At 44.6% G+C, this 115,343-nt stretch carries 88 protein-coding genes (1 of these 88 running past the window's edge); 52 read left to right on the forward strand and 36 right to left on the reverse strand.

All coding sequences use genetic code 11. The features are described 5' to 3' along the window. Positions 1-879 precede the first annotated feature (879 nt). From AB4133_RS03360 to AB4133_RS03420, 13 genes are all read left to right on the forward strand, one after another. A complete protein-coding gene (locus AB4133_RS03360) occupies positions 880-1,857 on the forward strand; it encodes a LacI family DNA-binding transcriptional regulator (RefSeq protein WP_017060356.1) in 978 nt (325 codons plus the stop codon). Positions 1,858-2,151: 294 nt separating this feature from the next. Next, positions 2,152-3,390 carry an extracellular solute-binding protein gene (locus AB4133_RS03365; RefSeq protein WP_136982396.1) on the forward strand — a complete coding sequence of 413 codons (1,239 nt, stop codon included), beginning with the start codon at positions 2,152-2,154 and terminating at the stop codon, positions 3,388-3,390. Positions 3,391-3,401: 11 nt separating this feature from the next. Next, complete coding sequence (locus tag AB4133_RS03370) at positions 3,402-4,496, forward strand: carbohydrate ABC transporter permease (protein WP_017060358.1); 1,095 nt, start codon at positions 3,402-3,404, stop codon at positions 4,494-4,496. Continuing rightward, positions 4,489-5,904, forward strand: coding sequence for a carbohydrate ABC transporter permease (locus AB4133_RS03375; RefSeq protein WP_372223976.1), 1,416 nt, complete (start codon positions 4,489-4,491; stop codon positions 5,902-5,904). Before AB4133_RS03370 ends, AB4133_RS03375 begins: the two co-directional genes overlap by 8 nt. An 18-nt stretch (positions 5,905-5,922) precedes the next feature. After that, a complete protein-coding gene (locus tag AB4133_RS03380) occupies positions 5,923-8,265 on the forward strand; it encodes a glycoside hydrolase family 65 protein (protein WP_372223977.1) in 2,343 nt (780 codons plus the stop codon). Then, positions 8,258-8,890, forward strand: coding sequence for a beta-phosphoglucomutase (pgmB, locus tag AB4133_RS03385; protein ID WP_017060361.1), 633 nt, complete (start codon positions 8,258-8,260; stop codon positions 8,888-8,890). Before AB4133_RS03380 ends, pgmB begins: the two co-directional genes overlap by 8 nt. A 104-nt stretch (positions 8,891-8,994) precedes the next feature. Continuing rightward, positions 8,995-10,131, forward strand: a complete 1,137-nt coding sequence (locus AB4133_RS03390) for an ABC transporter ATP-binding protein (RefSeq protein ID WP_017060362.1) — start codon at positions 8,995-8,997, stop codon at positions 10,129-10,131. A gap of 166 nt (positions 10,132-10,297) precedes the next feature. Beyond that, entirely contained in the window at positions 10,298-11,305 is a 1,008-nt protein-coding gene (locus tag AB4133_RS03395; RefSeq protein WP_136982394.1) for an OmpG porin family protein, read from the forward strand. A 173-nt stretch (positions 11,306-11,478) separates the two neighbouring features. Next, on the forward strand, positions 11,479-12,954 hold the full coding sequence (locus AB4133_RS03400) for a glycoside hydrolase family 32 protein (protein WP_017060365.1): 1,476 nt from the start codon (positions 11,479-11,481) through the stop codon (positions 12,952-12,954). Then, positions 12,954-14,885 carry an alpha-amylase family protein gene (locus AB4133_RS03405; protein WP_017060366.1) on the forward strand — a complete coding sequence of 644 codons (1,932 nt, stop codon included), beginning with the start codon at positions 12,954-12,956 and terminating at the stop codon, positions 14,883-14,885. The genes AB4133_RS03400 and AB4133_RS03405 overlap by 1 nt, the downstream gene beginning before the upstream one ends. 296 nt (positions 14,886-15,181) lie before the next feature. Then, positions 15,182-15,376: a hypothetical protein gene (locus AB4133_RS03410; protein ID WP_048617545.1), complete on the forward strand. Its 195-nt coding sequence runs from the start codon at positions 15,182-15,184 to the stop codon at positions 15,374-15,376. 377 nt (positions 15,377-15,753) lie between these two features. Continuing rightward, a complete protein-coding gene (locus AB4133_RS03415) occupies positions 15,754-16,482 on the forward strand; it encodes a GntR family transcriptional regulator (RefSeq protein WP_017060368.1) in 729 nt (242 codons plus the stop codon). A 118-nt stretch (positions 16,483-16,600) separates the two neighbouring features. Further along, on the forward strand, positions 16,601-17,908 hold the full coding sequence (locus AB4133_RS03420) for an IS4 family transposase (protein WP_372223978.1): 1,308 nt from the start codon (positions 16,601-16,603) through the stop codon (positions 17,906-17,908). A 484-nt stretch (positions 17,909-18,392) separates the two neighbouring features. On the opposite strand, the gene rplY is transcribed toward AB4133_RS03420, so the two are convergent. Next, a complete protein-coding gene (rplY, locus tag AB4133_RS03425; RefSeq protein WP_017060373.1) occupies positions 18,393-18,671 on the reverse strand; it encodes a 50S ribosomal protein L25 in 279 nt (92 codons plus the stop codon). Positions 18,672-19,038: 367 nt separating this feature from the next. Here rplY and AB4133_RS03430 point away from each other — a divergent pair, with 367 nt between their 5' ends. Then, positions 19,039-19,767, forward strand: a complete 729-nt coding sequence (locus AB4133_RS03430; RefSeq protein WP_017070601.1) for a glycosyltransferase — start codon at positions 19,039-19,041, stop codon at positions 19,765-19,767. Between the two features lie 14 nt (positions 19,768-19,781). Next, positions 19,782-21,089: an LssY C-terminal domain-containing protein gene (locus tag AB4133_RS03435; RefSeq protein WP_017070602.1), complete on the forward strand. Its 1,308-nt coding sequence runs from the start codon at positions 19,782-19,784 to the stop codon at positions 21,087-21,089. Between the two features lie 77 nt (positions 21,090-21,166). Here the strand turns inward: AB4133_RS03435 and AB4133_RS03440 are convergent, their stop codons facing one another. The 4 genes from AB4133_RS03440 to AB4133_RS03455 all read right to left on the reverse strand — a co-directional run bounded on the left by AB4133_RS03440 (position 21,167) and on the right by AB4133_RS03455 (position 25,643). Next, complete coding sequence (locus AB4133_RS03440; RefSeq protein ID WP_017065394.1) at positions 21,167-22,513, reverse strand: ATP-binding protein; 1,347 nt, start codon at positions 22,511-22,513, stop codon at positions 21,167-21,169. Between the two features lie 104 nt (positions 22,514-22,617). Further along, a complete protein-coding gene (locus AB4133_RS03445) occupies positions 22,618-23,277 on the reverse strand; it encodes a response regulator transcription factor (RefSeq protein ID WP_017060377.1) in 660 nt (219 codons plus the stop codon). 44 nt (positions 23,278-23,321) lie between these two features. Continuing rightward, entirely contained in the window at positions 23,322-23,720 is a 399-nt protein-coding gene (locus tag AB4133_RS03450) for a PepSY domain-containing protein (RefSeq protein ID WP_017066076.1), read from the reverse strand. Positions 23,721-23,900: 180 nt separating this feature from the next. Beyond that, on the reverse strand, positions 23,901-25,643 hold the full coding sequence (locus AB4133_RS03455; RefSeq protein WP_372223979.1) for a DEAD/DEAH box helicase: 1,743 nt from the start codon (positions 25,641-25,643) through the stop codon (positions 23,901-23,903). A 97-nt stretch (positions 25,644-25,740) separates the two neighbouring features. Between AB4133_RS03455 and rsuA the strand changes: the two genes are divergently transcribed. From rsuA to AB4133_RS03470, 3 genes are all read left to right on the forward strand, one after another. Further along, the gene (gene rsuA / locus AB4133_RS03460; RefSeq protein WP_017060380.1) at positions 25,741-26,436 is read left to right on the forward strand and encodes a 16S rRNA pseudouridine(516) synthase RsuA; all 696 of its coding nucleotides are present in this window, start codon (positions 25,741-25,743) and stop codon (positions 26,434-26,436) included. A 200-nt stretch (positions 26,437-26,636) separates the two neighbouring features. Then, positions 26,637-27,854 (forward strand): Bcr/CflA family multidrug efflux MFS transporter, encoded by a 1,218-nt coding sequence (locus AB4133_RS03465; protein ID WP_017060381.1) that lies wholly within the window; start codon positions 26,637-26,639, stop codon positions 27,852-27,854. Further along, complete coding sequence (locus tag AB4133_RS03470) at positions 27,854-28,513, forward strand: DUF2913 family protein (RefSeq protein ID WP_017068033.1); 660 nt, start codon at positions 27,854-27,856, stop codon at positions 28,511-28,513. The genes AB4133_RS03465 and AB4133_RS03470 overlap by 1 nt, the downstream gene beginning before the upstream one ends. Positions 28,514-28,638: 125 nt before the next feature. Here AB4133_RS03470 and AB4133_RS03475 read toward each other — a convergent pair whose 3' ends face one another. Next, positions 28,639-30,069, reverse strand: coding sequence for a DUF2867 domain-containing protein (locus tag AB4133_RS03475; RefSeq protein WP_372223980.1), 1,431 nt, complete (start codon positions 30,067-30,069; stop codon positions 28,639-28,641). A gap of 98 nt (positions 30,070-30,167) precedes the next feature. Between AB4133_RS03475 and AB4133_RS03480 the strand changes: the two genes are divergently transcribed. The 5 genes from AB4133_RS03480 to nhaA all read left to right on the forward strand — a co-directional run bounded on the left by AB4133_RS03480 (position 30,168) and on the right by nhaA (position 37,349). After that, a complete protein-coding gene (locus tag AB4133_RS03480) occupies positions 30,168-31,541 on the forward strand; it encodes an MATE family efflux transporter (RefSeq protein ID WP_017060384.1) in 1,374 nt (457 codons plus the stop codon). Between the two features lie 122 nt (positions 31,542-31,663). After that, positions 31,664-32,335 carry an ABC transporter ATP-binding protein gene (locus AB4133_RS03485; protein WP_017060385.1) on the forward strand — a complete coding sequence of 224 codons (672 nt, stop codon included), beginning with the start codon at positions 31,664-31,666 and terminating at the stop codon, positions 32,333-32,335. Next, positions 32,316-34,769, forward strand: a complete 2,454-nt coding sequence (locus AB4133_RS03490) for an ABC transporter permease (protein WP_372148302.1) — start codon at positions 32,316-32,318, stop codon at positions 34,767-34,769. Before AB4133_RS03485 ends, AB4133_RS03490 begins: the two co-directional genes overlap by 20 nt. Next, complete coding sequence (locus AB4133_RS03495) at positions 34,759-35,907, forward strand: lipocalin-like domain-containing protein (protein ID WP_017068753.1); 1,149 nt, start codon at positions 34,759-34,761, stop codon at positions 35,905-35,907. Before AB4133_RS03490 ends, AB4133_RS03495 begins: the two co-directional genes overlap by 11 nt. A 275-nt stretch (positions 35,908-36,182) precedes the next feature. Next, positions 36,183-37,349 carry a Na+/H+ antiporter NhaA gene (gene nhaA, locus AB4133_RS03500; RefSeq protein WP_010441484.1) on the forward strand — a complete coding sequence of 389 codons (1,167 nt, stop codon included), beginning with the start codon at positions 36,183-36,185 and terminating at the stop codon, positions 37,347-37,349. 223 nt (positions 37,350-37,572) lie between these two features. Here nhaA and AB4133_RS03505 read toward each other — a convergent pair whose 3' ends face one another. Continuing rightward, positions 37,573-38,184 (reverse strand): OmpA family protein, encoded by a 612-nt coding sequence (locus AB4133_RS03505; protein WP_017070607.1) that lies wholly within the window; start codon positions 38,182-38,184, stop codon positions 37,573-37,575. After that, positions 38,184-39,491, reverse strand: coding sequence for a TolC family outer membrane protein (locus AB4133_RS03510; RefSeq protein WP_372223981.1), 1,308 nt, complete (start codon positions 39,489-39,491; stop codon positions 38,184-38,186). Before AB4133_RS03510 ends, AB4133_RS03505 begins: the two co-directional genes overlap by 1 nt. Before the next feature lie 761 nt (positions 39,492-40,252). On the opposite strand from AB4133_RS03510, the gene AB4133_RS03515 reads away from it, so the two are divergent. The 3 genes from AB4133_RS03515 (at position 40,253) to fabV (ending at position 44,633) form a co-directional block, all read left to right on the forward strand. Further along, positions 40,253-40,882: a TetR/AcrR family transcriptional regulator gene (locus tag AB4133_RS03515; RefSeq protein ID WP_017065403.1), complete on the forward strand. Its 630-nt coding sequence runs from the start codon at positions 40,253-40,255 to the stop codon at positions 40,880-40,882. A 55-nt stretch (positions 40,883-40,937) separates the two neighbouring features. Further along, positions 40,938-43,220, forward strand: a complete 2,283-nt coding sequence (locus tag AB4133_RS03520) for an acyl-CoA dehydrogenase (RefSeq protein WP_017071963.1) — start codon at positions 40,938-40,940, stop codon at positions 43,218-43,220. Positions 43,221-43,430: 210 nt separating this feature from the next. Next, complete coding sequence (fabV, locus tag AB4133_RS03525) at positions 43,431-44,633, forward strand: enoyl-ACP reductase FabV (RefSeq protein WP_372130089.1); 1,203 nt, start codon at positions 43,431-43,433, stop codon at positions 44,631-44,633. Positions 44,634-44,939: 306 nt separating this feature from the next. Here fabV and AB4133_RS03530 read toward each other — a convergent pair whose 3' ends face one another. Together AB4133_RS03530 and AB4133_RS03535 are read right to left on the reverse strand one after the other, a co-directional pair. Beyond that, complete coding sequence (locus AB4133_RS03530; RefSeq protein WP_017060395.1) at positions 44,940-46,622, reverse strand: aspartate:alanine antiporter; 1,683 nt, start codon at positions 46,620-46,622, stop codon at positions 44,940-44,942. A 249-nt stretch (positions 46,623-46,871) separates the two neighbouring features. Continuing rightward, on the reverse strand, positions 46,872-47,135 hold the full coding sequence (locus tag AB4133_RS03535; RefSeq protein WP_009847069.1) for a GrxA family glutaredoxin: 264 nt from the start codon (positions 47,133-47,135) through the stop codon (positions 46,872-46,874). A gap of 406 nt (positions 47,136-47,541) precedes the next feature. Here AB4133_RS03535 and AB4133_RS03540 point away from each other — a divergent pair, with 406 nt between their 5' ends. Beyond that, positions 47,542-48,834 (forward strand): iron-containing alcohol dehydrogenase, encoded by a 1,293-nt coding sequence (locus AB4133_RS03540; protein WP_372223982.1) that lies wholly within the window; start codon positions 47,542-47,544, stop codon positions 48,832-48,834. Between the two features lie 124 nt (positions 48,835-48,958). Here the strand turns inward: AB4133_RS03540 and AB4133_RS03545 are convergent, their stop codons facing one another. From AB4133_RS03545 to AB4133_RS03565, 5 genes are all read right to left on the reverse strand, one after another. Continuing rightward, on the reverse strand, positions 48,959-49,813 hold the full coding sequence (locus tag AB4133_RS03545) for a MurR/RpiR family transcriptional regulator (RefSeq protein WP_004734686.1): 855 nt from the start codon (positions 49,811-49,813) through the stop codon (positions 48,959-48,961). Positions 49,814-50,171: 358 nt separating this feature from the next. After that, positions 50,172-51,815: a pyridoxal-dependent aspartate 1-decarboxylase PanP gene (gene panP, locus AB4133_RS03550; RefSeq protein WP_017060397.1), complete on the reverse strand. Its 1,644-nt coding sequence runs from the start codon at positions 51,813-51,815 to the stop codon at positions 50,172-50,174. Positions 51,816-51,933: 118 nt separating this feature from the next. Continuing rightward, entirely contained in the window at positions 51,934-52,461 is a 528-nt protein-coding gene (locus AB4133_RS03555) for a hypothetical protein (RefSeq protein ID WP_017065407.1), read from the reverse strand. 173 nt (positions 52,462-52,634) lie between these two features. Then, positions 52,635-53,540, reverse strand: coding sequence for a lysine exporter LysO family protein (locus AB4133_RS03560; RefSeq protein ID WP_017071961.1), 906 nt, complete (start codon positions 53,538-53,540; stop codon positions 52,635-52,637). A gap of 54 nt (positions 53,541-53,594) precedes the next feature. Next, positions 53,595-54,515 (reverse strand): HDOD domain-containing protein, encoded by a 921-nt coding sequence (locus AB4133_RS03565; protein WP_017066065.1) that lies wholly within the window; start codon positions 54,513-54,515, stop codon positions 53,595-53,597. 357 nt (positions 54,516-54,872) lie between these two features. Here AB4133_RS03565 and AB4133_RS03570 point away from each other — a divergent pair, with 357 nt between their 5' ends. Next, positions 54,873-55,454 carry a TfoX/Sxy family DNA transformation protein gene (locus AB4133_RS03570; protein WP_372223983.1) on the forward strand — a complete coding sequence of 194 codons (582 nt, stop codon included), beginning with the start codon at positions 54,873-54,875 and terminating at the stop codon, positions 55,452-55,454. A 149-nt stretch (positions 55,455-55,603) separates the two neighbouring features. Here the strand turns inward: AB4133_RS03570 and AB4133_RS03575 are convergent, their stop codons facing one another. The 3 genes from AB4133_RS03575 to AB4133_RS03585 form a co-directional block, all read right to left on the reverse strand. Continuing rightward, a complete protein-coding gene (locus AB4133_RS03575) occupies positions 55,604-56,146 on the reverse strand; it encodes a hypothetical protein (RefSeq protein ID WP_017065409.1) in 543 nt (180 codons plus the stop codon). Between the two features lie 286 nt (positions 56,147-56,432). Next, positions 56,433-56,930 carry a response regulator gene (locus AB4133_RS03580; RefSeq protein ID WP_017065410.1) on the reverse strand — a complete coding sequence of 166 codons (498 nt, stop codon included), beginning with the start codon at positions 56,928-56,930 and terminating at the stop codon, positions 56,433-56,435. Continuing rightward, positions 56,923-58,866, reverse strand: a complete 1,944-nt coding sequence (locus AB4133_RS03585; protein ID WP_017060404.1) for an ATP-binding protein — start codon at positions 58,864-58,866, stop codon at positions 56,923-56,925. The genes AB4133_RS03580 and AB4133_RS03585 overlap by 8 nt, the downstream gene beginning before the upstream one ends. Positions 58,867-59,049: 183 nt before the next feature. Here AB4133_RS03585 and AB4133_RS03590 point away from each other — a divergent pair, with 183 nt between their 5' ends. The 4 genes from AB4133_RS03590 (at position 59,050) to AB4133_RS03605 (ending at position 64,980) form a co-directional block, all read left to right on the forward strand. Next, positions 59,050-60,312 (forward strand): DUF945 family protein, encoded by a 1,263-nt coding sequence (locus AB4133_RS03590; RefSeq protein WP_017060405.1) that lies wholly within the window; start codon positions 59,050-59,052, stop codon positions 60,310-60,312. 163 nt (positions 60,313-60,475) lie between these two features. Then, on the forward strand, positions 60,476-61,570 hold the full coding sequence (gene serC, locus AB4133_RS03595) for a 3-phosphoserine/phosphohydroxythreonine transaminase (RefSeq protein WP_017065411.1): 1,095 nt from the start codon (positions 60,476-60,478) through the stop codon (positions 61,568-61,570). A 351-nt stretch (positions 61,571-61,921) separates the two neighbouring features. Further along, positions 61,922-63,070: an extracellular solute-binding protein gene (locus tag AB4133_RS03600; RefSeq protein WP_029235305.1), complete on the forward strand. Its 1,149-nt coding sequence runs from the start codon at positions 61,922-61,924 to the stop codon at positions 63,068-63,070. A 20-nt stretch (positions 63,071-63,090) separates the two neighbouring features. After that, positions 63,091-64,980 (forward strand): GGDEF domain-containing protein, encoded by a 1,890-nt coding sequence (locus tag AB4133_RS03605; RefSeq protein WP_372223998.1) that lies wholly within the window; start codon positions 63,091-63,093, stop codon positions 64,978-64,980. Between the two features lie 210 nt (positions 64,981-65,190). Here AB4133_RS03605 and AB4133_RS03610 read toward each other — a convergent pair whose 3' ends face one another. Both AB4133_RS03610 and AB4133_RS03615 read right to left on the reverse strand, forming a co-directional pair. After that, complete coding sequence (locus AB4133_RS03610; protein WP_017060409.1) at positions 65,191-65,907, reverse strand: 3'-5' exonuclease; 717 nt, start codon at positions 65,905-65,907, stop codon at positions 65,191-65,193. 5 nt (positions 65,908-65,912) lie between these two features. After that, positions 65,913-67,802 carry a DUF294 nucleotidyltransferase-like domain-containing protein gene (locus tag AB4133_RS03615; RefSeq protein WP_372052350.1) on the reverse strand — a complete coding sequence of 630 codons (1,890 nt, stop codon included), beginning with the start codon at positions 67,800-67,802 and terminating at the stop codon, positions 65,913-65,915. A 150-nt stretch (positions 67,803-67,952) separates the two neighbouring features. On the opposite strand from AB4133_RS03615, the gene AB4133_RS03620 reads away from it, so the two are divergent. After that, on the forward strand, positions 67,953-68,594 hold the full coding sequence (locus AB4133_RS03620; protein ID WP_372223984.1) for an outer membrane beta-barrel protein: 642 nt from the start codon (positions 67,953-67,955) through the stop codon (positions 68,592-68,594). Between the two features lie 124 nt (positions 68,595-68,718). Here AB4133_RS03620 and AB4133_RS03625 read toward each other — a convergent pair whose 3' ends face one another. The 3 genes from AB4133_RS03625 to AB4133_RS03635 form a co-directional block, all read right to left on the reverse strand. Further along, positions 68,719-69,909 carry an amino acid aminotransferase gene (locus tag AB4133_RS03625; RefSeq protein ID WP_017065416.1) on the reverse strand — a complete coding sequence of 397 codons (1,191 nt, stop codon included), beginning with the start codon at positions 69,907-69,909 and terminating at the stop codon, positions 68,719-68,721. A 202-nt stretch (positions 69,910-70,111) separates the two neighbouring features. Beyond that, the gene (locus AB4133_RS03630; protein ID WP_069597131.1) at positions 70,112-71,653 is read right to left on the reverse strand and encodes an HD-GYP domain-containing protein; all 1,542 of its coding nucleotides are present in this window, start codon (positions 71,651-71,653) and stop codon (positions 70,112-70,114) included. A 250-nt stretch (positions 71,654-71,903) separates the two neighbouring features. Then, positions 71,904-72,203, reverse strand: a complete 300-nt coding sequence (locus AB4133_RS03635) for a hypothetical protein (RefSeq protein WP_065677452.1) — start codon at positions 72,201-72,203, stop codon at positions 71,904-71,906. Between the two features lie 218 nt (positions 72,204-72,421). Between AB4133_RS03635 and AB4133_RS03640 the strand changes: the two genes are divergently transcribed. Together AB4133_RS03640 and AB4133_RS03645 are read left to right on the forward strand one after the other, a co-directional pair. Next, positions 72,422-73,825 carry a PLP-dependent aminotransferase family protein gene (locus AB4133_RS03640; RefSeq protein ID WP_017065418.1) on the forward strand — a complete coding sequence of 468 codons (1,404 nt, stop codon included), beginning with the start codon at positions 72,422-72,424 and terminating at the stop codon, positions 73,823-73,825. A gap of 127 nt (positions 73,826-73,952) precedes the next feature. Beyond that, entirely contained in the window at positions 73,953-74,159 is a 207-nt protein-coding gene (locus AB4133_RS03645; protein ID WP_004734707.1) for a hypothetical protein, read from the forward strand. 133 nt (positions 74,160-74,292) lie between these two features. Here AB4133_RS03645 and asnS read toward each other — a convergent pair whose 3' ends face one another. Beyond that, positions 74,293-75,693, reverse strand: a complete 1,401-nt coding sequence (gene asnS / locus AB4133_RS03650; RefSeq protein WP_017060416.1) for an asparagine--tRNA ligase — start codon at positions 75,691-75,693, stop codon at positions 74,293-74,295. A gap of 558 nt (positions 75,694-76,251) precedes the next feature. Here asnS and AB4133_RS03655 point away from each other — a divergent pair. After that, positions 76,252-77,742: a SulP family inorganic anion transporter gene (locus AB4133_RS03655; RefSeq protein ID WP_372223985.1), complete on the forward strand. Its 1,491-nt coding sequence runs from the start codon at positions 76,252-76,254 to the stop codon at positions 77,740-77,742. 102 nt (positions 77,743-77,844) lie between these two features. Here AB4133_RS03655 and AB4133_RS03660 read toward each other — a convergent pair whose 3' ends face one another. Beyond that, the gene (locus AB4133_RS03660) at positions 77,845-79,467 is read right to left on the reverse strand and encodes a methyl-accepting chemotaxis protein (RefSeq protein WP_372223986.1); all 1,623 of its coding nucleotides are present in this window, start codon (positions 79,465-79,467) and stop codon (positions 77,845-77,847) included. A 501-nt stretch (positions 79,468-79,968) separates the two neighbouring features. Here AB4133_RS03660 and AB4133_RS03665 point away from each other — a divergent pair. Beyond that, complete coding sequence (locus AB4133_RS03665; protein ID WP_048611631.1) at positions 79,969-80,166, forward strand: hypothetical protein; 198 nt, start codon at positions 79,969-79,971, stop codon at positions 80,164-80,166. Positions 80,167-80,247: 81 nt separating this feature from the next. Continuing rightward, positions 80,248-81,390 (forward strand): amino acid permease, encoded by a 1,143-nt coding sequence (locus AB4133_RS03670; RefSeq protein WP_017065421.1) that lies wholly within the window; start codon positions 80,248-80,250, stop codon positions 81,388-81,390. A 119-nt stretch (positions 81,391-81,509) separates the two neighbouring features. On the opposite strand, the gene AB4133_RS03675 is transcribed toward AB4133_RS03670, so the two are convergent. From AB4133_RS03675 to AB4133_RS03685, 3 genes are all read right to left on the reverse strand, one after another. Further along, positions 81,510-82,871, reverse strand: coding sequence for an L-serine ammonia-lyase (locus AB4133_RS03675; RefSeq protein WP_017060420.1), 1,362 nt, complete (start codon positions 82,869-82,871; stop codon positions 81,510-81,512). A 120-nt stretch (positions 82,872-82,991) separates the two neighbouring features. Continuing rightward, positions 82,992-84,245, reverse strand: a complete 1,254-nt coding sequence (locus AB4133_RS03680) for an aromatic amino acid transport family protein (protein ID WP_017065422.1) — start codon at positions 84,243-84,245, stop codon at positions 82,992-82,994. Positions 84,246-84,563: 318 nt separating this feature from the next. Continuing rightward, positions 84,564-85,154, reverse strand: coding sequence for a CoA pyrophosphatase (locus AB4133_RS03685; protein ID WP_372223987.1), 591 nt, complete (start codon positions 85,152-85,154; stop codon positions 84,564-84,566). A 303-nt stretch (positions 85,155-85,457) separates the two neighbouring features. Between AB4133_RS03685 and AB4133_RS03690 the strand changes: the two genes are divergently transcribed. Both AB4133_RS03690 and AB4133_RS03695 read left to right on the forward strand, forming a co-directional pair. Beyond that, positions 85,458-86,000 carry a heme NO-binding domain-containing protein gene (locus AB4133_RS03690; protein ID WP_017060423.1) on the forward strand — a complete coding sequence of 181 codons (543 nt, stop codon included), beginning with the start codon at positions 85,458-85,460 and terminating at the stop codon, positions 85,998-86,000. A gap of 1 nt (position 86,001) precedes the next feature. Further along, on the forward strand, positions 86,002-87,720 hold the full coding sequence (locus AB4133_RS03695) for an ATP-binding protein (protein ID WP_102428579.1): 1,719 nt from the start codon (positions 86,002-86,004) through the stop codon (positions 87,718-87,720). Positions 87,721-87,882: 162 nt separating this feature from the next. Here AB4133_RS03695 and pabB read toward each other — a convergent pair whose 3' ends face one another. Further along, on the reverse strand, positions 87,883-89,262 hold the full coding sequence (gene pabB, locus AB4133_RS03700; RefSeq protein ID WP_017065426.1) for an aminodeoxychorismate synthase component I: 1,380 nt from the start codon (positions 89,260-89,262) through the stop codon (positions 87,883-87,885). 254 nt (positions 89,263-89,516) lie between these two features. Between pabB and AB4133_RS03705 the strand changes: the two genes are divergently transcribed. The 4 genes from AB4133_RS03705 (at position 89,517) to AB4133_RS03720 (ending at position 94,049) form a co-directional block, all read left to right on the forward strand. Next, positions 89,517-91,034, forward strand: coding sequence for a fumarate hydratase (locus AB4133_RS03705; RefSeq protein ID WP_372223988.1), 1,518 nt, complete (start codon positions 89,517-89,519; stop codon positions 91,032-91,034). A gap of 164 nt (positions 91,035-91,198) precedes the next feature. After that, positions 91,199-91,384, forward strand: a complete 186-nt coding sequence (locus AB4133_RS03710; protein ID WP_004734731.1) for a hypothetical protein — start codon at positions 91,199-91,201, stop codon at positions 91,382-91,384. A gap of 224 nt (positions 91,385-91,608) precedes the next feature. Then, complete coding sequence (locus AB4133_RS03715) at positions 91,609-92,982, forward strand: YcjX family protein (protein WP_017067718.1); 1,374 nt, start codon at positions 91,609-91,611, stop codon at positions 92,980-92,982. A 14-nt stretch (positions 92,983-92,996) separates the two neighbouring features. After that, positions 92,997-94,049, forward strand: coding sequence for a YcjF family protein (locus tag AB4133_RS03720; RefSeq protein WP_372223989.1), 1,053 nt, complete (start codon positions 92,997-92,999; stop codon positions 94,047-94,049). A 56-nt stretch (positions 94,050-94,105) separates the two neighbouring features. Here the strand turns inward: AB4133_RS03720 and traF are convergent, their stop codons facing one another. Beyond that, the gene (gene traF, locus AB4133_RS03725) at positions 94,106-95,254 is read right to left on the reverse strand and encodes a conjugal transfer protein TraF (RefSeq protein ID WP_029236450.1); all 1,149 of its coding nucleotides are present in this window, start codon (positions 95,252-95,254) and stop codon (positions 94,106-94,108) included. Positions 95,255-95,519: 265 nt separating this feature from the next. On the opposite strand from traF, the gene tyrR reads away from it, so the two are divergent. The 4 genes from tyrR to AB4133_RS03745 all read left to right on the forward strand — a co-directional run bounded on the left by tyrR (position 95,520) and on the right by AB4133_RS03745 (position 98,780). Continuing rightward, on the forward strand, positions 95,520-97,064 hold the full coding sequence (gene tyrR / locus AB4133_RS03730; protein ID WP_136974821.1) for a transcriptional regulator TyrR: 1,545 nt from the start codon (positions 95,520-95,522) through the stop codon (positions 97,062-97,064). A gap of 18 nt (positions 97,065-97,082) precedes the next feature. Further along, the gene (gene rimJ / locus AB4133_RS03735) at positions 97,083-97,670 is read left to right on the forward strand and encodes a ribosomal protein S5-alanine N-acetyltransferase (protein WP_017070888.1); all 588 of its coding nucleotides are present in this window, start codon (positions 97,083-97,085) and stop codon (positions 97,668-97,670) included. Between the two features lie 152 nt (positions 97,671-97,822). After that, positions 97,823-98,296: a DUF2947 domain-containing protein gene (locus AB4133_RS03740; protein ID WP_017060433.1), complete on the forward strand. Its 474-nt coding sequence runs from the start codon at positions 97,823-97,825 to the stop codon at positions 98,294-98,296. A gap of 268 nt (positions 98,297-98,564) precedes the next feature. Continuing rightward, a complete protein-coding gene (locus AB4133_RS03745; RefSeq protein ID WP_012604204.1) occupies positions 98,565-98,780 on the forward strand; it encodes a hypothetical protein in 216 nt (71 codons plus the stop codon). A 171-nt stretch (positions 98,781-98,951) separates the two neighbouring features. Here AB4133_RS03745 and AB4133_RS03750 read toward each other — a convergent pair whose 3' ends face one another. From AB4133_RS03750 to AB4133_RS03760, 3 genes are all read right to left on the reverse strand, one after another. After that, positions 98,952-101,792, reverse strand: coding sequence for an Hsp70 family protein (locus AB4133_RS03750; RefSeq protein WP_372223990.1), 2,841 nt, complete (start codon positions 101,790-101,792; stop codon positions 98,952-98,954). A gap of 153 nt (positions 101,793-101,945) precedes the next feature. Next, on the reverse strand, positions 101,946-103,904 hold the full coding sequence (locus tag AB4133_RS03755) for an Hsp70 family protein (RefSeq protein WP_017065433.1): 1,959 nt from the start codon (positions 103,902-103,904) through the stop codon (positions 101,946-101,948). Then, entirely contained in the window at positions 103,904-104,536 is a 633-nt protein-coding gene (locus AB4133_RS03760) for a DUF2760 domain-containing protein (RefSeq protein ID WP_017060436.1), read from the reverse strand. Before AB4133_RS03760 ends, AB4133_RS03755 begins: the two co-directional genes overlap by 1 nt. A 348-nt stretch (positions 104,537-104,884) precedes the next feature. Here AB4133_RS03760 and AB4133_RS03765 point away from each other — a divergent pair, with 348 nt between their 5' ends. Both AB4133_RS03765 and AB4133_RS03770 read left to right on the forward strand, forming a co-directional pair. Continuing rightward, positions 104,885-106,423 carry a diguanylate cyclase domain-containing protein gene (locus tag AB4133_RS03765; protein WP_372223991.1) on the forward strand — a complete coding sequence of 513 codons (1,539 nt, stop codon included), beginning with the start codon at positions 104,885-104,887 and terminating at the stop codon, positions 106,421-106,423. An 87-nt stretch (positions 106,424-106,510) separates the two neighbouring features. After that, on the forward strand, positions 106,511-107,041 hold the full coding sequence (locus AB4133_RS03770; protein WP_017068784.1) for a 3'-5' exonuclease: 531 nt from the start codon (positions 106,511-106,513) through the stop codon (positions 107,039-107,041). A gap of 122 nt (positions 107,042-107,163) precedes the next feature. Here AB4133_RS03770 and AB4133_RS03775 read toward each other — a convergent pair whose 3' ends face one another. The 3 genes from AB4133_RS03775 to AB4133_RS03785 form a co-directional block, all read right to left on the reverse strand. Next, entirely contained in the window at positions 107,164-107,613 is a 450-nt protein-coding gene (locus AB4133_RS03775) for a TerB family tellurite resistance protein (protein ID WP_372223992.1), read from the reverse strand. Positions 107,614-107,772: 159 nt separating this feature from the next. Beyond that, complete coding sequence (locus tag AB4133_RS03780) at positions 107,773-109,800, reverse strand: alkaline phosphatase family protein (protein WP_372223993.1); 2,028 nt, start codon at positions 109,798-109,800, stop codon at positions 107,773-107,775. Between the two features lie 101 nt (positions 109,801-109,901). After that, entirely contained in the window at positions 109,902-110,354 is a 453-nt protein-coding gene (locus AB4133_RS03785; protein WP_102428589.1) for a hypothetical protein, read from the reverse strand. Positions 110,355-110,435: 81 nt separating this feature from the next. Here AB4133_RS03785 and AB4133_RS03790 point away from each other — a divergent pair, with 81 nt between their 5' ends. Together AB4133_RS03790 and hrpA are read left to right on the forward strand one after the other, a co-directional pair. Further along, complete coding sequence (locus AB4133_RS03790; RefSeq protein ID WP_017060442.1) at positions 110,436-111,764, forward strand: MipA/OmpV family protein; 1,329 nt, start codon at positions 110,436-110,438, stop codon at positions 111,762-111,764. Between the two features lie 198 nt (positions 111,765-111,962). Beyond that, a protein-coding gene (gene hrpA, locus AB4133_RS03795) for an ATP-dependent RNA helicase HrpA (protein WP_065584190.1) crosses the window boundary here: on the forward strand, positions 111,963-115,343 show its 5' portion. 663 nt of this gene lie beyond the right edge of the window; only the first 3,381 of its 4,044 coding nucleotides appear in the window; the start codon lies at positions 111,963-111,965; its stop codon lies beyond the right edge, outside the window.

Genomic DNA, 115,343 nt, shown 5'->3' on the forward strand with positions numbered 1-115,343 from the left:
GGAAAGCCGCGATGAACCAAAAAAAAGCAAATTTCATTAACTTAACTCATTGATTTGATTATCGTGATTTGAGTTATTATCACTGTATTTTGCAAAAAGAGTAAAGCGCAAAAATGGAAAATCGAGATAATAATTCCCCACGGTGTTGTTTAGATTTCTCTGGTTGTGACTACCTTTTATTGGCCATATTATAATGTGGTGGTGTCGATCTTCTGCCGAGTACCTGAATCCAAATATAACAAATTGCGTAGTAATAGGCGGTTTTAGTTGAGGGAGCCAACTCGCTCTTTTTTCTCCACAACTCAGCCATCAGCTTACGTCCAATTTGGCCAATAGATTTGATGGCAGGGTTGTGCGTCTGAACATGACGACAGAAGCTGCTCATTTTCTCTGCCTGATTTTTTACGGTTCTTTTTGCCCCCCCTGTCCTTAAGTATAGATGTATAGTTCGATTTAACTCATATTCCATTCTTGTCATGATCTACCCCAGGTATGCATTTGTCATGTCTGTTCGATGATGACCAAACTCTCGATAAGATTGAGATTGGAACTCTAGGTAGCTTTAGTTTATTGAGAGCATTGAGTGTTGTTGCTCTTGAGTGACGTTGACGGTTTTCCATCAATACAACCAAATTAAATCAGTTTGTTTTTTTGAGCTAAGGGGCTTTAGATATTTAAGTTATTCATAAACTAATATTTAGATTTAAAGTTCAAACTATTGTCATTTACGAAGCTAGGTAATTGATATAACTATACTTTATCATTGTTATTCCGTGATGGTGCTCAAGAGATAGTCTCTGTTTACGTTTTTTTACTTGAAAGCTATGCTAATAAGGACATAATGAACGTAAAGTTTACGTAGGTGGTGAAGGTGTTAATGTGAGCGAATCTAAAACAGAGACTGACTTAAAGAAAACAACTATACATGAAGCCGCAAAAATCGCGGGTGTATCAATAGCTTCGGTTAGTCGAGCTTTGAATAATAAACCTGGTATCAGCGAGAAAACACGTAAACGAATTTTAGATATCTGTAAGGATTTGGGTTACGTGCCGAGTACATCTGCGCGAGAGTTAATGGGAAATCATAAAAATACCATTGCTATATCTCTTGGGCCGATAGACTTCTACGCTTCTCGTTATTTGGGAATGCTTTGGCCTTCACTATCAGCTGCAATTCGTAACTCTGGTCGTAACTTGTTACCTGTGAGCTTTGGGGAAGTTGACTTACAGCAAGTTGGTGGTGCGATTTTACTTGGTATGACTACCAATGACCCACGTGTTGAAACCTGTAAAGAACTGGGTTTGCCATTCGTATGTATTGGTATGAGCGAAGGGTCCTTCTGGGTTGCTCCTGATGATTTCAACGGTGGTCGGGAAGCGACGCAACACCTAGTTGATAAAGGGTTAAGCGACATTTGTTTCGTAACACCAACAACTTATGGTGATGGTTATCAGTTTCGTCATCAAGGTTATATGTCGGTCATGGCGAGTAATGCGCTACCTATACGTGAATTGCGCACTGGGCATGATCCACTGGGAGAGATTGCCGCATATCGTTACTTTGTTTCTATGGATAAGCAACAACTCGAGCGCCACCAAGGGTTTGTTTGTGAGAGTGATGAGACGGCTTTGGGGGTCATTGCTGCGTTAAAGGATCGAGGCTACAAGATACCGGAAGACTTTTCTGTCGTTGGTTATGATGGTTTACCGGGAATTTCAAAAATGCTGACTACAATTGTTCAAGATACGGACAAAATAGCAGCCAAGGCAGCTTCTATGCTTGAGCTTGCTATGTTAGGAGAGCAGCCAGTAGGAGCTGTAGTTCCTATAACTCTGAAGCTCGGGCAATCGACGTAAACCAACAATATTAATTTTATTAACATGGGTATATCGAAAGGTATACCCATTTTTTATTCAATAAAGAAAACTTTACGTTATTGCGATGTGTTAAGTTATGAGATTAAGAAAATAGAGGCTTTTTTATAGTTTTTTCTGTTGGAGAAGCCCAATATCTGGCCAAAATAAGAGCAAGATCACTAAAGTGGATTACTGTAACTTAACAAGAACGAAAATGTGACCGGAATAACGTAAGCGTTTACGTTAAGTGTGCATAATACCCTCAGATTTTGAAATTAATGAACTGAGGGCAACATGAAAAAAACAATATTGGCAGCATCCCTACTTGCTGCAAGCCTGTCTGCAACCGCAACTGAAAAAACAGAAATTACTATTGCTGGCTGGGGTGGTAATGATGTCGTTGTATTGAATAACTTGGTCAAAGAAGTATTAGCTGACGATTTTGCAAAATCGGGGCTAAGCGTTAAATACCAAGCGGTAGAAGGTGACTTCTCTCAGTTTATAACCAACTCTTTATCGGCTGGTACTGCACCAGACGCATTCTACGTTGACGTGGTTTTTGCTAATACCCTCGTTAATTCTGGCAAGGTAGCAGCAAACAGTGATTCACTCGCTAATGTGAGCTCTGCAGTCATTCCAAGCCTAAATAGCGCGTTTACGTCAAATGGTAAACAGTATGGAATTGCTAAGGATTTCAATACGATCGCGCTGCAATATAACAAAGATATTTTCGATGATGCAGGCGTTGATTACCCAACAAATAGCGATTCTTGGGAAGATTTACGTAAAAAACTGATCGCGGTGAAAGATGAGCTAGGTGATGAAGTATCAGGTATCTGTGTTATGCCTGATTACGCGCGTTTTGCTCCATTCGCACTTGCGACAGGCTGGAAACCTTTCAATGAAGAAGGCAAAACCGTACTGGATGAGAACTTCGAGCGTGCATTCAATTTTTACACGGGCCTTGTATCAGAAGATGAAGTTGGCATTTTGGCAACAGACTTAGGTCAGGGCTGGGGTGGTGGTTGTTTTGGTACAGAAGAAACGGCTGTAGCGCTTGAAGGTAACTGGATCAGTGGTTACTTACGCGACAAAGCGCCAAACCTTCCTTACGGCACAACACTAATGCCAACCGATCCGAAAACCGGTAAGCGCGGCAATCTTCTATTTACTGTTGCATGGGGCGTAAATGCAGACGGCAAAAACGTAGAAGCAACTCAAAAAGCCGTTCAGATCCTTACTAGTCAAAAAGCGCAAGAGTGGGTATTGGACTCTGGCCTTGCACTACCTAGCCGCAAATCTCTAAGTGACGCTAAATTCTTTGAAGTTGAAGATTCAGAAAGTGAGTTGGCGAAACAAGTATTTAAAGGTGCTCTAGAAGGTAACGTTGAACCATTTGCGTTTGGTGATTACGGCACGGCTTGGATGACTCCGATCAATGAAGCCTTGAACTCTGTACTGCTTGGTCAAATGACGCAAAAAGAAGCGCTCAAAATGGCACAAGCAAAATACGATGTATTGACGGCTAAGTAGTAGGGCGAACGATGAACTCTTTACGTTTACGCCAACAAGTTTACGGATGGCTCTTGGCAGGGCCATTTGTACTGACTTTAGTGGTGTTCTTTCTGTATGCATTGGTTCGTACAGTTTACTTTAGTTTTACTGAGTACGATCTGTTCAGTGACGCTGTTTGGGTTGGCTTAGCTAACTTCAAGGCGTTGCTTTCCGACGACTTGTTCTTACTGTCATTGGCAAATACGATTTGGTTCTCTCTCATCGTAACCTGTGTTCAAACGGTATTAGCACTAGGCTTAGCGATTCTAGTTAACTCAAAGATTCGTGCGAAAAGCTTCTTTAGAACGGCTTTTTACTTACCAAGCATTCTTTCTAGTGCTGCGGTAACGTTAATCTTCATTTGGTTCTACCAAAAAAACGGTTACCTAAACGGCTTTGTTACGGACGTAGTGAATCACTATCCGCACATCAGTTGTTTCGTGCTGATAGCGGTGGCATCTCAATTTGTTTTGGTTACCAAAGACCGTATTAAAGGACTGCCTGTTGGCTGGTTCGACCCGGCATGGGCAATTCTCTCTGTGATTGTGGCGGGCATCGCAACCTTTATTGCAAGTGCAATGGGGTGGATTGAAGTCACGAAAGATGTGGTTGAGGTTAACTGGCTGAACACGCGTGACCATGTTGGTCCAATGCCATTAACACTCTGGGCTATCGTGATTCAGAATATCTATACCACGATTCCAACCTTCATGTTGCTCTTTTTGGCGGGCTTGCAAGGCATATCTGGTGAGCTATATGAAGCCGCGCACATTGATGGGGCTAACAAGTGGCAACAACACTGGAATATTACGATTCCTCAATTGGCTCCTGTGACATTCGTTGTCGTGACCTTCTCGATCATCGGTACGCTACAGATGTTTGACCAAGTTGCTCTGCTGGGTTCAGCTGCACCTCTCGAGTCACGTATTACTATGGCGTACTACGTTTACCACAACGCATTTCCACCGGGTGGCACGCCACAAATCGGTATGGCGAGCGCAGCGGCATTGATATTGGCATTCATTACATTGGCAGTAGTTTATCTGCAGAAAATCTTTGGAATAAAGGAGAAGGCAGATGGCTAGTCACACTATGACTTCAAAAGATGATGCGGTTCCTGTGGCATCTATGGAACAGGTAGCGAAATTTCAAGAACGACGCCGCTGGGCGAAAGTGGCGTGGGTATACAGTGCACTGATTCTGGTCGCAACAGTAATGTTAGGTACTTTCGTTGTCGCCTTTTTAGCGAGTTTAAAAGACGACCCACTTGAGCAACCATTCAAATTTAACTTTGCACAGGTTCAACCTAGTAACTGGGGGGCAGCATACCAACTGGGTCAAGAAGGTAACAACGCACCTATGTTTGGTGGTTTTGCTCCGGGAGCGACGGTCAACTTTACAGTCACTTACGCTGTTGAACAGGGCAAAGAGTTTCAGGTACCGACCATTGAAGTTCCACGTCGCCGTCCAGGTACTGGCATGGCAGCAGCAACGGTGGCAGATTTTGCTTCTGATTATGCAGTGGTTAGCGAACCTCGTCTGGTTGCTTCAAGTGATGATGTCACCTATGTCGAAAGGCGTGGTCGTAACGAGATCACAAAGCAAGGCCAAAGCCAAACTTGGGAATTTAACATTCTTTACCAAGGAAACGGTCCTGAAATTGCGACGCTTCCACTAACCGTAGAATCACCTCGTGGACAAGTGTTGATTGATAGCACCCTGGCACCAAGCAAGATGGAGCGTCGTGGTCGAGTCGCTGCATGGGATAACGCAACACCGGGTGTGATCGGCTATGTATTCAAGTCTTACGTTCGTGTTTACACAGAGTCTGTGAGTTTGGATACAGGTAAGAGCTTGTTCATGAGCTGGACCATCAACTCGTTCTTTATCGCGATTGGTAAGGTGATTTTGACTCTGTTCCTCGCGTGCACCGCAGGCTATGCATTAGCACGATTGAAGTTCACTGGTGCACGTGCTGTATTCGCTTTCATGTTGTTCAGTATGATGATTCCAGCACAGGTGACGTTTATTTCTAACTACTTAATTTACAAAGATATTGGGTTGTTAAACACACCTTGGGCGGTCATCACTGCGGTGGTGGCATCCGGTCAAGTACTCATCATGAAGCAGTTCTTTGAAAACATTCCCAAAGAACTGGAAGAAGCGGCAATCGTCGACGGTGCTAGCCCGTTAGTGATTCTTTGGAAAGTATTTATGCCATTGGCTAAACCAGCCATTTTGTCTGTAACCATCCTTGGCTTTCAAGGGGCCTGGAATGACTTCTTCTGGCCACTGGTGGTGATAAACAGCCCTGCGGATGCATTCACGCTTCCTGTTGGTCTATTAAGTTTACGTAACGCCTATGGCGTAGCAGGTGACTGGAACCTGATTCTTGCAGGCGCGTTCCTGTCGACAATTCCAGTACTTATTGTATTTATGGTTTTTCAACGTTACTTCGTTGGTAACGATATTTCTTCCGCTGTTAAAGGTTAATCCTCGGGGATATTTAAGATGTTTATGAACTACACCGCTGGTCAAGGCGAACTAAAAAATTGGATCGTTGAAGAGACGGCATTTGATTCAGCACTTCAAGGTAAATGTGAAGTGGTAATGAGCCAAGGTAACGGCTACATGGGTGCCCGTAGTGCCACGGAAGAAAAGTACGTAGGCCAAGTGCGTAACCTATTCATCGCAGGTACTTATAACAAGTTCGATGAAGAGGAAGTAACCGAGCTTCCAAATGCTGCAGACATGAGTTCAATTGAGATGTTCATTGATGGCCGTCGTTTCCATCTGGAGTCTGGCGAAGTAAGCAACTACTCACGTCGTCTAAACGTTAAGAATGGTGAGCTGACTCGTGAGTTCACTTGGACAAATACAGAAGGCAAAACGTTTGAGATGCGCTTCCGTCGCTTTATCTCGCAAGCAAACCTTCATCTAATGGCGTTCGACGTTCAAGTTAAGGCTGTAAACAGCGATGCGAAAATCGAAATCCGCTCTGGTGTCGATGCTCAGCTATCTAACTCTGGCGCTCAGCACTTCCACGAAGGTGAAAAGCGTATCTACGACAAGCGCTTCATTGAGCTGCTACAACATACGACAGAAAGCAAAGTTGATTTCGTATTCCTAACGTCTCATCGCTACTTCGTAAATGGTACAGAAGTTGAGATCGACCCAGGTTTACAGATGGACCGCCGTAAGGTATGGCTGAACATCCATCAAGAGCTAAAAGCAGGCGAGACATTTGGCACTGAGAAAGTGGGTGTTGTACACACTTCTCGTGACAAGCAGTTCGATGTTGAAGGCTACGAGCTTCAAGCTCTACGTGACCACGCACTAACTAACCTAAAAATGAATGCTGACCGCAGCTTTGACGAGCTATTAGCAGGCAGCGGAGTTGAGTGGGACAAGCGTTGGGACAACATGAACATCACTATCGGTGGCAACGATTTTGACCAACTAGCGACGCGCTTTGCTCAGTACCAACTAAACATCTTCACGCCAATGCACGACTCTCGCTTCGGTATCGGTGCGAAAGGTTTATCTGGTGAAGGTTACAAAGGTCACTCGTTCTGGGATACAGAAGTATTCATGCTTCCGTTCTTCATCTACACGATGCCAGAAGTTGCACGTAGCCTACTTGAGTACCGCTTCAAAACACTGGGCGGCGCACGTAAGAAAGCAGCAGACAACGGCTACATCGGTGCTCAGTTCCCATGGGAGTCTGCACTTACAGGTGAAGAAGTAACGCCAGTATGGGGCGCAGTAGACATCATCACGGGTAAGTCGACCAAGATTTGGTCTGGCTTTATCGAGCAGCACATCACGTGTGACATCACTTATGCGCTATGGCAGTACTACCAGATCACGGGTGACCAGAAGTTCATGGACGACATGGGTTACGAAATCATGTTCGACACAGCAACATTCTGGACAAGTCGCCTAGAGTGGCTAGAAGACCGCAACATGTGGGGTATCTGTAACGTAATCGGTCCTGATGAGTACAAAGAGCACATCGACAATAACGCGTTCACTAACTACATGGCCGTTGAAAACATCAAGCTAGCGATTCGTTACTACGAAGACCTAGAAGCATCTAACACAGATCTACTGGCGAAGCTGTCTGACAAGTTGAACCTAGTTGAAGCGCGTAAGATGTGGCTAGAGCGTGTTGAAGATATCTACCTACCGCAACCGCGTGAAGAAGATAAGATCATCCCACAAGACGATACTTACCTACAAAAAGAGATCATTGACCTAACTAAGTACAAAGAGCAGCCATTCGTTGGTGGTCTGTTCCAAGACTACAGCCTAGATCAAGTGAACGAGATGCAGGTTTCTAAGCAGGCTGATTTAATGGTTTTATTCCTACAACAGGAAGATAAGTTTGACCTAGAGACTAAGCTAGCGAATTGGAACTACTACGAGCCGAAAACGCTACACGATTCTTCTCTCAGTCTATCAACTCACTCTGTACTGGCGTCAGATGTTGGTAACCCAGAGTTGTCTTACGACCTGTTCCAACAAGCGGCTTCTATCGACATTGGTCAGAACATGAAGAGCTCGGATCACGGTATCCACGCAGCGTCTATTGGTGGTATGTGGCAGTGTGTTGTATACGGTTTCGGTGGTGTACGCATGCTTGGTGGCGAACTGCGCATTAACCCGAACCTACCTAAACAGTGGGATAGCGTTAACTTCCCAATCTACTGGAAAGGTGAGCGTCTGGAAGTAACAGTAGACGGTGCTCAAGTAAGCATTGTTCGTCCAGAGTTTAACGGCCAGCCACTTAACATCGAAGTTGCGGGTGAGCCACGTGTAATTGAATCAACAGAGGCTACTTTCAATGTGTAAGGCATTTATCTTTGACCTGGATGGCGTAATTACTGATACCGCTGAACTGCACTACCAAGCATGGCAGCATATGGCGAACGAAGAAGGTTACTATTTCGATCGTGAAATCAATGAGCAACTGCGTGGTGTGTCTCGTGAGGCCTCTCTAAAAATCATCCTAGATGGGAAAGAGATCAGCGAAGAGAAGTTTGCAGACCTAATGAAACGTAAGAACGACTACTACGTTGATCTGCTAAACACAATTTCTGCAAAAGACGTACTACCGGGCATCGAGCAGTTCCTACTGGAGCTAAATGCACGTGGCATCAAGGTAGCACTGGCGTCAGCAAGTAAAAATGCGCGTCCTATTCTACACCGCCTTGGCCTTACGCCACTGTTTGATGCAATCGGTGATGGATGGTCAGTACAACGCTCTAAGCCAGCACCAGACGTGTTTATTCACGCGGCAGGCCAAGTAGGTGTAAACGCTGACGAGTGTATTGTGGTTGAAGATGCAGAAGCGGGCGTAGATGCAGCCAAAGAAGCAGGTATGCGCGTAGTGGGGATTGGCCCTAATGAGCGCGTTGGTCATGCAACATGGCGCTTCGAGGATACAGCTGAGATGAAACTTGCTGCAATCCTATAAAGCTAAACGCTGATAAAGCAAGCTTTACACATAATAACAAAGGGGCAGCTTGCCTGCCCCTAATACGCCGAACAAGGCGAAAGAATTATAACGTAGGTAGAACAATGGCACGCTTAGAACTGAAGAACATCAATAAAATTTATCCAGATGGTGCGCACATCATCAAAGACGCCAACCTAGTAATCGAAGACGGTGAATTTACGGTTTTCGTTGGGCCATCAGGTTGTGGTAAATCAACCATGCTACGTATGGTAGCTGGCTTAGAAGATATTTCTTCAGGCGAAATGTGCCTAGATGGTGAGGTTGTTAATAACCTGTCTCCTACGGACCGTGGGATTGGTATGGTTTTCCAATCCTATGCACTCTACCCACATATGACGGTAGAAGAGAACATCGCATTTGGTCTGAAATTGGCGAAAAAGCTCAGTGCAGACGAAATCAAAAAAGCCGTTAAAAATGTTGGTGAAATGCTTGAGCTGACAAATTTGATGAAGCAGAAGCCAAGCCAACTTTCTGGTGGTCAGCGTCAGCGTGTTGCTATTGGTCGTGCGATTGTCCGCAACCCTAAGCTTTTTCTTCTTGATGAGCCGCTGTCGAACCTAGACGCATCATTGCGTGTTCGTATGCGACTTCAATTAGCGGAGTATCATCAAAAGCTGAAATCAACCGTGATTTACGTGACACATGATCAGGTTGAAGCGATGACCCTTGCTGACAAGATCGTTGTACTACGTGATGGTGCGATTGAGCAAGTAGGTTCACCGTTAGATCTTTACTATTTCCCGAACACATTGTTCGTCGCAGGCTTTATTGGTTCTCCAAAAATGAACCTGCTACCTGCCACACTAATTTCTGCTTGTGAAGACAAAGCACACGTTGAAGTGGGTGATTACAAGTTTGAAGCGGAAGTGAATGCTCAAGGAGCAACTCAAGGCGCACTAATGACACTTGGCATCCGCCCTGAAGATATCCACCTAGATGAGCAAGGCGTTGGCGTTATTGTTGAAGGTTTTGAGCGCCTTGGCACTGAATCACTGCTTTACACAACACTGGTGCGTGGCGGTCAAGAAGTCTTAGTGCGCGTTCCAGGTACAGTTCATGTTGAAGTGGGCCAGCGTTTGAACATCCGCATCCCTGCTGAAAAATGCCATCTATTTGATAACAAAGGTAAGGCATACGAGCGTGGCCATACGCTCAATGACCTAATCACGCTGCCGCCTCAAGTGCAGCAAGCAAGTTAATAACGATAAGAATAATAAAAAAGCCCGCGGGTGAGCGGGCTTTCAATTACTGCGTTAGCAACGGTTACAGCCGTTGCTAACGTGGACATTAATGCCTGTTGTAGCAGGTACCAATAATTGCTCCTCACCGGAGCGGCAGTAACATAGTGATAATAAGGTAATAATCATGAAAAAAACAGTAGTGGCTTCCTCTGTATTCTTAGCTTTAGCTTTTTCCAGTGCTCTATTCGCTGAAGAGACGCAACAGGATGATAAAAAGGAAGAAAGATTAGCAGCCACAGTTGAGCAGTTAAAGTCTGAATACTCTAATGCAGAACTACTTACTGCGTTAGATGCCCCTCAGCAAGAGGAAAGTAAATTTCATGGAGTTCTAGGTAGTAATATCGAAGTCGAGCGTATTATTCGAGATGATGGCGTTAATGAAGGTAAAGTGAAATACACTATAGCGCAAGGTAGTTTCCGACACGATGACTTACCTGGTTGGGACTTTGGTTTTTATTCTGGCCGTGAAGAGTTGTTTAATGGCAACCTGAAGCATGCCGACTACAACCGAGGCGTAAACTCAATCCAAGAAATCTATGTTAACCGTAGTTACAACCATGAAAAAGGTAACATTGGTTGGGGTTTAAAGTTAGCCGGTGAGAGTATTGATCAGCGCACGACTCCGGGCGGTAAAGTGTTTGGCTCTTACCAACTGACAGATCGTTTGGGTATGCATGGTTACGCGCTTTACCACGTGGAATACAAGCGTGGCACCGGTGAGTTTCCATACTGGGAAGTTGAGCCGGGCTTTGGCTACAAAATCAATGACAATACGGGCGCGTGGTTGAACTTTCGTTACCAAGAAGGTCAGTGGAATGCAAAAGATGGGTACTCAGAAACTGAGACTGAGTGGATTATCAAACCAGGTATTTGGCATAACTTCGGTAAGCTTTCTGCGTCATTGTGGGGTGAATTTGGTTCATTCGAAAAGAGTGTTGATGCAACAGGCGCTCATGCGTGGACGGAAGATTACTCTAAGCTAGGTGTGTCTGCCAACTACCCACTTTCAAAGAACTGGCGCATGTTTGGTGAGGCAAGCTACAAGAAAATTGACTTCGCTAGCGGCCCGCAACGCGATGAGTTCGATGGTTACATTCCACTGTTTATCTTAGGCGCAAACTACAGCTTCTAATTCAAAATTTGTTTCTCTCCTTCAAGCGGAGGAGGGAGCACCACTCTTTTTAGTATTTCTAGTTTCGGGCTGGCTTTGGCGGCAACAGGTCCATTTCGGAGCCTAGGCTTAGGCTCCATTTTTTATTGTCTATTCGAACCTAGACATATTTTTAACAACATCGGTATCGGCTTATGAGCGAACAATATCGCCCTTCACTTCATATGACTCCTGAATCTGGCTGGATGAACGACCCCAACGGATTGGTCTACTTCAGCGGCCAATATCACCAGTTCTATCAATATTATCCCCATGACACAGTATGGGGCCCAATGCACTGGGGACACAAAACCAGTAAAGATCTCATTCACTGGCAAGAGAATAGCCCAGCACTGCTACCTGATGAGTCAGGAATGTGCTTCTCCGGCAGTGCAATTGTCGATTGGCATAATACCTCTGGGTTATTTGAGGACGGCCAGCCGGGTTTACTCACTTTCTATACTTCGTTTATTCAGCCTAAGGTAACACTTGCCGACGGCACGCAGGTTGAAAACCCAATTCAACAACAGTCTTTAGCGTATAGCCAGGATGGCATGACGTGGAAGAAGTATGCTGAAGGTGCACCGATTATCCCAGCTCGTGGCAACCCCGACTTTCGCGATCCGAAAGTAACATGGCATGAAGAGAGCCAAGCTTGGGTAATGGTGGTCTCTTGTGGTCAACATATTGAGTTCTATCGCTCAACCGACCTACTAGATTGGCACTTGGTCAGTGAATTTGGTTACCAACATGGCGCGCACAGCAAAGGTCCTTGGGAATGCCCGGATCTGTTTGAGATGCAAATTGAAGGTAACGACGAAACTCGTTGGGTGCTAGTGGTTGGCATAGGTGAAGGCGCACATTGCGGAGGTGCGGGCACGCAGTACTTTATTGGTGATTTTGATGGTAAAACCTTCACCAACCACAATTACCCTGAGACTGTGCTGTGGCTAGATTTTGGTCGAGATTACTACGCGACACAATCGTTCTCTGATGTCCCAAAACAAGATGGTCGTCGCATCGTCAGTACATGGATGAGCAATCATCAATATTCATCAGAACTACCCACAAACGCTTTCCGTAGTTCAATGGCACTACCGCGAGAACTGTTTTTGTTCGAAAGTAAGGCAGGATTGCGAGTAGGCCAGCGTTTTGTAAAAGAGTTAAACACAGCGCTAAGCCTTGATGCGCAAGAGATCTTACCAAATGATGAGCAGGCAGTAAGTATCTACAGCCAACATAAAGCGATGAAGTTCACCGCGGATTGTTCGTTGGATTCAGAGCAAACATTGCACCTGAACGTGTACCAAGATACGCCAGCTTTCTTTGAATTTAAACGCTCGGAAAAGGGCATTGAAGTGCGTTCGGTGCGTCGCGGTCAGTTTGGCAAAGCGCACATTGATAAGCACTTCCCACACGATTACCGAATCGAGTTACCTGTTGATAGCAAATTCCAAGTGGAAGTGTTGATTGATAAAGGCTCGGTCGAGCTTCTGATAAATGGTGGCGAGTTCAGCTTCACTAATCTTGTTTATGCAAAAAATACCGATGCCAACGTAGCACTAAGTGTCGATAGCGGCAGCTTAAATCTAGCCAATGTCCAAGTAGCCAGCCTAATGGGAGAGAAATAATGTTAACCGAACAACAAGCTCACAAGGCTCTACATCAAGTACTTGAATCCGTTGATCTGCCTAAGCTAACTAAGAAAGATGAAAAGGTATTTTTAGAACGCCTTGAGCAATACTTCCCATCACTGACTATAAAGCTACATGCTCTCTATGGTGAACGTTATGACTTCTTCCTTCACTTACAAAAGCTGGTGGTTGTCCTCGCTAAGTCCTTTGCTGGTCGTAAGCGAAAGTGGAAGAACCTAGATGAGAAACGTCTAGTAAACCCTACGTGGTATCGCAGCGAAAAAATGCTTGGTATGGCTGTTTATGTAGACCTGTTTGCGGGCGATCTGAACAAGCTGCAACAAAAGATCCCATACCTAAAATCCCTAGGTATTAACTATCTTCACCTAATGCCATTATACAAAGCACCAGAAGGGGATAGTGATGGTGGATACGCTGTGTCGGACTATCGCAAGGTTGATCCTAAGCTAGGCACAGAGAAAGACTTAGCTCAATTGGCTGAGGCTTTGTCGAGTGAGGGTATTAGTCTAGTACTGGACTTTGTATTCAACCATACGTCATACGAACATCACTGGGCAGAGCAAGCGCGTAAGAGTAACCCAGAGTTTGAAGACTTCTACTACTTTTTTACCGAGCAGCAAGATGTCGACGATTACAACCAAACCTGTCGCGAGATTTTCCCAACGGTACGCCGTGGTAGCTTTACGTATCTTGATGATATCCAAAAGCACGTTTGGACAACATTTAACAGCTTCCAGTGGGATCTGAACTACTCAAACCCAGCAGTATTTAACGCAATTACTGATGAGATGCTATTCCTAGCGAATATTGGTTGTGAGGGTTTGCGCCTTGATGCGCTAGCGTTCATCTGGAAAGAGAAATGGACACAGTGTGAGAGTCTACCAAAAGCGCACGCCCTGATTCAGTGTTTCAATACCTGCCTGCAGATTGCTGCGCCAGCAGTGCTATTTAAATCGGAAGCGATTGTGCACCCTGACGAAGTAGCACAATATATCGACAAGGGTGAATGTCAGCTCTCTTACAACCCGCTAATGATGGCGTTGATGTGGGAAAGTCTAGCAACGCGTAAAACTGAGTTGCTCACGGCATCACTTAAGAAAAGCTTTGAGATCTCTGATGCTTGCTCATGGGTTAACTATATTCGTTGTCACGATGATATCGGTTGGACGTTTGATGATTCGGTTGCCGAACAGTTAGGCATCAATGGTTTCGAACACCGTCGATTCTTGAATCAGTTCTATACTGGTAAATTTGAAGGCTCATTCTCGCAGGGCGTGCCGTTCCAAGAAAACCCAACGACAGGCGATTGCCGTGTGTGTGGTTCATTGGCATCTCTAGCTGGCCTGGAAAAAGCGATTGAAGCCGACGACTCACAAGCAATTGAGTTTGCACTTAAACGTATTCGTTTACTAAATAGTATTAACTTGAGCATTGGTGGTATACCACTTATCTACCAAGGGGATGAGTTAGGAATTTTGAACGACCACTCTTACCTAGAAGACGAGTTCAAACGTGACGACACTCGTTGGGTAAACCGCCCAACAATAACTGCCGAGAGTATTAAGCTTGCTGAGCAAGCTGGCAGTTATCAGCACCGTATTAACCGAGACTTAAAACAAATGGTGGAATTGCGTAAGCAAAATCCAGTGTTTGGTGAAGCGAAAACGGAGATCCTTGAAACTTATCGACCACATTTGTTTGCTTATTACCGTGCTCATGAAAATGGTGAAAAACTGTTGGCTATTTGTAACTTCAGTGAAGTCACCCAACACCTTCCCGCTTCTATTTGTGATGTGTTAGGCGGACGCGATTGTCTTGATGTTTTATCTGACCAACGCTTTAGTGGTCCAACAATTGAAGTACCTGCATACGAGGTGTTGTGGTTAAGCAATATTACTAAGGCTTAGTTTGTTGTGATTTATTACGCTCATTTCGTTTGTAGGCTCTGCTTAGTTATCAACTAGATAGCCAGTTTACGTAATGGTACGGCGAAAACACCTTATAAGAAGCCCCACCAACTCGTGGGGTTTTTTACGTTAATTATCGAGCATAGCGTAAATAAATCTAATAAAAACTCATTTAGAGTAAATATAAATTATTGTAAATTAATGATATTTTCTTTGTCTGTGGCCATTTAATGTACTAAGGTTTTAATGTCGCCTGATATAAGGTCACCTTGAACTTGATTCTTTAGGAGAGCCAAATGAAATATCTCATCGCACTTGCTGTTGCCCTAACTTCTATGTCTGCTGCTGCCGGAGTTCCTAAAAATGCGGAGCCAATTATGGCGTGTTATTTTAATGGAAACCTAATCGGCACCATGACACCGACACAGTGTTTTTCAAAAGGGGGCGCGTTATATCATGTTCAGCGTTCTTCCTCGAGAATATCTTCATAAATTGAGTGTAGTGGAAGACATATCTGAATCCATTTGTACGCCAATTTTAGTTACAGTGTGGACTCTCGGATTAGCCTGTATTCGTCATTACATAATGTGGTGGCGCTGATCTCCTGCCAAGTACCTGCTCCCAGATCTAACAAATTGCGCTGTAACTGTTTGAAAGGTGGTTCACGTTATAATTTTTAGAAAGTGTTGCAAGCATCACCTTTAAAAGTCGTTTTTTATAAGCGGCTTTTTGCTTTCTGGTATTTACCAAAACCTCCTCAAATAATGCCCACTTCTTTGGTTAGAATTGTTTTCTCTTGAGCTGTAGGCTTGGTATTCCCTTATACCTTGAGTAAGATGACCCGAACCCCCTTAGTTTTTATGGAATTATGACTGAGTTATTTGAGCAAAAAAATTTGCAGCCTTTGTACATTCAAGTCGCGGGAGAGTTAAAGCGCGAGATTGATAAAGGCACTTATCCTGCGGGCAGTAAGCTACCGTCTGAAAATCAGCTTGTGGACCTGCTGAAAGTCAGCCGTGTAACGGTGCGTAAAGCATTGCAGCAACTCAATGATGGCGGTTACATCTTCTCAGAGAAAGGAAAGGGCAGCTTTGTTAAATCCAATAAACTGCGTCACGATTTTCTTTCCATGTCTGGTTTGGCTCAAGAAGCGGCGGGCGCAGGGTTAGAGGCAACGAATATTGTTGATGCCTTTGAGGTGTTGCCTGCGGATGAGCTTGTCGCTCAGAAACTCAATATTTCGCTTGGTGAGCCCGTTAACTTTGCTCGTCGTTTACGATTGGTGAACGAACAAGTCGTCTCATTTGAAGAGTTTTATATCCCTCGAGTGCTGTTGCCTAACCTCACAGAAGTAGATCTTAAGGGATCTAAGTTCGAATATTTGAGCCGTCACGGTATTGAGATGATCAAGACGCAACAAAAACTGTTGCCGGCTCTGCCCGACGCCACCGTTCAGCAGTTATTGGATGTTGGGGAGCTTGATCCTATCTTGATCAACCAATCACAAAACTACTATGAAGAGCAGAAGATATACGAATATTCAACGGTTTACTATAAATCTAGCTTGTATGAGTTTGAGATAACCGCACGAGTTTAGAGAATGTCGAATAGCCCACCTTTGTGGTAATGCCGATCAGTTAAAGCCAAAGCGATCGGTTGAAGGATCCTTCAGAGCTGTCAAAATCCAAGTGTATTTAATGCACTTGGATTTTTTTATGGATGTTTCTCAAGCTCTAAACATAATTAATGATTGGAAACCTAGCAGCGTTGAGACTTTGTCTGACTTGCTTCCAATTGAACTCATCGACGAAGCCTATTCTCTTACTGATACTGTCACGATGAGAAAGAGGAAATTAACTTTAGAATCCAACGTGTGGCTGCTTGTTGGAATGGCTATCTATAACAGTAAATCCATGAAAGATTTAGTGAACCAACTTGATATTGTCGACCGTACAGGTAAAGCTTTTGTCGCACCGAGTGCGTTAACTCAACGTCGAAAGACGTTGGGTGAAGACGCAATTAAAGCGGTCTTTGAGCGAATGACTACGTCATGGTTAAACAGTGCAAAGTTACCCCAATGGAATGGATTAACGCTGCTTGGCGTCGATGGCGTTGTTTGGCGAACGCCCGATAACCCGCAAAATGAAAAGGCATTTTCTCGACAAAAAGGGACGCAATATCCGCAAGTGAGAATGGTCTGCCAAATGGAACTAAGCAGTCACATTATTACGGCCAGTGCATTTGATAATTACAATACAAACGAAATGATATTAGCTGAAAAACTGATAGAAACAACACCAAACCATAGCGTAACAATGTTCGATAAGGGGTTCTATTCTTTAGGTTTATTACATAAATGGCAAGACTCTGGCTCAGAGCGCCATTGGCTTATCCCCCTCAAGAAAAATACACAATATGACATTGTTCAATCTTTAGGGCGAAATGACAAACTTGTTCAATTACACAGTAATCCAAGAGCTAGAAAGCTATGGCCTGATTTACCAAAGTCGATAACCGCTCGACTTGTCACTCGTAAAATTAAAGGAAAAGACTACCAAGTATTAACCTCCATGACGGACTCCCTGCGTTACCCATCAAAAGATATTGCAGGCCTTTATGAGCATCGTTGGGAAATAGAGCTGGGCTACCGAGAGCAAAAACAATACATGCTTGGAAACCGTCTTACGCTGCGAAGTCGTTTACCAGAGCTGGTCAAGCAGGAGTTATGGGGCATCTTGCTTACTTACAATTTAATCCGATATCAGATGGTCGAGCTCTGCTTCAATTTAAAGGGAAATTACCTTCCTTATCAACTGAGTTTTAACGGCACGTTAGCTCATGTATCAGCGTTACTTGTAGGCTTACCTTATTCAACACCAGGCGCAATACCTCGTCAGCTAAAGGGGTTCCACAACATGGCTGAAAGCTTAATACTTGAAGGGCGAAGGGAAAGGACATTCCCTAGAAGAGTTAAACCCAGACCACAACGGTATGCTAAGAACAAAAATGCCGTTCACTCTTAAGTGAACGGCATTACTCAACAAGAGCGACTTTTTGTTATCTAAAGAGTGGGCAATATGCCGCAACATAACTGAAGGTGCTTGTTCTTTACTTGCTCATTATTAATGACTTTCCATACCTGTAGTTATTCATAAATTGCTAATGTTCGATTTTCTGAGGCTGATGTTTGTCCAGAAACGACTTAGACAGTTTTTCCTATAGTTAAATTTGGTTAGAAATATGCCTAGCATTTTAAACAAGAAAAACTACTGTATAAGTCCACCTTTCGTCCACCCAAGCAAAGCTGAGATAAAGTGGGGAAGGGGAAAGTTGATTATTTTCAGTGTATTGAGCGAGATTTACGACGTTTTTGAGGGCTCAAAAACGGTGAAACCCCGATGTTGGTAGCATCGGGGTTTCGAATTTCTAGATTTCTCGACTGGTAAGATCGATTATCTTTTCTATGCAGAAGGCTGGATTAATCCAATCTTATTCCTTGGTAGGGAATTAGATGCGGATGAAGTCCATGTGCTCAACTTTTGGCTTGAACGCGTGACGTTGAACGTCTTGTGGCTTAACCTTAACTTCTGCGCCGTCAATCAGTAGAGTGATTGCTTCGTAGAATTCAGGCTTGTCCATTTGGTTGATCACGTCAGCGTGAACAAGTTCGATAGCTACAGCTTCAGCTTCGCCACCGTAGATTACAGCTGGGAATTTACCAGCGTGACGTAGGCGGCGGCTCGCACCTTTACCTAGTTCAGTACGTACTACTGCTTCAAATTTCATAGTTTTACTCTCAAATTAGTAAAAATTAACTTCACACCTCAATGCGACCTTGAGTGTGTGGTAATGCTTAAACATAAAAGTTCATGCTTAAGCGAGCGCGGATACTAACATCACATTCCAATATGAGCAAGTCAGAAGCCCATCTCAAAGTGAATTTCCTTCGATAATGGGTTCGTTTGGAGATAAAACGTTCGCTAACGCTTGTTTAGCGCATTCTACTCCCTTTTACATCGCAATCCTTATCTATTTATATCACTGCTAAATCATCAAGTTAATGAACGGAAAATGAATGTTTGCCTAAGACTTGGTTAAGTCTTAGTTCGTTAATCTTAGTGTTAATTAAACAGCAGAATGAATAGGTGAAAATATGAAACCGGTAAGCATTGTCGTAATTACGCTAAACGAAGAGAAACGCATTAGCCGCTTAATGGAAGAGTTGAGCGTGCAAACCCACCAAGAGTTTGAAGTGATTGTTGTCGACTCGAACAGTGAAGATAACACCAGAGAAGTGGCGCAAGCTTATGAAAACGCGTTGCCAAAATTAACGGTGCATCACATGGAAAACCGTGGTGTGAGCCTTGGCCGAAACACGGGTGCTTCATTGGCGCAATACAACCGAATCCTTTTCTTAGATGCTGACGTGAGCTTGCCTCGAAACTTCCTTGCGAAAGCGCTTTATGAACTAGAAGAGAAGAAGCTTGAAGTGGCGGGTGTGTACATGAGCTCGAAAGGTTTGCCGCTTGTACACAAGTTTGGTTACGGGCTATTTAACGCAGGCTTGTTTACTACTCAGTTCTTTTTCCCGACGGCGATTGGCGCATGTATTTTCTCGACTAAACGGGCGCATGATGAGATCGGCGGTTTTGATGAAGAGATCGTTCTGTGTGAAGATTGTGACTACGTAAAACGTGCGAGCAAAACATGGCGATTTAGATTCCTAAATATGACTTTTGGTTTTGACCCACGTCGCTTAGACCAAGATGGCGTTGTGAAGACAGGCTCTACTTATCTTAAAGCCAATGTAAGACGCTTCTTTAAAGGAGAAATGCGTAATAACGAGATGAACTACAAGTTTGGTCACTACAAAGAACAGTAAGCGTTGAGGTTGTTATGTTTGATGGACTAGGGTTGTTTCTGGGAGCATTGGGTGATGCTCTCATTGGCCCAAACCTATTTGTACCGGGAGAGCCGTTCTTTATCGCAGCGGGCTTTCAACTGTATTCAGGTGCATGGATGGCGTTGGTTTTGGTGATGCTAGGTGGTTTGCTTGGTGATCAACTCAGTTATTTCATTGGTTATAAATACGGTGTTAAGGTGCAACGAAGGCTCATTAAGTTTCGCCCTAAAACCAAAAGATTAATTGCGCGCTGCCGCTATCTGGTTGCTCGCAAAGGCACATACATCATTCTTTTTGCTCGTTTATTAGGGCCTATCGCTTGGGTTGTGCCATTTATAGCTGGCTCGCATCGTGTACCGTGGCGTAATTTTAGTGTGTTGGCGTTTATCGGTTTGGCCCTTGGTGGAGGGCAGTTCATTGCTTGGGGCATGTTACTGGCGCACGGCGTTGAAAACTTCCCGTGGCTTAATAGCCTTAAGATATTTATCTCGGAGCATAATAGCTTGATCGTTGGTGTGTTCGCGGTATTAGTCTTCACCATTATCGGTTACCGAATGAAGTGGCGATGCTTAGTACTTAAGTCTAGTGCGCTGTTGTTGGCGTGGGTATTGTTTGCGAACTACGCTCACTTTTTCTGGAAAGCGGATGACTTTCAGAATCAACCAGAGACGGCTCAAATAAACAAAGTCGACTGGAACTCGGTTACCTATAAAGCGTTCCCCGGTAAATCTTCGTTCTACTCGGCGCAAGCGATCAACGTAATTTATGTTGGAGCAACCCCAAGAGACTTAATGAAGCAATTAGGCTGGATAGAGAATCAAACCTTCTCTCGAAATGAGATTGAATGGGTTGGTTATCTCGCATTGCTTAGAGAAAAAACGCCGCCAGTGTCTGATTTATATTGGCGAGACAAGCCGCAAGATATGGCTTTTCAATTGCCGGGTAACCTGATGAAGCGCAGCCATATTCGTTGGTGGCGTGCAGGTGTTGATATTAAAACTAACCAGCCTCAGTGGTTAGGCGCAATTAGCTATGATGATGGCCTTAAAGTCACGCCTTACTCAGGCATTGTGACCGTGCTTCATAACATTGACCCTAATGTTGATGAAGAGCGAGATCGGCTTGCTAATCAGATACGAACGTTACTACCAGACATCGAGTTAGACAAGTACCCATTAGCAACGGTGGAAGTGATCAATGACGATCATGACTATTACACTGATGGCCGGGTATTAACGATTGGAGCAACGACCCTTAGTGATAATTCACAAACTTTGGATGTTGCTGTGAACGATATATAGAGTTGTATATAAGGTCGATAGAATTAAGCCCTAGCATTACGTTAGGGCTTATTGTGTTTAACTTTTACTTAGCTTGTTCAGCCTTTACTTACTTTAAGCACCAGAGAAGCTTTTAAGCCGCCCATTGAGCTCTTGCTGAGCGTTAGGCTGCCTCGGTAACTGTGTGCCATTTCATTTACGATATTAAGCCCTAAGCCTGTTCCTGGTGTGGTTTCATCAAGTCGGACGCCACGTTTGGTCACTTGCTCAAGCTTCTCTTCAGGAATGCCTTGGCCATCATCTTCAATCACCAACTCTATGTTGCCATCGTCGAGTTCATTTGCATGGACGCGAATAATGCTGCCAGCCCACTTGTAACTGTTCTCGAGTAGGTTGCCGACCATTTCATCAAGGTCGGTTTTTTCTACCGCCACTTCAATCTCAGAGTCTAGCTCGTTAATTATGGTGACTTCGTTGGCTGCGTAGACTTTATCAAACGCCATTGAGATAGCTTCAACACGCTCACAAGGTGAAGACTTCACCGAAAGAATGTTCATTGCACCTGCCATACGAGCGCGACCAAGGTGATAATCAATTTGGCTTTGAATCTGATGAATGGGCTGTTGCAGCAGTGCCTTGTCATCCTCTGGAAGTCGCTCTATCTCATTTTTTAGAACTGAAAGCGGTGTTTTCAACGCATGAGATAAGTTACCCGCGTGGTTACGAGCTCGTTCTAATAACTCTTGATAGTGAAAGAGCAGGGCATTGAGGTCAGAGACTAATGGAGAAACCTCTTTCGGGTAGTTATCGCTTAACCCTTCTTGCTCGCCGTTTCTTAGCATTACCAGTTCGCGTTGCATCTTGCTGAGCGGTAATAACGACCAACTGACTTGAATACCGATCAACATCAGCACGCCAACAAACAGCAACATTAGGATCAACCAGACTTGACCAGTAAGCTCTGTCAGTGTGGATTCTAATGGATCTTCATCAATACCAATGGTGATCGTGACAGGGTCGCTCAGTTCAGGCAGGTAGATATCTTGCTCGATGTAAATCAGCTTTTCTTTCTCTGGCCCTTTGACTGATGTGTGAATCGGTGAACGCTTGATGGTGAGGTCTTTATCCCATAGCGAGCGAGATCGAATGATCTGCTCTTGGGTAGCGGCGCGCCAATAAATACCACTGTAGGGCTGGTTGAACCTAGGATCAGACAGACGCTCTGCCATGATCAGGTTACCACTGTCATTGGTTTCGATATTGGCGGTTAACTCATCCATGGTTAAGCCAAGCTGCTGCTTCATGTCATCGACGAGGTAGTCGTTAACCAGTTTCGGAATCCCGACACCAGCCGCTAATATCATCGCACCTAGCCAAAAAGCCGCAGCAAGGAGCAAGCGGCTTTTTAAACTGATGTTTTTAAGTGTTCGTTTCTTTAGATTCATGCATTTCCAACCTGCCTTTGCTCATCGTAACTTATCGTATTGCGATGATCAGAACAGGCTGTCCACTTAATTAATGGTTGCTCTTGGCGTGATTGACGACTGAGCTATTCAGCATTCAGTTGGTAGCCAAGGCCACGAACGGTTTTGATGATCTTTGGTGCGATTTTCTTACGAATACGACCGATGAACACTTCAACCGTGTTTGAGTCTCGGTCGAAGTCTTGCTTGTAGATATGCTCAACCAACTCAGTGCGCGAGATAACCTTGTTTTGGTTATGCATGAAGTACGCGACAACTTTATATTCCAGCGCCGTGAGGCTAACTGCTTGACCTTGCCACAACACTTTAGAACTGCGTGTGTCTAGGCTTAGATCACCGATTTGAAGTATCGGAGCAGCACTGCCTGATGCTCGGCGCAGTTGAGCTCGGATACGGGCAATCAGCTCGACCATCTCAAATGGCTTAGTTAGGTAGTCATCAGCACCGGCGTTCAAGCCCTCAACACGTTGAGTTAGCGTGTCACGAGCACTTAAGATAATCACTGGCGTGTTGATGTTTTCGTCTCGAATGCCTTTTAATACCGTTAGGCCGTCAAGCTTAGGTAAACCTAAATCGAGGACAATCGCGTCCCATTCTTCTGACGTTGCACGGTAGAGTGCGTCGATACCATCTTGAGAGAGCTCTGGAACCCAGTCGGCCCCCTCAAGTGTTTCAATAATTTGTTGGCCCAAACGAGGCTCATCTTCAACGACTAAAATTTTCATAATTGTTCTTCTAATTTCTTCTAATGACTGTTCGTCGTACGTAACTAGTCGCCGTGTTTAATTGCGTCTTTAAAGTTGCGGCCTTTGATCATAAGCATTTCTAACGTCTCAGCGTTGTATTCGACTTTGATGATGTTGTTTTGGTAATTGATTTTTAGTTCATACACCCAAATGTCGTCATCTTCTTCTAGTTCTACTTTAATGATTCTGCCATGAAGATCGTTTTCAACCGCCGCATACATTTCTGAGAAAGGGCGAATGTAGCCTTCTCGTACGGCTTCATAGACTTCGTCTTGATCTTCTTCAAATTCGATGCTGGTTCCTGCTTTATGAACGTCCTGCACTAATTCATGACCATTATGATGTGAGTCAGCCCATGCGCCAGCAGAAACAAATAAGCCTAAGCTTATAGAAAATAAAGAAATCATAGCTTTACTAAACATAGCGAATCCTAGAGAAGGTTGATAGCGTTCAGTATAAAAAAGTAATTCTGAACAGAAAGTGAACCTGATTAATAATGAGAATTTGATACCGAAAAACTTAACGCTTAAATGGCGCAGGCTTTAATACATAAGATTAATTGCCGAGTGTTAAGAACGTAAGACTTACTTTTATTCTTAACCTTAACGCTGCTGTAGTTCGTCTTCGAATATCTTGTCTCTCATTTTCCAAAAGCGTCCGACTTTACGGGCAATCACGAATTGAGGTGGGCGGAATCTATGTTGGTGAGCAACCACTTTCGTCGGTGAGGCTTCTTCGAAAGGGCGATGTCTGTCTGCAAGGTGAGGGCGAACAAACTGGTCTTTGAAGTTCTGCTTCTGCTTTTTGCTGGTTAATGACCAAAACTCATGCACTTGCGCTTGGTTTTCTCCGCGATAGGTGACCTTAAGTTGTGATTTACCTTTCTCGTCTTTAAGCACGTTGAGGTCCATTTCCAAGCATTCAAATACCAAGGCATCTTTTAGGTTCAGTGCTTCTTTTAGCTTTTTGTCTGGGTCGACTAAGGTTGCATCGCACTCATGACAAATGCGCGCAGCAATGTCATTATCAGCACCACATTCACCGCAATATTTCGCTCGGAAGCGATAATTACAGTGCTCGCGCTCGCCCGTGTCTTCATCGGTAAAGTAGCCTTGGCATTTGCGCCCAAAGTGCTCAAGCAAGAAGCCATTGCTGTCTAGCTTGCCCCAAAAGTTATTATTGAAGCCGCACGCAGGGCAAGGGATGGTGATGATTTCACTGTCTGAATCGGGTTTAGGGTCGCCAACCTCAGGTTGGTAGAGGTCGTAACTGTTGCCCGCATAGTCGAGCACCAAACACTCTTTTTTACCCGGAGATAGGCGTAAGCCACGGCCAACGATTTGTTGATACAAACTGATGGATTCTGTCGGGCGCAAAATCGCGATTAAATCGACGTGTGGCGCATCAAAACCTGTGGTTAATACCGATACGTTAACCAAAAACTTGATTTTACGTTCTTTGAAGTCGCTGATAATTTGGTCACGTTCGAGAGTTGGTGTATCACCAATCACAATTGAAGCTTCACCTTCTGGCAATAAGCCGAGGATCTCTTGCGCGTGTCGAACGGTCGCAGCGAATACCATGATCCCTAACTTGTCTTTGGCCAGTTCAATGATCTGGTCGACAATTTGTGGGGTTGCACGTTTAGATTGCTCGATCACCATATCGAGTTCGGCTTCTTTGTAGCGGCCTGTACTTGCAGGTTTTAGCTGTGAGAAGTCATAGCTCAATACTGGCGCATCGATCATGCGTGCTGGTGTTAGAAAGCCTTCGTCCAACAAGTAGCGAATCGGCAACTCGAAAATACAATCTCTGAAAAACCTAGGCTCTTCAGATCGTACTTGTCCACGCGTGTGATACTGATAAAGCCAACCCATACCAAGACGATAGGGGGTCGCGGTCAGTCCAAGCACCTTGATGCCCGAATTATTCTCGCGCAAGTGGGTGATCACTTTTTGGTAGCTACTGGTCTTTTCATCTGGCACACGGTGGCATTCGTCGATAACCAACAGTGAAAATTGGTTAGAGAATGAATCGAGGTTGCGAACCACAGATTGAACCGAAGCAAACACCACTTGTTGGTCTGTCTCTTTTCGCCCTAAACCCGCAGAGAAAATCGAGCCTTTCAGCCCGTAACCTTCATATTTTTCATGGTTCTGTTCAACCAACTCTTTTACGTGAGCAAGCACCAACACTCGACCTTTCGCAAGCCTTGCTAACTCTGCAATCACAAGGCTTTTTCCTGCACCTGTCGGAAGCACGAGCACTGCCGGAGTTTGGTGTTTTCTGAAGTAATGAATCACTGATTTTACAGAATCAGCTTGGTACGGGCGGAGTGTATACATATCGCGTCTTGTAAGAAGGAAAACAAATAGTGTGAAATAGCTCAACTAATTGAGCAAAGGTGACTATAATACCCGACTTAGATTAGTTGAGGTATTCATGCGTTTAGATAAATTTCTGTGCGATGCATTAGGCGTCACTCGAAGAGAAGCAACACACTTATTAAAATCCAAGGCAGTGACAGTAAATGATGTCATTCAAAAAAGCGGCTCACTCAAGGTAACTGAAGAGTGCGTTGTGGAATGGCAAGGCAATGAACTGAATGTTCACGGCCCACGTTACATCATGCTTTATAAGCCAGAAGGCTTTGTTTGTTCGCATGAAGATGGCGCAAATCGTATCGCGTTTGAATTACTTGATGAAATCAAAATGGACAAGCTGCACTTTGCTGGTCGTCTAGATATTGATACAACAGGTCTTGTGTTGATTACAGACGATGGTAAGTGGTCTCACCGTATCACTTCGCCAAAGCACAAGTGCGAGAAGACGTACCGTGTGTGGTTGGTTGAACCTGTTGAAGACGATTACGTTGAAAAATTCAAAGAGGGCATCCAGCTTAAGAGCGAAGATGGCCTAACACTTCCTGCACACCTAGAAGTTCGTGCAGAGCGTGAAGTGCTGCTAACGATTCACGAAGGCAAATACCACCAAGTTAAACGTATGTTTGCTGCTCTTGGTAACAAGGTAGAAGCACTACACCGTGAACGTATTGGCGAAATTGAGATGGACGAATCTTTAGAGTTAGGTGAATACCGTTACCTAACGCAAGAAGAAGTCGATTCAATCTGGAAGTAGTCCTTAGCTAGAAGTTGCTCTTAACAAGAAATTGTTCTTAACAAGAGACCACTTTTGCTGGAAATAGCCCTTTCGTTGTAAAGCCGACCATGGATAGCGTCGGCTGATGATGTTGACTGGTACTAGGAAAGTCTCAGCCAATCTTTGACTCGCGTACTCACGCTAGTCCCTAGCTCTATCAGTTGAACATTCGGAGAACCATGCAAACATCGACCTCACAGAGCCAAAGCTCCCAACTAGAAACACCTCAATTAGGCTTAGTGCTGTTTTTGATTCTAGGTGCGATTGGTGCACTTACTCCGCTAGCCATTGATATGTATCTGCCAGCGATGCCGACCATTGCTAAAGATCTTGGTGTGACGGCGGGTGAGGTACAAATCACGCTAACAGCCTATACCGCAGGTTTCGCGCTGGGGCAGTTGCTGCATGGCCCGTTGGCGGATAGCTATGGTCGCAAGCCTGTACTGCTTATTGGTGTGTTCTTGTTTGCTATCGCTTCTATGGTGAGTGCGACAACTCATGGCATTGAAGCGCTGACTTACATCCGTACCGCTCAAGGTTTTGCTGGTGCTGCGGCGGCCGTTATCATCCAAGCGGTGGTAAGAGATATGTTCGATCGTGAAGATTTCGCAAGAACCATGTCTTTCGTTACTTTGGTGATGACAGTTGCGCCATTGGTTGCTCCGATGATTGGCGGTTACTTAGCGTTGTGGTTCGGTTGGCGTTCAATTTTCTGGGTTCTGGCTATTTTTGCGGTGATCGTGATTCTGGCGGTATCGATGAAGATCCCAGAAACGCTTCCTGCAGAAAACCGACAACCATTGCGCTTTAAAACAACGATTCGTAACTATGCTCGACTGTGTAAGAACCCAACGGCGATGGGCCTGATTTTCTCTGGTGCATTCTCATTTTCAGGGATGTTTGCGTTCTTAACGGCAGGTTCATTCGTTTACATCGATATCTATGGCGTTCGCCCTGATCTGTTTGGCTACCTGTTCGGCTTGAATATTGTTGCTATGATCTTGATGACGAGCATCAACGGTCGAATCGTTAAGAAAGTGGGCTCTCACGCTATGCTCAGAGTCGGCTTAACCATTCAACTGTTTGCAGGCTTAGGTCTGTTAGTTGGTTGGATGTTAGATATCGGTTTGTGGGGTATTGTGCCATTCGTGATGCTGTTTATCGGCACACTGTCTACCATTGGTAGTAACTCAATGGCACTGCTTTTAAGCGGATACCCGAATATGGCCGGCACAGCTTCTTCGCTTGCAGGCACATTAAGATTTGGTACTGGTTCTGTAGTGGGGGCAATTGTTGCCATGCTACCAAGTGACACTGCAGGGCCAATGGCTATGATGATGGCAGCATGTGCAATACTGTCAGCATTACTATATTGGACATTAGGAAAGAAGGCATAATGTCAAAATACTATATTGAAATTCAGAAGTTAGTGAACGATGCGCTGGACGAGCTGTATGCTCTGCATAAGTCTGGTAAAGCGATCGACGCACCTATCGCGAACAACCTTTATCTTGTTCGTTGGGTAACAAAAGCGATTAAATCTCAAGCTTATGATCGCGTGATTGTGCCTGACTTAGTTCGCTGGCAGAAACAGGGGCGCTCAAAAGGCAACAACTCTGATTTAACTTTTACCTTTAAACGTATTTCTGCGTTTTACGGACGTTTTTTCCCTGAAGGCGAAGAGCCTAAAACGCTAAAAGACAGTGATGTTGAAGCGTTCATGGACAAAATGTACGAGATGGGTTGGAGCGTATCGAGTGAAGACGAGCTAACGACTGGCGGCAAGATTCAATTCTTCACCGATGGCGAGCACTCTTTTGCTTTATGCGGTAAACAGTGTGACGACTCTTTCGACGGGGAGTTGATGGTTAAGCCAATGAACTGGTTTGTTCGTGGCAACCATGCTGAGTTCATCCAAGCGGCGATGGAAGCGGGCTTCATGCTTCACAAAGTAACGGACTATAAGTCTGCGGTGAAGTATCACGGTGAATACATCGTTTACCCTGCTAACCAAGGCAACCAACTGGCTGAGATCCCAATTAGCGTTATCGGCTAATAGCGGATTCGAGATGAGAGATACGAAGAGCGGAATTATCCGCTCTTTTTTTGCCTCTCATAGCGCGTGTCGCTAATTTGCTTTTAGTCTTTTCGCATCTCGACACTCGAATCCCGCATCTGCTTTTAATCCTGTTCTTTAGCCTGCTTCTCAATTGCCTTCACCATGCCTTTAAAAATAAACAGGTGGGCTGGCATCATAGCAAACCAATACAGTAACCCTAGAAACCCCTTTGGATGCCACCAAGCCGAGATATTCAGCTCGCGAGAGTCACCGTGGTCAGAGACAGTAATCTCGAGTCGCCCTAAACCGGGGCCTTTCATACCGAAAAGCAGAGATAAAAACTGATTCTCTTCACAGCGAATGACCTTCCATGAATCGATTTTGTCACCGACTTTTAGGTTGGGCCCTTCTGGCATTTGTCGAACCGGTACACCGCCACCGAAAAGAACATCCAACCATTCGCGTGTGCGCCATAAAGTGTTAGCAAAGAAGTAACCTTGCTTCGGGCTTCCGATTTGCTGAGCAACATGCCAAAGCGATTCCAATGAAGCGCTTGAGGTGATACTTGCGCCTGTTTTCTTAGGGTAATAACCATAGCCAGCTTGCCAGCGCTTAAAGGCTGCTTTGTCAAAGCCCCACACATTACTCTTTATGAAGTTGCCTTCAGAGTGAATAGCTTGTTCAACCATGTTTTCGAACGAGATAAGCTTTTGAGGGTACTTTTCTCTAATGGTGGTCGAACTGGCAATAAAGTCGTGCTTTAAGCCAGCGAGAAGCGCTCTGCCTATATTTGATGGGACAGAGGTCACCACGCCTAGCCAATAAGACGCAATTTGCGGTGTGAGTAGCGATGTCGCCCAGAGTCGAAGAGGGCGATCCGCTGTCTTGGCAATGTGTGCAAATTGGTTTCGATAAGAGACAATATCAGGCCCACCAACCTCGAAGGTTTGGCTTTCGCTAGGCGTGTCTTGTGCGAGTTTTAGTAAATAGTGGTTCAGGTTCTGCAAAGCAATCGGGTTGGCTTTAGAGTCAACCCATTTTGGCGCAATCATAATCGGCAAGTTGTACACGAAATCTCGCATGATCTCGAATGCCGCAGATCCTGGGCCAATGATCACGCCAGCTTGAAGTTCGGTAACGGGTACAGGCCCTTTACGAAGCAATTCGCCGGTTTTCTTTCTCGCTTGAAGGTGCTCTGAATCACCAGTCTGAGGCTGTAAAGAACTCAGGTAGATGACGTGTTGATTCTTTGGCCCAAGAGCAGAAACAAAGTTACGGGCTAAGTTCAGCTCATAATCGATAAAGTCGTGGCCTTCCGCCATGCCATGGACGAGAAAGAAGATAAGATCAAAGTCGGGGACTAAGGCTTGTGTCGCAGCTTGATCGGCCAGATCAAGATACTCAAGCGATAAGCTTTCGTGAGGCTCGGTCCGTGCCTTTAAATAGTCGATATGCCTTGCTGCTGCCGTGACTTGATAGCCTTGCTCAAGCAGGAGAGGGAGGAGTTGCGAACCAACATATCCAGAAGCGCCTAAAACCAGTACTTTCTTCATTGTTACTCCATTTATATCTGTGGTTAAAAACCGAACATTGATATAATAGCGCGATATTTATCTTTATTCATCAATACGTTCCGTTTAGGTATCTCTCTATGTTGCTCTCTTCAATTATTCATCACACACGAGGTGATTTTGTTCGCAGGCTTATTGCGATTGCACTGCCCATCACCTTGCAGAGCATTATGTTTTCAAGCCGAGGCTTGGTGGATGTATTGATGTTGGGCCAACTTGGCGAAGCAGACATCGCAGCTGTGGGGGTGGCGAGCCGAGCGATGTTCGTGACGACCATTATGCTGGTGGGTGTTACCACGGGCGGTGCTCTTCTTACTGCTCAATATTGGGGCGCGGGTAACAGACAAGGTGTGAGAGAAAGCACTGCGCTGACGTGGCTGGTGTCGACACTGTTTGCTTTACTGACTATCGCGTTTTTCGTTTCATTTCCTGCACAAATCATGGGCGTGACGACCGACTCTCAAGAGGTCATCAACTTAGGCGTTGAATACATCGTAATTACGTCATTTAGCATGCTAGCGGTATCGTGTGTCAGCAGTATGGCTGTGGGTTTGAGAGCGATGCACAAACCCGGGCTAAGTACATTTTTCAGCGGTATCGGCATCCTGTCTAACGTGTTCTTAAACTGGGTGCTGATCTTCGGTAACTTAGGCTTTCCTGCGCTTGGAATCAAAGGTGCGGCGATTGCGACGGTACTGAGTGGCGCGATTGAAGTCGCGACTTTGTTTGGTTATCTCTATTTCTCTAAGCATTTATTAGCATTTAAGTTTTGCGATATTAAAGCGGCAGCTTCGATTGATAAGGTGGTTCGCTTCTTGAAGCTGTCTCTGCCGACCACGTTTAACTTCTTAGCATGGGCGGGTGGTTTGTTTGCTTACCACGCGATCATGGGGCAATCGGGCGTTCAAGGTCTGGCTGCGCTATCGGTCATGACGCCGGTTGAATCTATCTCATTGAGTTTATTGATTGGCCTTTCGAATGCGGCAGCTGTTTTGGTGGGTAATCAACTTGGTGCGAAAAACAATGAAGCGGTTTACTATCAAGCGCTTGGCTTAACAATTTTGTGTTTCTTAACTAGTATTGTTGTAGCCGTTTTTCTCTATTTCGTTCAAACGCCAATACTTAATGCCTTTAGCGCACTGACGGAAGAAACCAGAGCCCTCTCAGAGAAGTTCATTCTGATCCTCTGTGTGGGTATTGTCATTCGCTCGGTGCCATTGACTGTGATCGTTGGGGTGTTGAGAGCGGGTGGTGATGTGAAGTTCTGCCTCTATCAAGATTTGATTGCTCAGTGGGTGATCGGTATCCCATTGGCAGCCATCGCGGCTATCTATTTTAAGTTTCCACCTGAGTGGGTATATCTGCTTTTCCTAACGGAAGAAGTCCTCAAGTGGGGCGGGTCGCTCTATCGCATGAAAACAAGAAAATGGATTAAAAACTTGATAGGAAGTTGAAGTAGGGCGCACCAATCGCATCACTTTATCGTTGGCGTGTGATCTATCTTTCAAAATACTTCCTCCTAACAGGGAATTAGTGTAGATTCTCCTTCCAAATTCTAACTAATGCGAGCTGTTTAATGTTAAAGCTGTCAGACCTATGTAAAGGCTATGTCGATGGGGGGGAGTTTCACCCTGTTTTGCAAGGTGCTGAATTAACATTAAACCAAGGTGACCAGCTGGCATTAATGGGAGAAAGCGGTTCAGGTAAAAGTACTTTACTGAATCTTATCGCGGGCTTAGACCTAGCGGACTCAGGTGAAATCGCTTTTCCTCACTTCAATATGCACGACTCAACCGAGCGTGACCGCACCGCTTATCGCAGAAACAACATTGGCCATATTTTTCAGCAATTCAACTTATTGCCAACGTTAAATATTGCCGATAACATCCGTTTTTGCCGCCAGTTAAAAGGCTTACCTGAAGACAAAGGTCTCTGGAGACAGATTCTCTCTGCTTTAGATCTTATGCCTTTACTTGGCCGTTACCCTGAAGAAGCGTCTGGTGGCCAACAACAACGTGCGGCCATTGCGCGTGCGCTTTATATGGAACCAAAAATATTGCTGGCCGATGAGCCGACCGGTAGTTTAGATGAGCGTAATGCAGAAGCGGTAATGCGTTTGCTGACCTCTTTGGCTCGTCAATTAGAATGTACGTTGCTGTTGGTAACACACAGTGAAAAAGTAGCTCTGCATATGGATGGTAGGATCCGTCTACAAGGAGGACAACTGCATGTTATGGCCCGTAGTTAAGGCACTACTCGGTCACTATCGACGTTACCCACTGCAGATTATTTTGGTATGGCTTGGTTTAACCCTCGGCGTATCACTTTTGGTTGGTGTTACTGCTATCAACCAACACGCCAAGCAAAGCTATGCACATGGCGAAAAGCTCTTTTCGAATCCTCTTCCTTACCGCATTCGACCAAAACACAACGCCAATAAAATCCCGCAAGGCTTTTATATCCAGCTTCGCCGTGAAGGTTTTCAACAGTGTTCTCCTCTTGATCACCATCGTATCACTGATGAAAATGGCGCAAACTTCATGGTTGTCGGTATAGATCCTGTTTCTATGCTTCAGCTACAACCTGGTATAGCGTTAAAAGATCTCACCGCTTTGAACCTCATGAAGCCACCATATCCAATCCTTGTCAGTGATGATCTTGCTGAACACATGGAATGGCACAACGGTGATTACATCCCTTTGATGGATGGTTCTGAACTTGGTCCTGTGGTTGTTGATCAAAATAATATGATTAATGGTACAAGGTTGATTGCGGATATCTCCTTGCTCCGAATGCTTAAACGCAGTGCTGGGCTTTCAGTGATTGCTTGTTCAGACATGCCCACTGAGAAGTTTGAACGTCTTAAAAATATGTTACCTAATGGTTTGACGATCTCTCGTAGCTCTAAGGCAGAGCTTGAGTCGCTGACCAGTGCGTTCCACTTAAACCTAAAAGCGATGGGTATGCTGTCGTTTGTGGTTGGCTTGTTCATTTTCTATCAAGCAATGTCGCTTTCTTTTATTCAGCGTCAACCGTTAGTCGGGATTTTAAGACAAACGGGTGTGTCTGGTTGGCAACTGACTAAAGCGCTCTGTTTAGAGTTACTGCTATTGGTTTTACTGAGCTGGATCTGCGGCAATGTATTTGGCGTGATGCTAGCAAACCAATTGTTACCTGCCGTATCTTCAAGCTTGGGCGATTTATACGACGCTAACGTCGGCTTAACGATCGACTGGAATTGGCGTTGGAGTGGTTACAGCTTACTGATGGCATTGATTGGTGCTTTCTTAGCGTGTGCGTGGCCACTGGTTCGTTTACTTAAGTCTCAACCGATTCGTCTGTCTTCTCGTTTGTCTTTGATGCGTTTTGCGGGTACCGAGTTCACTTGGCAAGCGTTGATTGGCTGTGGCTTCTTGGTTGCTGCTGTTGCTGTGTATCAAGCCCCTCAGACTCAAGAAACGGGTTTTGCGATTATCGCGCTAATGCTGATCAGTGTGGCGCTATTTACCCCGTTTTTGATGTGGAAGTTATTTAACAGCCTCTCTTATTCTTTGCGTTGGGTTCGCGCTCGCTGGTTCTTTGCTGATGCTGCTTCCAGTATGAGTTACCGTGGCGTGGCGACGATGGCGTTTATGTTGGCCTTAACAGCCAATATTGGTGTAGAAACCATGGTCGGTAGCTTTAGAGATACCACTGATAAATGGCTAACACAGCGTTTGGCTGCCGATCTGTATATCTACCCAACCAACAATGCCGCTGCTCGTATGAGTAATTGGTTATCCGACCAACCTGAAGTGGATTCGGTTTGGTGGCGTTGGGAGAAAGATGTGGCGTCTCCAGTTGGTAGCATTCAGGTGATCAGTACGGGTCCTTCTGAAGGTGAGCTAGAAGCGCTGACGATCAAATTAGGTATTCCGAATTACTGGTATCACTTACATCACTCTAAAGGTGTGTTGATCAGTGAATCGATGTCTCTCAAGCTGGGGATTCGCCCTGGCGACTACATTGACCTCTATGACAGTCTCGGCTCTGGTTGGCAGGTTGTCGGTGTTTATTACGATTATGGTAACCCTTACCATCAAGTCATGATGTCGCATCGAAACTGGCTGTATGGGTTTGCAGGGCGGGGTAATGTCGGCCTTGGGGTAATACTCAAAGACGATGTGAATTCATTAGGGCTTCGCAGCCGATTAGAAAGCGTATTCAGGCTTGGCTCCGAGCGCGTTTTCGATAACAACAATATTCACAGTCAAGCAATGCGGGTGTTCGATAGGACGTTCGCGATTGCAGATACATTAGGTAACATCACCTTGGTTATCGCCGTCTTCGGTATTTTCTTTGCGACGGTTGCGGGAGAAGTGTCTCGCCAAAGGCATATTTCCTTGCAGCGCTGTTTGGGTGTCTCGGCGAAAGAGCTGATCCTGACAGGTAGTTTGCAGTTGTTTGTGTTTGGGCTTATTTCCTCCTTAATTGCGATTCCGCTCGGATTGGCGTTAGCGAGCCTAATTGTTGATATCGTGATAAAGCAGTCTTTTGGGTGGTCACTCGAGTTACAAGTGATTCCTTGGGACTATTTGCAGACATTTGCATGGGCCATGGCAGCATTGATGCTAGCTGGTGCTTTACCAGTGATGAGAATGATTCGGAACACTCCGATGAAGTCACTGAGGGATGCGCTTTAGTATGTTTTTACGGAATACTTCAACTAAGTTAAGACAACGAATCCTGTCTTCTCTGCTATTAATCAGTTTCTTCGGCATCTTTTTAAGTGTTTGGGGTTATTACTCCTATTTCATCGATCCTGGTGAAAAGGGCGTGAATGAAGTTAACTCAATATTGGTTAATGAACACTTCAATGTGTTCGAACCTGTTTTGCCAGACCGTAATGTTTCGCTACCACAAGATTTTAAGTTCCACCCAGAGTTTCAGCACGAGTGGTGGCATTACTTTGCATCTTTGAAAGGTGATGATGGTAAAGACTATTCGGTCCAGTGGAGCTTTTTCCGTATCGCAACGGACGAACGTGAAACACCAGGGTGGCAAAGCCCTCAAGTCTATATCTCAAATGTAGTGGTCTCTTCTAAGTCCAAAGTATGGAAAGAACAGCGCATGGCTCGTGGCGGCATTGGCCAAGCGGGAATGACTAATCGTCCATTCAGGCTTTGGATTGATAACTGGAACTGGCGTGCACTCGGCAACACCCCATTCCCAGGACGCCTTCAAGTGCAAACAGACACGTTTGGACTTGAACTCGACACCATTGCAAAAGGGCCCTATGTGCTCAACGGCGATAACGGTTATCAGAAAAAGCACGACTTATTACCTGTCGCGTCTTATAACTTCAGCGCTCCATTTTTATCGTTGAGCGGTGTGTTGAACCTAGACGGCGTTACCAAGGAAGTGGAAGGAACTGCGTGGGTACATAAAGAGTGGGGCAGTGGCTTACTTGGAGTGGGCCAACAAGGTTGGGATTGGTTTGTATTTAACCTCGATGACGGCACAGCGCTGAGCATTAACCGCTATCGTCATAACCAACAGTTGCCTTACATATTCGGGACATTAGCAACGCGCTCAGGCAAAGTTTACCAATTAACGGAATCCGACATTTCCATTCAACCATTGCAAAATACAACGTTGATGAATGGAAGACGGATGCCTTTGCAGTGGATCATTAACGTCCCTAAGCATGATATCAACCTCACAACGCGTATTATACGCAGGGATATGTGGCTTCCATTTGTCATACCATATTGGGAAGGGCCGATTAAGGCGAGCGGGAGCCATGAAGCGACAGGCTTTATGCAGTTAACTGGCTACTAAAAAACACCTAAGGCTATAATTTGATAGCCTTTTTTTATGCCTGCGCCTTTTAGCGTCCCCCAATGAATTGTGCATACAGGTTCGATGATCTCATCTATACTTAATTCATGGTGCATAACAACATTATGGAATATACGACGTATTGTTTAGTATTTGTAGGAAAAACCGAAGTTAAACATCCGAAGAAGTGATTATCTATCGATTACGCTTGGATATAAACTCATGGTTATTCTTTGTTATTCGTTTATTTAAATAATAAATATAAGGGCGAAATCATGACCGACGTCATCCGTGACTTCTTTAAAATGGAATCTGCTGGCGGCATCATACTAGTCATCGCTGCGGCGATCGCAATGTTTGTAGCAAACTCACCACTGAACGAAATGTACCAAGGCGTATTGCATAGTTACGTTCTTGGTATGTCTGTGTCTCACTGGATTAACGATGGCTTAATGGCTGTCTTCTTCCTTCTTATCGGCTTAGAAGTTAAGCGCGAACTTTTAGAAGGCGCATTAAAGTCTAAAGAGACAGCAATCTTCCCAGCTATCGCAGCCGTTGGCGGTATGCTAGCTCCGGCACTTATTTACGTGCTATTTAACTCAAGTAACCCAGAAGCGCTTCAAGGTTGGGCTATCCCAGCGGCAACTGATATTGCATTCGCATTAGGTATCATGGCGCTTCTTGGTAACCGTGTACCGGTTAGCTTGAAGGTGTTCCTATTGGCTTTAGCAATTATCGATGACCTTGGCGTTGTTGTTATCATTGCACTGTTCTACTCAGGCGACCTATCAACGCTTGCGTTAACGGTTGGTTTCATCGCAACTGGTGTGCTGTTCATGCTAAACAACAAGCATGTAACTAAGCTGAGTGTGTATCTCATTGTTGGTGCAATTCTGTGGTTTGCAGTATTGAAGTCTGGTGTTCATGCAACGCTGGCTGGTGTAGTGATTGGTTTTGCTATCCCACTGAAAGGCAATAAAGGTGAACATTCTCCGCTGAAGCATCTAGAACATGCTCTGCACCCATACGTCGCTTTTGCAATCTTGCCAGTCTTTGCTTTTGCAAACGCAGGTATTTCATTGGAAGGTATCTCAATCTCAAGCCTAACAGGTATGCTACCGCTTGGTATCGCTATGGGTCTATTGATTGGTAAGCCTCTTGGTATCTTTGCATTCAGCTGGGGTGCGGTGAAATTGGGTGTTGCTAAGCTCCCTGAAGGTGTGAACTTTATGAACATCTTCGCAGTATCTGTCCTGTGTGGTATTGGTTTTACAATGTCTATCTTTATTTCATCACTAGCATTTGGCCCAACGAATGTAGAGTTTGACACACTAGCTCGACTAGGCATCCTGATGGGATCTACAACAGCTGCAATTCTAGGTTACTTCCTGCTAAGCGTTTCTTTACCGAAAACAGCAAAGCAACAAGAAGTAAAACTATAATCAGCGGTAGGCTCGTTTAACGGCGAGCCTATTCACTGATTAACAAGCTAACTTCTGAGTAGCAAGACGAGTCACAGAATCATCCTCCCCGATTCATGTGACAGCAAAGAACAAAAAAGCCGTGATAGGGTTTTCTATCTCGGCTTTATTGATCTTATAACTAAGCTGCTGTTGTTCGACACTCGCTCTATGTCACATCTAGATCCACAGTGACAATGTCACGCTATTTTTCAAGCGTGGTAAATATGGTCCACTCCTCGACGATTTGTTCACTTAACCCTACCACCGTCGCTGTTACCTTACGGTTCAATGCGTGTGAAGTAGGGTCGTCGCCATCGCTTTCTAGGCGCTCTTCACCATAGCCGATAATTCGCACTCGCTCTGGTTCGATACCATTCGACAGTAACTCGTCTTGAACATTGTTTGCTCGTTTTTTTGATAGGTCTAAGTTGTACTCGTTAGAACCCACTTTACTCGCATAGCCTTGTATTTCAATCGAGGCACTTTTGTAGGTTTCAAGAAACTCTGCCATCGTGCTGATCTGGTCTGAGAAGATCGGGTTCACTTCAAATGAGTCATGAGCAAAGAGTATTTTTAGTTGTCTGACTTCTTCCGCAAGAATCGTTTCTCCACAACCATCATTGTCGACTTGTGATGTCTCAGGCGTACCTGGACAGATATCACGAGCGTTCACCACACCATCTCTATCATCGTCTTGCAGGTCTGCAATCTGTTCTGCTTCAGGTGTCTCGATATAAGCCTCTTCCTGCTGGTTTGAACAGGCAAATAAAGTCATCGTTAACACGGGAAGTAATAAGTAAGGTATTTTCATCATTAATACTCCACTGCCGTTGTCCACTCGTCTGGAATGTCGACCAGTAGAGCGTTCAATAGAGAGCCTGTCGCGTTCATTACACGGTATTTAGCGTACTGTTCAGAGTAATGCGCATCTAAGTAATCTTTGCGGGCTTCAAACAATTCGTTTTCAGTGTTAAGCAGATCCAGTAGCGTACGTTTACCGATTCGATATTGTTTCTCATAAGCGATAACGGTTTCTGACGCCGAATCCACGTGATCAGACAAGAAGTTCTTTTGTTGCAACGTCAGATCCAATGCACTCCAAGAGAGGCGAAGGCCTTCTTCAACTTGTCGATAAGCACGATCTCTTAGATCTTTTGCTTTATTGAGTTGGTAAGCTGCAGCTTCTGAATTAGCACTATCGGTACCACCGTTGTAGAGGTTATATCGCATGCGTAGCATCGCGAGGGTCTCTTGACTTGAGCCTTCATCGCCACCTGCATCATCACGCCACGACTGAGAAGCCTCGATGGAGAAGGTAGGGTAGTTCACGCCCTTTGATTGTTTGTATTGGAAGTGGGCTGAATCGACATCTGCGTTTGCAACTTTGATCACTGGGTGTTGGTCTAATGCATCAACAATGGCGTCAGTTAACGACAAAGGAATTTTAGAAATATCGGCTCTTGGGTAAATTAAGCCTAGCGGTTCTTGACCCACCACTCGTCTAAACTGGGTGTGGGTATCGATCAAATTATTCTGTGCGGCCAACAAATTACCATGAGCCTTCGCAATCCTAGCTTCTACCTGCGATACATCAGCTGTCGAACCTATGCCTGAATTCGCTCGTTTCTTTATGTCTTTATAGATTTTCTTGTGTATTGAAAGATTACTTTCTGACAGTGCCAGCACTTCAGTGGCTTTCACTGCATCTAGATAGATTTGTGTTACCTCCAGCGCTTTGTCTTCGGCATCCGCGATCAATTGCAAACGTACCGACTCGGCTTCTGCGGCGGTACGATCAATGTCGTTCAGCGTAGCGGAACCATCCCACAGCAATTGAGTGAGGGAAATCGTCGCTTCCTTTCTTGTGAGATCGGTATCGGGGCCGTTATTTGGTGCAGGGTTTATGCCTTCGTAACCAATACCAGCATCCAGGTCGATACTAGGTCTATAAGCACCACCTGCGGCGTCATTTCGTTTCCGTACACTCACAAACTCATTAAAGATACTCTTTATCTCAGGATTGGTAGCCAAGGTAATGGCTACGGCCTGTTCTAAAGTTTGAGCAGAGAGTGGAGCTGCAATAACTAAGCAACACATAATAGGTAATTTCAACAGTCTCAAAGTAGGTCTCCTTCTACTTTTAAAAGCTCCCGCCGCTTCCCAACAAGCGTTTAACTACTTAATTGAAAAGGGTATTAAACGAAGCTTAGGACATCTGCAAGAAATTGCTAAGTTTGTTGGCTTTATTTCGAATGTAAGTCTCTATCCTTATTGATTAATTTAACAATAGTAGCAAGTGGCAAGCTTCGAATGGATGCACCGTAAATAGAGGAAACGTAGTATTAGGTTTGGACTCAGATAGGTAAACGTTGGCTAGTAGGTTGTTTGAAATACGAGTTCCAGTGATAACAATGTGCCAAGCATGGTAGTTCGACTCTTAGGAAGAAATGACAGCATATAAAGAGGCGGTCGCGCTGTTCAGGTTGTAGTTAGTAGCTGTGAAGAGGGGTAAGTAAGGCTCACTCTCGTCCCAAACAACAAACAAAAAAAAAGCCCAAACCAACGTGGTTTGGGCGGATACAAGTATAGGAGTTAATAAGGAAAATGCAGTAATTAAGAAAGCAGTGAGAAGAACAAGTTTGACGGCCTGTTAAACTTCTAAATACGCTGTTTTCTACCTAATTTAGGACTCTCCATTTCCATTTCAGTTCCAAGAAAATTCATTATTTTTTTATTTTTTTATAAACACACAGCGATTCAATCGTTTAGTGCTGAGTTTTATTAACTGGTACGACCAATTTGTGAAAATGTGATGTTGCTTGCTTGTTAAATAAATGTACTAAGCGTATATTTCAAACAGTTGTTTAATACGAGTGATTGAAATGGCACCAAGAAGTACAACCAAAGACAAAATCTTAGATGTGGCTGAAGGCTTATTTGCTGAGCACGGTTTTAATGACACCTCTTTACGTACGATTACGAGTAAAGCGAATGTCAACTTAGCTTCAGTGAACTATCACTTTGGCGATAAGAAGACTCTGGTTCGTGCGGTACTCAATCGTTACTTAGAAGCATTTATGCCAGCACTGCAAGATGCATTAGTGAACTTAAACTTGAACGAAACGTATTCTATGAGTGACGTGTTTGAGTCGTTGAGACAGCCACTAAGAGCACTTAATGATGTTAGGCCAAATGGTACAAGCCGATTCATGTTACTTATCGGCAGAGGCTATACGGATGTGCAAGGACACTTGCGTTGGTTCATTACTACTCGCTACAGCGAAGTACTTTCTTTGTTTACGACATCTGTAATGAAGGCGAATCCGAACCTCACTCAAGAACAGTTATTTTGGCGATTACACTTCACCCTAGGGACTTGTGTATTCACCATGGCATCAAGTCAGGCTCTGGTAGAAATTGCAGAGAATGACTATGACAGAAAGATAGATGCTAAGGCAGTGGTCGATATTCTTATTCCATATTTAGCCGCAGGCATGTCAGCAGAAGAATAAAACAATAAAAAGCGAAACATTCACAACCAATATAGTGAACAAAAGGATCTGAACTATGAGCTCTCTAAGACAAAAATGGGTAAGTGACCCAGCTTTTAAACTCTTTAAAAAAGTACTACCACCACTATCTAGCACCGAGAAAGAAGCGATGGAAGCGGGTAGCGTGTGGTGGGACGGAGAGCTGTTTTCTGGTAAACCAGATTTCACTAAGCTGCATCAATACCCAAAACCTCAGCTGACAGCAGAAGAGCAATCGTTCATGGATAATGAGCTTGAAACCTTGCTCGCTATGCTTGATGACCACCAAATTGTAAAAGAAGATCGAGACCTTCCTGAAGAGGTGTGGAACTTCTTACGCAAAGAGCGTTTCTTTTCGCTAATTATTGCGAAAGAGTATGGCGGTCGTGAATTCTCAGCACACGCTAACTCAACTATCGTAACTAAGATTGCGACTCGCAGTATCAGTACTGCGGTTTCAGTAATGGTTCCAAACTCTCTTGGTCCTGGTGAGCTGCTGTCTCACTACGGCACTCAAGACCAAAAAGACTACTGGCTACCTCGTCTTGCTGACGGTACAGATATCCCATGTTTCGCACTAACAGGCCCAGAAGCGGGTTCTGATGCGGGTGGTATCCCTGATGTCGGTACTGTGTGCATGGGCATGCACGAAGGTAAAGAGACGCTAGGTATCAAGCTTAACTGGAACAAACGCTACATTACACTAGCACCAGTGGCGACGGTACTTGGTCTGGCTTTCAAACTGCACGATCCAGAAAAGCTACTGGGTGACAAAGAAGACATTGGCATCACTTGTGCGCTAATCCCGGCTGACCACGAAGGTGTTGTGATTGGTGAGCGTCATGACCCACTTGGTCTTGCGTTTATGAATGGTCCAACACGCGGTCACGATGTATTTATTCCTATGGAATGGTTAATCGGTGGTGCCGATTACGCAGGTAAAGGCTGGCGTATGCTGGTGGAATGTCTGTCTGCAGGTCGTGGTATCTCATTACCCGCACTTGGCACGGCGATGGGCCACCTAACGGCGAAAACGACCGGCGCATACGCTTATGTTCGTAAGCAGTTCGGTATGTCGATTGGTAAGTTTGAAGGAGTTGCAGAGAGTTTAGGTCGTATTGGTGGCTTAACGTATCTACTAGAAGCGACTCGTACACTAACAACTACTTCACTCGATATGAAAGAGAAGCCGGGTATCGTTACGGCTATCGCGAAATATCACATGACAGAAATGGCGCGTACTATCCTGAATGATTCAATGGATATCCACTCTGGTCGTGCAATTCAAGATGGTCCAATGAACTACTTAGCTGCGCCTTACCTAGGTATTCCAGTTGCTATCACAGTAGAAGGTGCGAACATCTTAACTCGCAACCTGATGATCTTCGGTCAAGGTGCGACACGTTGTCACCCATACGTGCTAAGCGAAATGGAAGCGGCAGCAAACCCAGATGAGAAGCAAGGTGCGAAGGATTTCGATAACTTGTTGTTCAAGCATATCTCTCACGCAACTAAGAACACGTTTGGTGCGTTCGGTGCGGCATTGACAGGCTCTAAGTTCATTAAAGCGGATATGAGCGGTCCAACGAAGCCTTACTACCAAGACTTAACTCGCTTGAGCCGTGCGCTTGCAGTGAGTGCGGATTTCGCAATGCTTACACTAGGTGGCGAACTGAAACGTAAAGAGCTTATCTCTGCACGTCTAGGTGATGGTCTAAGTTACCTATACATGGCGTCTGCAGCGCTTAAGAAGTATGAAGATGAAGGTCGTCAACAAGCTGACCTAGACTACGTACACTACGCGGTTCAACACTGTTTCCATAACGCGGCTAAATCGCTACAAGAAGCGTACAGAAACTTCCCGAACAAGATGGTAGGTAAAGTACTTAAAGGTCTAGTTTTCCCTGTCGGTAACCACTTTGAAAAACCAAGTGATAATCTAACGGTACAACTGGCAGAAAGCTTGATGACTCCGGGTGCACACCGTGAACGTCTAACTCACCTTTGCTACATAGGCAAAGAAGAAGAGGATAGTGTTGGCCTAATGGAGAATGCGTTCAATGCGATGTACAGCATCAAGCCTCTCGAACGTAAGATCTTCAAAGCAGTGAAAGAGGGCAAAGTGGCTCGTAAAGGTCTATTGCAAGATAAACTTGCTCAAGCACTGGCGGCAGATGTTCTTACTCAAGACGAAGTTGACCAAATCATTGCAGCAGACAAACTTCGCTACGCAGCGATTCAAGTTGACCACTTCAGTCATGATTACAGTGAAACTTTGACGCGAAAAGAGTTAAAACCTAAGCTAAATAGCGTTGCTTAGATAAAGAAATGACAAAAGGCACCTTATTAGGTGCCTTTTTTTGTTTTTGTCGTAGAAGTTGCAATAGAGGCGTTAACAAATGGTGACTTAGTCAGCAAATATTCACTGAGTGCTCCAACCACTTGCATTTTCGCCACATTTTTACAGAAATTAGATGCCATTTGCGTACGAAACTTTTATCCTTAACCTGATTTTTTAAGGAAGTTGAATATGATCATCAAACCTCGAATTCGCGGATTCATCTGTACTACAACACATCCAGTCGGTTGTGAAGCTAATGTAAAAGAACAAATTGCTTACACAAAAGCTCAAGGCCCAATCGCAAACGCACCTAAACGTGTACTAGTTGTTGGCTCTTCAAGTGGCTACGGCTTGTCTTCACGTATTGCGGCTGCATTTGGTGGCGGCGCTTCAACTATCGGTGTTTTCTTTGAGAAAGCCGGTACTGAGAAAAAGCCTGGCACAGCTGGTTTCTACAACTCAGCAGCGTTCGACAAGTTTGCTAAAGAAGAAGGCCTATATTCAAAAAGCCTGAACGGCGATGCTTTCTCTAACGAGGCGAAACAGAAAACAATTGACCTGATCAAAGAAGATCTAGGCCAAATCGATATGGTTGTATACTCACTGGCGTCTCCAGTGCGTAAAATGCCAGAGACTGGCGAAGTAATTCGTTCATCTCTAAAGCCTATCGGCGAAACGTACACGTCAACTGCGGTTGATACGAACAAAGACACAATCATCGAAGCAAGCGTAGAGCCTGCAACTGAAGAAGAGATCAAAGACACTGTTACTGTAATGGGCGGTGAAGATTGGGAACTTTGGATCAATGCTCTTTCTGAAGCTGGTGTTCTAGCGGACGGTTGTAAGACGGTTGCTTACAGCTACATCGGTACTGAACTAACGTGGCCAATCTACTGGGATGGCGCACTAGGTAAAGCTAAGATGGATCTAGACCGTGCAGCGACAGCGCTGAACGAGAAGCTAGGCCAAACTGGCGGTACTGCAAACGTTGCTGTTCTTAAGTCTGTAGTGACTCAAGCAAGTTCTGCAATCCCTGTAATGCCTCTTTACATCGCTATGGTGTTCAAGAAGATGCGTGAAGAAGGTATTCACGAAGGTTGTATGGAACAGATCTTCCGTATGTTCAGCCAACGTCTATACAAAGAAGACGGCAGCGCGCCAGTAGTGGATGAAGTGAACCGTCTACGTCTAGATGACCTTGAGCTTCGCGAAGACATTCAAGATCACTGTCGTAACCTATGGCCTCAAATCACAACTGAGAACCTAAAAGAACTGACTGACTACGTAGAGTACAAAGAAGAGTTCTTGAAGCTATTTGGTTTCGGTGTTGAAGGTGTTGATTACGAAGCTGACGTTAACCCAGCTGTTGAATTTGATGTAGCTGACATCTAATTCAAGTTATCGAATCTAAACGAAATAGGCGCTCATTGAGCGCCTATTTTTTTGTCTGCTATTTGGTTCAAGAGATTAAGAGCAGATATGGGATTCGAGTGGCGGGATGCGAAGAGATTTAAGAGCGGATACGGCTACAGCGATTCGAAGGGGGACAAGAGTAGAAATAAGGGATGAAGAGAGTTAAGAGCAGGAGTGGGGAAGAAGGCTTGAACCGCTTAAAACAGGTTATAAAAAATGCACTAACCCAAAGTGAATTAGTGCATTTGAAATATCTAAGCTTGGCTGCTTTTAATGCAGCAGATGCTAGCTAATTATGATGATGAAAGTACCTGCTAAGGTCATCAATATATTGGCTATCGCATAAGTACCCGCATAACCCAGAGCCGGAATCGTTGAGCGAGCGTGGTCATTTACGATGTCCATCGCTGGAGCGCAAGTTCGCGCGCCAATGATTGCACCGAACAACAAAGCTCGGTTCATCTTCAATACGTAAGCGCCAACCAAGTAAGCGAAGAATACTGGCAGCACACTCACTACTAGGGCAATACCTATTACCTGTGGGCCAACTTGGGTTAAGTGCTCAAATATCTTACCACCGGCGCTCAAGCCGATACCGACCATAAAGAACATCAAACCGAGGTCTTTGACCATGTTCAGAGCACCTTGAGGCACATAACCGAAAGTAGGGTGGTTCGCTCGTAGGAAACCAAGCATGATGCCCGATAGAAGCAGGCCAACCGCGTTACCTAGCCCAAACGATACCTGACCGAATGTCATGGTGATCAAACCAAACAAAATACCCAAAATGAAGAAGCTACAGAAGGCCATCAAATCCGCCATTTGGCTGTGGATTGAGATGAAACCAATTTTCTCAGCTAGGCCGTGCACTCGACTCTTTTCACCACTCACCTGTAGGACGTCACCTTTAGAAAGCACGATGTTTAAGTCCATCGGCATTTCAATCTGAGCACGTACTACGCGGTTAAGGAAACAGCCGTATTCAGACAGGTTTAAGTCTGATAGGCGCTTACCTGCGATACTGTCACTCTTAACGACGATCTCTTCTTCCACGATACGCAGATCGAGAAGGTTACGGTCGAAAACTTCTTTACCGTTACGGAAGCTTGGGTCTAGACGAGCGTGGCTATCTGGGAAACCAACCAATGCGATCTCATCGCCTTCTTGCAGAATTGCATCACCATCTGGATGGGCAAGAATACCATTACGTCGAATACGCTCGATGTAACAGCCTGTTTGGCGATAGATGCCCAGTTCACGCAGATTCTTACCGTCAGTCCAAGAGATGAGCTCTGGTCCCACTCGATAAGCACGAATAATGGGCAAGTAAACCTTACGCTGACCTGAAGCGCCTAACCCACGTTCTTGGGCGATTTGCTCTGCCGAGTCGTGTAGGTTCACTTTTTGAAGTTTTGGAATCAAGCGAGCAAACATAATCATACTGATTAAGCCAACCAAGTAAGCCATCGCGTAACCGACTGAAAGGTTTTCGATAATCAGGCTCAAGTCCATGTTTCTTGGTAATTCTGCAAGCCCAGAATTCAGAGCATCTTGAGCACCTACCAATATCGGCGTTGCTGTTAAGGCACCTGCCATCATGCCTGCAGATAAACCAAAGCCTAGGCCAAGGTAATGACTACTGAAATAGGTTAGGGCAATTGCGGTAGAAAGTACCACAAGGCTCAGAATGAGGTAGTGCTTACCGTCTCTGAAGAAGATACCGAAGAAGTTTGGTCCAGCTTCAATGCCAACACAGTAGATGAACAGCATGAAACCAATGGTGAGCGCATCTGCGTTAAAAGAAAAGCCAAGATGTCCCATGATAAGGGAAGTAATCAAAACACCGATTGAATTACCAAGTTGGAGGCTACCGAAACGAATTTTACCAATGGCTAATCCAATCGATAAAACAACAAAGATGAGGAGAATGGGGTTTTGTTCTAACAGAAAAACAACGTCGATATTCACGGTGGTCGCTCAATAATTGGCGTGGAACACAGGGTAAGTTTGAGAGGTGAATTGTATCTAAATATAAATAAATTATAAGCAATATTTTGTTAATTTACTTGATTTTGACCTTATTCTTATTCCGTATGAAAACTGGTCATAAAAAAGCCCGCTACAGTGAGCGGGCTTTCTATAAATCGTACAGTCTAACGCCTAAATGGGTCAGCTGTTTAAGGCTTTAGCCCTGATTCTCGTTTGAGAAATCCTAGCTTAGTCGAAAAGACCTAGGTTTTCTTTTGCGTATGCTTCAAATTCTGTGCAGCCGCCGATGTGGTCTTGGTCGATGAAGATTTGTGGAACTGTATCGACAGGTTTACCAACAGTCTTCTCTAGATCAGCTTTGCTGATACCTTCAGCGTGGATGTCAACGTAACGGTAGTTGAAGTCATCGCGTTTAGCTTTAAGAGTTTCAGCATGCTCTTTTGCACGAACACAGAATGGGCAAGCAGGGCGACCAAAAATAACTACAAACATTTAATTTCTCCTAAATACGGGATGAGGCTCGTTAACTCGATTATGTTAACTATTCTTTAGTGAATGCCACTCAAAATTTCATAAAACCAACTATGCCTCAATGCCATGGGGAAATAAAGATGGAATTACCTCTTAATACAATAGGTTTTGTCTATCAGAGCAAATAATGGTCACAAAAAGGATCCATGCTGATTTCTGATGGGTATTCAGATTGATTACCCTTAATTTAAGAGTGTGAATTACCCCTAAGAATACGACATTAATCCATCTTTAATGCGACAAGTTGCACCTCGTCAAAAAAAGCGCATACAGAACGAGGCATCTTAATACTGATGCACTATATAAAGGCTAAATTCCACTAACCAAGAGTTCGCAGTTTTGTTCGGTCATAGGCGCAGGAGGCACCATGTTTCAATTTATGACATCTACAAAGATCATCTTTGGTGATGGAGCACTTTCCGCTTCATTGTCTCTCTTTAATCAATATGGCTACAGCGTGCTATTGGTTACAGGCAATACATTAGAGCGCACTTCAATTGTTACTGACTATCTTGATGCGCAGAGTATGCGTTATCAGCACATTGCCGTTTCCGGTGAACCTAATATCAAAATGGTTGAAGAGGCGGCTATTTCTGCTCGTCGATTTAAGCCAGATATGGTTGTCGCCATGGGGGGCGGTAGCGCCATCGATATGGGCAAAGCGTTGGCTGCGGTTTTACCTAATCAAGGCAATTTATATGACTATGTTGAAGTGGTCGGGCGTAATGTTCCTCTTAAAACCAAACCACTTCCGTTTATCGCAATTCCAACCACAGCGAGTACCGGCGCCGAGGTCACTAAAAACGCGGTGCTGAAATCAGGCCAAGACCAAGTAAAAATCAGCCTGAGAAGCCCAGACATGCTGGCCGACGTTGCGATTGTCGACCCAACCCTAACTCATGGAACCAATCTATATATATCTGGGCGAGGTGCGATGGATGCCTTTACTCATCTAATGGAAGCCTACGTGTGTGGTCAACCGAATCCGTTAACCGATATGATTTGTGAAGAAGGGCTGCGTAAGTTGAGTGGTTCTGTGGTTAAAGCGTGTGTTTATGATGAGCCTCAAGCGCGTTCTGATCTTGCTTTCGCTTCTATGCTCGGTGGTATGGCGATAACTAATGCCAAGCTTGGCGCAGCCCATGGTTTAGCCTCCGCACTAGGAGGTAAGATTTCTGCGCCTCATAGTGTGATTACCGCGCGTTTAGCGCCGTTTGTGATGTTGGAGAACATAGCCGTTGCAAAAGAGCAGCAAAGAAGCGACATCCTAGCGCGTTATCAGCGAATCGCTCAGATAGTAACAGGTAACGTAGAAGCAATAGAAGAGGAGGCAATTTCTTGGTTATCGGAAGTGCTTGATACGCTTAAGTTACCCAACTTGTTGGAATTTGGTGTCTGTGAAGCCCAGTTTGATGAGGTGTCTGCCGACGCGCTCAAATCAGTGGCGATTAAAGGAAACCCTTTGCCGCTTAACCAAGAGAGGCTCGTGCATATTTTGAAGCAAGTATGCGAGAAGTGCAGTTGTAGAGAAGGGCATCATGAGGGAGCTTCAATGAATCAAATTGGGCAAGAGCCAGCTGTCGAGTCGAGCTTTACCATTATCAATTCTTATGCGTCCGAAAACAGCGTGGTTGAGAAGGGCAATAGTTGGACTATCTAACGGTCTTAAACTTGTTCGTTGTATAAGTCATTTTATACAGACAAATAAAAACGGAGCTCTAGGCTCCGTTTTTTTAATTCAACTTGTTCTCTGGTCATCTGTTTTCAGTTCATGACTAAGCAGATTAGAACTGAGAGTACTTCTCGTAACGTGAATCACGAAGTGACTCTTTGACGCGCTTTAGGTTCTCTCTGAAACCAGAACCACGACGTAGCGTAAAGCCTGTCGCTAGCACATCGATAACCGTCATCTGAACAACGCGACTTGCCATTGGCATGTAAACGTCAGTGTCTTCTGGAACATCCAGAGAAATAGACAACGAGCTCGCTTTATCCAGTGGAGAATCTTTTGCTGTGATAGCAATAACTGTCGCACCGTTTTCACGCGCTAAGTTTGCAATCTCAACTTGGCTTTTAGTGCGGCCAGTATGAGAGATAAGAACAATAACGTCGTTATCACTGCAGTTAATGCAGCTCATTCGTTGCATCACGATGTCTTCGAAACATGTGATTGGGATATTAAAACGAATAAACTTGTTTTGAGCATCTTTGGCGACAGCAGAAGAGGCACCCAGTCCGAAGAACGAAATGCGTTTTGCTTGAGTCAGCAAGTCAACAGCACGGTTTACTTGCATCGCGTCTAGACTGTTTTTAGCAACGTCTAGACAAGCCATAGTTGATTCGAAAATCTTATGCGTATAAGCATCTGGACCATCATCTTCTTCAACATTACGGTTCACGTAAGGTGTACCGTTTGCCAAGCTTTGAGCTAGGTGAAGTTTGAAGTCAGGGAAGCCCTTTGTGTCTAATCGACGACAGAAGCGGTTAACTGTAGGCTCACTCACGTCAGCCATTTTAGCTAAGGTAGCAATGCTAGAATGAATTGCAGTTTGAGGGGAAGCCATAATTACTTCGGCTACCTTGCGCTCAGACTTGCTGAAATTTTCCAGGTTTTTTTGTATTTTTTCTAATGTATTCATAGTGTTCACAAGGGTATAGAGAACAACTTGCTAGTTAATATCTTTTACCAGGGGGTATGGCTGAAGCAAATATCAGTAAACACAAAGCCGATGTATATTCGGTTTCGTAAATACTGCTGCGTCAAATAGATATCAAGCTAACTAGCACCATAGAGTCAGTATAAACCCAACATACTATTTACTAATACAAAAACAGGGCATGAATGCTTAAGAATATGACAAACCTCAACAAAATTTTAGAAAACTACAGAATTGGAAGAGAGTTTGAGCAAAAAGAATGCAAAATGGGTATGAACTGACAGCTTAGTTACATCAAAAAGAAAGAAATTTTCAATTTGATGCAACTAAAATTGAATGACTATGCGTTGATTTGCGTAACCAGTTTGTTTATTTTGCCCATCAAGTTTGGTGCTAGTTTAGAGATCTCACGCTGTTCTTCAAGCACTGACGAAAGAATGTCATTGCCTGTTAGTGGGTTTGCTAATACCACGCGGAAAACGATGATTGGCTGATGTACCCATGCTTCAGGGTTTAAGCGTGTACGTGACACGAAAGACTTACCTGTTTCACGCTGCTTCTTCTGAATAAACTTAGTCAGCTCATTGAGCAACTCATTCAGTTCGACACGATGTTCAGGCTCAGCTTTAAGCAGTGCCGCTTTGACTGACTCAGGGACATAGCGATAAGTCAGTAGGCAAAGCTCAGGTTCTGAAACCAGCTCGAAGTCGCTCTGATCTTTAATTAGGTCGGCAAAGTAGCGCGCTTTGTTGATGCTTTGGTCGATCAGCAGTTCATAACCTGGGCGGCTAATGATGTGCATTGCGGCGTAAACCAGCATTGCCATACCTGAACGAGAACCTTCTAACGTATGGCTGCCTAAATCTTTTGAGCCTTTACGAAGAATGTATTGAGCATGATGTTCAATCGCAGTCATCGCATCTGGCTTCTTAAACAGAACCATACCCGCACCCATAGGGATATAAAGCTGTTTATGCGCATCAATCGTGACTGAATCCGCCAGTTCAATACCATCAAGTAGGTGACGATGATTGTTAGACATCAGAGTCGCACCGCCCCAAGCTGCATCAACGTGGAAATGACAATCGGATTCGGCACACACCTCAGCAATGTCTCTTAGCGGGTCGATATTACCGGTTTCGGTTGTACCAGCCACACCAATGACGGCGAAAGGTTTGATCTTGTTCTGCTTGAGCTGCTCGATCTTGAGTCTTAAATCATCAGTACAAATACGGTTGTCGTTATCTGTTTTAACAGACACTAGACCTTCTTGACCAATACCAAGGACATCCGCGGCTTTTTTCAGAGAGTAGTGGCCACGTTCAGAGACTAAGATGGCAAGGCCTTCGTAGTCGTAGTGCTTCATGGCTTTAAACAGGCCTTCTTTTTCTACACCTTTGAACGAACCTTGCGCTTTTAGTGCGTTGTTACGTGCAACCCAGAGCGCTGTAATGTTCGCGATGGTACCGCCAGAACAAAACGCACCTAAAGAGTGGTTTGCGCTGTGCATCCAACGAGAATAAAACTGGTCACTATCTTGATAAATCAGGCGATGTAACATGCCCAGAACTTGACGTTCTAGGGGAGTGAAAGCTTTTGAGGTCTCGATTTTTACTAGATTCTGATTCAACGCAATCATGATTTTTGAAAGCGGCATCAGGAAGTACGGCAACGCAGAGGTCATATGGCCAATAAAACTTGGCGAAGACGTGTGAACCGAATGAGACACAAGAGAATCGAGGAGATGCTCAGTATGTTCAGAAACAAACTCAGGCTGCTCTGGGATATGAGCATTTGAAAAATCTTTCTCAATTTCACGCAGCGGCTTTTCTTCAGCCACAATATGTTCACGTAAGAATTGATTCAGGTTTCGTGAAAGTTTGTCTTCAATTTGAGTGAGTGTTGAATCTGGGCCTTCAGGTACCGTGAAGATACGTAGAAGACTGTCGAAGCTAACATCTGCTGTTTTTTGTTCCGTAACCATAGCAAGCGAGTTATTTTTCTAATATTGACGCGAGCGGGACAATCTAAACGAAAACGGGAACAATGTCCCGTCTTAATTATGAAATCCAACTTCTCAAAAAAGCATATTAAATGCGGGGTTATTTACACTTAATCGCTTCAAGTTTACTGATCGACTGGTTGTAACGCTGCAGCGCTGAGTCGATTTGCTTAGGGTGACTAAGCAGCTCTGCAAAGGCAGAACGTAGTTCGTAGTTTTGAGCGTGAGGCGTTGATTGGCGGTCATCGAATGTTGTTTTCGCGATTTTACCAAGCTCATCATCACGTGTTGATAGCGTTTTAATGTCGTGTTGCTCAAGTTGCAACCAACCTTCTACAGGTTGCTCTGTTGCCACTTTGCTTGAATCGTTCACAAGGTAGTAGTTAACCGCAGCACGATTCAGCTCAAAGTGGTGCTTACGACCTTCTAGGAACCACTCACTCACTTCTGTTAGCTCTGGATATTGCTCAGAGGTTAATGCAGCAAGGTCGGCATACCAATTCAAAGAAGCGTCGATGTACGCATCATATTTTTTTGCTTGGCACTGGTTTGTCTCAGACATTGAATCTGCTGCAAAAGAGAAAGTAGAAGTTGAAGCTAGCAGTAATGCGACGCAAAGGCGTTTCATAGTGGTTCCTTTTGTAAGTTTATTCTTTTTATAACTTTGTCGTTACAGGTTACCGTGATCGTTATTTGTTGAGCAATGACACTTAGTGTCTTTTTATTTCGGTAACTGTATCGGTGTCTGGGCATTGGTATTCGAGTTGCATTCTAATCTAAAACAAACGCTATTCCTGCGATCTAGTTAGCAAGAGATACAAAGAACAACATCAATATCGGAACAAGCAAACTGAGGATAAAGCCACTGACGATAGCGATAGGCACACATCTAACGCCGCCTGTTGTTTGAATGACCGGTAAGGTGAAGTCCATCGCAGTCGCACCAGCATAACCAATGGAAGTGCATGGGTAGCTGCGAATTAGCACTGGAATCAGTACCAAGGCAACTAACTCTCTTAACAGCTCAAGCATGAAAGAAGCGCCACCATAGACAGGACCAAAGGCGTCACCCATTAAGATACCAGCCAGAGAGTACCAACCAAATCCAGAAGACATTGCCAAGGCTTTGAACAGAGGGATATCTAGGATGTAAGCCGCGATTACACCACCTAACATTGAGGTGATGATAATGGTGATTGCGATAACCATACCGTGCTTGTTGAGTAAGATCTGACGAAGTGTGAGTCCGCTATTACGCAGCTGAATGCCGATAAAGAATAGAAGAACAAACAGAATCCATTCGCTTGCGGTATCAACCCAATCAAGGCCAATAGGCAGCACTAAGCCAGCGATTAGCCCTGAACCTACCACTAAGATGAGTTTTGCAGATTCCATCGCCATAGAAGAGAGGGGAAGCTTCTTCTTGCTACTGTCGGTTTTGAGTGGCAATAACTTATCAATAGCGGGCAGTGCCATTAGGTTACATACGCTTAAGCAGACAAAGAAAGTGACGGTATATAGAAGGATTGTCTGCAGGTTACTGCCTAGGTTATCGAGGGCGGCTAAGCTTAGTCCCATTAACGCCAGAATCACGTAGATCAACCGCGATGTTGAGCGGTTGATAAATTCTAATGTCTGAGCGTTCGAAATTGCAAAAAGATACCCCACGACGAGTGGCGCAAATATAAAGATCATCCCTGTAAACATGCTTTCCCCATTGCATTTACTTCATATTACACTTACTTGTAATTTAACAGTGACTTAGAAGCCGCTAGTATTGATCACGTCGCTTAGCTTTGCATTAAAATCATGCTTGCTCAAGTTGCTTAATTTATAAAGCACCTCTGCACCTGTCACGTTAAGTTCAACTTCGTGATCATCGATGTTCTCATCCTTGTTTCTGAACATCAGCAGGTGGTTAGCGATTCGAGCGATATCTAAGTAAGAGACTTCACGCTGTTCGTGGTTATTGATGGTATTGCTGCACACATCAATAAAGTCGCTGTCGAAGCCCCAACGGTTAAGCACCAATTTACTGGTAGCAGAACATTGGCCTTGGAAGATTTGTAGAGCGATGTCGTGATCTAGGTAATTGCCATTTTCGAGGTAGAGGTGGTATTCGCTAACCAAACAGAACAAACCAATATCAGCCAGTAATCCAACAAGCAGCGATTTTTCATGCTCAAGGTAACGGTATTCAGTAGGGGAGAGCTCTTTGAAGCTGTTGGTAACAAGCACCATAGTAGCGCCCAGCTCTTTTGATACAGAAGCGCTCTGAACCAATACCTTATTACATTCTTTACTGAGGTTGACTGAGTGTTTGAGTTGCTCAATAGCCTGAGCCGTCACGATGTCACGTACTCTTAATATGCCAAGGCGCGACACCGCCGTCATAATATCAACACAAGTAATATTACGTCGGTTAAAGACGACAGAGTTAGCCACACGAATGACAATAGCAGCGAGGCCTGGGTCTTCGAGTAAGCACTCGGCAACGTCAGCAATCCCAGTTGATTCAAGGGTACAAAGCGATTGAATCTTCAGTACAACGTTAGGGATAGGAGGAAGTGTTATTTTTCCCGCTGAGATAGAATGTCCAACAAGTTGGGCAAACTCTGATTCTAGACCCTTTAAGAGAAGAGTCTTATTTTGAGGTAGCCAGAAAAACGATAAATGATTCATATAAAAAGTAAAAACAGGTCTGTCCTGCCATTTTACAAGCCACGATGCTGCGAGGCAATACTCACCCGTCTACATAACCTTTAATAATTTGAACCGGTGTATCACTAGGTGTCCAAATTCAAGCATGGTTTGATAGTTTACTGTGAAGTCAATCATGAAAAACCGGAATGCTCAATTGATTGATGTGAACTAAGTCCAGACTTATTTTTCTTTTCGAAGTATGATTTATTTAAAGGTGAAAAACGAAACCATAATATTCACCTATAGAATAACAAAATAGATTTAAAATTTTCGCATAACAAGCTGCTTGTCTGGTGATCAACCTAATCGGGGTAATTTGATTAAGGATCAACGGATATGACCGAGACAGCATTTATTAATTACGTGAATCAATTTGGTGAGCATCAAAAACGTTCTATGTTCGGAGGTATTGGCCTCTTTCAAAATGACGCTATGTTCGCTTTATTGAGTGAAGGTTGTTTATTCATTAGAGGTGGAAAATCATTAGATAAAAAACTGACCGATCTTGATTGTGAAAAGTATCGTCATGTAAAGAAGCAGACAACAGCAACCGTAAACTATTACGACATTACGGATCTGTTTACCTGTGAACATCCTGAATTGAATAGTATTATTCGTACTTCAATCGATAATTCAATTCAGCAGCGTAGCTTCAAGAAGTCATCAGCTAGCCGTAGATTAAGAGATCTACCAAACATGCAGCTTACGTTAGAGCGCATGGTTAAAAAGGCGGGTGTGGATGATGTTTCAATGTTTATGCAGTTGGGCGCACCTGAAGTGTTTAATAAGGTTCGCGAAGCGTACGGAAACGATGTTGACCTAAAACTACTTTGGAAATTTGCGGGTGCAATTGATGGTATTCACTGGAAACTATTACAAGAGCCACGCAAGCAGCAATTACTGAAGAGCTGCCACTAAAGAAGTTTGCCTTATATGCTTAAGATTACTGTCAATAAAAAAAACCGAGGAATGTCCTCGGTTTTTTTGTTTCTGTCTTAGTCGGATTTCTTAAAAGACTAAGTATCAAAAGGCTAAGTGCTCGTTAAGAGCTAGCTTGGCTTTAAGTATCAGTACTTGAAGCGAGCAGTGAACATAAGTTGGTCACCGTAGAAGTCGTTAATACGAGCTTCAGCGCCTAGAGAGAAAAGCTCTGTAGAGTGGAAACGCGCGTAAACAGAACCTGTCCAATCATCGTTGTCATCGATAGAAACGTAACCACCTTTACCACCAACTTCTAGTTGTGGACCAAGCCATTGGCGAACACCAATGTTGATTTCCATACCGATATCAGTAGAGCTTGAGTTCTCAGGTTGAACGATACGAGCTAGCATTTCACCTGTTAGGTCTGCCCAGTTGTTTAATGGAGCGTGGAAACCAAGACCTACAGCTGAGTCGTAATCGCTTTCAAATTCTGAATCGATACGTGCTATAGCGTGAGCGTTCGGGTGAATGGACTTACTGAACGCACCACCAAATGTTACTGGGCTAGCACCGATACGTGCTTCAAAGTAATCATAGTTAAAGTTGCTCATTACCTGTGGTTGTTCATCAACAGCTAGTGCTTGACCAGAAGCCAATAGCATAGCGGTAGTAAGTAGAATTTTGCGCATAACGACCGTAAACCTATATTAGTGTTAATTCCTTTGGTTTGAGACAAATCGGCAAACCATAAACATTGAGACAGTTTAATCTAACTCACGGAAAAGTAATCCTTTAAAATGTAAAACCTTACTCATTTAGTTAAAAAACAAGCAAATTAAGGATCAGTATGTAACGGAGATCTCATGTTTAGGGCGAATGAGAAAAATAGACGAGCGAATTATCCAAAATTTGTATACATTCGGAAGGTTTTTATATCGGATGACGCTATTCTCAGTATCCATTAACCAATCAGTGCTATTCACCAAAACTGGTGCGTTTATCCGCCATTGAAGTCAGTATGCGCTCGGTATCCAAGATCGAAGTCCAGTTAAGCAATTGCTTGTCGTTGGCAATGACATAGTCAGTCAATTGTTGAGTAATCGTGTCTCTCAGTTGGTCGCCTTGCCAAGGTTTTGAAATATAGAAATCAAGTGCTGCGTTGTTAATGGCTGTGACGGTATCTTCTAGCCCAGCTTGCCCGGTGAGCAACAGCTTACGCGTTGGTTTAGTAGCGTCGTGTTGGTTGAGTTCGATCAGAAAATCAATGCCGGTTTCTTCTGGCATGATGTGGTCGCATAAGATTAACGCGAGCTTAATACCATCTTGTCCCATTTCTTTGATTACTTGCTTGGCTTCATCGACCGACTCTGCACCTTCAACCAGAAAGTTCTCTTCAAATATCGCCAAGTCCTGAAGGACACTATTGAGAACTTCAGGTTCATCATCGACACATAAAATTAGGTACTTATTCATGAGGTGCTCCTTCTTGTTTGAATGGAAGCCACACTTGCATGTTTGTATGGCTGCCTACCTCTGACTCCACCAAAATAAACCCTTGATGAGCCGAAACGATTTGTTGAGAAATGGATAACCCAATCCCTAAACCAAAGTTGCCTTCTTTTTTAGTCGTGAAATTTGGGTTGAAAATGGTGTTGATGTCTTCTTTGGCAATGCCGTGGCCAGTATCGGAGATTTGCACCACAAGAAACGCGTCGTCGCCTTTTGTCTGTTGAGAAGTGGTGATGGTCACTTTTCCTCGTTCAGATAGGGCATCGAGCGCATTGGAGATAAGGTTGGTCCACACTTGTTGCAGCGAGAGCGACTGGCACAATAAAGGCGGTAAGTCGGTATCGTAATGCTTTTCGAGTTGGTGGTGTTTAAGCCTGTTTTCGAAGATCACTAAGGTATCTTCAAGCCCTTCGTGGATATCTGTGTAGTGGCGAACTTCTTCATCTTCTCTAGCATAGCTTTTTAAGCTTTTGACCATATCGGCAATACGCTTGCTGCACACTTGAATTGAGCGGATAGAGTTTCCAACATAATGGTAATGCTCTAAGTCATTGAGCAGCTCTTTGCCTGCGACAGGGGACGCCTTTAATGTGTTTAGAACCGTAGAGTCTTGGCTTAGGTTTAGTCTCACGGCTTTTTTTGCTAAAGCACGGTCATTAATCGTCGACGTAAGATGCTTTACGAGCTGTCTTTCTTGGGCTGTTGATAGTGGCTTAGCTAACTTTGAATGTGCCAGTACGTCAGTCCCTTTATTGGACTCTGGAACGGATAGGTTTGCCAATATTTGGTCGAGATGGTCTGACAGAGTTTCGATGCTTCTTAATATGGCAGCAATCGGGTTATTCAGCTCATGTGCGACTCCCGCGACTAGCTGCCCGAGCATCGCCATTTTCTCTTTCTCGATCAGTTGTTGATGTGCAGACTCTAATGATTCTAGTGTCTGCTGCAGTTTGATCTTATTGGTGATGCTGCGTTGCAAACGTCGATTAAAATGACGGAGCAATAGATTGGTAAATAAAGGCAGCAGGGTATTGTTTGAATGCATCACCTGAGCAAAGCTATCTTTATCCAGTTTGATAACGCGAGTCTGCGTTAGGGTGATCGCCGTAGAAAACGAAGGCTCGCCTGTTACAAATGACATCCCGCCAACAATGTTCCCTTTGGAGTGACGTACCACTTCCCGCTGTTGCCCAAGTTCATCTTTCTTATAAAGAGCTGCTTCACCCTCAATGATCAGCCATAAAAAGCGATTGTCTTCGCCTTCCACAGTGAGTAGATGCTCGGGGGAATAGTCACGAATGGCCTTAGTTTTGTCATCTTTTGAAAACACATCTTGTAAGGCACTGACGACACGTTCTGCAAGGGCATTATCAGAAAGCTGGTGGTAGTCGTGAATGAAACCCGATTGGAAAGAGTGAATCTTTTGCTCAATGTGCGCTCTGAGTAAGCGTTGTTGATCCAATGCATCGCTGTAAGAGAGCAGGTTTTCTGAGTCGTATTGGATAACAAAAGAGGTCAGCTCTTTTTGCGCTGATTTGAACAGAACCTGATCTTGAACCGGTTTGGTTAAACAGTGGTTGAGCCTACCTTCATTCACAGCGGTTAAAATGGATTGAATGTCTGACGAAGCGCTGACTAATATCGTTCTTGCGGTATTACTATGGGGCAGCTGTTGAAGTTCAATCAGGAATTGCACGCCATTAAATTCAGAATGATGATGAGTGATCACCAAGGCAACGGTTTGGTTGTGATCATGAATATCTTCTAATGCGTGATGTGCGTCTTCTATGTTCTCGGCAGTATAAATATCGAATACAGAAGCCAACGGAGCCAGCTCCGAACGTATTCTTTCAATGCTAACCGGATTATTGTCCAAACAGATAACAGCGTATTGATTCACAGCTCAACCTTAATAGTAGCGACGTCTTTAGCCTAGCAAGAACCGCCGAATAAGGATGAGAGCTAGCCGTTAATTTATTGAGGCAATCGAAGTATCGAGCAATAGACTGATTTAACTCAATGTTTCTTGTTTGCTACTGATGGGTTAGACTAAAAAAAACAGACACGTGTAGAAAGAGAACTCATGGAACAGTTAAGAAAAATTGGTGCTATTGGCGGAGCAATCTCACTGGCACTTTGTTGGCCGCTAGCGGTTGGGCAAATTGGACAAAATGCGATTACCGATGGCGTTGCAAAGCTTAACAATTCAAGCATTCAAGCTGAGATCGTGGAATACGATAGAGGTTACTTGTCTTCCAACGTAACCACTCGTTTAACTGTGACGGATGAAAACCTGAAAGAGCAACTTGCGATTGATGGGTTGCCGAGTGAGTTTGTCATAAATAGTGCGGTTAGCCATGGTTTGGTGAGTCTAAATGCACTGTCGACGTTTGAGAATACCGATATTCTGCCTTTAACTCTGACCACTAGTACTGAGCTAAACGGCAACACTGACTTTAACTTTGAGTTAAGCCAGTTCAATCACCAAGGTTCTGATGAGAATGGGACTTCGGTCTCGATCACTAAATCGAATCTTTCTGGCCATGCGACTGTTTTAGGCCAAGTTGATTACGAGCTTTCAATCCCTTCAGTTCAAATTGATTTTGAAACCGGTGAAGAGGTAACGCTGTCTAATCTGAAAGGTGTGGGTTCAGGCCAACAAGCGAAAGGCTACTGGTTAGGTACTCAGAATTTTACTATCGATAGCTTCTTGGTTTCAGATTCTGCAATGCAGCCTTTCATGACCATTGAAAATTCTAAGTACGATTTTGAATCACATCTAGATGAAGCAACTAAGCGTCTGCGCAGCAACCTCAAGCTGGATATCGCAAATATCGAGACCAGTGAAGGCCAGTTGAACAACCTAAACGTCGATTTTGAAATGTCGAAGTTGGATAGCGAGTCGTTTGAGAAAATCTTTGAGATTTACCAATCTAATCCTGTGATGACGCAAGAAGACGTTGCAGAGATCATTCCATTTATCGATATCCTGTTTGCTAAAGGTTTCGACCTTTCAATGAACAACATGTCGTTAGAGTTAGGTAAGGGACAGTTCGAATCTAAGTGGTTGGTGAGCGTGCCGGAAGGGACCGAAAACATCAGCAGCAACCCTTCGATGATCATGCCTGCATTAACGGGCAACGTTCACTCTAGCTTCTCAAATGAACTTGTTGAAGAGTATCCATTCATCCGTGAAGGTATCGATGAATTGCTTGTGATGGAAATGATCAAGGAAACAGACAGTGGTTATGAAATCAGCGCTGACTTAGAAAATGGAAACCTAGTGTTCGAAAATGGACAAGAAATTCCATTAATCGCTCTACTTATGCCGGTTTTTGTTCAATAAACAGAGCAGGCGTGAATACTGATAGGGTGATTTAGCAGGTTAAGCTTAAACATTTTATACGGTACAAAACAAAAGAGGTCTTAAGACCTCTTTTGTTGTTTTTATGTTGGGTAAAACATGGTATTACTTGCATAGTTATTATTTAGCAGGAGCAATCATCCCCATGGAACTTACATTAGATAACGTATTCAACTTCAGTGCTGGCCCAGCTGCACTGCCTAAACCGGTAATGAAACAAGCGCAAGCGGACTTTATTGATTGGAATGGTTTAGGGACTTCCGTGATGGAAATCAGCCATCGCAGCAAGGAATTTATTCAAGTTGCTGACGAGTCCGAACAGGACCTACGTGATCTTCTGAACATCCCAGACAACTACAAGGTTCTTTTCTGTCAGGGGGGCGCTCGTGCTCAATTCGCTGCTGTTCCTCTAAACCTTTTAGGTGATGCGACGAAAGCGACTTACATTGATGCGGGTTACTGGGCAGAAAGTGCAGTGACTGAAGCGAGCAAATATTGCGAAATCGATGTATTCAACGCGAAGACGTCAATTGATGGTAAAGCAGCGGTTGTTCCAGCTAAAGATTGGAAAATTGACCCGGAAGCTGCGTATGTACATTTCTGTCCGAATGAAACCATCGATGGTATTGAAATCAGCGAGCTTCCTCAAACGGATAAGCCAATCGTAGCGGATATGTCATCTAACATTCTGTCTCGTAAGATTGATGTGTCTCAGTACGGTGTTATCTACGCGGGCGCGCAAAAGAATATCGGCCCTGCGGGTATCTGCATTGCAATCGTACGTGATGATCTACTCGAACTCGCAAACGACGTGTTGCCGAGTATTCTGAACTACAAAGTACTTGCTGAAAAAGACTCAATGTTCAACACACCACCAACCTACGCTTGGTACCTATCAGGCCTTGTGTTCAAGTGGCTGAAAGCTCAAGGTGGCGTTGAAGCGATGGAGTTGGTGAACAAAGAGAAAGCAGCGCTGCTTTACGATGCAATCGATAGCTCAGCTTTCTACAAAAACGATGTTCACACTGCAAACCGTTCTAGAATGAACGTGCCGTTCCAACTGGCGAAACCTGAGTTAGATGGCAAGTTCCTAGAATTGGCTGATGCTGCAGGTCTGAAATCACTGAAAGGCCATAGAGCAGTAGGTGGAATGAGAGCTTCACTTTACAACGCAATGTCTCTGGAAGGCGTTCAAGCGCTGGTTAGCTTCATGAAAGATTTCGAAGAGAAATACGCTTAATCGATGATAGGGCTTTGACTGATAAATTGCTTATTTGATTTTTATTGTGTCGAATGCACCGAACGAGATAGATGCCGCTTTTGCGGCATTTTTTTTGTCGTTAATAATAAAGGGTATGGTATGTTGATTTATTGTAAGAACAGTCATCCAGAGATATGACGGATGTATCAGAATGAGCAGACCTTTCTCTTAAAGCGAGAGTATCAACTGTTATTTAGGCACTTTTTACTATATAACGTGTCGCCCAAAGCTAGGTCTCTAATCATGAGCAGTGAGCGATAAGCCGCATCGCCCGGTTTATTGATGGGCGATTAAAATCCAACGTCTAATTTTTACCACAAGGAACCAAGTGTGAGGTTATTGAGTCTATTTGCGATGCTATTTCCGGCCGTTGCTTGTTCGTCCACACTTGAAATATGGGCTGGTATTAATTATGAAACGGCCGATTATGTAAAAGAACATATCGAAGCGATGACTGATCATCGTGTAGAAATTCGTTCGTTTGACGTCAACAGTATTCGTTCTGAACTGCTTGTTGCTGATCCTAGAGACAATACCTTTCCCGACGCCATCTGGGTTCCTTCTGACTTCTTAGGTCTAACTGAATATATCGATTTAGCGACGCTTCCTGATGCTTGGGTCGATACCCAACGCTATGAGAAAAAAGCGCTTGATGCAGTGGTCATCAACGGTGAGCTTAAGGCGTTACCGGTTGGTATTGGAAACCAAGTCGTTCTGTATTCGAGCAAGCCTCAAGCGCAAGTCGTGACATGGGAGAGCCTAATTGAACGCTCTGCTCAGTCCGATCAAGTGAGCGTGCTTTTTCCCAATCCAAACATGTACTTCTATCTAGCTTTCTATCAGCTTTTTTCTGAAGACTTATTATCGTCGAAGAATGTTAATGGTGAAGGGTTAGTTGCTATCTTTGATTTCATCGACATGTTGCAGCAGAAAAAAGTCATCGAATCATCGTGCAGCGATATTTGCGCGAGGCAGAGGTTCATCAATGGGGAAGTCGAGTTTTTGATTGACGGTGATTGGGCGTTCAGCGAACTCGATGCCGCCTTTGGTCGAGATTTGTACATCAATTCGTTGCCGACCTATCGTGGTGAAAGTATGTCTTCATTTAGTGGCGCAAAGGTTTTTGCTGTCACGGAAAAAGGCATGCAAAACCCAGATAAGAAATTGGCTTTGAAAGAAGTCGTTCAATACCTGCAATCAAACAGTTTCACCTATTTAGCTCACTCGAGTGCCATGGTTTCGCCGTTTTATGAGGTTAATCAACGCCGTGTTGAGGAAGGTAACCAGACACTTTCAAATATGTACGATGAGTTTCAAGCATCGCAAATGATGTCGAGTGACTACAAGATGGCGATCGTTTGGGAGGCATCGGCTCGGGCGTATCAGCGTTACAAGTCAGGGATGCCAAAGAGTGAACTGCATAAGTTTTACAATGATTTTGTTCAATATTACTCGGCGAATATGAGGGTAAGAGATTGAAGCTATCATTAAAATACACCATGGGCTTGGTGTTGCTGGCTTGCTCAATGCTTCCTGTTTACCTAGCGGGACAGTTGATTCTCAATAAACAAAACCAAAGTTCTTTAGAGCAAAAAGAAACCAAGCTGGACAACTCTACGACCGGTATTCGTCAAACCGTACAAGAGCAAATTAAGCTGACGGCGAGCCTAACTCAATGGTATTCGCATGACCGATCATTGATTAAAGCGGGTGGTAATATCTTTTTCTCGAGTGTTGTTTGGGACAAGATGGATAGCTTCAATGCGCTAGCGGAGAGTGTGTCCGCGACTTATATTCTGGACCAAAACTGGAAGCCCATTTATGACAGCAAAGGCAGCTTGTACCATTTTGAGCAGAGCCAGTTATTAGAAAGCTTGAAGCGTCCTCAATCGGTTTATGGGCAAGGGAAATTGTTCCACACCGAGTTTACCGAAACTGAAGTGGCGGATAATGCCGCTGCAGGTATCGCTTTTGTCGCGCCGATTTTACCTTATCGTTTGATAGAAGGTTCTACATACACGCCGCAGGGTTATCTTGTGGTTCTTATGGGGTATGACAGACTTAAGACTAAAGTGACGCCTTTCCTTTATCAAAATGAGTCGGTTGAGTTTAACTATATTGATTCAACGGATGCTCAATCTTCTGAACAAAGTGCGAACATTATCTCTATCGACAGCACATTCTTTACCGACAAATTGGTACTGAACGTCAAACATCATATTTCCGACAGTGAGCGTTTATTAGAGATGCAACAAGCTCAGGTGGTCTTTGTCAGAATATTGGTGGCGACGCTTGCCATCGCGATTGTGTTTGCTCTGTTCCTAAGCCGCTGGTTCTCAGGGCAGTTAAACCTGTTGGCTGAATCTGTTACGTCGTATTCGCATAACCAGTCACCGACTCATAGTGTGGATGAACATCGTTTTACAGAGTTCGTCACGCTGAGTCGTTTATTGGAAACCTTGTGGGGTCGCATACAATACCAAGTCCGTGAGCTTACAGAAAGTAACGATAAACTCGAAAGGTTTAATGTTCTGCTAGAGGACTTAGTCGAAGAGAAAACCAGCAAGTTAACGTATTCGCTCGCGCGTGAAGAATCCCAGAAGCATCGTCTTTTGAAGATCGTTCAGTTTGCATCATCAAGACACGCGGCTGAATATCGGTTGATTCCTCAAATGGTCGATCAAGAGTTAAAGACATTACTTGTTCAACATTCGATTCAGTTTCATTTTAACCGGACTGGCGAGGCTGACCTGATACTCTGTGACTCACAGGGGACGGCGATCGGGTATTTTTGTTCAAGTTCATTTGATGTCCTCAGTGAAGAAGATCTTCTGATTTTTGACATGTACCAAAAACAGTTAGCTGGTTGGCTAGAGCTCGAAAATATTACACGGATTAACATGTCGACTGGCTGTTTGAATCGTAAAGCTTTTAATGAAGATCTCGAATTCAGTAAACGCAGCATTAACGACAATCAAAATCAGATTTCTTTGATCATTATTGATATCAATGGCTTGAAAACGACCAATGATGTTCATGGGCATGAGATCGGGGATGAGCTGATACAGCGCTGCGTAGACGTAATCAGCCACGAATTGACACCTGCCAGTAATCTATACCGTTTGGGTGGAGATGAATTTGCGGTGCTTACCTTAACGTCTGGTGAGTCGAGTTCGCTCAATGTCGCAAAGATGACTGAGCAGTTGTACATTGCTCAGGAGCAACAGGCAATCGAGACTAAAGCGGGTATCTCTATTCCTGTCAGATTCTCGATTGGTGCAGCCTCTAGTGATTCAACAGACGTTGAGCAATTGTTCTCAGTCGCTGATGAGAATATGTATCAGCAAAAGCGTCTTTATTACCAAACGTTGTCTGTGGTTGGGAAGTAATAATGCCAATCGCGCTGACAAATAGCGATCACGATTTTCGACGCCCATTAGAGCGGAACTGCTGGGGTGTGACGTTATAATATGTTTAAACGCTTATGGGAAATGCGCTTAGTCGGGCCAACCGTTGCTTAAACACAGACGATAAAAATGAAAAAGCCCACCAATGGAAGTTGATGGGCTTTGTGTTTGTATTTAGCTTACGTAACTCAGCTAGAGCCAGAAACTCTTCAGAGGCATCTCAGAGTCAAAGTGATGAGCAATTTGCGCTTGGAGTAGCTCAGCGGTCGCAATAGCGTCAGTTAATGCATGATGCGGCGTGTAGTCGGGCAGATGGTATCGACGACGACTCTGACCCAGTCTCACTGAAGCTGGCTTCTTACCTTTCAGCTTGTTCCACAAGCCGCCAGCCAGTTTATTTTGGATCTGAGATTCAATCTCCAGCGTGTCGAGGACTGGGAACTCAATGCCTTCACCGAGTCGCACTTTCAATGCATTGTCCAAAAAGTCACGTTCGATACGACGATAGTGAACCACAGGGATATGTCCCGCCATTGATTCTAAGATCTCGCCCAACACTTCGCTAAGGTCTGGCGCATCAATGATGTCATTGTGAGTGATGCCATGAATCACGACAGACTCTTCTTCAAGTTTCTGTTTTGGTCTTAGAGTCCAGTGTTTGGCTTGTCGCAAGTAGATGCGATTGAGCGTAAATGGCACTAAACCAATGGTAATGATGCCGTCTTTGTTTGGGTTTAACCCCGTTGTCTCAAAGTCGACAGCCAAAAACATCACTTCTGAAAGTGGCGTATCAGGCGCAGGAAGAGGCTGGCTATAAAAGTGCTTTAAGCGCTCGTCTCTCGCTCGTTCAAGCTTCTGAGCAAACTTAAATGGCCAATCGACCGCAGGTGATCTGAATAGTTTGTTCATAGGCCCTACTTAAACTTGTTGCTGGCTTGATAACGGAACTTAAGGAAGTTTTGCGCATTACTTAATATTTGGAATGCATCCTTTAGGTTACGTCGTTCGAAGTCAGACAGGTTCTCTGGCTCGATGTTGTTATCAGGCTCGATGTTGTTGTCGACATCGTGTGCTTGGTGGCGAATACGAACCAGAGAGATAAACTCCATCGCATCTTTCAAATCTTGAGCTCGGCCTTTTGGCAGAATACCGGCGTCAATAATGTCATCTAAGCGTTCGAACGAGTTCTTAGAGCGAGACGCTACCGCGAGCGAGTGAACACGAATCAAATCGGCGAGTGGCGCAGTACCACGACGCTTAAGGTTGATAGAGTTGTTGTGACGGCCATCTTTCTCCATCACGAAATCTTTGAAGAAGCCGAGCGGAGGTGTACGGTTGAGTGCGTTACGTGCAAGGCACGCCAAGAAGCGATTGTTCTTACGTGCGCGTCGAACAATAAAGCTGTTCAATTGCTCGGCCCATTTCAGACGACCATAAACGCCATCTAAGTCGAAGAAGATTGAAGCATTTAACAGTGCTTTCGGGTTTGGATCATCAATCCAATCGGCAAAGCACTCTTCCCATTGTCGACGAGTCATACGCCACGTTGGGTTAGTCGCCATGATATCGCCAGTACAATACACATAGCCACACTGATCTAAGCCATCACAAATAAAGGTCGACAGCTCCTCAAAGTATTTGCCGTGTTTTTTCTCGTCGTAGGTGTCATCAAGAATAATGGCATTATCTTGGTCAGTAACGAGCAGCTGCTCATCACGTCCCATCGAGCCGAGTGCAAGGAAACAATAAGGAATGGGCGCTTTACCTAATTTCTCTTCGCCTAGCTCAATAATACGTTGCTTAAAGCTACGGCCGATTACCGACATTGCGGTACCCACCATGTGTGCGTTGGCATCTTCGTTAACCAAGCGGACAAAGCTGTCTTTTACTTGTTCAGAAAGTACTTTAAGATCTTCAATGCTTTGCTGCTGGAAGATGCTGCTTACCAATAACAGTGAGTTTTGAGACTCGTAGCGAACAATATCGGTCGCTTCGATAATACCGATAGGTTTCTTATCTTTAAGCACTGGCAAGTGGTGAACGTTGTAGCGAAGCATGGTCATCATTGCTTCATATACATAGGCATTGTGGTCGAGTGAGATAACCTCAGGTGTCATTACGCTAGAGACTTCATCCGATGGGTCAAGCCCTTCAGCTAAAACGCGAGTACATAAATCTCGGTCGGTGATGATGCCAATCACGGGTGTTGAGTCATCTTCATCATCTTCAACGATTTCTGGGTCGATGATCAACAAAGAGGAAACATTATCCTGTGCCATCATGGTCGCAGCTTGCTGAATCGTGCGCGTTTTTTCGATCATTGGTGCTTCGCTGGTCAGCAGCGTTTTAACCTTGGATGTCGTTAAGTCGTTAGCGTCGTTGCTGTCTGAGTTGGCTTGGCGCAGTCGCGCGTTATCTTCTACTTCTACGAAATCGGCAAAGGAGTCGTAGTTGTCGTAGAGCTCTTGGAAGATAGGCTCAGGAATACAGTAAAGCAGGGTATCTTCGGTGGCTTTAACTGGGAAACGCACCTTGTTGTTGGTCAGTAGGCCCATTTGACCGAACAAGTGGCCTTCATCCAGGCGGTTATAGAGTTCGCCTTTACGGCGGTAGACTTCGACTTCGCCACTTCGAACGATGTATAAGTCATGAATTTGATCACCAAAGTGAATGATAGGGGTATCTTGGCGGTAATAAGAAATTTCCACGCTACTGGTCACTTTCGCCAACATCTCCTCAGGGAGTTCTGTGAAAGGGGGGTATTGTGCCAGAAAGTTTTGAATCTCTAATAACTCAGCATCCATAATGATCATCCATTGGTTTGTATGATTTCATGGTACAACATTTGATAATATTTTGCCGTCACAAATCAATCTGTGAGCTAAAACCTTTTTAAAGTCTTATGGATAGACTAACCTTTCAATTAATGGAGTGACAGTTTAAGGATGATAGGAATGTCGAAGTGGAAGCTTAGTTTTGTATCTGCGGTTTTTATGTTTTCTCCAAGTTTGTGGGCGGACACTAACGCGGTGGATATTTTAGATTACGACCATATTTATGCCACGGCGCATTCGGGCAGTTTAAATGAAGATGCAGGAAGTAATAATAACGCCTCGTCGTATGGATTAGGCGTCAGTTACGCGATGACGAATGATTGGTTGTTGCTGGGAGACTACAGCGCACGCTTTATTCACCCTGATGACACCACAACTCGAATTGATACGCTGATGCCAGGTGTTGGTTACCGTTACAGCATTAAGAAAGATTTAGATATAGTGGCTTACTACCTGCTTGGTATCACTAAAGGTAAGGTTGAAGATAATGACACCAACCGAACTGAATCTTCAGACACTGAGTTCATCCAAGGGGTAAAAGCTGAGCTTAACTATGGCTTTGCGAAACGTTGGATAGCTAACGGGAGTGTGCAAGTGAATCGAAGTGACCTGTTTGATGAAGAGGTCTATCACTTAGGTTTACGTTATCTAGTGACCAATAAGTTTGCGATTGGTGGGTCATATCAACATCGAGATGGTGAAGGTAAAATTCGTAGCGAGCGTACTCACGAGCTAGGAGTGGAATTTTTCCTAGAGTATTAGCCAGTAACGAAAAGGCTAAGTGCACTAATAGCTCTTATATACAAAGAGACAGACACAAAAAAGCCAGCTTAATTGCTGGCTTTTACACATCTATTGGTCTGCAAATACAGGTTTCGCTTTTCGATTAAAGAACCGCAGCGATACCTTTACATAGAGGACCCATGTTTGACTTAGTCATACCAGCAACACTGATACGGCCAGAACCAACAATGTAGATTGCGAATTCGTCTTTTAGGCGAGTTACTTGTTCTTTGCTTAGACCTGAGAACGAGAACATGCCGTTTTGACGTTCGATGAATGTGAAGTCTGCATCAACACCTTCTGATTTCAGTGTCGTTACGAATAGTTCACGCATCTCTTGGATACGGTCACGCATTTCTGCCACTTCTGCTTCCCATTCAGCACGTAGATCAGCATCACCAAGGATGTGAGTAACGACAGCACTGCCGTGGGCTGGTGGGTTAGAGTAGATAGAGCGGATAATGCTCTTAACTTGAGAGAATGCTGTCGTTGCTACGTCTGCTGATTCAGCAACCAGAGTGAATGCACCAACACGCTCGTTGTACAAGCCGAAGTTCTTAGAGAACGAGCTAGCAACAAGGATCTCTTTGTTGTATTGAGCAAAAATACGTAGGCCAGCAGCATCTTCTTCAACGCCTTTTGCAAAACCTTGGTAAGCAAAATCGAATAGAGGCAGCAGTTTCTTCTCAGCAACCAATTTAGCCAGTACTTCCCACTCTTCAGTTGTTGGGTCGATACCTGTTGGGTTGTGACAGCAGCCGTGAAGAAGAACGATATCGCCTTCAGAAGCTTTCTCTAGGTCAGCAACCATGCCAGCGAAGTCTTTGTCTTTAGTTTCAGCGTTGTAGTAGCTGTATTGAGCAGTTTCGATCCCCGCAGCTGCGAAAACGCCGTTGTGGTTAGCCCAAGTTGGGTTACTGATCCAGATTTTCACTTCGCCCAGTTGGCGCTTGATGAATTCACCCGCTACGCGAAGTGCACCTGTACCACCTGGAGCTTGTGCTGTTTTAGCGCGTTGAGATGCAACGATCTCTGCGTCTGAACCGAAAAGAAGTTTCTGAACCGCTAGACCGTATTCAGCTGTACCTTCAATCGTTAGGTAAGATTTGGTTTTTTCGTTTTCAAGAAGTGCAGCTTCTGCTTTCTTTACTGTTTTAAGTACTGGTGTTTGACCATCTTCATTTTTGTAGATGCCAACGCCAAGGTTGATTTTCTCTGCACGAGAGTCTTTTTTAAACTCTTCAGTAAGGCCGAGGATAGGATCGGCGGGAGCAGCTAACACTTTTTCAAACATAATCTTCATCCATGTCAATTGAGAGGGGATAGTATCTATGGGTAGTTATACCTGTATGGAATTTTTAAGACAATACGAAGTGAACAGAAAGACCAAAAAAAATCCATTTCAATCAGATTTATTGACTAAAGAGGATATTTGATAACAAAACACCCTACGGATTAACCTATAGGGTGCAAGAAGTTAGTGGATTTTGAATAGATTACGCTGGTTGAGCAATAAAGCTTTCGCGCTCGAGTTCACTCGCTACATTTTTGCCATCTTTGTAGGTCGCAGCAATTGAAACAAACGCTTGTTCGACGACCAGAAAAGCTTGGACAACTTGCGGATCAAAATGCGTCCCATTGCCCTCTAAGATGATCTGTTTAGCTTGTTCATGAGTAAAGGCTGGCTTGTAGACTCGCTTCGAGATGAGCGCATCATAAACATCAGCTAATGCCATTAAACGGCCAGATAACGGGATATCTTCACCAGACAACTGATTAGGATAACCACTGCCATTCCATTTCTCGTGGTGAGTCAGAGATATCTCCTTTGCGACTCTTAAGAAAGAGCTACTTCCCAACTGCTTTTCTGCAATAGATAACGCTTCAGCCCCAATCGCGGGGTGACCTTTCATTATCTCAAACTCTTCGTCCGTCAATTTGCCCGGCTTCAATAACACACTATCAGGAACACCTACTTTGCCCACGTCGTGCAAAGGCGCAGATTTGTAGAGCAACTCGATGTAGTTTGGTGTTAACAAGCTTGAGTGGGTTTCTGATTTGCTGAGCTCTTGTGCGAGCACCTTGACGTACTCTTGAGTTCTTAGGATATGTGCGCCCGTTTCATTGTCTCGAGATTCAGCCAATGCCGATAAGCTCACAATGGCCACGTCACGTGTGGTTTTCACTTCGTTTTGCGCGGTTTCAAGGCTATCAAGCATGGTATTGGTCATAGATGCCATTGATCCAAGCTCGTTGTAGCCGAAAATAGGTAAGCGAACGCCTTGCTCGCCATTGGTGACTTTGTTTAATGCGTGCTCTTGGCTTAGGAGAATACGCTTAATTAGCTTACTCCAAAGCGTCATGATGGTTATCGCGTAGCCACCCAGTACCACAGCCAAATAAATAAACTCTTTGATCACGCTGATCTTGCCGGTGCCATCCAATAAGCGGTCAGGGTTGTGTTCTAGCCAGAAGATGTCTTTAACGGCAATCATCGTCAACATAGTTGTCAGTGTTACCAGAAGCACGATAACCAAGCCTATCATCTGCTTGACCAGTGAACTTCTTTCACCAACCAGTTGGAAGTCGAATTGTCCAGTCGTCTCCATTTTATCCATTTGGCTGAGCTTGGCATTCAATTGAAGAATGGTTCCGGTAAAGAAGCCGAATAGACTCATGCCAAACAGCACCTTCAAATTACTATCTATGGTGAATTCATAGCTTAAGTTGTAGTAGAGCGCGAAAGGCACACTTGCAGCAAAAAATAGCAGGGTATCGAGTTGCGTGAATCGGCCTTGCTTGACCAAGGTATGTTGCGCCAATGGGTAACGACGTGCGAGCCATAATAAGATAAACACAATACTGACTTGTGTGAAAATCTCTAACGTCGTTAAGCTATCGAGCATAGGGCACACCCGACTGCCATAGGTGCCAAACAGCACGCCAGCAATGACGTATAACTTAGTCGTTAGCGATTGATTGTAATTTGAAGTATCCATCGGTAAGCCTTTGTTCTCATTCTTATTAGATTTACGCATTCATTGATTCACGACTTTAGAATTGCGAATGATTAGCATAACTGACGTGAATAAGACCGGAAATTCTATCGATAGCTTTCGTGGATTGATACAAGAAACTGGTTTGTGTTAGAGATTTGTTAGCTAGGTGGGGGTTATTGCAGCATTTTTATGAAGATGCTTGAATAGCCCCGGTCGAGGGTCGAGGCTATTCAGTCTGTGTATTGGGTTAGAATCGCGCGTGATTGAGTTCGCTATCTACTTTAACCCGTTACTTTTTGAGATTGATTTCAGCTTCGATTGAGCTGGTTTCAATCTCAGGGTGAGACGCTAGTTTGTCTGCAGCCCATTGGTTGATGTGTTTCAGAATAGCAGACACCGCGTGTTTTTCCGTTGGTGCTTGGTCTTGTTCGACATCGATCTTTTGCTTTGGATGTGAGCCTGTCGCATCTTCAGCAATATGGAGCCAATCTGGGTGCCAGTAATATGGCTGACCGCTCGGTGTTGTCCAACTGTGAACACCGTTTGACTCTCCTTTATAACTTAATTGGTCTGCTTCTATTTTTTTCATTGTTATCTCGCATGTTTTTGGGTTACATCAAATTATTGAGGTAGAAAGCCAACTTAGCTCCTACCTTGGGTACAAACTTAGCAAAGCTTACAAAGTTATCTGTGAACCAATTCACACTATTGTGGAAATTAGGTGCGATCATATGGATAGCAGCAATAGTTGTTGGCGTAAGTGATAAAATCACCGGCTCACAGAATTTCTCTAGGTAGTACAATTAGATGGCGCGTTATGAAGAGCTTGCAAAGGATATTCGAACTCAGATAGCCAACAATACGTGGCGATCCGGAGAGAAGATCCCTTCGGTACGCATGAGTTGTCGAAATTACAACGTCAGCAATAGTACTGTCTTACAAGCCTACCAGTTGCTAGAAAGCGAAGGGTGGATCATCGCTAAACCTCAGTCGGGCTACTTTGTAGCGCCAAGGCTGGACGGCGTTGACTACGCACAGCCACTCGTTAGTGAAAAGAAAGCCATTAATGACCGCTTATTTGATTTCTTGAAGTCGAGTTCAGCCGAAGGTGTGATTCCTTTCGGCTCTGCATTCCCAGATCCCGACCTTTTCCCGTTACCTACCTTGACTCGAAACCTTGCCAGCGCGGGTAGGAAGATGACTGGCGCGAGTGTGATAAATAATTTACCACCGGGCAGTGAGTCCTTGAGAAGGCAAATCGCACAGCGTTATCTGCAGCAAGGGATTACGGTTAATCATCAAGACATCGTGATTACGTCGGGTGCTATGGAGGCGCTCAACTTGAGCCTGCAAACGGTCACCAAGTCGGGTGATAACGTCGTGATTGAGTCTCCCGCATTCTATGGTGCTCTGCAGGCTGTCGAGAGGCTCGGGCTTAACCCGATCGAAGTGGACGTTTGCCCAATCAATGGGTTGAATATAGAGCAGTTTGAAAACGCGCTACAAAACCAAGATGTTAAAGCGTGTTGGCTGATGACGACTTTTCAAAACCCAACGGGAACCAGTTTGTCGGAACAGGCAAAGCGCCGTGTGGTAGAGATTGCAGAACAGCATGGAACCTACATTATTGAAGATGACGTGTATGGCGATCTTTATTACGAAGGGCATAAGCCGAAGCCACTAAAGGCCTTCGATAAGACCGATTCCGTCTTGCTTTGTGGGTCGTATTCAAAAAGTTTGTGTCCTGGTTATCGAGTAGGGTGGGTTGTGAACACGCGTTTTAACGACGCGATTCAAAAGTTACAGCTTCTTTCTACGTTATCGAGTAGCGCTCCTGTTCAACTTGGTGTCGCTCATTTCTTAACGCATGAAAGCTACGACAATCACCTTCGTAAACTGCGTAAAAACCTTGTCGTCAGGAAAGAGCGATTTATCGATGTCATTAAGCAGTACTTTCCGCATTCAATAGAGATTGAAGAGCCGGCTGGTGGTTACTTGATATGGATTCGCTTTTCTGAAAAATTCGACAGCCAACAGTTTCATCAACTGGCTATCGAACAAGGTATTAGCGTTGCATCTGGCGATCTGTTTAGTGAGCATGGCAGAGTGGATAACGCGATACGATTGAACTTCTCTTATGAACTGACAGAAGAGAAAGAACAGGCGCTCATCTGGCTTGGCAAACTGGCACATCAACTTACGCACTCGTAAAACCTTAAGTCCCTCATAAAAAAGACAATCATTCCAACTGTACGGGTTGTTTGTGGGGTAACTGTACGCCTAATTGACCAAAGAGTTGTGATTCAATAACGGTAGACCAAATATTGGAGATACCGTTATGTTGAAAATGACTATGGGAAATGAAGTTAAGCTGATTATTGTCGCTATTGTGTGTGCGCTTCTGCTTATTCTCGGCCACGTACTGCTGGCAAAAGCATTCGCTGATATGGCGTGGGCGGAATACACCACTGCCGCGATCCCATTCGTTATGATGGCAATTTGCGGTCTTGCAATAAAATACGCTATCGACCAAGATGTGGATTAGCTTTTGAAATAATGAGTCTCAGATAGTGGCACGCAGAAGCATCTGGACTCGTTTTATTCCGAACATAAAAAAACCTCCGCAAGTGCGGAGGTTTTTGTTTGTTCTTAACTTTTAATATCGAATAGGTTTCGAATTAGAAGTTTGCAGAGCGTGGTGTACGTGGGAATGGAATCACGTCACGAACGTTACCCATACCTGTTACGTAAGATACTAGACGCTCGAAACCAAGACCGAAACCAGCGTGTGGCACTGTACCGTATTTACGTAGGTCGCGGTACCAGCTCATGTGCTCAGGGTCGATACCCATAGCAATCATACGCTCGTCTAGAATGTCTAGACGCTCTTCACGTTGTGCACCACCGATGATTTCACCGATGCCTGGTGCAAGTACGTCCATTGCTGCAACTGTTTTGCCGTCGTCGTTTAAGCGCATGTAGAAAGCTTTGATGTCTTTCGGGTAGTTCTTAACGATAACAGGTGCTTTGAAGTGCTCTTCAGCTAGGTAACGCTCATGCTCAGAAGACATGTCGATGCCCCACTCAACGTCAAACTCAAATTTCTTACCAGAGTCTAGTAGGATTTGGATTGCGTCAGTGTAGTCAACTTGTGCGAAATCAGCGTCTACGAATTGCTCTAGACGAGTAATTGCTTGCTTGTCGATGCGAGAAGCGAAGAACTCAAGGTCGTCGCGGCGCTCTTCAAGAACAGCAGCGAAAACGTACTTAAGCATGTCTTCAGCCAGTTTCGCTACATCGTTAAGGTCTGCAAACGCAACTTCAGGCTCAACCATCCAGAACTCAGCTAGGTGGCGGCTTGTGTTTGAGTTTTCAGCACGGAACGTAGGACCGAACGTGTAAACCTTGCTTAGTGCACAAGCATAAGCTTCAGCATTAAGTTGGCCAGATACTGTTAGGAACGTCTCTTTACCGAAAAAATCTTCGTTGAAGTCTACGTCGCCTTTTTCAGTGCGTGGTAGGTTTTCCATGTCTAGCGTAGAAACACGGAACATTTCACCAGCGCCTTCTGCATCAGATGCAGTGATAAGCGGAGCAGAAGTCCAGAAGAAGCCTTGCTCGTGGTAGAAACGGTGAATCGCTTGAGATAGACAGTTACGTACACGTGCTACTGCGCCAATCACGTTTGTACGTGGACGTAGGTGAGCAACTTCACGAAGGTATTCGATAGAGTGACGTGTCTTAGCCATTGGGTAAGTGTCAGCGTCTTCAACCCAGCCTACAACTTTAACGTCAGTTGCTGCTAGTTCGAAGTCTTGACCTTTCGCAGGAGACTCAACAATCTTACCCGTTACTTCAACAGAGCAGCCAGTTGTTAGCTTTAATACTTCGTTTTCGTAATTATTAAGATTATTAGGAACCACGGCCTGAATCGGGTCGAAACAAGAGCCGTCATAAATGGCAAGGAAAGAGATTCCAGCTTTGGAATCACGACGTGAACGGATCCAGCCGCGAACAGTTACTTCACTGTCTACCGCTAGCTTGCCGCCAAGTACGTCTGTTACAGGCGCGTAAGTCATGTTGATTTCATTCTCCATTGAGGGACAAATTCAACTCAAAGTCTCTGGCATTGCTGCAAATAAATATACATTTGCACAATAATTAGCCGAAACATTAAGTTGTATAAACTTTTTAAATCGATTGAACATATTACCTGTCATACCGACAGCTTCAACCTTTATTCTTGCTTGGTGAAAGAAATATTGTGTCTACTGACGATAAATAGGTTTGAGGGTGTGTTTTTTGTTCGATCTTAGCGTCAGCCTTACCTTTCACCCTATGTGAGCTGCTGAACGAGCATGGCGTAATCGAAACCTTTGTTTTCAATAATGGGAGTGTGATTGTGTTGAGACTCACTCTACATTGGCGCGGATTCAGTCATTTTGGACTTGATCACCTTCTTAATTTCCCACTAAAGCAACAAGAGGAGTTTAATATCTACGTGTTAATTACGCCGCCTTAACCCCTGCATTCTCTCTACACCCGCACTTTTCGAGCGCTCGCTCATTCAAGAAAAACAGTCGATCAAATTATGTCTCAACAAGGCAGGACTGGCTGTACAAGTAAAAGAGAATTACATGCTTAATTATTTAAAAAAACACTGGTTATCAAACGTTAAAGGAGATTCATTATCTGGGATTGTGGTTGCACTCGCATTGATCCCTGAAGCCATCGCATTTTCAATTATTGCAGGCGTTGACCATAAAGTAGGGCTCTATGCCTCGTTCTGTATTTGTGTCGTCACTGCTTTGGTTGGCAGTCGTCCGGGAATGATTTCCGGTGCAACAGGCGCTATGGTGCTACTAATGGTCACTTTAGTGAGAGAGCACGGATTAGAATATCTACTCGCCGCTTCATTCCTAGCTGGCGTCATTCAGATCGCAGCTGGGTATCTCAAGCTTGGTAACCTGATGAATTTCGTTTCCAAATCGGTGATTACTGGATTTGTTAACGCGCTCGCCATTCTAATTTTCATGGCTCAACTTCCTGAATTAATCAACTTCCCGTCAAGCGTTTACGTGTTAGTCGCTTTGGGTTTGGCGATCATTTATCTGCTTCCTTATTTTCCCAAGTTTGGTCGTGCAATACCTTCCCCACTGGTCGCGATTGTTGCTCTGACAATCATTAGTTTGCTCTTCGGCTTAGATGTGAGAACGATTGGCGATATGGGCAAGCTTCCCGATTCACTGCCTGTGTTCTTGATTCCTAATATTCCATTCACGTTTGAGACGCTTGCAACCATCCTGCCATATTCGATTGCTCTGTCTCTGGTTGGCTTGTTGGAATCCTTGATGACAGCGACCATAGTCGATGACCTGACTGATACTGAAAGCAATAAAAACAATGAGTGTAAAGGGCAGGGCGTTGCGAACATCGTTGCTTCATTATTTGGTGGAATGGCGGGCTGCGCAATGATCGGTCAGTCGATCATCAACATCAAATCAGGCGGCTTAACCCGATTATCCAGCATGATCGCAGGGGTTGTTTTGTTGCTAATGGTGGTGTTTGTTTCTGATTGGTTGAAGCTTATACCGATGGCGGCTTTAGTGTCTGTGATGATCATGGTTTCAATCGGCACATTCTCATGGCGTTCTATTGTTGAGCTTAAAGATCACACACTGCCAACCAATGTAACCATGCTAGCAACCGTGGCGGTGGTGGTGTTTACTCATAACTTAGCAATAGGTGTTGCGGTTGGCGTGGTGTTGTCGGCTCTGTTTTACGCACATGCCAGCAAATCTATGGTGTTTATATCCGATGAAGTCGTGACCAACGAAATGCACACCATTCACCGAGTAAAAGGCCATGTCTTCTTTGCTTCGTCAGATGCGTTTGTCGACTTATTTGATTATGACAACGCGACCTCTTTAGTGACCATCGATATATCTGATGCGTCATTCTTAGATAATACCTCTGTTGAGGCGCTTGATAAGGTTGTGTTCAAGTTCCGTAAAAAGGGCGCTTACGTTGAAGTGTCAGGAATGGATAGCGTGAGTGCGAATCTGATAGTCAAACACGCGATGTATCACAAGCATAAAGACTTAACCGCGGTTTCCATTACGCACTAATCTTGGTTTAAGGTACTTTTAAAGCCTGAAAGCCTGAAAGCCTGAACTAGACATTGTTATGAAGTTAAAGCGCTCATTGTTGAGCGCTTTTTTGTTGGCGATCTATGACTTCTTCTTTGTACTCGACAAAGTAAACTGATTAATCAGTGACTCAAGGTGATCAGACAGCTCTTCTAAGTCATTGCTGATGTTGCGAGTTTCAGCCGCGGATTGCGACGTGTTGTTGGCGTGAGAGGTGATGGTTTCAACCTTTTGTTGAACATCTTGAGTCGCTTGTGTGGTGGATTGTGTTTGCTGCTGAATATTCTGTGCGTGAGCCAGCACCTGTTTCATCTCTTCGACCACACCATTAATTTCAATTGAAAGTGCGTCGATATCGGTTGAGCTTTGATGGGCTTGTTCGCAAACGCGATCGGCAGAAGTTAGCGACTCTTCACTGCCTTGCTGGAATTGATGAATGATTGACTCAATGCTGCCTGTTGCTTCTGCGGTTCGCGATGCAAGGTGGCGAACTTCATCTGCCACTACCGCAAACCCACGACCTTGTTCTCCCGCACGAGCTGCTTCAATCGCTGCATTCAAGGCCAGAAGATTGGTTTGGTCAGCAATGCCACGAATCACACTCAATATTGAAGAGACCTCTCCGGTTTGCTCATTGAGTGTCAGTATTTTGTGTTTCACTTCTTCTATGCTGCTAACGAGGTTTTTTATCTCACTGCTTGCGTCGTGTGCTTGGTTGGCACGCTTACATGCCACATCGGCGGTGTGATTAATAAGCTCTGAAGCCGTTAAAGTCGCTTGTTCTACATTGACTTGCTGTGCCTGTATTCCTTCGACATTGTGTTGCACTTCTGCGGTTTCGCTTTGCTGGTCGCTGGCGGCTTGCTCGGTAATTTGCGCGACACTAGTCAGTTGGTTGGCAGACGCATTTAACTTGTGCGAGGTGCTTTGTACCTTTTCTAAGCTGTCAGATACGGTTCCCATGAACGAGTTGATGGAGTTAGCCAGCGTGCCAATCTCATCCTTGCTTTGTTCCGGCAGGCGAGTGGATAGGTTTTTATCGTTGCTGACTTGGGTCATAAAGCGAGAAGTCTGTTGCAGCGGGCGCACGATAATCTTACGAATTAATCCCATCGTAAGGACAAATCCGGCAAACGAGATCACTGCCATAATGCCAATAGCAGCCATGGTTTGAGTGTTAATCAGCGAGTTAACATGGTTAAGGTTATATTCGAGACGAATCGCACCCAAGACTTCACCTTCTGGTGCCATATGACAGGCGACACAATTGGTTCCTCGGTAATCTTCACTCGACTTCATTGGCAGAGCAATAACCAAGCCTTTGCCCCAATCAGCAGAAAAAGGTTCGATAACGGTTTCGCCCGCTAGCGCTCGTTTATCAATATCGTCAACCGGTGTTTGGTTGTCATTACCTGGGCCATATAACTTGCTGACAGCGTCGGCGCGTAAAACACGAACGTCTTCAATGCCTTCTTGAGCCAGTGCTTTCTGACGAAGGGTCTCTTTTTGTGCCATGGTGCCGGTGAGCATCATCATATTGAGGCTATCGAAGTAGTTACTTGCTTTGTCGTGAAGCTGCTCACTTAACACTGAGTTTACAAGTTGCTTTTGTTGCGAATATTGGAAATAGGTCGATATTGCCAGCAAAAAGGTGAACACGATGGCGAGGGCCACTAGGATTTTAAAGGTGATTGTTGAGCGCATAAGGTGTTTGTTTTTATTAATTATAATGACGCAAATACTGTACTAGTAAGAATTCCTACCACCTATGGGGTATAACGAATTGTGTGACCACACTCCGATTGTGGTTATGCTTCTGTGATGTAGCAAGTTTGTGCGGAACCTAGTGTTGAAATGGAACGCGCTTCAAGCTCCTCGCTGTTCTTAAAACAGACTGTTGTTTTGGGAAAATTGAAGTGCAGCATCTTGTTTTGATTGTGCTGATAATTAGAAAAGCCTAGGTTGTTAATTAGCTCGATGTATTTGTCCGCTTGTCTTTTATCAATAAAGACTATTGTTTTAGACGACTTAGTGGTCGATTTATATCCAAATGGTTGTTTTGTTCAATTTAATAGCAAAAATTGTGGTTATAGCGTTGTGTTTCGAGGCTCATTCGATAAGATGAAAAGACCTCTATGATAGAGGCAGGGCAGCAACGGATACGCTGCTTCAAATACTATGGAATGTGACTTATTGGACACATACATGAAATTCAAGATTACATCACCGATTATTGAACCTACGGAAGGTTCACCACATCAGTTAATGCTTACTCACGCTTCTCGTTTTACCTCTTTTAAGACAAGCTCCCCTTTGAACGCCCTGTTCGACAACGTCTCTGCACGCTTCTTTACCGCTTATCGCTCCTATTGTTATTCGTTTTATAACTTTATTTCTATCTGAACTCCTTTGTCATCCGCTCGATGAACGAAGACTCACATCTATAAAAACTAAACAAATAAGTTAAAAACAATGAATATTAAAATGATGGGTAGCTCCCTAATTATCGCTGGTACCGCTCTCGGTGCTGGTATGCTTGCGATCCCAATGGTATTAGCTCAATTCGGATTGCTTTACGGCACACTGCTTATGGTACTGATCTGCTTCGGTACGACTTACGCAGCATTACTACTTCTAGAAGCGACCATCAAAGCGGGGGGCGGTCTAGGATTAAACTCTATTGCCCGAAAAACCTTGGGTAAACAAGGTCAGTTGCTTACCAACGGCTTGCTATACGCGTTGTTGATTTGCCTATTAATGGCTTACATTCTGGGCGCAGGTGACTTGCTGAGTAAGTTACTGTCTAACTTTGGCGTCGAAATTACCGCGACTACCAGCCAAACCGTGTTTACCTTGCTTGCTGGCGCAGTAGTCGCAAGTGGTACTGGTGTGATTGATAAGCTCAATCGAGCATTGTTCTTCGTGATGCTTGCTAGTTTGTTTGCCACCATGGCGTTCTTAGCGCCGAGCATGACTCAAGAAAACTTGATGCAGGTAACCAGCCATGACCACGTTGATCTAATCAAAACCAGTGCCATCCTGTTTACGAGCTTTGGCTTTATGGTGGTGATTCCAACCTTGGTTTCTTACAACCACGAAGCGACAGATAAACAGCTGCGTAACATGGTGATCATCGGTTCTCTGATCCCATTAGTGTGTTACTTGTGTTGGTTGTTTGCGGTAGTGGGCAACTTGAGTGAAGATCAATTCAGAAGCTTTGAGAACGTATCAGATTTGATGGCGGCGTTTGAGGCTCAGTCTCCTTGGGTGGGTAACGTTCTGTCTACCTTCACGGGCTTGGCGTTGTTGACCTCTTTCTTTGGTGTGGCGATGGCGTTGTTCAACCAGAACAAAGACATGTTCAACCAAAATACAGCGGTAACGTACTGCATCAGCTTTATCTTGCCGTTGGCTGGTTCATTGCTTGCGGCAGACAAGTTCCTACAAGTACTGAATTACGCAGGTATCATCTTGGTGTTCCTAGCGGTGTTTGTTCCTCTGGTTATGGTCCACAAACAGCGTTTCATGAAAGTTGCTGATGACCGATACCGAGCAGAAGGTGGCAGCGCAATGATGTTGTTCTCACTGCTGTTTGGTTGCTTCCTGCTTATCTCGCAAGTGATTTAACAAAACAATTTGGTCGGTTGAATCAATCAGTCACCAAGCTTTAGCTCCAAAAGCTTCAGATACAAAAAAGGAACGCCGCGGCGTTCCTTTTTTATTATCGGTTTATTAATTCAGAATGATTAACAAACAACCTTAACAGCCAAACCACCTTGAGATGTCTCACGGTATTTAGCGTTCATGTCTTTACCTGTTTCTAGCATTGTTTCGATAACTTTATCTAGAGAAACAGTAGGAGCAGAAGAACGACGAAGTGCCATACGAGTCGAGTTGATTGCTTTAACTGCAGCAATACCGTTACGCTCGATACATGGTACTTGTACTTGGCCAGCAACTGGGTCACATGTTAGACCTAGGTTGTGCTCCATGCCGATTTCTGCAGCCATACATACTTGCTCAGGGCTACCACCCATAAGCTCAGCAAGACCAGCAGCAGCCATAGAGCATGCCACACCAACTTCACCCTGACAGCCAACTTCAGCACCAGAGATTGAAGCGTTACGCTTGTAAAGACCACCGATCGCGCCAGAAGCTGCGAAGTAACGGATGTAATCTTTCTCTGTCACTGTTTGGATGAACTTATCGTAGTAAGCCAATACAGCAGGGATGATGCCACATGCGCCGTTTGTTGGTGCCGTTACTACACGGCCGCCAGCTGCATTTTCTTCGTTTACTGCGAAAGCAAACATGTTTACCCAGTCAACAACCGACATTGGATCATTGGTTGTTTTTTCTGAAGTCATTAGCTGTTGGCGAAGTGCTGCTGCACGGCGAGGAACACGTAGTGGACCAGGCAGGATACCTTCAGTATTCATACCGCGATCCATACACTCACGCATAGTTTTCCAGATGTTAGCGAAGTAAGTGCGAGACTCTTCGTCTGAGTGGAACGCTGCTTGGTTTTTCATAACCAGTGTACTGATAGAAAGACCGCTTTCTTTGCACTGATTAACCAGCTCTTCAGCTGTTGTGAATTCGTAAGGTGCTTTGATTGGGTTTTCTTCTTCTTTGCCGAAGTTCTCTTCGTCAACGATGAAACCGCCACCAATTGAGTAGTACGTTTTTGAGTATGCAACTTCGTCACCAACCCATGCATGAATGCTCATGCCGTTCTCGTGTAGAGAAAGGTTGCTAGTGTGGAAGTTCATACCGCCATCGCGTGGGAACGATACTGTATGACAGTGCATGCCAACAGGAAGGCGCTCAGTTTCTTCTACGCGAGCAATGAAGCCAGCAATAGAATCGATATCAACACGCTCAGGAGTATTGCCAGCAAGACCCATGATGATTGCGATATCTGTGTGGTGACCTTTCCCTGTCAGTGATAGTGATCCATATACGTCCACGGTGATTTTAGTGATGTCGCGCAATTTTCCCATTGAACGTAGGTCATCAATAAATTCTTTACCCGCTTTCATTGGTCCAACTGTGTGTGAGCTCGATGGACCAACACCGATTTTATAGATATCAAATACACTAATCATAGCGATTACCTCAAAAAGAGAGCCTCCCAAGGGGAGTAGGGAGGCTCATTTATTATCATTATATTTTTTGTCTAATCTCGCGATATAAGATGGATGCCATCTTATAAAAAGGGCTTGAGATTAAAGAGCGCCGTAGATTACAGAACTAATAGCCGCTAGACCACATAAAGCTGTAAAGATTTGCACAGGTGCTGAAGTTTTGTACTTAGCCATAGCTGGTACTTTCTGCATCGCGAACACAGGCATTAGGAACAGGATAGCTGCAATCATTGGAGCACCCATTGTTTCAATCATACCTAGGATACTTGGGTTAACTACCGCAACAATCCAAGTTGTAACAACGATGAACGCTAGAGATGCTTTTTCAATCTTAGAGATTGAAGAACCAGAGCGAGACTTGATTAGACCAACAAGACCTTCGTGAGCACCTAGGAAGTGACCGAAGTAGCTAGAAGTAATCGCTGCGAACGCTACTAGAGGACCCATGTAAGAGATAAGTGGAGACTCATGTACGTTTGCTAGGTAAGAAAGAACAGAGATGTTCTGTGCTTGTGCTGTTGCTAGTTGCTCTGGAGATAGAGAAAGAACTACAGAGAATACGAAGAACATTACAAAACCCATCAGCATCATTGCTGCGCCGCCAGTGATCGCGTCAGTTTTCTTAACTGCGTTTTCACCGTATACACGACGTTGCTCTTTAGAGAACTGTGAAATGATTGGGCTGTGGTTGAAAGAGAACACGATGATTGGAATTGCAAGCCAGATAACAGAAGGCATTGTTGACCATTCAGGTGTTACTTCCATCATTGAAGTGTTCCAATCCGGAACTAGGTAGAAAGACAGTGCTAGTAGGATGAATACTAGTGGGTAAACCATTGCTGAAGTCGCTTTCAGCATCAGATCTTTACCGAATACAACACCTGTAGTCATAGCAAGGATAAGTGCACCAGAAAGAAGAGGACGAGGAATAGATTCCATACCCATTTGGTTTACTAGGAAAGAATCAACAGTGTTTGTGATACCAACACCGTAAATCAGAACGATTGGGTAGATAGCGAAAAAGTAAGCGAAAGTAATAAGGTTTGCGCCAGTCTTACCGAAGTGTTCTTCTACTGTATCTGTAATGTCAGCTTCAGGGTTTTTAGCAGACAGTACGAAACGAGCTAGAGATTTGTGTGCGAACCAAGTCATTGGTGCCGCAATTAGAGCTAGGATAACTAATGGCCAAAAACCACCCGCACCAGCTTTGATTGGAAGGAATAGTACGCCAGCACCAACTGCTGTACCGAATAGTGATAAACACCAGGTAAAATCTTTATAGTTAAACTTGCTTGAATCTTTAACGGCATTTGCCGAAGAAGTTGTTGTGTTCATGTTAAATTACTCATTTTTTGGGAACAGGAAATAAGTCGGGGCTAATTCTGCAGAATTTTCTTCTGCAAAAAATAGATCTAAATCATGTAATGAAACGGCGTGTCACATGATATGCGAAAAACGGATTTTTGATCACGAAAATAGCGTGCCACAGGTGATTTATGTTTATGCTTGGTATTACTTTTATTTATGCGAAAGGCGGGGTTGTATAGATTTATACCAGGGAAACGTTTGCGTAAAATTGCATTAATAAATCTGTTCCATAGAAAGTCTGGATTTTGTTAACAGAGATTAAACAAAACGTAGTTGCTATGTAATTTATTGCACTACATGTTGCTGCAGTGAATGGATGATTTGCGCCGTAACGCCCCAAATTAGGTGCTCTTGGAAAGGCATCGCAAAAACTCGATGCTTGATTTGTTTAAAGTTAACAGTGTGGCTGTGTAACTTGGCTTGGTCTAAAACATAGGTAGCGGGCACCTCAAAAATTGAGGCAACTTCGTTCTCATCGATGATGGCTTTATAGTCAGGATCGACCATGGCAACAATCGGCGTCACAGAAAATTTACTAATAGTACTCAATGCAGGTAATTGCCCAATAATTTTAACTTGATCCGATCGAATTCCCACCTCCTCATGGAGCTCTCTGAGTGCAGTGAATTGCATAGAAGGGTCAGAAAGTTCGTGTTTACCACCAGGAAAGCTGACTTGGCCGGGGTGATGCTTTAAATGAGCCGCTCTTTTAGTAAAAATGACATGTAAACCATCTTCTCTTTCAACTAAACCTACCACCACTGCCGCTTTACGTAATTGCTCGCCACTGATGTGCGAAACACGCTCTACTGACTCAGGATGATAGCCAACGGTAGGGTTAAGTTGGAATTGCTGAAGGAAGTTTTCTTTATTCATATCAAGCCAATATATTGATTATTATGATTTTAAGTATAGACATAACCGTGGGTTGATTACCAATATCGAGTTTTTCTTCATTCACTTTCCCTCTTTTAGCTATTAATTGGGCGTCATGAGGGGCTGTTTACCGATGAATCTCCTCAAAATGACGATTTTTGCTATATTCAATATGTGCATACAGGCGAGTAAGCGTTATCGATGTCATAAAATTGGGTGACGAAACGTAGATTTTTTGTTTAAGAATTTGATAACAATAACTTAGTGGACCATTCTAAAAAGAAATAGAAGAAAAGGTATGAGATGAAAGGAATCATATTCACCGAATTTTTAGAGCTTGTTGAAGACAAGTTTGGGCTAGAGCTTTTGGAAGAAGTTCTAGAAATGTCAGAAGATGAAGGGATCTATACGTCGGTCGGCAGTTACGACCACAAAGACCTTGTCAGGTTGATTATCAACTTGAGTAAGAAAACCGATATTGATGCGGCAAGCTTGCAACGCGTGTTTGGGCAGTCTGTATTTAAGAACTTACTGGCCTCATTACCGAATAAAGCGAGCCTTGCTCACAGCAATACCACCTTTCAATTTATTCAGCACGTAGAGCGTTACATTCATGTTGAAGTGAAGAAGCTCTATCCAGATGCTGAGCCACCTGAATTCAGTTTTATCACCACGACCGAAGCACAACTTGTTTTTGACTACAAAAGCGCAAGGTGTATGTCTCATGTTTGCTTAGGGCTTATTGAAGGATGTGCTGAATACCACGGTGAATCTATCGCGGTGGAGATGACGCCACAAAATGATGACCAAAGCGTGGTTAGGTTTAATCTCAAAGTAGAAAAGTAATATGGATCTGGCATCTGCCCTAGAGAAGAAGCTTAAGCGTCAAATCGCGGCAAGGAAAGCGGCTGAAGGATTGTTGGAACAGAAGAGCCTCGAACTGTTCGAGGCTAACCAACAGCTTGAGCTTGCTTTGCGTCAGTTAGAAAAACGCTCCAACGCGAATATACGCCGCATTGAATTCCAAGAACAAATCGACAACCTGTTGATTGATTTTGGGCGCGCGTTTCTAAGAAATGATCTCGATGATGTCATGCTATCTGAATTAACGACCAACGTGACTAACAGCTACTTAATCGAAGCCAGTCGTTTGATTCTACCTCCCAAGCTCATCCCTCAGTTACAGACCTATGATTATGGCGATGAGACTGTCGAGGTGTTAGAGCAAGACATTCAAGAACCTCATTGGCAAGACAACCTACTGACCGTGCCCTTAGAGGTTGAAAAAGTCATAGTTGGTGCGTTAATCGTCAGAGTCAGGTTGTTAGACCAAGACTACGAGTTTATCCAAAGCCAACTGTTGTTGGTCACGGACCTTATCTGCAGTGCCTTAACCCATCAACTAGCAATCAACCGAAATATTGAATCACGTAAACGAGCGGAAGAGTCCGAAAGGGCAACGCGTGATTTTGTGGCCATGATTAATCATGAGTTAAGAACTCCACTTAATGGCTTACTAGGCAGTGCCGAGTTGATCAGTGATACCGAACTGAATAGCTCTCAGCGTGAGATAGTGAACAACCTGAGCCAATCTGGAGAGTTTCTCCGAACCATCATTAATGATCTATTGGATTACAGCAAAATCAATGCAGGGATGTTGGAGCTTATTCCAAAGAAATTTGCCCTACGTGATTTGAGAAACACGATTGAAAGCATCTTCGTCAATCGAGCAATTGAGAAGCAGCTCGAATTCAATATCAGTGTTACGTCAAACGTTCCCTCCCATTTCCAAGGCGATTTAGAGCGCATCACACAACTGTTTGTGAACTTAATAGGTAATGCGATTAAATTTACAGAAGAAGGGCATGTGAATGTTGATATTGAGTGGGACAAAAACCAATTTGTTTTCTCTGTAGAAGATACCGGAGTCGGAATCGCTGAATCGGCGCATAAGACGCTGTTTGAACCTTTTACGCAGGCAGATAACTCAAGTAGTCGGAACTATGAGGGTACAGGACTTGGGTTAGCGATTTGTCGCAAACTGGTGGCTCTGATGAATGGTGATATTGGGGTGACCAGTGTCGTTGGTTCAGGCACGACGTTTACCATCTCGATTCCTCTTCAAGTTGTCGATGTTCCGGCAGAGAGTGATAGTGTCGCCAAGGGCTTTGAGTATGAGGCGGAATTGTCACTACTTAAAGTGCTGGTGGTTGATGATATTAAGATGAACCAGATCATCATCCAACAGATGCTCCGTAAACATGAGATTGAACCAGCTATTGCAAGTAATGGTGTCGAAGGGTTTGAGCTCGCGTCAGACAACGAATACGACATTGTATTCATGGATTGCAGAATGCCTGTTATGGACGGGTTTGAAGCAACAGAGAAGCTAAGAGAGAAGGGTTACGTTAAATCTATTGTGGCACTGACCGCCGGAACGACATTGGAAGAACGCGAACGTTGTATTCAGTGTGGAATGGATGACATTTTGAGTAAGCCTTACACCGCCAACGATCTGAAAGAGATGCTCAAGAAGTGGGGTGTCTCAGCGGTGAAGGTCGCTTAAACACGCGAATAAAGCGTTGTGAGTTATGTACTCTAACTTACAGACTAAAAAACCGAAGTGATCTTACGATCCTTCGGTTTCTTTTTATATCGAACTTTTGCTAGCCGTTAAGCTACGGAACTCGTCATTAAGTCGCGGAACTCGCAGTTAATGACACTAGGTTTAGCAATCTTCAAGTACCGGTAGAATTCGACTCAGCTTATCCAGTGTTTCTTGGTATTCAGAAGCACAATCACTATCAAATACCACACCACCGCCAGCCCAAGCATAAAGCGTGTTGTTCTCGGCGACTAATGTACGAATGGTAATACTGGTATCCATTCTGCCATTTCGGCTGATGTAGCCAATACTGCCGCAGTACGCTGAACGTCGATGCGGTTCTAACTCTTCAATGATCTGCATCGCGCGAACTTTTGGTGCGCCAGTAATCGAGCCTCCAGGGAAACAGGCTCTCAGAAGGTCAGTTGCAGAGTATTGGTCATCAAGGTCCGCTCGTATCGTGCTCACTAAGTGGTGCACGGCAGGGAAGCTTTCAATATCGAAGAGCTTTGGTACATGCACTGTGCCCGGTTTTGCTACTCGGCCAATGTCATTACGAAGTAGGTCGACGATCATCAAGTTTTCCGCCTGATCTTTATCGGCGCTTGCTAGGTCTTGCGCGTTGGCATTATCAATCATCGGGTCCTCAGAACGAGGTCGTGTGCCTTTGATTGGCTTGGTTTCAATGACGTTGTCTTTGAGTTCTAAGAAACGCTCTGGCGAAACACTGATGATTGCGCAGTCGGCCAAACGGATAAAACCCGAAAAGGGCGCTGAGTTGTACTGTTCTAACTTGTCATAAGCCAGCCATTCACTACCTTGGTATTGGGCATTGAAGCGCTGAGCTAAGTTAATCTGATAGCAGTCCCCGGATAACAGGTACTCTTGAACACTATCGAACTTAGTGGCGTAGCTCTCTTCGCTCATATTGGATTGCCACGGTGTGGTTAACCCAAAGGGCGCATGTGATAGGTGTGATTGAGCCATCTGCTGCATTAGCCAATCATGATGTTCATCGATATTGCTACCGACAATACACGCCGTTTTCAATTGGTGGTCAACGATAACAGCCCATTCATACAAGCCAACTGCCATGTCAGGTGCTTCAATATCACGCTTTGCGAGTGATGGAAGTGTCTCGACTCTGCGCCCTAAATCATAGCTAAAATAGCCTAAAGCGCCGCCAACGAATGGCAACTGAGTGTGCTCTTTAGTCGCAGGCAATAATTGTTGCTGATATTGGTCGAGTAGTTCGAAAGGATCAGAGTCTGAAACCTCGCACGTCTCATTAACATTAACGGTCGTTTCTGCACCGATTGTCTCGAAGGTGGCGATGGGTTGAGCAACCAAAATATCGTATCGACTATCAACGTGGCTTTCTGAAGCGGAGCGTAATAGCATTGCCCACGGCAGGTTTTCAATATGGGAAAACAGCTGTTTAGCTAAAGTTGATTGATATTCAAGCGGCTTGATTTGGATAGAGCGAAATTCGTTGTTATTCATTTGTTTAATTTGTGACAAAGAGTTCGATCACTGCATGGCGTGTGAGAGGAAGCAAGAGTATCATAAATTGAAAATAAAATGGGTTCTTGATTAGAACGGAGTAATCCAAGTGGTTTAGTTTAAAGCTATGCAAGCGATTGCTAAAGCAACTAAATACAGCTCAACACAATAAAAAGCTAAACCACCTAATTCGATTTGGCACATATAGTCAAACTGTGAACCCACATGGAACCAGAACAATAAAGAGGCATGCAATGACGGTTATTCGTAAGCAAGATGTGATCAGCAGTGTCGCTGACGCACTTCAGTACATTTCTTATTATCACCCTTTAGACTTTGTCCAAGCCCTAGAAAAAGCGTACGAGAAAGAAGAGAGCCAAGCAGCTAAAGATGCGATCGCTCAGATTCTTATCAACTCGCGCATGTCTGCGGAAGGCCATCGTCCAATTTGTCAGGATACGGGTATTGTTACTTGTTTCGTGAACATCGGTATGGATGTTAGGTGGGAAACGGATCAAACAGTACAACAGATGGTTGATGAAGGCGTTCGTCAAGCTTACAACAACCCAGATAACCCATTGCGTGCATCTGTCCTAATGGACCCTGCAGGTAAGCGTATTAATACCAAAGACAACACACCAGCGGTTGTCCACATTAATATGATTCCAGGCAACAAAGTTGAAATTCAAATCGCGGCTAAGGGCGGCGGTTCTGAGAACAAAACCAAGATGGTTATGCTGAACCCTTCTGATGATATTGCAGAATGGGTAGAGAAGACGCTACCAACAATGGGCGCGGGCTGGTGTCCACCGGGCATGCTTGGTATAGGCATCGGCGGTACGGCTGAGAAAGCAGCAGTACTAGCGAAAGAATCTCTGATGGAACACATCGATATTCAAGATCTTATCGACAAAGGTCCAGAGAACGCAGAAGAAGAGCTTCGTTTAGACATCTTCAACCGTGTAAACAAGCTTGGTATTGGTGCACAAGGTCTTGGCGGTCTAACGACTGTGGTTGACGTTAAAATCAAAACAGCGCCAACGCACGCAGCCTCTAAGCCTGTTTGCTTGATCCCAAACTGTGCAGCAACACGTCACGTACATTTCACATTAGACGGCAGTGGCCCTGCAGAGCTAACACCACCTAAGTTAGAAGAGTGGCCTGATATTACTTGGGAAGCCGGCGCAAATACACGCCGTGTTAACCTAGATGAAATTACTAAAGAAGACGTTCAAGAGTGGAAGACTGGCGAAACGGTTCTTCTATCAGGCAAGATCTTAACCGGTCGTGATGCAGCGCATAAGCGTATTCAAGGCATGCTTGAAAGTGGTGAAGGTTTACCTGAAGGCGTCGACTTGAAAGGTAAGTTTATTTACTACGTTGGTCCTGTTGATGCGGTACGCGATGAAGCGGTTGGTCCTGCTGGCCCAACAACCTCTACTCGTATGGATAAGTTCACCGACATGATGCTAGAAGAAACCGGCATTATGGGCATGATTGGTAAAGCAGAGCGTGGCCCTGCAACGGTTGAATCAATCAAAGAGCACAAAGCGGTTTACCTAATGGCGGTTGGTGGTGCAGCTTATTTAGTCGCAAAAGCAATTAAAAAAGCACGCGTTGTTGCGTTTGAAGATCTCGGTATGGAAGCGATTTACGAGTTTGAAGTTGAAGATATGCCTGTAACGGTAGCGGTTGACTCTAACGGCGTGAACGCACACCAGATCGGCCCTGACACGTGGAAAGTGAAGATTGCTGAAGCTGAGAAAGCGTAATTAATCGACGCCAAAAAATCGTAATTGTCGCTAACTTCAGCGTTTGAATTGCAATTTTTGACAGAAAGTTAAAGACAAAAGTGCAGCATTATCTGCACTTTTGTCTTATTATCAATGATATAGTGATAAACACATAGTTTGATATAAGAACATAGGAGAGAGGAATGCCTCGTTTTATTCAGATCCTACAGATTATCTTGGCAGTGGTGATTGGTGCTTTTGTTGGCTACGACCTGATCTTGAAAGGGATCAGTATCTTTGATAATAAATACGTGACGATTACATGTGCGCTTTGGCTAATTGCAGAGATTGCACTGTTTGTTATCTACAAGTTGATTGAAGACGATTAGACGTCGGATATTGTGCAAAAATTCTAAAGCCCCTGATTATGAATGTAGTCAGGGGCTTTTATTCATCTAGCATTAAGAATGTGTATTGCATACTCATCAACATAAGCAAAAGCATACATATTATCCCAACGGGGAAAGAACATAGGCTTGCCTTTCTATTATCATAACCAGCTAGCCTTTCTATTATCATAACCAGCTAGCCTAACTATCACGGAGTCGTTCAAATGAAACACCTAACTCAAGAAATGAGTGACTTTATAAGCAGAGGAACGGATTCTCATATTCGAGTAGCGGTCACGGGGCTCTCTCGTGCGGGTAAGACAGCATTCATTACTTCGCTGGTTAATCAGCTTCTTCATACGTCTACCCACAAAAACTTGCCACTGCTTGCATCGGCGAGAGATGGAAGAATTATTGGCGCAAAGCGTATCCCGCAACACAACATGATGATTCCACGCTTCTCTTATGATGAAGCGATGGAGTCGTTGAATGCACAGCCACCAGAATGGCCAGTGCCAACGCGTGATGTCAGTGAGATTCGTCTAGCAATCAAATATAAGCCTGCGAAGGGCGCGAAAAAGCTACTGAGTAAAAACAGCACCCTTTATCTCGATATTGTCGATTATCCAGGTGAATGGCTGCTTGATTTGCCGTTACTGGATATGGACTTCGATACCTGGAGCCAATCTCAGTTTGCCGCATTGAAAGGCGACAGAGAAACTTACTCGCAACAGTGGAACGCCATGCGTGGTGATATCGATTTGCTAGCAGAAGCGGACGAAAAGAAACTGGTCGCGATTGCCGATAGCTACACTCAGTACCTTCATACTTGTAAAAGTAACGGGCTGCATTGGGTACAACCGGGTCGATTCGTATTACCCGGTGAGCTTGAAGGCGCGCCTGTGTTGCAATTCTTCCCGTGCATCGCACCTGAGGGTAAGTTCTCAAAAACAAGTAACTATGCGGTACTTAAAGCGCGTTATGAAGAGTATCAACAGAAGGTCGTCAAAGCGTTCTACAAGAATCACTTCGCGACGTTCGACAGACAAATCGTGCTAGTGGATTGCTTACAGCCACTTAATGCGGGCTATGACTCTTTCATGGACATGCGTGGCGCGTTAGAACAGTTACTTAAGAGCTTTAAGTACGGTCGAAGCAATATCTTAAGACGTTTATTCGCGCCGAAGATCGACAAGATCTTGTTTGCAGCCACAAAAGCTGATCACGTGACACCGGATCAACATCCGAACTTGGTGTCACTGTTACAACAGATGGTGCATCCAGCTTGGCAGCAGGCGGCGTTTGAACACATCGACATGAGTTGTATGAGTATCGCGTCTATTCAAGCGACCAGCGCGGGTTATATCTCGTCGGGTTCAGACAATGTTCCGGCGTTGCAAGGTGTGACTTTGGATAATGTCCCTCAAACCATGTATCCGGGAGAGGTGCCGCGTAAGTTGCCTAATAAACAGTATTGGGAAACCAACCAGTTTGATTTCACGAGCTTTAGACCGATGGAGCAACATTCCGATGAGCCTTGCCAACATCTAAGAGTCGACAAGGTTTTAGAGTATCTCATTGGCGACAAGTTGAAGTAATTGAGGCAATCAAAATGAGTGAATTAAAAACAAAGCAGGTCTTTAATGAACCGTTGAAGACCTCTTTTGATGAGCAAGACAAGAGTGACGTTGGCCCGGATTTAGGCGCTCAACAACTGTTCACAGAGCAAGAGAAATTTGTCCCTGTCGCACCGCAAGTGAAAGCTGATCTTGATGGTGAAGCTGAGCAGCAATTGGAACAAGTGATTCGACCGAGCAAAAAGAAGAAGTGGTTTGGAACGGGTTTATTGGTCGCTTTCTCTGGCCTAGTTGGATGGCAGGCAATTGATTCGGTCATTACCGCGATTCAATCGGCTGACTGGCTGGCGTTAGGTTGGGCAGGCTTCATTGCTGCCATTGCTTCATTGGGTTTAGGCGCAATAGGCAAAGAGCTGTGGAAACTGCGTTCACTTAAAGATCACTTTAGTGTGCAAGAGCAGAGTGAAGCGCTACTCCAAAGTCAAAGTGTCGGCAAGGGCAAAGCGTTCTGTGAAAACATCGCCAAGCAAGGCGGCATTATCGCTGAGTCTCCTTCGTACGATAAGTGGCGAAACAGCATTAACCCTGCACACAGTGATGCAGAAGTGTTGGATATGTACGATGCGTTAGTCGTGAGTCAACAAGACAAAGTAGCGACTCAAATCGTCACTAAGTTTTCGACCGAATCGGCGGCTTTGGTCGCGGTGAGTCCATTGGCGGCGGCTGATATGTTGTTGGTGGCTTGGCGAAATTTCACCATGATAGACAAGCTTGCTGATGTGTATGGCATTGAGCTTGGCTACTGGTCTCGCATTAAGCTATTTAAACTGGTGTTAATCAACATGGCCGCTGCAGGAGCAAGTGAGCTCGCGATTGATGCAAGTATGGATCTCGTCTCGATGGATCTTGCAGGCAAAGTCTCAGCTCGAGCAGGGCAGGGGCTAGGTGTCGGTATCCTTACTGCAAGACTGGGCTTAAAAGCCATGACATTGCTGCGTCCTATGCCTTGGCATAACGAACGAAAAGTAAAACTGGCAGACCTCCGCAAAGCCGTCCTATCTGAAATAAAGCGTATCACTCTCAAATAACAATACCGCACCCACAAAATGGGTGCGGTTTATTTAAATTGTTCTTTTGGCAGAGACTAAAAATGCATGATGAGCTGAGCAGAAGCCCCGTAGTTATTATCTTTGCCTGCTTGTGCCGCTAAATCGAATCCAAAGATACCGAATGGTTTAAAGCCTAAGCCTACAGTGGCTAGGTCATCTGCATAGTTAGTTAAACTATGCATATAGCCTAAACGAAGTTGAGCCCAACTGAATGCATCAAGCTCAGCGCCCACTTTTGCATACTGAGTTTTGTAGTCGTACTCTTTAAAGTGCTTGACGGCGTTTAAATCAATATCCGCTGTAAGGTTGTACCACGATTTATCATAGGAAATACCTAATACATATTCTGGTTCAACAAGTACCGTTGCTTTTTGTCCCATGTGAGTTTTAGTTTTTAGCTTTTGTGACAGGAGGTTCTTAGCAGACAACCCAATAATGGTGTTATCTCCCCATTCATAAGCAGCACCAAAATCTATGTTGAATGCGGATTTTTCTACGTAATCCTCTTCAATATCAAAGTCGTCATCTAAATCATCCAGTGTTTCAACGTAGTTCAGACCATAAATTCGTTGGTATTTGGGTGAAATACCCAACATAAAATCGTGTTCTTGAAAAGTAAATGTATCAGCAAAAGTAAAACCTACATCAACAATTGCTATACCAACCGCTTGACCACTTGAGAGCAGTTCTGAATCTGTAGGGTTATCATTTTGTAAGTCATCATCATTCACATTGAATCTAGCAATGGTGGCTACTTGAGATTTAATGAAGAAGTTGGTGCTCAGGTGTTTATTTGGAATAGCGAATACTGTACCTAGATTAGCTTCTACGTTTAAGTTTCCGTTATCTAGTTGTTTTAAAGCTTTGCGCCATTCCTCTAATAGTTCTTCATTCCCGGGATCAAATTGCAATCGATCATCAATATCTTGGAAGTGATCCAACTTGTCGATCATGTCATCTGCATCATGAACCCTTGCTCCGAGAACGGGAAGAATTAACCCAAAGTTATCTCCTTCTTTATAACGAGCCGCTAAAGCAGGATTATGAAAACTGGATGTTAGGTAAGAGGCTGACGCAGCTCCAGTGCTGCCCATGCCAACACTTCTTGTATCGAAAGAAGTCATTGCAAAACTAGACGCAGAGAAGGTACTGATTATTGTGAGGAATAGTTTAGAGTATTTCATATTTAAGCCGATGTTTTTATACGGAACAATATAGGCTATGGGTGATTTGACTTTAGTTCCATAAAATAACCATTTATAAAGTAAGGGAATGTTGCGAGGTGTTACGGTTGGAAATGTTGATAAGTGTGGTGAATGGTTTTAGATCTTTCTAAGGTGTTGATATCTAAAAATTGAATAGATATATGATAACTCTTCTTCTTGACTGAACTCAGAGCTTAATCCACACTACTGTCAACTTATCCTGACACCTATAATAGGACTATTTGTGCGTCTTGAAGTATTGTGTGAAGACAGACTCGGCTTAACGCGTGAGTTGCTCGATATCTTGGCCTCAAAAAGCATTGATTTAAGAGGAATCGAAATTGATGTTAAAGGTATTATTTATCTAAACTGCCCTGATATTGATTTTGATGCTTTTAGTGAACTTATGGCTGAAATTCGCCGAATTTCAGGTGTGAAGGATGTACGTAAAATCCAATTTATGCCAAGCGAAAGGCATAACACAGAGCTGATTGCTCTGCTGGCAAACCTACCTGATCCTGTGATTGCGATTGACCTTAAAGGCTCAGTCGATATGGCTAACCACGCCGCATTGAGCCTCTTCAACAAACAAGAAGATGAAGTCATCGGTGAACCGCTCGCGACGTTTGTTCCTAGTTTTAACTTTGCTCGTTGGATCGAAGGCGATGTAACGCGCCATCGTGAAGTTGTCGTGTTGGATGGCTTAGATTTCTCTATTGAGATCCTGCCGATTTACCTTGGTGGTGATGTCAACGAAGCGGTACTGGCAAGCGCAGTAATGACGATTCGTTCTTGTAATCAAGAGATGAACTCGCCAGATTCAATCCCAGAACAGAACAACCTGGGTTTTGAACACTTTGTTGGTGTCTCTAATCGCCATAAAGCCTTGATCAGCCAAGCTAAGAAATTGGCTATGCTGGATCAGCCTCTATTAATTGAAGGCGATACAGGTACGGGTAAAGAGATGCTGGCGAAAGCGTGTCATAACCGTTCAAATCGATCGTCTTTCCCATTCTTGATTCTAAGCTGTGCATCGATGCCTGATGACGTAGCGGAAACGGAATTGTTTGGTCATGCGCCGGGTTCATTCAACCATGAGCAAGGTCATAAAGGCATTTTCGAGCAAGCGAATGGCGGTACGGTATTTTTAGATGAAATTGGCGAGATGAGCCCGCATCTTCAAATCAAGCTGCTGCGTTTCCTCCAAGATGGTTCATTCCGTCGTGTTGGTGAAGAAGAAGAGATGCACGCGGATGTTCGTATTATTGCATCAACGCGCCACCGTCTTTCTGAATTAGCCGACTCGGGTTCGTTCCGTGAAGATTTGTTTTACCGCTTGAATGTACTGACTCTGTCTATCCCTGCATTGCGTGAACGCTCAAACGACGTAGCGCCACTGTTGGAACTGTTCGTTGCAAAGTACGCGCAGCAGTTAGGTATGTTAAAACCAAAACTGACTCAAGAGTTAGTCGACCAGCTTGGTAATTACCAATGGCCGGGCAACATTCGTCAGTTAGACAACATGGTTCTACGCGCACTGACAGAGTTGGATTCAGACACGCTAACGGTTGAGCAATTCCACTTGCCACAGCTTGAAACAATGACGGCAGGAATGGCGAACCTGAGCTTAGATGGTTCGCTCGATGAAATCATGAAAGACTATGAATCTCAGATTCTAGAGAAGCTTTATCAGTCTTTCCCATCAAGCCGTAAGCTAGCAAAACGTTTGAATGTATCTCATACCTCAATTGCGAATAAGCTTCGTGATTACGGTATCAGAAAGAACTGATCGAATAAGAACAAGATTATGGAAGATTTGAGTACACCAGAGCGCATTTATAAGCATGATGGTAGTCTGATTTTACGCACGGCTGAAATCGATGACGCTGGCATGATCAGCGAGTACTTTCAGGTTAACAGAGAGTACCTGAAACCTTGGGAGCCGATACGCGAAGATGCGTTCTTTGATAGAGCGAGTTGGGCGCAGCGACTGATTAAGTTAAACGAGCTTCATAAAATGGGGCTAGGCTATTACTGTTTACTGATTAACGCTGACTCTAATGAAATGTTAGGCACCATATCGTTCAGTAATTTGTCGCGTTTCCCGTTCTACGCTTGTAATGTCGGTTACTCATTGGCGCAAAGTGCACAAGGCCACGGTTACATGCGCAGAGGTTTGAGCATGGCCAAAGACTACATGTTTGATGTGCAGAACATGCACCGCTTAATGGCGGGCTACATGCCTCACAACGAACGCAGTGCTGGTGTATTAGAACATCTTGGTTTTGTCCGAGAAGGTTTTGCTAAAGACTACCTACAGATTAACGGTAAATGGGAAGACCATATACTGACGGCATTAGTTAACCCAAACTGGGAAGATAGACGCGCTGTATAGAGATCAATAGTCATTAGGCGTAAGTACCAATTAAGCGTAAATACAGATTTAGAGGCAGTGACGACATAGATAAAATGAAACCGTCACTGCATCAAAAAGAACAGATAGGCATGGTAAATCCATCAGCCTGAGCAGATATTTGAGGAATTTTGATGTCATACACAACTTTGGACGAATACCAAAGAAAATGGATTTTCACACACCAGTCAATGCCGCTTCCGGCAGAGGACTTGGAAAAGATTAAGCCAATGACACAGGCGAGAGCATCTCAGTTCTGGAAAGAGAACGTGAGCCCTCAAAGCCCAGACGCAGAACGACTGAGCTCGCAAGACTGGCCAAGCAAAGCATCGAACTGGAATGAAGAGATCAGTTGGATGGCGCATTGGGAAGCGGATGAGCCTGAAATGCCAGAAGAGATTCTTAACTTTATTGATTGGCAAGATGACGTAACTGTTTATTTTTGTTACGAAAAGTACAATGTTCTTGAAACCAAATGGGCGATTTTCAAGAAGCATTGGAAGAACTTCTTGTTCTACGATGATGGCCCGATTCTAATCGGTCGTCGTCGTTCAGAAGCCCTTTGGTTTGCTACCAATGGCAAGGTGAAAATTGGTAACCGTGCTTAACCTCGGTGTGATTTAATCGAGCTAGTGCTGGTAATCCGAGCAACAGATAGATAAACAAAAAGCGAGCATCGAGCTCGCTTTTTTTGTGCCTAATGATCTTCGAAGATTATGGGGAAAGACCCACTATTTGAGCCCAACTAAAGGTGACCATATCCACTCATTTAAAGCGAGTGAATTACGAAATTGAGATCGCTATCTCATTGGGTTAGTTGAAGTTTCATGGGGTTGAGCTATCTTTATATTACTGCCTTAGTGGAGGTGAAGTATTATGATTTGGGATACTCTCGAACGTGTAAATAAACTTCGCAAGGAAGCAATGGAGGATCCAGAGTTTTTGGATTCAGCAAAAATGCATGAGGAATGGCTTTTAAGCGAAACTCATAATCAATCGAACAAAGGAGCAAAAGAGAAGAAACCGAAAAAACTATCTGACATTTATGAAAATACGGATTTTCCTATCAACCCAACTGGAACCAAACATTAACAATGATGAACTGCAACACGGCTAAGGCTCTTAACCAAAAAGCTATAAGTCGATTACACATACCAGCCTTAAGCCACCAATAAAAAAGCCACTTTCAACGAATCGAAAGTGGCTTTTTCTTTTCTTGCTAGCTTCTTTACCATTAGCAACGAAAGCTAATCGTTTTCAAACCTAGTTATTGATTAGGCTTAATCCGCTTGGTAACGCATCACCAAACACACGCTTAGATTCACTCTCAGAAAGCTCAGTCACTTCACTCACTAGTGTTAACCATGAGTCAGGTACCTTGCTTTGCTTAAGCTTCTCAATCACTTGATTGCGATAGTCGTCAGAGATATCAAACTGACGGTCACCGGTTTTTCGACAAATCATCACCGCTGCGAAGGCGATCATCTGCTCTTTCTGCCAGTTCTGTTCAAGCAGTTTTGGTAACCACTGTTCAGCTTGCTCTCTAGGAATTACGCTGTGTTGGCTGCCATACAAAGGCGTTCTTGATGCTAATCGTCCTAGCGCCCACCAGTGAGCCTGTTCGAACTGGTTATGGTTAATCGCTTTGCTCAAGAACCAGCTTGCGAGCAGCACTTTGTCTTCCACTTCAAGTTGCTCAAGCGACGCCGCTAAACGAACCATGGCTTCATAACCATTATCTTGCGCATCTTTGGCTGTCTTAGGGTTCTTCATTGCACCTGGGTGAAGGTATTTAGCGATGTCAGCCAAGATACTCTCTTGCTGCTCTTGGTTTAGCCCACCAGCGACACGACGCCAGAATACCCACCAGTCTGTCCAGCCTTGGTGGTTCTTGAACTGAATGTTCTGTTGGTAAAGGCCCCAAATCTGTTCGATACGCCATGAGTCAGTCGGATCGCCAAAGCCAGGACGTAGCGAGTATCCCGCCAAACGTAGCCAGTTCTTCTCGTGTGCTTCTGAGCGGCGACGACGTTTACGACCTAATGAGAAGGTATCAAATAGATGACGAAGGGTCGTGAAGTCCCATTCATCGCGTTTACCTAGTCGCTTCTCAAGATCTTTCGATAGTGTTTTGATCTCTTTCGATTCAGCACTCTTCTTGTTGCCGCTGTACAGGCGAGAAATCAACTCCTTACACTCTTCCAATCTTGGGTGAAGCGCGGAGGTATCAGATTCATCGCCTTGCTTGTTTCTTACTTCAAACTCAAGCAACCAACGCTTAGAGCCATCTTCTATACTCACACACTCCATTTTCAATGTGCCGACTTCGGTTAACTGACAAGCGAGCAGTACTTCAACACGCTCTTTTTGGTTGGCTTGAAGTTCTGCAGTACCTGAGCCTTCCAGCGTAGAAATATACGGTGGGAGAGGGGAGAACAAGTCGGCATCCACATTGACCATCACACCGTTTTGAATGGCGGTGTCATGAGCAATTTGATCGTGTGTTGAAGTCAGAAGATTAAATCGTACTGGCTCACCTAAAGTCAGCGAGAAACGACGGCTGTTCAAGCGTATCTCTTGGCCTTCTTCGGTTCCTTTGGCAAGCAGACAAAGCGCTTTACCCATCTTGTTTTTCTCTTGCAGATGCAAGAAGTAAGAACGTGCAGCACCGCCACCGATTTTCAGCTGTGCACCGCGGCGTGCTTTACCAAAGGCAACCGCGCCAAGGGCAACAGACCAATCTGGATGAGGGTTATCAAGCACTGTGATAGGAGAACCGTTCCAGTTGCCCAGTAGCTGAGTAATTCGCTCTGTTACCAGTTCACTGTTAAACACACCACCATTGAGCAGCACGCCAACTGGAATTGCAGGTTTGGTGTCATCGAACTCAATAGAGTCTGAGTTTTCCAATGCGGCTTTAGACACTTGTTGGTGCGTTGCTAGGAATTCTGCAACGTGCTTACTCACCGCAGGGTCAGCCACGTAAGGCAGACCAAACTCAACCACAGCACTGCGGCGTTTGTCGGGTGTTTCAGTAAACTCAGAAAGCGGGAAGAAACCTTCCAATGCGATTTGATGGACTTCTTGTTTAGTTAAACCAATACTCTTAGTACCGCCAAGCAGTTTTGAACCGCTGCCCAGCATGGTGATCTTCACATCATCGGGCGCATTGGCAGAAAGCAGGCTCTCTTTTGCGGCGCGAGTCTGTTGAATCAGTTTGGTTAGGCTAGAGGCATTCAGCTTTTTGTTTTGATTGAAGCGTTGCTCTGCAAGGTGGGCAAGGGCTAAATCGAGGTTATCACCACCAAGCATCAAGTGTTCACCAACACCAATACGGTCGAGTGCGAGCTCGTTATTACCGTCGCTGTTCGCATCGAATTTGGCTTCAATTAAGCTTAAATCGGTGGTACCACCTCCAACATCACACACTAGAATCAGTGGGATTTGTTGAAGTTCATCGGCTGCGGTTTGTTGGTGACGGGCATACCAGTCATAACAAACGGCTTGCGGCTCTTCGAGTAATAGAATCTTACCTAAGCCCGCCAGTTCTGCGGCTTCGAGTGTTAGCTTGCGTGCTGTCTCATCGAAGGAAGCAGGAACGGTAACCACAACATCTTGGTCTTCAAGCTTGTTGCTCGGGTTACGGTAGTTCCATGCTTGGCGAATGTGGTTGAGGTAGCTTGCACTCGCCACAACTGGCGAGACTTTATCGACATCTGCTGCGCCTGTCCAAGGCAGAATGTCGGAGTTACGATCCACCGCTTGGTGTGACAGCCAACTCTTAGCACTCGATACTTGGCGGCCTTCAACCTTAGCGCCTAATTCACGTGCCCATTCACCGACGATAACGTTCTTAATATCGCCTTCAACGGGGCTTGGTTCCCACGGCATTGTCAGGTCAGAAGGGGATATTTGACCTTGTGCTGGGTGGTAACGAAAGGATGGGAGTAAGGGCTTGCGAACCACTTCACCGGGGCCGATGAGTTGGTCAATATCGAAAAGAGAAACGGGAGCATGTTGTAGGTCGTCGTTGATTTCACAGTAAGCGACAACCGTATTGGTTGTACCTAAGTCAATGCCGACTAAAAAACGAGGAGTTGCCATACAAAACCTTATTCTTCCAGAGTGATGACCAGTTTTTTGATAGCTTTGGTCTTATTGTTGTTATTCGTAAACGTCATTCCTGAGAAACAGGCAGGACTAGATTGAGAAATGCATTGATAAAGTAACGGCACCCGCTAAGGTGCCGTTGATTCATTATGCTTGTTCGTTTGAGTCGTTATTCGAGTCTTCACGAACATCGAACTCAACGTGCCACTTCTGACCGTTGTCAGTAGCAATCGCTTCTAGGTGTAAGGTGCCTAGCTCAGTAACGCGAGAAGCCAAAGTCACTGGAACCACTTCACCTTCGCGACGGCCTTCAGAAACCGGCAATGTCACTTGGATTTCAGGAAGCTCATCAAGCTCTTCAGGCGCCCAGTGATCAAGGTGCGTACCCGCTTCATCTTCACGACGAATGGTTGAACCGAAGAACTGGAAGTGTACTGGCTGACCAATCACTAGACCGAATTCTTGGCTAGGTACTTGTACGCTTGAACCTTCTTCCATACCAAATGGTGCAACACACAAAGCTTCCATCGGAGGAGCCATACCTGGGATAGCTGGCATCGCGCTTTCAATTCCTACGTAGTAAGAAGAAGCGATACCACCGCGGATACGAACGCCTTGGCCACGACGAACTGCGCCGTAGTATGAAGCGCCACTTGCAACCGCTAGGTCTAAATCTAAACCTGAAAGCTGTTTTGCGAACTCTTCGTCAGCATTGATCAACCATTCGTTGATCGTATCTGAAAGACGATCAGCAAGTAGGTTCGATTTTAGAACACCACCATTGAACAGGATTGCTGTTGGCTTGATGAAGTCTGCCGCTGGCGCTTCTGACCCTTGCGTACCGGGCATACCGGGCATGTTTGCAAACGGGTTGAAATCTTGCTGAGCCGTTTCGCTATTTCCAGAAAGCGCGTTCGCTTGCTTAGAAAGGAATGCGGCAATGTGACGAGTAATACCTGCGTCTTGAGCGTAAGGCAGACCCATTTGAGTCAGTGCGCCACGCGTCTTTTGTACAGGGTGCTCAGTTACAGCAACTTTAGGGAAGAAGCCGTCCACTAATGTTTGTTGAACTTCTTGCTGAGTCAGTTCTGTTTTCAGTGTTGCGCCAAGCAGTTTAGAACCACGGCTTGGAACAACGATAGGCACAGATTGCAGTTCAGCATCGTTAAGCAGTGCTTCTTTCGCATCACGACATGCGTGAGTCATTGCTTGAACCTGCCAAGGAGCCAGTTCTTTGCCTTCTTGCGCCAGTTTCATCTTCAAGCGGTAAGCCAGTGCTAAGTCCATGTTGTCGCCGCCAAGTAGGATATGTTCACCTACTGCGATACGGTTCAGGCTTAGGTTGCCGTCATCTTGTGTTACTTCAACTAACGAAAGGTCGGTTGTACCACCACCGATATCGACAACAAGAACGATGTCACCAACGTTTACTTCATCACGCCATGTGTCGTTGCTGTTATCAATCCAGCTGTACAGAGCCGCTTGTGGCTCTTCAAGAAGCGTTAGGTGAGTGAAACCAACATTACGTGCAGCTTCTGCTGTTAGGTCACGAGCCGCAGGATCAAACGAAGCTGGAACCGTGATCGTTACATCTTGGTCTGCCAGTTTGTGTTCTGGGTTTGCGTGGTTCCATGCGTCTTTAAGATGCTCAAGGTACAATTCAGTTGTCTTAAGCGGAGATACTTTTTCAACTTCTTCAGGGCTGCCTGCAGGAAGGAAAGCATCGCGACGGTTAACACCACCGTGGCATAACCAAGATTTTGCACTTGCTACCAAACGGATAGGGGTTTTAGAACCAAGGTTACGAGCAATTGCACCCACTAGCGCTTTTGGCTCTGAAGACCAAGGAAGAACGCGAGAGCCCGCATTCATTTCATGTTCGTGCGGTTGGTATAGGAACGAGCCAAGTTGGCTGCGAGTTTCTACTGTACCTGGCGCCGTCAGTTGAGGGATTTGCATCACCTCAACGCGAGCGTCTTCATTGCTTGTGTCGATGTAAGACAAAACGCAATGTGTAGTACCTAAATCGATACCAACACTGAACTTGGGTGCCTGGTTTTGCTCTTGAGAAGATGGCTCTTGAGCTGAATGACTTTGGTGTTCCATTATAGCTCCACCTCTGCCGGTGCAATTACAGATGCATCGTAGTTTTCAGCAAGCTTAGGCAGGTTCATGTCAGTTGCTTTCCAACCTTTGTGAACTAGTGTGCCGTTGAATGGTGCATTGCCCGTTACGTTGCCAGTTAGGCGAATTTCTTGAGGGTTGAAACCTTCAGCGATAGTGATACGTGTTTCTTCATCTTCAGTGCGGATGTGAGACAGCGTTACGTAATCAGCCAATACTTTTTGACCGCCAGTGTGAATAACACGAGCTGCTGCGCCAACTTCTTCATCAGAGAATGACGTTAGGTCTTCTTTTAAGAAGTCGATAAGGCGCGCTTCTTGCTGCATGATAGACAGTAGCTGCATTGCTGAATCAGTAGGTGCTGTAGCAAGCTTAGATTCAACTTCTACTACTTTTTCGATCACACGTTCAACTTCTACTACTTTCTCTACTTCGACAATTTTCTCAACTGGCTTTTCAACTTCAACGACCTTTTCTACTGGTTTTTCTACGACTTTCTCAACCACTTTGGTTTTACGAGAAACGGCAATTAACAGTAGTAAAACGCTTGATGCAGTTAGGCCTGCGTGAAGCATATCAAACGTTTGTGGGATTAGGTTCAAATCAACGATCATAGTGATTTCTCTTTAAAATTGATTTAACGGTATATTCGTCGGTTCAAAGGAATATACAGGTTGGAAAGAAACTCATTGGCACTAAGCCGAAACGGTCACTTTCAAGCTATAAATATGGATGGATACTAGCATATTCAAGGCTTAAGAGTGGTATTTAATGTTTTTAATCAAGTGGGTTTTTGGTGTGTTAGCTTGAAATTTAGTCGAGATTCGGTCGAATATTGGTCGTCGATGTGAGGGCAAGGTAAACAATGCCCGTTTTATGTCAGTTTTAAGACTAAACAGAAATGGAGCATGATTCCCTTCCGTTATATACTTTTAACTCATTAGAGACTATTTGGAAGCCACATGCCGCACACTACCGACCCCATAACAGGGTTGAAGAAACGAACTTTGCCGTTAGTTGTCTTTTTTGCCACATTTTTGATGACGGTGTTGTGTTTTGTTTTGGTTGCGGCGAATCAAAATAGGTCTTTGAATGAGAATCTGGCTAGCTTTGCTCAGCATCAAACGCTCAGTTTAAAAGCGTTTATTGATAACGATGTTGCTTATATCGGTTCCGGTGCGAATTTTTTCTATTCTAATGATGTCGATAGTCGGGACCGATTTGATCGTTTTGCTCAGCAAACGATTAACGGCTCGAAAAGCCTGATCGGATTGCAGTGGATGCAAAAAGTAGCGGTAGAAGATCTTGCCGAGCACACCGCCAAAATGAAAGCTCAATACCCATCCTATAGAATGTTTACTATCCCTAAACATGGGCCAAAAACTTATGGTTATGTCTTGGATGGCGAGCCCGTATTTATCGCGACAGATATTTATCCGAATGATCCAGTGAACAACGGTGTTTTGGGTTTTTACTCTTCTCGTGAGCGGTTTAATCTGGTCATTGATAACATTAAAAAAACACGTGAAGCGAATATTTCAGACAAAGTTCGTCTGTTGCAAGACGGTTTAGACAGCAACACACCTAAGAGCGGAATGTTGGTGTATCACCCTGTCTTTGAGGGAGAGAGTGACAACTTACTCGGCGTTGTAATTGGTGTTGTTCGTACCACATATTATTTTGAGAAACTTCTGGCATCTACTGTCGGCGATATGGACGTTTATGTGCGTGTTACCGATAGCGGTTTTGAAGCTGAAGATGCCCCGATAATGTTCGAAACCAATGGTTATGAAGCGGTAACTGGGCAGCACATTACAAAGACGATTACATTAACTAACCGTGAATGGATTATCGACTTCAAGATAGATGCATGTATTTCATTTAATGGTTACTTAGTGTTGGCGGGAATCGGCATAGTTGGTACCACTATCTCATTGCTGCTTGCTTATATTGTGAACCTGCAAATTCGAGAGAAAGAGCGCTTATATCGAATGATTGATGAAAGAACAGAAGAACTTCGCTTTCTTGCCAATCATGACAGTTTAACGGAAATTTATAATCGCCGAGCTTTTAATAAGATGCTTGGTCAATCGATACAAAGCGATAAGCCGTTTAGCTTAATAGTGTTTGATGTTGATAAGTTTAAAGAGATCAATGATAAGTTTGGGCACCCAGCCGGTGATGCGTTACTTATTCATGTGATTAAGGTTATCTCAGTGAGCTTGAAGTCTGGAGATAACCTATTCCGGATGGGAGGGGATGAGTTCGGTATCATTTCGAGCATCACTGAACATGACTCATTGTCTCGCTATTTAGAATGTATTTTAGATACGGTGAGTGAGTCTCATTGCGAGCATTCTGGCCAGCTATTGAGTTGCACTCTAAGCATCGGGGCTACCATCCGCACTAATGAAGACATTGAAGCGCTCCTTCAAAAAACTGACAGCATGTTATACCTAAGTAAGTCAAATGGCCGAAATCGAGTGACAATTGCAGGCTAAATGAGCACTTGATACAACTAGGGTCGAGTTCTGTATTGGGCTCATGTACAATTTCACAAAATTTTTGACGAGAGAATTAGGCGACGTATGAATCACAATCGAGTTGTGTGTTTCGATTTGGAAATGTGCTGTTGGAGCGAAGACGGTGTGGGAACAACAGGAGAGATCATTGAAGTTGGTCTTGCTGAGATTGATCTAGCATCCGGCACTATCGTGAAGCGAGCGCAATACTACGTTAAGCCAGAGAAAGACGAAGTCTCTCTATTCTGTGCCGAGTTAACGGGCATTACACCTCGCAAAATCGAAAAGCAGGGTCGCCCATTAGAGTCTGTTATCAAGTCGATGATTAAGAACTTCGGTGGTCCCAAAAAAATCTATGCAGCGTGGGGACGTGACGACCTCATTTTACACAAAGAGTGTATTGAAAAAGGCATTGAACCTCCGTTTAGCGAGTTCTTAAACATCGCAACGCTTTACCGTGTTCAGAATCGCTTGAAAGACAAACGCATTGGTCACCGCGCTGCTCAAGAAGCCAAAAATATTGAGTGGGAAGGTCGTCAGCACTCGGGTTATGTCGATGCTTATAATCTTGCGAAACTCACATTAACTATGTTGTAGCTAAATTTTTAGCTCCTCTCAGCCCTGTTTAGTCAGCTTTCAGTTTACCGATTCAAAAAAGCGACCGGTTTCTTAACCCGTCGCTTTTATTTATTTCAGTTTCCAATTCATTATTTCAGGCACTAATTTTCGCCTAAAACACTTAACTTACTCTTGATGAAGTCACAGTGGTCGACGTAGAGCAGTTCTGCTGTTTTACGGATCACAGAATCTTCGATAGGGTCAATTTCCCCGTCGGCATGCGCTACTTCCCACATCGCTTTGATTAAGTCGATTCGCACTGGCTGAGATAGGTCTCTGAGTTGCGATGTAAAGTCATACAGCGATACTGATAGCTCTACTTTCGGCTCTGCTTGCGCGAGCAGTACCTTTGCTTGTTCTTCATCTAAATCCAGCAAACGCTGCAGAAGCTGTAGCTTAGCGACTCTTTCTGATTCATTGATCTGATGGTCGGCACCCGCGACTTCACACAACAAACTCGCGATGGCGATATTAGGTGATGTGCCTTGGTTTTTGCTTAGGTCCTGGCCTTCAATCAATTGTTTAAACATTGATGTGAGAGAATTGAACATAACGAGCTCCAGTTAAAATTTGTATCGAGTTCCGTAACGCTGATAGCTATCAACTATAAACATAACCATAAGCATAACTATTGGGTCTACAGAGTGTGATCGCAAGCGTCTTTACTAAAAACTGACATTACGGATACGCGAGCGATAAGGAGCATTTTATCAATCGGGCTCTGGGAAACGGGTAATTTTACCGTCGCCACTGAGTGTCGTGATCGATTGCGGTTTCCCATCAGTGTCTAGCCTCAATTCTCCAATCGCACTGCGGTTTGAAAGGCGATAGAAGGTCTGATTGTCAGGGCTTCGCTTTTCGATCTTCAAGCGTTTACGCTTAGTGAAGTAGTTCAAAACTGAGCGAGGGCTGTATAACAGGCGGTCCCATACATCGCAGAATTTAAGCAGCGGAGCAGGGAACTGATTTTTAATACCACTGCAGGTGATTTGATAGATGTTCGGGCTGTTGCGACGATACCTAAGCTTGATGTCATAAGCGAAGGAGTAGTGAACATCGCCAGAAAGTACCACGAAGTTGGTCGGTGTTTTGGTATGGGTAAAGATGCTAATCAGCGTATTAGCACTGCCCGGATGTGCCATCCAGTTTTCAGCGTCAATCACTAATGGCTTGCCGATTGTGGTCGCCATCTTTTGCAGTGTTTCAATAAACTTCACGCCAAACATCGGTGCAGCAGAAACGATCACCACTTTATCTTGATTCATTAACTGATGTTGAAACTCAATCAAGGCTTCCCAGTCCATTAAACCTGAAGGCTTGTTCATGCGTGACTCTGAACGCCAACGACGCGTACGAGTATCCAACACAATGACTTTGGGTGAGGTATCTATTGTGTAATGCCACTCTTCAAAGCGGCTCAGCATCTCAATAAAGGCTTGATGCTTGTCTGGCTCGATGTTGCCAATAGAGTGAGTAGTCGCTGCATTGCCGGCTTCATTATGAGTTTGTTTACTAATGCGCGGTTGTTTAGTAATGAGCGGTTGAGCGACAAAAAGCTGTTTTGCTTGCTCGATAAACGTTTCATCGAAGCTCTCCGGTTTGTTACCCCAACCTTGACACATCCAGTAAGCCGCAAGGCCGTTACCAATGACTTGGGTCGCGAACTGGTTTTGGTCGACGGCATGCTCCCAACCCACGGTAAGGTTCCAATCATCCGTCACATCGTGATCATCGAAGATCATGTACGTTGGAATATGCGCGAACAGACGTTGCACTTGCGGTAAGCCAGCAATGAAATCATCCATGATGACGCTTTCATCACGCCATTGTTGCTGCTCAGTCGGTGTTAATTGGCGTCCACCTTGAGTGAAGTTATTCTCAATTAAACGCTCTCGATTGACGCATTGCCACAGTGTCGGAGACCAAACCAATAAGTACATCGCGATAAACTCAGACAGCGTGACCAAGTGGTTTTCACAATCGGTAGAGCTAAAAATCGGCACGCCACGGTTCGGGAATAACTTATCGAGCATGGATTCTGAAGCTGTGTGGTGCGGCAAATAGTGATGACGCTGGTATAAGTGGTATTCACTGTTATACAGAGCGTCACTGTTGTTGATTTGTTTAATTTGCGAGTCAGTCGGTAAGCTTTCGCCTACAAGGCCAAGCAGGTGAATCACTTGTTGAATAGCATCAAGTGTTGGGCCTGCCACATGGTCGGCGTAGATCTGATCGCCGCTCATCATCAGCATGTCGGGTCTTTCAGCGACGGTTTGATCGGCCATCTTGTTATCGGCTGCAACTAGGCTGTCTTTGCTTGGATGATGCGGGTTGCGGCAAGAGCCATGAAGAATGTAATCAGCTGAGGTCGATATCTTAAACTCAACGCGAGATTTACCGTTGTAAACAAGGTGAGGGGCGAGCTCTTTTAGTGAACCTGACTTTGTGTGAATATCATATTCAAGCCGCGTATTAGTCGGAAACTCGCCTTGTAAGCGAATTAGCGTTATCCACGCATGTGTACCGATTTGAATCGAATCATGTTCTTCAAGCGATGAGGTATAAAACGGCTGGTCTTGTGCTGCTTCAGAATCGTCTATTTCTTGAGTATGAAGCTCGGCTCTGCCTGTAAGAGGCGAGCTGGTGGCTAACCAAAGTACCACTTCAGTCGCGGTGGTTTTTCTTAAAATGGGTCCGGCGAGTAACAGGGGAAGAGATGATGTCGTAGAGGGTTTCAATACGGTACCTAAAATCGTTGGTGGCTAGTCGTCGTGGTGTTCTTTTGTTTCGAGCTTGTTCGTGTCTGGCTTTGTGGTTCCAAGCGTTGATGCTTCAAATTCTACTGAGTCAGATTCTGTTGATTATGCTCTGCAATCTCAGGCTCTGTCGTTTCAGATTCTGTTGATTCAAGAACTTCGATAACTTCTGAGCTAGAAAGTTCATGGCCCATTAGAAATATTGCCAATAGGGCATCGGCTTTGGTCTTGGTATCGGAAGGCTCGTCTAATAACAGTTCGAGCTTTTCTCGAATCATAGCAATCTCGTGCTCAACAAAGCCACGGCCTTCTTCATCCCCTTGATTGTCTTCAGGGGCATTATCGAATTCAAGAAATAGCATGTCACCGTCTAGGTTGGTATCCACCAAACGCTCAGGCAACCACGCCTCACCCATAACAATATCTGGATCGGAATCTTTGGGTAAGTGATCTATAATGTTTTGTAATTCGGAGACTTTCACAATACTTTCATTTAACCGAGAATATTCTACATTGTAACGGTCAATGCCGAGCAAACCTAAAAATAGTTAGCCGTCATGGTTAATAAATGTCTAATCAGTAAAACAATATTTTTTTCAAAGAGTAATTACACAAGAATGAAGCTCAAATATTTACCGACTCTTCCTTCATCTGGATTGGTTTTACTAGGTAGCGCTTTCCTAAGTGGCATTTTCGTAAGTGCTAATGCGTGGGCCGCTGAAGAGCAAGAGTGGGGCATCGCTGCAATGTTCCGTACAGCAAGCATCCCTTATGACACGTCTGGTGGCGACCAATCGGTTAGCTCATTCGTACCGATGCTGTTTTTCAAGAACGATTATGTGTTTATTGACGGTACTGAGATGGGGGTATACCTCTATCAAACTGACGATGAGAAGTGGTCTTTCAATGCTATATCTCGCATGCGCTTTATTGATATTCCTGCATCTGAGCAGAACGCGATTGAAGGCGATACGGCGGACTTTGGTGCTCAACTGACCTACCAACTTGATGATTCTTGGTCTGTCGAGACGGAGTTAATGAGCGACAGTGAATACAACTTCCACGGTAACTTACGAGCTAAAGCCAAGTATGAAACTGGAGATTGGGAGTTTTACCCGAGCGCGACGCTGCGTTATAAAAGTGCTGATTTCAACAGTGAGTATTACTCCGCATCTAATGAAACCATTGGTGCTGGTGTTGACTTAAATGTCGGTGTTGAAACGCGTTACCATGTGGTTTCTAACTTGTACTTATTGGGTTCAACCAGTGTGACTCGATTGGACGATAACGCTTACGATTCTTCGATTGTTGAAGACCGTTATCAGGGGGAATTGTACCTTGGCTTTGGTTTCTTTAACGACAAAGAGAAAGCGCCAAAACCTAAACTGAGCAATGCGCCGTACTTACGTGTCGCACACGGCTGGGGAACGCCATCCAATATTGGCGACATCATGAAGTTCAATCGAGAGAAAGACGAATACAACAACCAGTTGACCTCGTTCTTCTATGGACACCCGTTAACCGATGAGATCTTCGGTTTGCCACTGGATATCTATTTAACCCCAGGTATTGCGCACCACTGGAGCTCAGACGTTCAATCAAGCAGCACCGAATACATTATCGCAATCAAGGCGTACTACACCTTTGATTGGCCAACTCAGTGGCGTGTTGGTGTGGCAGAAGGTATGTCTTACATCGATTCGATTACCTATATCGAAGGCTCTGAGATGGACCGTAAAGGTTACACCGCAAGCCATCTATTGAACTACTTAGACTTCTCATTCGATGTCAACGTTGGCGACTTGATTGGTAAGAATGACTTGAACAACTTATGGTTCGGTTATTCATTGCATCACCGTTCTGCAATCTTTGAAAAATCCTCTCAGTATGGTCGTATCAAAGGCGGTAGTAACTACAACACGGTTTACTTCCAATATGAGTTTTAAGCGCAGTTTTTAACGTTAGCTTTAAACCAGAGTTGACTAAGTACGAATTACATTTGACCGCGCTTTCATAGCTCCTGCGAGTGTTAGCGAGATTAATCAGCCTGATAGCTAAAGGTTTTCCCTTTGCTGTCAGGCTTTTTTGTTTGAGACTTGTGATATAATCGCGCGAGTTTAATAAGTACAAGAATAGGACACGCTTTGACTTCGTCTCCGGAAAAAGCAGATAACAACAAGAATGCAGCACAGCCAAGTTCTTCACAGAGCAAAGCGAAACCAAACCAAGCTGCATCGAAAAAATCTGCTGAACAATCAGCGACAAACAACAAATCATCTCAGAATAGCCCAGCCTCTCTTCGTAAAGCGCTCAACGAATGTATGATGCGCGATCGCTTCCGTTTGAGTAAGCGAATTGCTGGTGCGAGTAAAATTAAGAACGAACAAGCTAAGCACGCTGTCTTTGATGAGATTGCGTTAGACATTGCTAAGTCAATGATGACGGCAACTCAGCGCGCGGCACAGAAACCAACGATTGAATACCCAGAAATTCTCCCGGTTAGCCAAAAGCGCGAAGACATCGCGAAAGCCATCGCTGAAAACCAAGTGGTTATCGTGGCGGGTGAAACGGGTTCGGGTAAAACCACTCAGCTACCAAAAATCTGTTCTGAGCTTGGCCGCGGCCGCTTTGGCTTAATTGGTCACACTCAGCCTCGTCGTCTTGCGGCGCGTTCGGTTGCGAACCGTATTGCTGAAGAGATGGAAACACAGCTGGGTGAGTTCGTTGGTTATAAGGTTCGATTCAACGACCAGATTTCTGACAATACCCAAATCAAACTGATGACCGACGGTATTCTACTGGCGGAGATTCAACACGACCGTTTCTTAAATCAGTACGACACCATCATTATCGATGAAGCGCACGAACGTAGCCTGAACATCGATTTCATCATGGGTTACCTGAAAGAGTTGCTACCAAAGCGTCCTGATCTGAAAGTGATCATCACGTCGGCAACCATCGATCCAGAGCGTTTCTCTAAGCACTTTAACAATGCACCGATCATTGAAGTGTCTGGTCGTACTTACCCAGTTGATACGCGTTACCGCCCATTAGGTGGTGATGAAAGTGATTCAGACCGCGACCAAATCGAAGGCATCTTTGAAGCCGTTGATGAGCTGTGTGATGAAGGCCTTGGCGATATCTTGATCTTCATGAACGGTGAGCGAGAAATTCGTGATACCGCAGATGCATTGAGTAAACGTAACCTTCGCGATACTGAAATTGTTCCGCTTTACGCGCGTCTATCGGCGGGTGAGCAGAACCGTATCTTCCAGTCTCATACTGGTCGACGCATCGTGCTGGCAACTAACGTGGCAGAAACCTCGTTAACCGTACCGGGCATCAAGTATGTTATCGACCCGGGTACGGCGCGTATCAGCCGCTACAGCTACCGTACTAAAGTACAACGTCTACCGATTGAGCCAGTGTCTCAAGCGAGTGCAAACCAGCGTAAAGGTCGTTGTGGTCGTGTTGCAGAAGGTATCTGTATTCGTTTGTACTCTGAGGAAGATTTCGAGTCACGCCCAGAGTTTACTGACCCAGAGATTCTTCGTACTAACCTAGCATCGGTTATCCTTCAGATGACAGCGCTAGGCCTAGGCGATATTCAAGCGTTCCCATTTGTTGAAGCGCCCGATAAGCGCAACATTCAAGACGGTGTAAGGCTGCTTGAAGAGCTTGGTGCGATCGCCACCGTTGAACCGTCAGCGAACAAAAACAAGAACCACGGCGACGACAAGAAGAAGCTAACCGCGATTGGTCGTAAGCTGGCAAAACTGCCTATCGATCCACGTTTAGCGCGTATGGTAATTGAAGCGCCACGTAACCGATGCCTACACGAAGTGATGGTGATCGCGTCTGCGTTGTCGATTCAAGATCCGCGTGAGCGTCCATCAGATAAGCAACAATCGTCTGATGACAAGCACAAGCGTTTCTTCGATAAAGAGTCTGACTTCATCACGTTTGTGAACTTATGGGATTACATCAAGCAGCAGCAAAAAGCATTGTCGAGTAACCAGTTCCGCAAACAGTGTAAGCAAGATTACCTCAACTATTTACGTATCCGTGAATGGCAAGATGTGTACTTCCAAATTCACCAAGCAATGCGTGAGCTAGATACTAAGTTGAATACAGAACCGGGCAGCTACGATGGCATTCACATGTCACTGCTATCAGGTCTGCTTTCGCACATCGGTATGAAAGACCAAGAGAAGAATGAGTATCAAGGTGCACGTAATGCACGCTTCCACATCTTCCCTGCGTCTGGCCTATTTAAGAAACAGCCTAAGTGGATCATGTCTGCGGAGCTGGTAGAAACCTCAAAACTTTGGGGCCGTGTTATCGCGAAGATTCAACCTGAATGGATTGAACCGCTAGCGAAACACCTGATTAAACGCAGTTACAGCGAACCACATTGGTCGAAGAAACAAGCAGCGGTAATGGCACACGAAAAAGTGATGCTTTACGGAATCCCAATCGTACCTAAGCGCCTTGTGAACTACGGCGCGATTGATGCCACCGTCAGCCGTGAGTTGTTTGTACGTAGTGCATTAGTAGAAGGTGAGTGGGAAACCAAACACGCTTTCTTCAAGCAGAACCGTAAGCTTCTACAAGAAGTCGAAGAGCTAGAGCATAAATCGCGTCGTCGTGACATCTTGATCGACGATGATGAACTGTTCGATTTCTATGACCAGCGTGTTGGTGAAGAGGCGGTTTCTGGCCGTCACTTTGATACATGGTGGAAGAAGACCAGTCAGAAAACCCCTGAGCTGCTTAACTTTGAAAAATCGATGCTGTTCCGCGGTGATGCTAGCCACGTTACCGATCTGGATTACCCGAACTTCTGGCACCAAAACGGTATCAAGCTCAAGCTGAGTTACCAATTTGAGCCGGGCGACGATAACGATGGTGTAACGGTACACATTCCGCTGCCTATCTTGAACCAGATCGACCAGAACGGTTTTGATTGGCAGATCCCGGGTCTACGTCAAGAGCTAGTAATTAGCTTGATTAAGTCGTTACCTAAAACGCTACGCCGTAACTTTGTACCTGCGCCAAACTACGCAGATGCATTCTTGGCACGTGTGACACCGCTTGAAGCACCGTTACTGGATTCTCTTGAGAAAGAGCTACGCCGCATGACGGGTGTGGAAGTGGTACGTGATGACTGGAAGTTAGACCAGATTCCAGAGCACTTAAAGGTAACATTCCGCGCTGTAGATCATCGCAAGCGTAAGCTGAAAGAACAGAAAGATCTGCATGAGTTGAAAGAGAGCCTGAAAGACAAGGTTCAAGAAACGCTTTCTAAAGTGGCAGACGACGATATCGAGCAGCAGAACCTGCACACGTGGAGCTTTGGTGAATTACCAAAAGTCTACCAACAGAAACGTGGTGGCTACGATGTTAAAGCCTTCCCTGCGCTGGTGGATACCAAAGACAGCGTAGAGATCAAACTGTTCGAGACCGAGCAAGAGCAGATCTCTGCAATGAAATCGGGTCAGCGTCGTTTAATCTTGTTAAACGTG

This window comes from Vibrio sp. 10N.286.52.F8 (genome assembly GCF_041468745.1).
Taxonomy (GTDB): Bacteria; Pseudomonadota; Gammaproteobacteria; order Enterobacterales; family Vibrionaceae; genus Vibrio; species Vibrio crassostreae_C.

What these genes read in the sequence shown, in the direction of transcription:
- AB4133_RS03470 (WP_017068033.1), top strand. Translation starts at nt 27,854, where the DNA reads ATGTCAAAATACTATATTGAAATTCAGAAGTTAGTGAACGATGCGCTG.
- asnS (WP_017060416.1), bottom strand. Translation starts at nt 75,693, where the DNA reads ATGACTTACGCGCCTGTAACAGACGTACTTGGCGGCAAGCTAGCGGTA.
- AB4133_RS03490 (WP_372148302.1), top strand. Translation starts at nt 32,316, where the DNA reads ATGTTATGGCCCGTAGTTAAGGCACTACTCGGTCACTATCGACGTTAC.
- AB4133_RS03515 (WP_017065403.1), top strand. Translation starts at nt 40,253, where the DNA reads ATGGCACCAAGAAGTACAACCAAAGACAAAATCTTAGATGTGGCTGAA.
- AB4133_RS03505 (WP_017070607.1), bottom strand. Translation starts at nt 38,184, where the DNA reads ATGATGAAAATACCTTACTTATTACTTCCCGTGTTAACGATGACTTTA.
- rsuA (WP_017060380.1), top strand. Translation starts at nt 25,741, where the DNA reads ATGCGTTTAGATAAATTTCTGTGCGATGCATTAGGCGTCACTCGAAGA.
- AB4133_RS03445 (WP_017060377.1), bottom strand. Translation starts at nt 23,277, where the DNA reads ATGAAAATTTTAGTCGTTGAAGATGAGCCTCGTTTGGGCCAACAAATT.
- AB4133_RS03755 (WP_017065433.1), bottom strand. Translation starts at nt 103,904, where the DNA reads ATGGAACACCAAAGTCATTCAGCTCAAGAGCCATCTTCTCAAGAGCAA.
- AB4133_RS03740 (WP_017060433.1), top strand. Translation starts at nt 97,823, where the DNA reads ATGTCATACACAACTTTGGACGAATACCAAAGAAAATGGATTTTCACA.
- AB4133_RS03640 (WP_017065418.1), top strand. Translation starts at nt 72,422, where the DNA reads ATGGCGCGTTATGAAGAGCTTGCAAAGGATATTCGAACTCAGATAGCC.
- AB4133_RS03790 (WP_017060442.1), top strand. Translation starts at nt 110,436, where the DNA reads ATGAAGCTCAAATATTTACCGACTCTTCCTTCATCTGGATTGGTTTTA.
- AB4133_RS03680 (WP_017065422.1), bottom strand. Translation starts at nt 84,245, where the DNA reads ATGAACACAACAACTTCTTCGGCAAATGCCGTTAAAGATTCAAGCAAG.
- AB4133_RS03395 (WP_136982394.1), top strand. Translation starts at nt 10,298, where the DNA reads ATGAAAAAAACAGTAGTGGCTTCCTCTGTATTCTTAGCTTTAGCTTTT.
- rimJ (WP_017070888.1), top strand. Translation starts at nt 97,083, where the DNA reads ATGGAAGATTTGAGTACACCAGAGCGCATTTATAAGCATGATGGTAGT.
- AB4133_RS03535 (WP_009847069.1), bottom strand. Translation starts at nt 47,135, where the DNA reads ATGTTTGTAGTTATTTTTGGTCGCCCTGCTTGCCCATTCTGTGTTCGT.
- AB4133_RS03765 (WP_372223991.1), top strand. Translation starts at nt 104,885, where the DNA reads ATGCCGCACACTACCGACCCCATAACAGGGTTGAAGAAACGAACTTTG.
- AB4133_RS03625 (WP_017065416.1), bottom strand. Translation starts at nt 69,909, where the DNA reads ATGTTTGAAAAAGTGTTAGCTGCTCCCGCCGATCCTATCCTCGGCCTT.
- AB4133_RS03565 (WP_017066065.1), bottom strand. Translation starts at nt 54,515, where the DNA reads ATGAATCATTTATCGTTTTTCTGGCTACCTCAAAATAAGACTCTTCTC.
- AB4133_RS03540 (WP_372223982.1), top strand. Translation starts at nt 47,542, where the DNA reads ATGTTTCAATTTATGACATCTACAAAGATCATCTTTGGTGATGGAGCA.
- AB4133_RS03415 (WP_017060368.1), top strand. Translation starts at nt 15,754, where the DNA reads ATGACTGAGTTATTTGAGCAAAAAAATTTGCAGCCTTTGTACATTCAA.
- AB4133_RS03760 (WP_017060436.1), bottom strand. Translation starts at nt 104,536, where the DNA reads ATGATCGTTGATTTGAACCTAATCCCACAAACGTTTGATATGCTTCAC.
- AB4133_RS03400 (WP_017060365.1), top strand. Translation starts at nt 11,479, where the DNA reads ATGAGCGAACAATATCGCCCTTCACTTCATATGACTCCTGAATCTGGC.
- traF (WP_029236450.1), bottom strand. Translation starts at nt 95,254, where the DNA reads ATGAAATACTCTAAACTATTCCTCACAATAATCAGTACCTTCTCTGCG.
- pabB (WP_017065426.1), bottom strand. Translation starts at nt 89,262, where the DNA reads ATGAATAACAACGAATTTCGCTCTATCCAAATCAAGCCGCTTGAATAT.
- AB4133_RS03690 (WP_017060423.1), top strand. Translation starts at nt 85,458, where the DNA reads ATGAAAGGAATCATATTCACCGAATTTTTAGAGCTTGTTGAAGACAAG.
- AB4133_RS03570 (WP_372223983.1), top strand. Translation starts at nt 54,873, where the DNA reads ATGACCGAGACAGCATTTATTAATTACGTGAATCAATTTGGTGAGCAT.
- AB4133_RS03605 (WP_372223998.1), top strand. Translation starts at nt 63,091, where the DNA reads ATGGGCTTGGTGTTGCTGGCTTGCTCAATGCTTCCTGTTTACCTAGCG.
- AB4133_RS03475 (WP_372223980.1), bottom strand. Translation starts at nt 30,069, where the DNA reads ATGAAGAAAGTACTGGTTTTAGGCGCTTCTGGATATGTTGGTTCGCAA.
- AB4133_RS03710 (WP_004734731.1), top strand. Translation starts at nt 91,199, where the DNA reads ATGCCTCGTTTTATTCAGATCCTACAGATTATCTTGGCAGTGGTGATT.
- AB4133_RS03695 (WP_102428579.1), top strand. Translation starts at nt 86,002, where the DNA reads ATGGATCTGGCATCTGCCCTAGAGAAGAAGCTTAAGCGTCAAATCGCG.
- AB4133_RS03575 (WP_017065409.1), bottom strand. Translation starts at nt 56,146, where the DNA reads ATGCGCAAAATTCTACTTACTACCGCTATGCTATTGGCTTCTGGTCAA.
- AB4133_RS03675 (WP_017060420.1), bottom strand. Translation starts at nt 82,871, where the DNA reads ATGATTAGTGTATTTGATATCTATAAAATCGGTGTTGGTCCATCGAGC.
- AB4133_RS03365 (WP_136982396.1), top strand. Translation starts at nt 2,152, where the DNA reads ATGAAAAAAACAATATTGGCAGCATCCCTACTTGCTGCAAGCCTGTCT.
- AB4133_RS03715 (WP_017067718.1), top strand. Translation starts at nt 91,609, where the DNA reads ATGAAACACCTAACTCAAGAAATGAGTGACTTTATAAGCAGAGGAACG.
- AB4133_RS03555 (WP_017065407.1), bottom strand. Translation starts at nt 52,461, where the DNA reads ATGAAACGCCTTTGCGTCGCATTACTGCTAGCTTCAACTTCTACTTTC.
- AB4133_RS03635 (WP_065677452.1), bottom strand. Translation starts at nt 72,203, where the DNA reads ATGAAAAAAATAGAAGCAGACCAATTAAGTTATAAAGGAGAGTCAAAC.
- AB4133_RS03720 (WP_372223989.1), top strand. Translation starts at nt 92,997, where the DNA reads ATGAGTGAATTAAAAACAAAGCAGGTCTTTAATGAACCGTTGAAGACC.
- AB4133_RS03485 (WP_017060385.1), top strand. Translation starts at nt 31,664, where the DNA reads ATGTTAAAGCTGTCAGACCTATGTAAAGGCTATGTCGATGGGGGGGAG.
- AB4133_RS03440 (WP_017065394.1), bottom strand. Translation starts at nt 22,513, where the DNA reads ATGAATCTAAAGAAACGAACACTTAAAAACATCAGTTTAAAAAGCCGC.
- AB4133_RS03660 (WP_372223986.1), bottom strand. Translation starts at nt 79,467, where the DNA reads ATGCGCTCAACAATCACCTTTAAAATCCTAGTGGCCCTCGCCATCGTG.
- AB4133_RS03560 (WP_017071961.1), bottom strand. Translation starts at nt 53,540, where the DNA reads ATGTTTACAGGGATGATCTTTATATTTGCGCCACTCGTCGTGGGGTAT.
- AB4133_RS03545 (WP_004734686.1), bottom strand. Translation starts at nt 49,813, where the DNA reads ATGAATACATTAGAAAAAATACAAAAAAACCTGGAAAATTTCAGCAAG.
- AB4133_RS03495 (WP_017068753.1), top strand. Translation starts at nt 34,759, where the DNA reads ATGCGCTTTAGTATGTTTTTACGGAATACTTCAACTAAGTTAAGACAA.
- AB4133_RS03655 (WP_372223985.1), top strand. Translation starts at nt 76,252, where the DNA reads ATGCTTAATTATTTAAAAAAACACTGGTTATCAAACGTTAAAGGAGAT.
- AB4133_RS03405 (WP_017060366.1), top strand. Translation starts at nt 12,954, where the DNA reads ATGTTAACCGAACAACAAGCTCACAAGGCTCTACATCAAGTACTTGAA.
- AB4133_RS03645 (WP_004734707.1), top strand. Translation starts at nt 73,953, where the DNA reads ATGTTGAAAATGACTATGGGAAATGAAGTTAAGCTGATTATTGTCGCT.
- AB4133_RS03750 (WP_372223990.1), bottom strand. Translation starts at nt 101,792, where the DNA reads ATGGCAACTCCTCGTTTTTTAGTCGGCATTGACTTAGGTACAACCAAT.
- pgmB (WP_017060361.1), top strand. Translation starts at nt 8,258, where the DNA reads ATGTGTAAGGCATTTATCTTTGACCTGGATGGCGTAATTACTGATACC.
- AB4133_RS03770 (WP_017068784.1), top strand. Translation starts at nt 106,511, where the DNA reads ATGAATCACAATCGAGTTGTGTGTTTCGATTTGGAAATGTGCTGTTGG.
- AB4133_RS03665 (WP_048611631.1), top strand. Translation starts at nt 79,969, where the DNA reads ATGAAATTCAAGATTACATCACCGATTATTGAACCTACGGAAGGTTCA.
- AB4133_RS03685 (WP_372223987.1), bottom strand. Translation starts at nt 85,154, where the DNA reads ATGAATAAAGAAAACTTCCTTCAGCAATTCCAACTTAACCCTACCGTT.
- AB4133_RS03370 (WP_017060358.1), top strand. Translation starts at nt 3,402, where the DNA reads ATGAACTCTTTACGTTTACGCCAACAAGTTTACGGATGGCTCTTGGCA.
- AB4133_RS03620 (WP_372223984.1), top strand. Translation starts at nt 67,953, where the DNA reads ATGTCGAAGTGGAAGCTTAGTTTTGTATCTGCGGTTTTTATGTTTTCT.
- AB4133_RS03410 (WP_048617545.1), top strand. Translation starts at nt 15,182, where the DNA reads ATGAAATATCTCATCGCACTTGCTGTTGCCCTAACTTCTATGTCTGCT.
- AB4133_RS03615 (WP_372052350.1), bottom strand. Translation starts at nt 67,802, where the DNA reads ATGGATGCTGAGTTATTAGAGATTCAAAACTTTCTGGCACAATACCCC.
- AB4133_RS03455 (WP_372223979.1), bottom strand. Translation starts at nt 25,643, where the DNA reads ATGTATACACTCCGCCCGTACCAAGCTGATTCTGTAAAATCAGTGATT.
- AB4133_RS03520 (WP_017071963.1), top strand. Translation starts at nt 40,938, where the DNA reads ATGAGCTCTCTAAGACAAAAATGGGTAAGTGACCCAGCTTTTAAACTC.
- AB4133_RS03435 (WP_017070602.1), top strand. Translation starts at nt 19,782, where the DNA reads ATGTTTGATGGACTAGGGTTGTTTCTGGGAGCATTGGGTGATGCTCTC.
- AB4133_RS03450 (WP_017066076.1), bottom strand. Translation starts at nt 23,720, where the DNA reads ATGTTTAGTAAAGCTATGATTTCTTTATTTTCTATAAGCTTAGGCTTA.
- AB4133_RS03670 (WP_017065421.1), top strand. Translation starts at nt 80,248, where the DNA reads ATGATGGGTAGCTCCCTAATTATCGCTGGTACCGCTCTCGGTGCTGGT.
- AB4133_RS03375 (WP_372223976.1), top strand. Translation starts at nt 4,489, where the DNA reads ATGGCTAGTCACACTATGACTTCAAAAGATGATGCGGTTCCTGTGGCA.
- AB4133_RS03705 (WP_372223988.1), top strand. Translation starts at nt 89,517, where the DNA reads ATGACGGTTATTCGTAAGCAAGATGTGATCAGCAGTGTCGCTGACGCA.
- AB4133_RS03610 (WP_017060409.1), bottom strand. Translation starts at nt 65,907, where the DNA reads ATGAACAAACTATTCAGATCACCTGCGGTCGATTGGCCATTTAAGTTT.
- AB4133_RS03380 (WP_372223977.1), top strand. Translation starts at nt 5,923, where the DNA reads ATGTTTATGAACTACACCGCTGGTCAAGGCGAACTAAAAAATTGGATC.
- AB4133_RS03590 (WP_017060405.1), top strand. Translation starts at nt 59,050, where the DNA reads ATGGAACAGTTAAGAAAAATTGGTGCTATTGGCGGAGCAATCTCACTG.
- AB4133_RS03745 (WP_012604204.1), top strand. Translation starts at nt 98,565, where the DNA reads ATGATTTGGGATACTCTCGAACGTGTAAATAAACTTCGCAAGGAAGCA.
- AB4133_RS03480 (WP_017060384.1), top strand. Translation starts at nt 30,168, where the DNA reads ATGTTGCTCTCTTCAATTATTCATCACACACGAGGTGATTTTGTTCGC.
- AB4133_RS03580 (WP_017065410.1), bottom strand. Translation starts at nt 56,930, where the DNA reads ATGAATAAGTACCTAATTTTATGTGTCGATGATGAACCTGAAGTTCTC.
- serC (WP_017065411.1), top strand. Translation starts at nt 60,476, where the DNA reads ATGGAACTTACATTAGATAACGTATTCAACTTCAGTGCTGGCCCAGCT.
- rplY (WP_017060373.1), bottom strand. Translation starts at nt 18,671, where the DNA reads ATGAAATTTGAAGCAGTAGTACGTACTGAACTAGGTAAAGGTGCGAGC.
- AB4133_RS03630 (WP_069597131.1), bottom strand. Translation starts at nt 71,653, where the DNA reads ATGCGTAAATCTAATAAGAATGAGAACAAAGGCTTACCGATGGATACT.
- AB4133_RS03465 (WP_017060381.1), top strand. Translation starts at nt 26,637, where the DNA reads ATGCAAACATCGACCTCACAGAGCCAAAGCTCCCAACTAGAAACACCT.
- AB4133_RS03430 (WP_017070601.1), top strand. Translation starts at nt 19,039, where the DNA reads ATGAAACCGGTAAGCATTGTCGTAATTACGCTAAACGAAGAGAAACGC.
- panP (WP_017060397.1), bottom strand. Translation starts at nt 51,815, where the DNA reads ATGGTTACGGAACAAAAAACAGCAGATGTTAGCTTCGACAGTCTTCTA.
- AB4133_RS03775 (WP_372223992.1), bottom strand. Translation starts at nt 107,613, where the DNA reads ATGTTCAATTCTCTCACATCAATGTTTAAACAATTGATTGAAGGCCAG.
- AB4133_RS03420 (WP_372223978.1), top strand. Translation starts at nt 16,601, where the DNA reads ATGGATGTTTCTCAAGCTCTAAACATAATTAATGATTGGAAACCTAGC.
- nhaA (WP_010441484.1), top strand. Translation starts at nt 36,183, where the DNA reads ATGACCGACGTCATCCGTGACTTCTTTAAAATGGAATCTGCTGGCGGC.
- AB4133_RS03390 (WP_017060362.1), top strand. Translation starts at nt 8,995, where the DNA reads ATGGCACGCTTAGAACTGAAGAACATCAATAAAATTTATCCAGATGGT.
- fabV (WP_372130089.1), top strand. Translation starts at nt 43,431, where the DNA reads ATGATCATCAAACCTCGAATTCGCGGATTCATCTGTACTACAACACAT.